Here is a 111,408-nt window from a genome sequence, read left to right on the forward strand (position 1 = left end):
AGAGCGTCGCGCGGACGATGGCCGACGAGGGCGTGAAGAAGGTGATCGTCACCGAGGACCTCTCCGTGGTCGGCATCGTGACGCTGACCGACGTCGTCTATCACCTCGCGGACCTCCGCAAGGAGGCCACAGCGGCCGCGACTGACATCGCCGAACGAGACTGGCGGACGGACGACTGAGAGGCGGCGGGACGACCGCTTATTCGCCGTTGTCCGGACCGCGACCGGTCTCCAGGCTCCCCTGGCGGCCCTTGGTCTGGCGGTAGTCGGTGCCGAGCAGGTCGGCGAAGTGCTCGACGAACGCCTCGGTCTCCTCGGGCGACTGGTCCGCGGGGTCGAGCATCGGCACGAGTTCGAACCCGCGCCCGCGCATCGTCGTCGCGTGCAGTTCCTCGACGTCGAGTTCGTCCTCGCTCTTGGTGGTGTACTGGAACGCGAGCGCCTCGATGGCCCGCTGGCCGACGGGAACGATGATCTCCGGGTTGATCATGCGCAGTTCGCTTGAGCGGTAGGCCTCGCAGGCCGTGACTTCCTCGTCGGTCGCCGGCCGGTCCGGATGGCGACACCGCGTCACGTACGTCAGGTACACCTCGTCGGGAATGGGTTCCTCAGCACCGGGGTCGCCTTCGACCAGGCCGACGCGGTCGAGAATGTCCCAGACGAGCGACTGGTCGCCCGCGAAGGGGACGCCGGTCTCGTCGGCGGCGGCGCTGGGCTGGTCGCCGATGACGACGAAGTCCGCGCCCACGTCGCCGTAGCCGTGGACGATCCGCTCGCGCGTCTCGACTAGCTCCGGGCAGTTCGTGCACTCTTCGTCCATCCCGAAGGGATTAGACAGATCGTCCTGGCGTGCGTCCATCAGTTTGCACCCCGTATGGTCTGCACGCTCATCAGTCCTCGTCGATCGTCTCGGTAACGGTGTCCGCGTCGTCTGGGTCGTCCTGCGGACTCTCCGGGTGGTAGTCGGTGTCGTACTCGCCGGGGCGGCCGTCGATACGGTCAGGGTTGATGCGGCCGCCCAGCAGCATGAAGTCCAGGATCGTCACCCGGAGCATCGCTTCGAGGACGGGGACGGCCCGCGGCGGCAGGCTCGGGTCGTGGCGGCCGACGACCTTCGCCTCCTTCTTCTCCCCGGTCTCCCAGTCGACGGTCGTCTGGGTCTTCGGGATGGAGACGGGCGCGTGGAAGCTCACCTCGCCGTAGATCGGCTCGCCGGTCGTGATACCGCCCTGGAGGCCGGCGTGGTCGTTGCCGACGGGGACGGGGTCGCCCTCCTCGCTGACGACGTCGTCGCGGCTGCCGTCGTCGAACTCCCAGTCCTCGTTGCGCTCGATGCCGCGAGTCTCCCGGGCCTCGCGGCCCTGACCGTACTCGACGGCGGTCGTCGCGGGGACGGAGAACATCGCCTGGCCCAGGCGGGCGGCGAAGGAGTCGAATCGAGGAGCGCCCAATCCGCGGGGAACGCCGCGGCACTCGAAGTAGACCGCGCCGCCGATGGAGTCGCCTTCCTGCTGGTAGCGGTCGATGGCGTCGCGCATCTCCTCGGCCTTCTCGGGGTCGGCACAGCGGACCTCGTTCTCTTCGGTGTGTTCGAGCATGTCCTCCCAGGTCACGTCGTTCGCTTCGATGTCGCCGATCTGGTTGACGTGAGCCTTGACCTGCACGTCGTGGTCGGACTGGTCGAGGACCTGCTTGGCGACAGCGCCCGCCGCCACCCAGTTCACGGTCTCTCTGGCGGACGAGCGACCGCCACCGCCCCAGTTGCGCGTCCCGAACTTCGCGGAGTACGTGTAGTCGCCGTGGGAGGGTCGCGGCGCGGTGATGAAGGGCTCGTACTTGCCCGAGCGGGCGTCCTTGTTCTGGATGACCATCCCGATGGGCGTGCCGGTCGTGTACCCCTCCAGCGTGCCGGACTTGATCGACACCTCGTCGGGTTCGCCGCGGGAGGTGGTGATCATCGACTGGCCGGGCTTGCGGCGGTCGAGCTCTTTCTGCACGTCTTCCTCGGAGATCTCGACCCCCGCCGGACACCCGGACACTGTACAGCCCATCGCCTCCCCGTGGCTCTCGCCGAACGTCGTGAACCGGAAGAGGCGCCCGAACTCGTTGCCGTTCATTACCACGGGGTCGGTGGGCCGGGCATATAGTTCTGAAGATGTGGGCGGATGTGGCCGCGCCGCGCGGCGGATCCGCCGCGCCAGTTCTCCGGTCCCGGCGCCCGGCGACGCCCGGCCCTCGGTCGCCGACCCGCGACACCCGCAGGTATTTGTCGATGCAGTGGATTGTTCTGGTGACAGATGTCGACGGACCAGCGGACCGGAACGGGGGAGGGCGGTATGGACGGGTTCACTATCTTCGTTGTGGGTGCGATGGTCCTGTGGGTTGTCGTGGAGATAGCGTTGCGCTGGGAACTGGTCGCGCTCCTGGCGGGGCCGATCGGCAGCCCCCGCGGCGCTGACATGCTCCTCGTCGGGATCGGGTTCCCGCTCCTCGCCGGCGCGATCGCCTGGCTGGGCCGTCGCCGGGGGATCGAGCCCGACGACTGGGACTACGAGGTGTCGCTCAGGTCGGTCGCCGCCGGGATCGGTGGCGTCGTCGCGTTCTTTGTCGCGCTCGTGGCCGTCGTCCTGGTGATCACTGCGATTCAAGGAATGCCCGACGCCGGGAACGCGACGCCCGTCGTCGAACCGGGCGCGGCGGCGTGGGTCCTCGCCGCGCTCCTGATCGTCAACGGCGTCGTCGTCCCGTTCGCCGAGGAACTCGCGTGGCGCGGCGTGATCCAGACCGCGTTGATGGATTCGTACGGCGTACTCGCGGGAAGCGCCATCGCCGCGACTGGATTCGTCCTGAAACACGTCGTCGTCGACGGCGGAGCCGACCCGATCAGACTCGCGTCGCTCGTGATCCTCGCGGTGATATTCAGTGCCCTCCGCGCGCGATGGGGGACCGCCTCCAGCACCGTTGCCCACCTCGGCGCGAACCTGCTCGCGACGGGACTCGCGCTCGCGTCGCTTTGAGCGTTACTTAGAGGTCCCCGCGGGGCCTATTCGGCGACGATCCGATGCCAGTTCGGCGCGTACTCTCGGTCGGCTTCGCGGAGTAGGACGTTCTCTCGCGCGTACCGCGCGACCTCCGACGGCGTCAGCGCTTCCGACCAGGACACTCGCTCGTCGGCATCTACCGCGCCGGGGCCGCCGTTGTCGTATTCGGCGTACGTGACGGTCTCCTCCACGTCCGGGCGCGACCAGTTGTGCCACCCGGCGGGATGGACGTGGTCGCCCAGCTCCGAGCGGAGGAAGGCGACGTGGGCGTGGTCTCGCCACGGTCGACCGAGGTAGACTTCCGATACCTCCGGATCGGCGGTCAGCGAGCAGTCGTCGAAGACGTACCCGAACGGCTCTCTCGGCGGCGTCGAAGCCGCCGTGATGTAGGAGTCGGCCTTCGAGTGGATCTCGCAGCCTTCGAAGACCGCGGTGGCACCGCCGAAGACGAAGTCGGTCGTTCCTTCGAGGTAGCAGTCGTCGAAGTACTGTCGCGACCCCTCGCCGGCGACGTAGACCGTGTCCTGGTCGCCGAGGAACCGACAGTTCTCGAACGCGGCGCGGTCGGCCTCGACGTGCAGCGCGACGGCCTGGCCGACGTCTGGACCGGCGGTGTTCCGCACGGTCAGGTTCCGCGCGGTGAAGTCGTTTCCGCAGACCTTCAGCGTATACGTGAAGAACGTGCTGTTGCGTCCCCGGTCGATCCCGTCGAAGTGGTCGTCGTACGTGACGATCGTGTTCTCGACGCTCTCCCCGACCAGGTCGACCTCCGTGTTCCAGGCGTGGACCTTCACCTTCTCCTCGTACACGCCGTCCGCCACGAAGATGGAGACCCGATCTCGTGGGAACGATTTCGCCCCGTCGATCGCCGCCTGCAGGCTCTCGTAGTCGCCGCTCCCGTCCGCGTCGACGACGTAGTCGTATTCCTCGCGTGCTCCCGGAGCCATCGATATCCTACTTCGCTCCCCATCTTCTTGTATACTCTTCGGCTCCGCGTTCTCTCGTGGGGTGAACGATGCGACCTGAATGGGGGCCGCACTCCATCCGTCGCTGGGTTCAAACGGCTCGGTCCCTAACTCCGAGCAATGACAGAGACAGCGAATGCGACGCTCGCGGGCGGGTGCTTCTGGTGCATCGAAGCGGCGTTCGAGGAACTCGACGGCGTCGAGGACGTGACCTCGGGCTACGCTGGCGGACACAAGGAGAACCCGACCTACAGAGAGGTCTGCTCCGGGTCCACGGGCCACGCCGAGGTCGTCCAGGTCGAGTACGACCCCGAGGTCATCGCGTACGAGGACCTGCTGGAGGTCTTCTTCCGGATCCACGACCCGACGACGAAGGACAAGCAGGGCCCCGACGTCGGGTCGCAGTACCGGTCGGCCGTCTACTACCACGACGACGAACAGCAGGAGATCGTCGAGCGGTTCGTCCACAACCTCCAGCAGGGCGGCGACTTCGACAGCTACGAGAACGACGAGATCGTCACCGAAATCGCGCCGCTCGACACGTTCTGGCGGGCCGAGGAGAAACATCAGAACTACTACGACAAGAACCCGAACGACCGCTACTGCCAGTTCCACGCCGAACCGAAGGTGAAGAAGGTTCGCGAGCAGTTCGGCTCCAAAGCGGCGCAGTCCGACGACTGACTGGGTCGCAGATTTCTCGCGAAGATATATCAGCCGGCCGAGCGAACGGCCGGTTATGGTACGGCTCCCGTCGCTCCGCGGCATCATCGACCGGCGGATCCTCGTCAACTTCCGGATCGATGCGGCCGCGCTCGATGCGGTGCTCCCGGACCCGTTCGAACCGCGGACAGTCGACGGCTACGCTATCGGCGGGATCTGTCTGCTCAGACTGACCGACGTCCGGCCGCGCGGCCTTCCTGCCTTCGTGGGCACCCGTTCTGAGAACGCCGCCCACCGCATCGGCGTCGAGTGGGACGACGCCGGTGTCGGAGCGGCCGGCGCGGACGGCGAGCGGCGATCGGGCGTTTACGTCCCGCGGCGGGACACGTCCTCGCGACTCACCGCGGCCGTCGGCCGCCGCTCGTTCGGCGAGTACTACCGGGCGGACTTCGACGTGGACGAGCGCGACAGTCGCTACGCCGTGGCGATGCGAAGCCGCGACGGCGAGACGCGGATGTCGGTGACGGCCGGCGAAGCTGACGAGATCCCCGCCGACAGCGTCTTCGACTCCGTCGCGGCCGCGTCGGAGTACCACCGGCGCGGCGCGGTCGGCTACTCGCCCGCCGCCGGCGACGCTGGCGAGCGCTTCGACGGCGTGGAACTCACGACCGACGAGTGGCGGGTGAGGCCGCTCTCTGTCTCGGAGGTGAGTGCGAGTTTCTTCGAGGACGAGCGGCGGTTCCCGACCGACGCCGTGACGTTCGACAACGCGCTGCTCATGCGGGACATCGGGCACGAGTGGCGCGACGTTGGGTCGATCTGTCCGGAACCGGACGCGACCGCGGACGACCCGGCGTCGGCGAGGACAGCGCAGTCGACTGTCTGAGGGAGGCGGCGGTCTGCCGTCGAGACGTCGACGCCTACTTCGAGACGTTCGCGCCGAGGTCCGCGAGCGTGTCGAAAAAGCCCGGGAACGACACGTCGACGTCTTCGGCCTCGGTGATCGTCGTCTCGCCGTCGGCGACGAGGCCGGCGACGGCCAGCGACATGATGATGCGATGGTCGTCGCGACCGGGGAGGGTCGCGCCGCGCAGGCCGGTCTCGCCGCCGCGGATGGAGAGCCGGTCCTGTTCCTCGACGACGGCGGCGCCCATCTCCGTGAGCGACTCGGCCATGACGCTCACGCGGTCGGTCTCCTTGTAGCGGACGTGCTCGCAGTCGACGATGGATGTGGTGCCGTCGGCGGCCGCGCCGAGGACGGCGATAGTGGGGAGCAGATCCGGCGTGTCGGCGACGCTGACTTCGACGCCCGTCAGGTCGGACTGGCTGACGGTGATCTCGCCGGCCTCGCGGTCCCACTCGATGTCGGCGCCCATCCGCTCCAAGACGTCGACGATGGCCGAGTCGCCCTGTGCGCTCGGGTAAGCTCCCTCGACGACGAGGCCGTCGGGGGCCGCGAGCGCGCCCGCGGCGAGGAGGTAGGACATCGACGAGAAGTCGCCGGGGACGTGGTACTCGCCGCCTTCGGGCGCGTAGGACTGCCCGCCGCCGACGCGGTAACCCCCGTCGATTTCTTCGGCCTGGACGCCGAACGCCTCCAGCACCTCGATGGTGATGTCGACGTACGGGGCGGACTTGAGCTCCGTTTCGAGGTCGACCGTGACCCCGTCGTCGGAGACGGCGCCGGCCATCAGGAGCGCGGTGACGAACTGCGACGATACGTCGCCGGGGATCGAGGCGGTGCCACCGTCGACGGGGCCGCCGAGGACCAGCGGCGCCTGGCCGTTGGCACGGGTACTCTCGGCGCGGCCGCCGAGCTGCTCGATGGCGTCGAGAAGCGGTCCCTGCGGTCGCGAGCGCAGCGACCCGTCGCCAGTCAGCACCGTCAGGCCGTCGGCGAGCGCGGCCGTCCCAGTAGTGAGGCGCATCGTCGTCCCGCTGTTGGCGCAGTCGATCACGTCCGCGGGCACGTCGGGGCGGCCGTCGAAGCCCTCGACGGTGAGCGTGCTCCGGTCTTCGGAGAGGTCGGTCTCGCCGCCGTAGGCCTCGACGGCGCGTCGGGTCGCCTGCGTGTCGGCGCTGATCAGCGGGTCCCGGACCGTCGCCTCGCTCCCGTAGCCCGCCGCGAGTATCGCCCGATGCGTGTAACTCTTCGACGGCGGAGCGCGCGCCCGACCCCGCAGCGTCGACCGCTCGATGGTCGCGTCCATGTGCGGCCCGACGCGGCGGTCAGGTATGTCAGTACCGGACGCGGCATCGGCGCCTCGACGCGGCGGTCCAGCGCGCTGAATGAACGTTCAATCAAAGCGCTTATGCCGTTGAATAAATATTCAATCAACTATGTCCCCGGGCGACCTCTTCGATCCGGACTCCGACGACACGGAGGACCTGCTGATGGCCGCGACGTATCGCGCCCTCTGTGAACACGGATACGCCGACCTCACCATCGAGCGGATCGGCGCGGAGTTCGAGAAGTCGAACTCGCTGCTGTACCACCACTACGACGGGAAGGACGACCTCCTCGTCGGGTTCCTCGAATACGTTCTCGATCGCTTCGAGGCCGACGTCCCCTCGGAGCGCACGGGCGATCCGTGGGCTGACATGCTCGACCTCCTCGACCACGGGCTGGCTCCGGGTATCGAGGCGGAGCGCCGGGAGTTCGTCAGCGCGATGATCGAACTCCGGGCCCAAGCGGCCCACGACCCGGCGTACCGCGAGGCGTTCACCCGCCACGACCGCTTCTTCCGGGAGCGCCTCGCGAGCGACATCCGGGAGGGGATCGAGTCGGGCGACTTCCGGGACGTCGACGCCGACCGCGTCGCCAGGCTCGTCCACACGATGTTCACGGGCGCGATGACCCGGCGGGTCACCGCCGACTCCGACGACGGGGTCAGCCCGCTCGAAGGCGTCCGCGAGGAGTTCGAGGCGATGCTCGCGGCCCGTCTGCTCCCGGAGGGCGAGGATGAGTAGCGCGGGCGACCGCGCGGTGAACCTCACGGACGGGAAACTGCTCAAACCCCTGCTCGTGCTGTCGGTGCCGATCATCGCGACGAACCTGCTGCAGGTCGGCTACAACCTCGCGGACACGTTCTGGGTCGGTCGCCTCGGGCAGGCGGCCGTGACCGCCCTCTCGTTCTCGTGGGCGATCGTCTTCCTGCTCATCAGCTTCTCGGGCGGGTTCGCCGTCGCCGGGAACGTCCTCGTCGCACAGAACAAGGGGGCGGAGAACGACGACCGGGTCGACCACGTCGCCGGGCAGACCCTGGCGTTCGTGGCGCTGCTCTCGGCGGTGTTCGCCGGGATCGGGTACCTGCTCGCGCCGCAGTTGCTCGAACTGATCGGCGCCGTGCCCGGGACCGCGGAGTACCGGCTCTCCGTGGAGTACACGCGGACGATGTTCCTCGGCATCCCCTTCGTCTTCGGCTTCTTCATCTTCCAGGGGCTGCTCCAGGGCTGGGGCGACACCCGGACGCCGATGTACCTGATGGCGCTGGGCGTCGCCCTGAACGTCGCCATCGACCCCATCTTCATCCTCGGGTTTCAGGACAACGTCCTCTTCGAGGCGCTCGGGCTCAACGGGCTCCAGCGGTCGCTGTACGCCGCGACCGGGTTCACCGGCTTCGGCGTCCAGGGAGCGGCGCTGGCGACGATCCTCTCGCGCGGGATCGGGACGGTGATCGCGATGGGCCTGCTCCTGACCGGTCGGGTCGGCATCACCCCCGCGCCCGGCGACTTCGTGCCGAAGCGCGAGACGGTCGCGAAGATCGTCCGCATCGGCGCGCCGGCGAGCATCGAGCAGTCCACCCGCGCCGTCGGCGTCACCGTCCTGACCGCGCTCGTCGCGCTCGCCAGCCAGGAGGCCGTCGCCGCGTACGGCATCGGGAATCGGTTGACGTCGCTGGTCTTCCTGCCCGCGATGGGACTGGCCCGCGGGACGGAGACGGTGGTCGGGCAGAACCTCGGGGCAGACCAGGTAGAGCGGGCGAAGCGCGCGGTGGTCGCGTCGGTCGGGCTGATCGCCGTCGTCCTCGGCGTCGTGAGCGCGGTCGTCATCGCGTTCGCGCGGCCGATCACCGCCGTGTTCATCACGGGAGAGAACGCGGAACTGGTGATCTCGGTCGGCGCCGACTACCTGCGGATCGTCGGGTTCACGTTCCTGTTCCTCGGCGCGTTCCGGGTCGTCCAGGGCGCGTTCCGCGGGAGCGGGAGCACGCGGACGGCGATGGCCTTCTCCGTGCTCGCGCTCGTCGTCTTCCGCGTCCCGCCGGCGTACGCGCTCGTCGAGTGGTTCGACATGGGCGCGACCGGCGTCTGGTACGGCATCGCCTTCTCGAACGTCGCCATCTTCCTGGTCGCCGGTGCGTGGTTCCTCCGGGGGACCTGGACCGACGCCGTCATCGACCACGGGTCGTCGCCGTCGGGACCGGACGCCGACGGGCCGATTCCCGCCAGTGACGACGTGGTCGCGGAAGACGACTGACGGCGGGTTCCCGGCGCGGTCGTCGCCTCCCCGGCGCGACCGCTCCGGTGCCGGCGCGAACCGGTGGGCGGATCCCGAGGGCTATCATATTTAGTCGGGGCGCTTGTGAACGTCGGTATGGATCCGGACCTCTCGGCACTGGACGCGTACCTCGACGAACAGGACATCGACGGCTACCTCGTCCACGCGGACTCGACGGACTCGAACCAGTACTACCTCTCCGGGTTCGACGCGCCGGACCCCTTCGTGACCCTCTACGACGGCGATGTCCGCCTCCTCTTCCACCGGAGCCTGGAGTTCGGGCGGGCCAAGCGCGAGTCCCGCGCCGCTACCGTCGAGCGGTCGATCGACTACGGCTACGGCGAGTACAGCGAGGAGCACGACCCTCACGAGGCCTCCTACCGCGTCCTCGCCGACTTCCTCGACGCGTACGACGTGGACGCCGTCGCCGTGCCGCCGCGGTTCCCGATCCACACCGCCGACGGCCTGCGCGACCTCGGCGTGAGCGTCACGGCCGACCGCGACGACACCGTCTCCGCTATCCGCGCGGTCAAGACCGGCGAGGAGATCGACCACGTCCGCGAGGCCCAGAAAGCGAACGAAGCCGCGATGCACGCGGCAGAGGACCTGATCGCGAACGCGGACGTTCGCGACGGGACGCTCTACCACGAGGGCGAACCGCTGACGAGCGAGGCCGTCAAGACCGAGATCGAGGTGACGCTGCTGCGTCACGGCTGCGCGCTCGACGAGACCATCGTCGCCTGCGGCGCGGACGCCGCCGACCCCCACGAACGCGGCGCCGGCCCGCTCGCCGCGGACGAACCCATTATCGTCGACATCTTCCCGCAGAACAAGGCCACGAAGTACCACGCGGACATGACTCGCACGTTCTGCAAGGGCGAGCCGACGGAGACGGTCCGCGAGTGGTACGACTTGACCGAGGAGGCATACCGGGCGGCGCTCGACGCGGTCGAACCGGGCGCGACAGGCGCCGACGTCCACGCCGCGGCCTGCGACGTGTACGAAGCGGCGGGCGAACCGACCCTCCGGAGCGACGAGAGCACCGAGACGGGGTTCATCCACTCCACGGGCCACGGCGTCGGCCTCGACGTCCACGAGGGCCCGAGTCTCGCGCCCAGCGGCGAGGAACTCCAACCGGGCCACGTGATCACCATCGAGCCCGGCCTGTACGATCCAGAGGTCGGCGGCGTCCGCATCGAGGACCTCGTCGTCGTCACCGAGGACGGCTACGAGAACCTCACCGACTACCGCGTCGAGCTGACCGTGTAGACGTTCGGGTTCTCGGCTTCAGACCGTTTCGCCCGCGAACCGGTGGAATGCGAATCGACTCGCGAGTCCGCCGAACAGGAGGCCGACGACGCCACCGGCGATCATCGCGGCGCTCTCGCCCCCGTCGAGCGCGAGCGTGAGCGCGACGGTTCCGCTCGTGACGACGGCGATCGCCAGGGCCATCGCGGCGCCGACGACGGCGGCCGACCGCCACGGGACTTCGATCCGGAGCCCGCGCCAGTACCCGAGACTCGGGCCCGCCGCCGTGGCGAACCAGACCGGATAGATCGCGACCGCCCCGGTCGCGGCCGCAGCGACGAGACCGGCCGGGATCGCCACTGCGACGGCGACGAGCGCGACGACGGTATCGGCGGAGAACAGTTCCTCCTTCCACCGGCGCACGAGGTCCGTACGGAGTGACTCGGGTTCGTCTGTGGAGGGCATCGTCCCCGATTTCGTTCGCTCGACTCGTAATCTTTGTGTCAATGTGTCGTCTCGCGGTCGGCGCGTCCGCCTCCCGGGCGTCTCGGAACGGGATCGGCGGTAGACGCAACGCCTAACCGCGACCACGTCCATGCGTGGATATGACCGACTACACCACCGTCTCGATCCCCAAGGACCTCGCCGACCGCGTCGACGAGACGATCGAGGGGACGAGCTTCTCCAGCACGAGCGACCTCGTCCGCTTTCTCCTCCGCAGCATCGTCATCCAGCGCGAGCAGCAGGGCGAACTCACCGAGGCGGAGTTCTCGGAGATAGCCGATCAGCTGGAAGACCTGGGCTATCTCGACTGAGCGACGCCGGTCGGCGCCGCTCGGCCAGTCGCGCTCACTCGGGGAACTCCTCGGGAGGTTCGACGTCGAGGAATTCGAGCGGCTGTTCCTCGCCGCGGCGGTCGAAAACGGCGACCGACTCCTCGTCCCAGGGCGGGACGGCGACGAAGATGAGCTGGTGGAAGTCGTCGCGCTGGCGGACGCGCAACTCGCCGTTGGGATGGGAGACGAACCGCCCCTGGGTCTGCCCGGCGGGTGTCCCGAGGTCGACGCCGAAGACGAAGTTCACCGACCCCGCGGAGTCGGGGTAGTAGAAGTGGGTGAACACCGGCGTCTCGGGCGGGAGGTCGACCTCCGGCAGGTCCGCGGCCGGCGTCACCGAGAGCGATATCGTCACCGTCTCGGGGTCGGACTCGCGGGCGAACCGGAGGCACGATTCGACCAGTCCGCGCGTCGCGTACACCACACTGCCTCCTTTCGCTGGTATCGGGAAAACTCCGTCGCTCGTCCCGAATCGCCGGCTTAGGAGAGGAACTCTCGCGCCGTTTCGGCGTAGAGCCGCGGCGCGCGCCAGCGCGCGCTGTCGAGCGCCTCGGCCAGCGCGCCGGCGGCGTCGTCGAACACCCCGGCGCCGTGCCCGGTGAGGATCCGGTCGGGGCCGAACCGGCCGAGCGACCGCGGCGGCGTCAGGCGCAGCGCGGGGTGGACGCCCAGCCGCTCGTTCCCGGCCCGGAAGTACGCGGCCGTCCCGACGGCCTCCGGGACGACGAGCGTCTTCGAGTCCTCGTCGTAGAGGAACGCCTCCGTCCACAGCGGGTTGTCGATGAGTTTGTGCAGGTCGTAGTCGGAGTCGGGGAGCCCTCGGCGGATCGTCCGGACGGGCGCGTCGACGTCCGCGGGTACGTCGTCCATCCACTCGGGGACGAAGACGGGAACGTCGTGTCTGCGGGCGATCGCCGCCGAGTCGCGCGTGTGTCGGTCGAGGAGGACGACCGTGCCGCGGACCGTCCCGAGGTCGGCCAGCCGCTCGTCCAGCCCCTCGACGTCGACCGGATCGACGAGCCACACGTCGTCACCGTCGACGAGCGCGTGGCTGGTCCGTTGCATCTTCTCGTCGGGATGGGCGATCCAGCCCGTCCCGCCGTCCCACTGGTCGATCTCCCGCCACGACGGCGCCCTCCCGGTGGCTTTCATCGGCATGGATCGGCGTTAGGGCGCCGGCCACATAAGCGGCGAGACGGGCCGCGTCACGAACCCGCGGATCGGTGACCGCGGTGGCCGTGTCGGCGTTCCTCAGTCCAGCCGACTGGTGTCGATGCTGACGCCCGGGGGCGTCACGACGAGGAAGCCGCGGAAGTGCATGAGCTCACCGTCGGCGTCGCGGACGTCGCGGGCGAACCCCGAGGCGAGTTCGTTCACGTCCCCCTCGACCGAGAGAACGAGCGTCTGCCCGTCGTCGATCGCCGCGAGCCACTCCTCCTCCGGCGTCGACCCGTCGAGCACGCCGAGGACGACCCGGCCGCCGCTGTCGTCGTCGCCGTCTCCCTCGTCCGTCAGCTCCTCCTCGACCGTCTGGAGGTCGAGGTCGATCTCGCTCATACCCCCATCTCAGCGTCGACCGAGAAAAAGGTGTGCGCCCGAGCGTGGTGGTGTTCGGTCCCTGTGTGAAGTGCCCGATTCCGACCTGACACTCTCCGTTCGTGAGACACAGGATGTGCAGTATCGTGCGAGTGAATCTCATCCATCGGTGCGAAAGTAGGAACAGTTCGTCAATACGGAGTTATTCTCTCACCGGTCGTAGAGAGTAGCGGTGATCCAAAATGGCAACCACCGAACCGGGAGCGGTCAATGGCGTCGCTCTCTCCGAACTCGAAGGTGCAATTGAGACGATAAGCGACGACCCCGACGTCGGGATGTTCAGGTTCCGGGCGAAAACCGAGTGGGAAGATGCACTCAAGTCCGTGACGACTATCGACGAGTTCGACCAGGCGGGCGAGACTGTCCACACCCGCGAGTTCACGCTTCAGGGCGACGAACCGGAGCAGATCCTCGGCGAGCGAACCGGCCCGAACGCCGTCGAACTGCTGCTCGGCGCACTCGGTTCGTGCCTGAGCGTCGGCTACGCGGCCAACGCCGCAGCAATGGGTATCGAACTCGACGATCTGCGCTTCGAGCTGAAGGGTGACGTCGACCTCCGGGGCTTCCTCGGCATCGCAGAAGACGTGCGCCCGGGATACGAGTCGATCACCTGCACGGCGTACGTAGAGTCGGCTGCCTCCGAAGACGACCTCACGGAGTTACGCGAACGCGTCGAGGCGACCTCGCCGCTCGTGGACGCGATCACGAACGAGGTCCCGCTCGAAACCCGACTCGTCGTCGAATAACTTCGCTTTTTTGTGGGTGGACACGGAGAAACCCACGCTCTGTCGGCGGTCTGTCTCGACCACGGTTCCGGGCGACCGCCGGACTCAAACCACCGCGGCGGCAATCCATGGTATGAGCGACACCGACGACTGGGCCGAGCAGTTACGAGCCAACAGGACCGAGAAAGACGACTTCTTCGCCGAGCACCCGCAGTCGCCGATCCCCCCCGAAGATCGCGACGAGTTCGACGGCCTGGACTACTTCGAACCCGACCCGGACTACCGCGTCGAGGCGACCGTCACCGTTCACGACGAACCCGATCCCGTCGAGATGGAGACCAGCGACGGCCGCACGGTCCGCTACGAGCGCGTCGTCACCTTCTCGTTCGACCTCGACAGCGAGTCGTACCAACTCCACGGCTACCGGCAGGGGCCCGAGGACCAGACCGTCTTCGTCCCGTTCCGCGACAAGACGACCGGCCAGCAGACCTACGAGGGCGGCCGGTACATGGAACTGGAGCCCGACCGCGACCTCGACGACGGCGACGAGGTGACGGTCGACTTCAACCTCGCGTACTCGCCGTTCTGCGCGTTCAGCGAGACGTTCGCCTGCCCCTACCCGCCCGAGGAGAACTGGCTGGAGACTGTCGTCCGCGCCGGCGAACAGATCGAGTGATTGTCCGGGGCCGCTAACTGGCGGCGGCCGTCGCCGTCGCTGATACGCTTTTCCGCCCGCGGTCCGTAGCTGCACCAGTGCTCTCGGATGTACTCGGCGTGCATCACGTCTCGGCGATCGCCGGCGACCCGACCGAGAACCGCCGGTTCTACGCGGACGCGCTCGGCCTCCGGTTCGCCCTCCGCACGGTGAACTTCGAGGAACCGTTCGTCTATCACCTCTACTACGGCGACGAGCGCGGGGCGCCCGGTTCCGTGCTCACCTTCTTCACTTACCCCCGAGAGGAACCGGGCCGGATCGGCAAACCGGACATCACGACCGCCGCACTCCGGGTGCCGGCCGACTCGCTGGAGTTCTGGCGGGACCGATTCGCCGACCACGGGGTCGACTGCGACCCGATCGAGGAGCGATTCGGCGAGTCGTTCCTCCCGTTCCGGGACCCCGACGGGACGCCGCTCGGCCTGGTGGGCGTCGACGCCGACACCGACACCGGCGCGCCGCGGACAGACCCGAACGCGGGCGAAGCCCGCCGCTGGACCGGCGGAGACGTTCCCGCGGAGCGAGCGATCAGGGGGATCCGCGGCGTGTCGATGCGGTCGGCGGACCCCTACGTCACGGCGAGCCTGCTCGACACCTTCGGGTTCGAACTGGTCGCCGAGCGGGGAGACGCGGTCCGCTATCGCCTGCCGGGTGGTCGCGGGTCGGTCGTCGACCTGCTTACCGACGACGCGCCGTACGGGCGCGAGGGCCGCGGTTCGATCCACCACGTCGCCCTGAGCGTCGAGAGCGGGGCCCAACTCCGCGAGTGGCGTGACCTCCTCGCCGAGCGCGATCTGGACCCGTCGCGGGTGAAGGACCGCCACTTCTTCGAATCGCTGTACGTCCGCGACGGCGCGGGCGTCCTCTTCGAACTGGCGACCGAGCGACCTGGGCTCGGTGTCGGCCAGCGCGAACCCGACCCCGCCGGCTCGCTGGTGTTACCCCCCTGGCTCGAAGCCGACCGCGAGATGATCGCGGGACAGCTCCCGCCGTTCGACGGCTGAATCCCGTCGGACCGACTCCGTCACTGCGACCGAGGCGCCACGGTCAACTCCGGGAGGTTGGCCTCGATCTCGTCGCGGCGGTCTTCGAGCCACTCGGGGAGGACGAGGTTCTCCCCGAGTTCGTCGACGTCCTCGTCGACGGTGTAGCCGGGACTCTTGGTGGCGAACTCGAAGAGGACGCCTCCCTCGGTGCGGGCGTAGATCGACCTGAACCACTTGCGGTCGATGATCTGGGTCGGCCGGAGGCCGCGTTCGACGAGCGCGTCGTGCCACTGGGCCTGCTCGGCGTCGGAGACCTGGAACGCGACGTGGTGGACCGTCCCCGCGCCGGGTTCGCCGCGCGGCGCCTCCGGGTCTTCGAGCAGGTCGACGACGTAGCCGAGTTCCCCGCCGGCCTCGAAGCGCTGTCTGCGGTTTTCGCTCCGCGTGGGCTGAAATCCCATCGTCTTGAGCAGGTTCGCGGTCTGGCTGACCGTCGCGAGCGAGAGCGTCACGCCGAAGAAACCGCGGATCGCGTGCTCTGTGGGGACGGGCCCCTCCGGAGGGTCGCCCGCCGGCGCGTCCGCGCGTCCGACGAGTTCGATGGGGAGCCCGTCGGGGTCGTGGAACCGGATCACGGTGTCGCCGTAGCGGTCGTGCGGTTCCTCCGCCTCGACGCCTTCCGATTCGAGCCTGTCGAGCCAGAAATCGGCAGACGCCGCCGGGATCAGGAACTGGACCGCCGCGACCTGGCCGGTCCCGACGCGGCCGGGGCTGGCGTCGGCGTAGGGGAAAAACGTCATGCTCGTGCCCGGCGTGCCGCTCCGGTCGCCGTAGAAGAGGTGGTAGACCGATACGTCGTCCTGGTTGACGCTGCGCTTTACCAGTCGTAACCCGAGCGTCTCGGTGTAGAACTCGTAGTTGCGCCCCGGGTCGCTCGCGATCGCCGTCACGTGGTGGATTCCCGGAATGTCGGCTGGCATGATCCTCGGATAGGACTTCGACGCCGATAACCCCTTTGTCGACGCACTCAAACCCTCGATATCGGACGGTACCGCACGTCTGAGATCCGCTCTCTCACTCCGTCGAACCGCCGGCGAAACGGCCGCCTGAACCGTCGATCAGATCGGCGACCAGTTCGTCGACGGCCGCGAGGTCGCCGTCGGTGAACCCGTGCCCCTCCCCCTCGTGGATCCGTTCGGTCACGTCGCCGCCGAGCGCGGCGAACACCGCCGCGGTCTCGCGCAGGCGCTCGACCGGGACCCGGTCGTCGCCCTCGTGGCCGCAGACGAGCACCGGCGTCCCGTCGAGTGACCCGTCGTACTCGCCCACGTCCGGTCCCATCAGGCCGCCGCTGGACAGGACGACGCCGCCGCAGGGTCGCGGCGCGCGAGCGACGAACTCGCTCAGGACGCAGGCGCCCTGCGAGACGCCGAGGAGAAGCGTTCGCTCCGTCGGGACGCCGGCGGCCACGACCGTCTCGACGGCGTCGCCGACCGCGTTGAGCGCCGACGAGAAGCCGGGTTCGTTCGAGACGGTCGGCGCGCGGAACGACCCGGGGTACCAGCGGTTGCGGTGGGCCTGCGGCGCGACGAGCGCGAGACCGTGTCGATAGAACTCGTCTGCGAGCGCGGCGATGCCCTCGGCGGTCCCGCCGCGTCCGTGGACGAGCACCGCGGCGGCGTCGGCGACCGACAGCGGGGCGCCGGCGGTCACCAGCGACTGGTTCTGATGGGGTCCCGCCATCTCAGTCGCCCCGGTTCGGTGTTCGGCGGTCGACAGCGGTGCTCGACGAGTGCATCCGGTTCGACAGTGTGGAGCAGGCGACTTGAACCCCCGGCGGGCCGCGGCCGCCGCGTCTCCCGCGGCGTCGCTCGTCACTCCATCCCTCGCGTCTGCCGGCCAGCGGCTTTTCCGTGTGAGTCGCTTACAGGGACCACTCGTGCCAGACAGCTACGCAATCGACGCCGACTGGACGGCGTTGTACATCGACGGCGAGTGGACCGAGGCCGCGGGCGGAGAGACGATCCCGGTGGAGGACCCCTCGACACGCGAGACGGTCGCCGAAGTGCCGGCCGGGACCGAAGACGACGTCGACGCCGCCTACGAAGCGGCCGCCGCGGCTCAGCAGGAATGGGCCGACCAGCCGCCCGCCCGACGCGAGGGCGTCGTCCAGGACGCGCTCCAGACGCTCCAGGAGCATCGAGACGAGGTCGTCGACCTGCTCGCCTCCGAGGCGGGCGGGGGGCAGATAATGGGCGAGACGTCGATCCAGATCGCGAGCGACCAACTGGGCGAGGCGGCGACGTTGCCCCGCCGGATGAAAGGCGAGTTCGCCGACTCCAACATCGAGGGCAAGGAGAACATCGTCAGGCGGATCCCCCGGGGCGTCGTGACCGCCATCTCGCCGTGGAACTTCCCGCTGAACCTCTCGATGCGGGCGGTCGCGCCGGCGCTGGCGACGGGCAACGCCGTCGTGCTCAAGCCCGCGACGAACGCGCCGATCACCGGCGGGCTGGTCTTCGCGAAGATCTTCGAGGACGCCGGGCTCCCGGACGGACTGCTCAACGTGGTCACCGGCAGCGGGTCGGACATCGGCGACGCCGTCGTCGGCCACCCGGAGAGCGACATGGTCGCGTTCACGGGCTCGACGCCGGTGGGTCGGCAGGTCGCCGCGACGGCGGCGGAGAATCTCGCCGCGCAGGCGATGGAACTCGGCGGGAACAACGCCCACGTCGTGACTGGCGACGCCGACCTGGAACAGGCGATCGACAGCGCCACGTTCGGCTCGTTCGTGCACCAGGGACAGGTCTGCATCTCGATCAATCGCCACGTCGTCCACGAGTCGATCTACGACGACTACGTCGCGGCACTGACCGACCGCGCCGAGTCGCTGCCGGTCGGCAGCGCCCACGAGGCGGACACCGTCGTCGGCCCGATCATCGACGAGTCCCAGCGCGACCAGATGCTGGAGTACGTCGAGGAGACCGTCGACGCCGGCGCGACGCTGGAGACCGGTGGCGAGACCGCCGACATCGAGGGCGTCGACGACTCGCTCGTCGTGAAGCCGACGGTGCTGTCGGACGTGACCAACGACATGTCCGCGGCGTGTTTCGAGCACTTCGGCCCCATCGCACCGGTGATCCCCTTCTCGGACGTCGACGAGGCCGTCGAGATCGCCAACGACACCGAGTACGGGCTGTCGGGGTCGGTCCACGCCGGCGACATCGGGCGAGGCCTGGACATCGCAGACCGAATGAAGACGGGCCACGTCCACGTGAACGACCAGCCGATCAACGACGAAGCTCACGTCACGTTCAGCGGCACGCGAGCGTCGGGGATGGGCGGGTACAACGACGGGACGATCCTCGACGAGGTGACCGAGACGAAGTGGATCTCGCTGCAGCGCGAACCGCGGGAGTACCCGTTCTAGGGGTTTTCAGGGGCCGCTCCCCCCGTAGAATTCCGTTCGATCGGTCGCTCGTCCGTCTCGACCAGCCGCTCCCGTGTCCCCTTGCAGTGGTCGAGACGGAAGTCCGGCTGTCCCCGAGGCGGACGATCCGAAATCAAGCAGACAGCCGGACAGCGCCGGCTCACGAGTCCGCGTCGGACTCGCCGTCCTCGATGCGCTCGAGCCACGCTTCGAGCTGGTCGTGGCCTCGATACCGATACTGGCGACTGCGGGAGTCGTACTCGAGGATCCCGGCCTCCTCCAGTTTCGGCATGTGGATGTGGTGGAGCGCCGTCTCGATCTGTTCGTGACCCGGACACTCGCCGAAGCGGGTCTGTTCCCGTTGCAGGAGATGCCGGACGCACTCGTCCAGGCTCGCCGTCTGCTCGTTCGAGTCGATCAGGTGCCGGAGCAGGTCGCGCCGCTGGTGGTCCGCGAGCAGCGACAGGACCGCGTCTACTGACAGCGAGGCGGCGTAATGCTCCTCGTCTGTTCCCGATTCTCGTCCCGAATCTGTCTGTGTCTCTCCGACCTCGCACATCGAATCTACACCCGTGCGTAGTATGGCATGTGGTAGCAAATAGCTTGGGTGTCCGGCGGGTGGTCGCCGACCGACCGGGCCCGTCGCCGGGTCGTCCGCCGAAATATCCGACGGCCGCGCGCACTCGGGGCGGGCGCGCTGGGGCTCGGTCTCCGGCGGTCACAGAGGGACCAGATCAGCGAGAAGGTCTCTGCCATCGCGAAAGACACGGGCGCCGCCGCTCTCGACCCGACCTGTGCCACGTGTTGACGGGGAACCGCTCCGAGCGGTGACTTTATATACGACGAAGGGACAGGTTATAGGTACAATGTCCAACACTGAGGGCACGTCGGCTTCGCCGGCGGATCGAGTTCTTCCGGGGTACTCTAAATAGTACCTCTGAAGTAGACGAGGCACGCATTTTCGACACGACGCTCCGCGACGGGGAGCAGTCACCACGCACGTCGTTCTCGTACGAAGACAAACGCGAGATAGCGGCTGTGCTAGACGACATGGGCACCCACGTCATCGAGGCGGGGTTCCCGGTCAACTCCGACGCGGAATTCGAGGCCGTCCGCGACATCGCGGAAGCGACCTCGACGACGACCTGCGGGTTAGCGCGGGTCGTCGAGAAAGACGTCGAAGCGGCACTGGACTCGGGCGTCGAGCTGGTCCACGTGTTCGTCTCGACGAGCGACGTACAGCTGGAAGACTCCATGCACGCGACCCGCGAGCAGGCGAAAGAGCGCGCCGTCCAGTCGGTCGAGCGCGTCAAGGACGCGGGCGTCGAGTGCATGTTCTCGCCGATGGACGCCACCCGGACGGACGAGGCGTTCCTGATGGAGGTCGTCGACGCCGTCAGCGAGGCAGATGTCGACTGGATCAACATCCCCGACACCTGCGGGGTCGCCACGCCCGGCCGCTTCCGCGACATGATCGCGAAGGTAGTCGATCGGACGGACGCCCAGATCGACGTGCACACGCACGACGACTTCGGGCTGGCCGCCGCGAACGCGCTGTCGGGCTACGAGGCCGGCGCCGCGCAGGCGCAGGTCTCGGTCAACGGCATCGGCGAGCGGGCGGGCAACGCGGCCTACGAGGAGGTCGTGATGGCCCTGGAGTCGCTGTACGACGTCGACACCGGGATCGACACGACGCGGATCACCGAGATCTCCCGGACCATCGAGGGCAAGAGCGACATTCCGGTGCCGGCCAACAAGCCGGTCGTCGGCCGCAACGCCTTCTCCCACGAGAGCGGGATCCACGCGGCCGGCGTCATCGAGAACTCCGACACGTTCGAGCCGGGGGTCATGACCCCGGAGATGGTCGGGGCCGAGCGCGAACTCGTCCTGGGCAAGCACACCGGCCAGCACTCGGTGCGAGAGCGGCTGGTCGACGCGGGCTACGCGCCCACCGACGAGGAAGTGCGCGCGGTCACCCGGCGCGTCAAGGAGTACGGCGCGGAGAAGAACCGCGTCACCATGCAGGTCCTGGAGGAGTTCGCCCAGGACGTCGGCGTCGACCGCGAGGTCGAGGAAGAGGAGGTCCGGGCGTAGGACGATGCCCGCCTCCACGGTCGCCGAGCACACCCAGCGAGAGCCAGATCCAACGCCGGGAGCCGAGCGGCCGTCCCCGGACCGGACACGGAAAATTTATTGCCGCCGGTGTGCAGAGTGTCGTAGTGATGAGAGAAACCGCTGGGTTCGGCGAGGGACCGCTCGCCCTCAGCGGTGCGATTCGCGTTCGTATCGTAGGGGCGCCCTAGCCCCACCAGTCGCACATCCATTCTCGGCGGACGCATCGATTCGACGCGGAGCGGATTCGACGACCAACCCCACCAGACATGAGTGAACAAACACCGGTGTCGCCACCCGACGGCGAGACCACAGACGCGGACGAACAGGCGACGGAGACAGCGGAGGAGCCGGAGACGGCGCGGGCGACCGACGAGGGGAGCCCGACGACGAACGACACCGTGACGACGGGTGCGGAGTCGGTCGTCGCGGCGCTCGAACAGGCCGGCGCGGAGACGCTGTTCGGCGTCCAGGGCGGGGCGATCATGCCCGTCTACGACGCGCTGTACGACTCCGAGGAGCTGACCCACATCACGATGGCCCACGAGCAGGGCGCCTCCCACGCGGCGGACGCCTACGGCATCGTCTCCGGGAAGCCGGGCGTCTGCCTGGCGACCTCGGGTCCCGGCGCGACGAACCTCGTGACTGGTATCGCCGACGCGAACATGGACTCGGACCCGATGATCGCGCTGACGGGGCAGGTCGCGACGGAGATGGTCGGCAACGACGCCTTCCAGGAGACCGACACCGTCGGCGTGACCCAGCCGGTCACCAAGCACAGCTACTTCGCCGACGACCCCGACACCATCGGGACCGAGGTCGGCGAGGCGTTCGCGCTCGCCGACGAGGGTCGACAGGGGCCGACGCTGGTCGACCTTCCCAAGGACGTCACCCAGGGCGAGACCGACCGGTTCCCGGCCCAGCCGGAGACGCCGGACACGTACAACCCGCCGACGACGGCCGAGGAGGGGGCGGTCGACTCGGCGGCCGCCGCGCTCGCCGAGGCCGAGAAACCGGTCATCCTCGCTGGCGGCGGCGTCATCAAGGCCGACGCCAGCGACGAACTCCGGCAGTTCGCCACAGAGTACGAGATCCCGGTCATCACGACGATGCCCGGTATCGGCTCGTTCCCGGAGGACCACGAGCTGAGCCTGGAGTGGGCCGGGATGCACGGCACCGGCTACGCCAACATGGCGATCACGAACACCGACTGCATGCTCGCGATCGGGACGCGCTTCGACGACCGCCTGACCGGCGGCGTCGAGACGTTCGCGCCGGACGCCGAGCTGATCCACGTCGACATCGACCCCGCGGAGATCAGCAAAAACATCGAGGCGGACCACCCGCTCGTCGGCGACGCGAAACAGGTCCTGCGCCAGCTCGACGACGCGATGCCCGTCGCCTACGAGGCGATGGACACCTCGCCGCAGGCCTACGGCGAGTGGCGCGAGCAGTGCCAGACCTGGAAAGACGAGTACGCGATGACCTACGACATGCCGGAGGACGAGCCGCTCAAACCGCAGTACGTGGTCGAGCGGTTCTCCGAGCTGGCCGACGACGACGCCATCGTCACGACCGGCGTCGGGCAGCACCAGATGTGGGCCAGCCAGTTCTGGACGTACACCGAACCCCGAACGTGGGTCTCCAGCCACGGCCTGGGCACGATGGGCTACGGCGTCCCCTCGGCCATCGGCGCGAAGATCGCCGCGCCCGACCAGGAGGTCGTCTGCTTCGACGGCGACGGCTCCTTCCTGATGACGGTTCAAGAACTCAGCGTCGCGGTCCGGGAGGACCTGGACATCACGTACGTCGTCCTGAACAACGAGGCGGTCGGGATGGTCCGCCAGTGGCAGGACGGCTTCTACGAGGGCCGGCGGATGGCCTCGGAGTACCCGTGGATCCCGCAGTTCGACATGCTCGCCGAGGCCTTCGGCGCTCGGGGCTTCCGCCTGGAGGACTACGAGTCGGTCGACGAGGTCATCGAGGCCGCGCGCGAGTACGACGGCCCGGCGGTCGTCGACGCGATCATCGACCCGGCGGAGAACGTCTACCCGATGGTCCCCAGCGGCGGGGACAACGGGCTGTTCGCACTGAACGGCGACCAGCTGGGAGACATCTGAGATGGCGACAACGGAGAACCACCAATGACACAAGGAATGGACGGCCCGCACCCGGACGAGCGGATGCGGCCGGAGGGCCGACGGAACTCGCAGGGGATTCGTATCGACCCGGAAGCCGAAGCCACGCACCTGCCGCGCAAGGCGGTGCTGTCGACGCTGGTGAAGCACGAACCCGGCGTGCTCGCCGAGGTCTCCGGCCTCTTCAGCCGCCGGCAGTTCAACATCGAGAGCCTGACCGTCGGCGCCACGGACGACGACGAGGTCGCGCGGATGACCATCGTCATCGAGGAGCCCGAACCGGGCGTCGACCAGGCGAAAAAACAGCTGGCGAAGCTGGTGCCGGTCATCTCGGTCGAGGAACTCGAACCCGAGGCGGTCCAGCGCGAGCTGATCCTCGTGAAGGTCAGCGGCGAGAAACCGGACGACGTGAACGCGGTCGCGGACATGTACGACGGCAGCGTCGTCGACGCCTCGCCGGAGGCCATCACGGTGGAGATCACCGGCAGCCAGCAGAAGATCGAGGCGGCCGTCGCGGCGTTCGACCAGTTCGACGTGCAGGAGGTCGTCCGCACGGGCGCGGCAGCGGTCGAGCGCGGCGCGGACGTGCTCGAAGACGAGCGACGGAAAACGACGAAGGTATCAGACACCCCTGAGACTGCGGAGACAGCTACAGATGACTGACGAATTCACCACGCCCGTCTACGACGACGGCGACGCCGACGAATCGTACATCGAAGACAAGACCGTGGCCGTGCTGGGCTACGGCAGCCAGGGCCACGCGCAGGCCCAGAACCTCGCCGACAGCGGCGTCGACGTGGTCGTCGGCCTCCGCGAGGATTCGAGTTCGCGCCAGGAAGCCGAAGCGGACGGCATCCGCGTCGCGGTGCCCGACGAGGCCGTCGCCGAGGCGGACATCACCGTGATGCTCGTCCCTGACACGGTCCAGCCGGCCGTCTTCGAAGCCGTCAAGGACGGCCTCGACGAGGGCGACACGCTCCAGTTCGCCCACGGGTTCAACATCCACTACGGCCAGATCGAACCCCCGGAGGGCGTCGACGTGACGATGGTCGCCCCGAAGAGCCCCGGGCACCTCGTCCGTCGCACGTACAAGCGCGGCGAGGGGACGCCGGGTCTCATCGCCATCGAGCAGGACGCGACCGGCGCCGCGAAGGAGGAGGCGCTGGCGTACGCGCAGGCCATCGGCTGCGCCCGCGCGGGCGTCATCGAGACGAACTTCCAGGAAGAGGTCGAGACCGACCTGTTCGGCGAGCAGGCCGTTCTCTGCGGCGGCGTCACCGAGATGGTCAAGGCCGGCTTCGAGACGCTGGTCGACGCGGGCTACGCGCCCGAGATGGCCTACTTCGAGTGCCTGAATGAGCTGAAGCTCATTGTCGACCTGATGTACGAGGGCGGCCACATGGGCATGTGGAACTCCGTCTCCGACACCGCCGAGTACGGCGGGCTCACGCGCGGCGAGGAGATCATCGACCGCGACGGGTTCGACGAGATCCTGGAGGGCGTCCAGACCGGCGAGTTCGCCCGCGAGTGGATCAACGAGAACCAGGCGCACCGACCGGCGTACAAGCAGTACCGCGACGCCGAAGCGAACCACCAGATCGAGGAAGTCGGCGAGCGCCTGCGCGGCCTGTTCGCGTGGGACGAAGCCGACGAGTGACGGGACCGACCGGATCAGACAGATGACAGACGACACGACACACACGACCGAAACCGCGACGGACACCGTCGGCGACGCGGCCCCGAAGGCGACGATGGCCGAGTTCAGCCACACCAACCCCCACACCGGGAAGGCCTTCGGCGACGACTTCGCCTTCCAGCGCGGACCAGCAGTGGCCGCCGACGGGGGTGAGCGGAACGCAGTTCCGCGAGCAGCGCGACGCGAAGCGTCGCGTGACGTGCGAGCGGCCGATGGCCGCGAGCAGACCTCGTCGGACCGCAGGTCCGACGGTGGTCGAGCGGACGCAGAAGACGACGGCGAACAGACGATGAGAGACGTCGACCACGAACACCCCGAGGCGGAAGCGGAAGACGCCAATCGCGTCTTCCAGCGGGGTAACGAGGAGCCAGCGGATTCAGTATGAGTCAGGGTACACTATACGACAAGGTCTGGGATCGACACAAGGTAACGACGCTGCCGAACGGACAGGACCAGCTGTTCGTCGGGCTGCACCTCATCCACGAGGTCACGAGCCCGCAGGCGTTCGGCATGCTGCAGGAGCGCGGCCTCGAAGTCGCGCGCCCGGACCTCACCCACGCCACCGTCGACCACATCGTCCCGACGGCCAACCAGGACCGTCCGTACGCCGACGACGCGGCCGAGCGAATGATGGCCGAACTGGAGGAGAACGTCCGCGACGCGGGTATCCAGTTCTCGGACCCGACGACCGGCGACCAGGGCATCGTCCACGTTATCGGGCCGGAGCAGGGGATCACCCAGCCCGGCAAGACCATCGTCTGCGGCGACTCCCACACCTCCACGCACGGCGCGTTCGGCGCGCTCGCGTTCGGGATCGGGACCAGCCAGATCCGCGACGTGCTGGCGACCCAGACCATCGCGATGGAGAAGCAGAAGGTCCGGAAGATCCAGGTCGACGGCGAACTCGGCGAGGGCGTCGAGGCCAAGGACATCATCCTGGAGATCATCCGCCGCCTCGGCACCGAGGGCGGCGTCGGCTACGTCTACGAGTACGCCGGCGAGGCAATCGAGAACCTGGACATGGAAGGGCGGATGTCCATCTGTAACATGTCCATCGAGGGCGGCGCTCGCGCGGGGTACGTCAATCCCGACGAGACCACCTACGAATGGCTGGAGCAGACGGATTACTTCCAGGAGAATCCCGAGAAGTTCGACGAACTGAAACCCTACTGGGAGTCCATCCGCAGCGACGCGGACGCCGAGTACGACGACGTGGTCCGCATCGACGCGAGCGAGCTGGACCCGGTCGTCACCTGGGGGACCACGCCCGGCCAGGGCATCGGCGTCCACGACCCGATCCCGGCCCCCGAGGACCTGGCCGAGGACAAGCAGGACACGGCGCGACGCGCCCAGGAGCACATGCGCGTCGAGCCCGGCGAGACCATGGAGGGGTACGACATCGACGTCGCCTTCCTGGGCTCGTGTACGAACGCCCGCTTGCCCGACCTGCGCCGCGCGGCCCGCATCGTGAAGGGCCGCGAGGTCGCCGACGACGTCCGCGCGATGGTCGTCCCCGGCAGCCAGCGCGTCCAGCGCCAGGCCGAGGAAGAGGGCCTCAAGGACGTCTTCGAGGAGGCCGGCTTCGACTGGCGCAACGCCGGCTGTTCGATGTGCCTCGGCATGAACGAGGACCAGTTGGAGGGCGACGAGGCCTGCGCGTCCTCGTCGAACCGGAACTTCGTCGGCCGCCAGGGGAGCAAGGACGGACGCACCGTCCTGATGAACCCGCGGATGGTGGCCGCCGCGGCCATCACCGGCGAGGTCTCTGACGTGCGCGACCTGAAGGAGGTGAACCTGGCATGAGAAGCGAGACGCGAAGCGTCTCGGAAATGCGAGCGGACGCAGTCCGCGAGCAGTCCGTGCGAGCACGCCAGAGCTCCGCTCTGGGGGTGGTCGCATGACCGACGCCACGGAAGACATCCCGTCGGTCGACTACGTAGAAGGAACGGGCATCCCGATCCGCGGCAACGACATCGACACCGACCAGATCATCCCGGCGCGGTTCATGAAGGTCGTCACCTTCGACGGCCTGGGCGAGTTCGCCTTCTTCGACCTGCGCTTCGACGACGATGACAACGAGAAGGACCACCCGTTCAACGAGGAGCGCTTCCAGGACGCCAACGTCATGGTGGTCAACGCCAACTTCGGCTGCGGATCCTCGCGCGAGCACGCACCGCAGGCGCTCATGCGCTGGGGCATCGACGCGATCATCGGTGAGTCGTTCGCGGAGATCTTCGCGGGCAACTGCCTCGCGCTCGGCATTCCGACGGTGACCGCCGACCACGAGACCATCAACGCGCTCCAGCAGTGGGTCGACGACAACCCCGACGGCGACATCGAGGTCGACGTGCGGGCGGAGACAGTCACGTACGGTGACAACGAGATCAGCGTCAGCGTCGACCGCGCCCAGCGCGAGGCTCTCGTCGAGGGCAACTGGGACACGACCGCGCTGATGAAGGCCAACAAGAACGCGATCGACGAGACAGCTGCGTCGCTGCCGTACGTCGAAAGCGCGGACTGACGGCCCGGATTTCGTTTTCGCGATAGCTTTGCTCCGATCCAGCTCGCGTATCGTTCGCAGCCGGTCGTCCTCGGGGTCTGGCGGTAGATCGGGGGAGTCCGTCTCCGGTCACGGGGATTCCTTGAGCAGGGAGTCTACGTCGTCGCCCAGTGCCGGTGGTAGTCCGCCGTCCGTCGCGTATCGGTACAGCGCGGTCCTGACGACGCCGTCGACAGTGACGTGGACAGCCAGCGCGGTGAACAGCCCGACGACCGGCAAGACGACTGAGAGGGTATAGCCCCCGAGCGGCGGGAGTTCGACGGCGAAGACCCCGAGAGCGGCGACGACCGCGAGGACGATCGCGGCTATCATCCCAGACCAGAAGATTGCCGTTCCGAGAGCACTGGTCCCGACAGCGGCGACGAGCGCTGTGCCCCACTGATGCTCGGCAGCGGTCTGGATCGCTTCGGCCGTTTCGCCGAGCGAGCCGTCGGTCGTCGCCACCGCCGGATAGATGAACACGTTCAGAACCCGCATCGCAGCGGTCGACGTGACCCCGATCACGCCCCCGAACGGGACGGAGTCGCCGGACGACTCGGCGAACATCGTCGCGACGCTGGTCACGAGCGAACCGACGACGACCGTGCCGACTCGGGAGACAGCTCTCCGAAGGCCGGACCCGAGCGCCGGGGAGCAGCCGGCGAACAGTTCGTCGAGTTCGTAGCAGTAGGCGACCATCAGTACACCGAACACGGGCGCGAGGCCGAAGAGGTAGCCCGGGAGAGTGAGCCACACGAGCCGCACGTCGACCAGAAACAGCACGCCGCCGAGCGCGAACGGTAACACGAGCGCGAGCAGGGACGCCGCGAGCGGGTAGACGAGGACCTGTGGCGTCGACAGGACGACTCGGAGCGCGCGGCCCGCGACCGCGGCCTGCGTCCGGAGCCGGCTTATCCGTCCCATTCGTCGCTCCCGTCGTCGTGGGTCTCGGGGCGAATCCCCTGGTTCGGCGACTGAGCGGTGCTGCCCGCCAGATCTCCATCCCAGTGCGTCCGTCGAGTTCGCATCACGCCGCGATGGCTCCCGATGCCTTTTGAACGTTCGCACGTCCCGGCTGGCGATACTCGTCCGCATCACGACCCGTCAACACGAGGGTTCAGCGGGATCTAGTCGAGCCGTCCAACCGACGGGTCTTTCTCCGTGCCGCGATCAGAGCCGAGCGTGCAGCCGTTCGACCTCTCGCATCCGCTCGCGACCGACATGCCCGTCTACCCTGGGACTGAACCGATCGGCGTCGAACGGCGGGCTACCCGCGAAGCGGACGGCTACCAGACGACCAGGCTGGACCTGGACTCCCACGCCGGAACGCACGTCGACGCGCCGGCCCACCTCACAGACGGTCCGTCACTCGACGAGTTCACGCCGGACCGGCTCCGGTTCGAAGCGGCGGCGGTCGACCTCCGGCCCTGCGACCCCCGAGAGCGGGTCGGCGTCGATGCGCTTCGGGATAGCCTCCCGGGTGTCGTCGACCCGGACGAAATAGACCTTCTCGCCGTCGTCACGGGTTGGGACCGTTACTGGGGCGAGGAACGGTACTTCGACCACCCGTATCTCACCGCTGACGCCGCCCGCTGGCTCGCCGAGTGCGAGTGCGACCTCGGTGTCGATACCGTCAATCCGGACCCGACGCCGACCGAAAACGCCGATCCGTCCGAACCCGACGGGTTCCCAGTCCACGAGGCGCTGTTCGACGCCGACCGCCTGATCGTCGAGAACCTCCGCGGTCTCGACCGAGTCCCGAACCACTTCGAACTGCACGCTTATCCGCTCCAGTTCGCGGACGCCGACGCGTCGCCGGTTCGAGCAGTCGCGTACGCGGGTAACGAGGAACGATAAGTCGCGGGCTGCCGTCGCGTCGGCCTGCCGCACATCGACACCCTCTTTTCGGCACCCGCAGGAGATTGCGACATGACTCACGAGATCGCCGTGATCCCCGGCGACGGGATCGGACAGGAAGTGACGCCGGCAGCGGTGGACGTGCTCGAAGCCGTCGACGTCGACTTCGACTTCGTCGAGGGCGAGGCGGGCGACGCCGTGAAGGAGGAGACGGGTGAGGCGCTGCCAGCCGAAACCCGCGAACTCGCCGCCGACGCCGACGCGACGCTGTTCGGCGCCGCGGGCGAGACGGCGGCCGACGTGATCCTCCCGCTGCGCGAGGTCGTCGGCTCGTTCGCCAACGTCCGCCCCGCCCGCTCGTACCCCGGGCTCGACGCGGTCCAGCCGGACACCGACCTCGTGTTCATCCGGGAGAACACCGAGGGCGTCTACGCCGGTATCGAGGCGGAGATCGACGACGGCGTGCGGACGCTGACCCGCGTGATCACCGAAGACGCCTCCCGGGAGATCGCCGAGTTCGGCTTCCGCTACGCGAAGCAGAACGGCTTCGACGACGTGACCATCGCCCACAAGGCGAACGTCATGCGCCAGACCGACGGACTGTTCCTCGAAACCGCCCAGGAAGTGGGCGACTCGTTCGACGCCGACTACGACACGGCGCTGATGGACGCGCTGGCGATGCATCTGGTCATGCATCCCGAGGACTACGGCGTCGTCATCTGCCCCAATCTCGCCGGCGACATGCTCTCGGACCTCGCCGCGGGCCTCGTCGGCGGGCTCGGCCTGCTCCCGAGCGCGAACGTCGGCGAGGAGAACGCCCTGTTCGAGCCCGTCCACGGCTCGGCTCCGGACATCGCCGGTGAGGGGATCGCCAATCCTTCCGCGATGATCCTCTCTGCGGCGATGCTGCTGGACCACCTGGGCTACGGCGACGAGGCGACCGCCGTCCGCGACGCTGTCGAAGGCGTCCTCGACTCCGGGCCGCGGACGCCCGACCTCGGCGGCGACGCCTCGACGGACGAGGTCACCGAGGCCGTCGTCGAACGGCTCTGAATCGCCGGCGCCCGCCGCTGTTCGAACGCGGGACCGAACGACCCCGTGGCGTCCCGGAGACGAAATTCTCTCACCGGACACGCTGCTGACCGCCTATCAACAGCTGGACTCGACGAGGAGCCGATCGAGGGACAGGTCAGGCTCGAGGGGGACGACGAATCCGACGAGGTGCTCTCAAACGCGCTCGTCAACGGCTACGAAGTGGACGGGCTGGCGCTGTTCACCAGCGAGCGAAGCGACCGGGCGCGGGTGTGGCCGACGGGCCGCGACGGCGGTCGTCGACCGTCGGCGTCACTCTCGGGCGAGGACGCAGACCTCTTCCCACTTGCCGCGCGATTCGAGTTTCTCCTGCAGGTCGCCGGCGTACATCTGCGCCATCTCCTCGGCGGCGGCCAGTTGCTCCCTGTCGACGCCGCCGCCACCGCCGCCGAGCCCGAGGGCGTCTTTGACGCCGTCGAGCAGACCGCCCGAGTCGTCGGACGGTCGGCCGCCGCTGGCGCCGACCATCCCACTCGCGCGGTCGACGTTGTCCAGTTCGGGGACGATGCTCTCGACCTTGCTCGTGTTCGCGACGAGTCGCGCCGTTTCGGGGTCCCCGGGGTTCTCGATCTCGAACTCGACGGCGGTCATGATGAGGCCCCACTGCTGGCGCGAGAAGTTCGAGGCCGCGACCTTCTCGGCGAACTCCTGGTCGACCTGCATCCGTTCGCCGACGATCCGGTCACTCCAGTCGCTGTCGCTCATGCGTTGGCGTTAGACCCTCTCCGGTATGTATCTCCCGCTCGTGGAACTATCGATTCGGGAAACTGCTCCGCGAGTCCTCTCAGCTGCCGTTGCTCTCTCCGCTGGATTCGACGCCCAGCGCGTCGAAGAGCTTCTTCCGCACGGCTTCCTCGGTGAGCTGCAGGAGCGTCTCGCGGTTGTCCTCGCTGGTTTCGATGCCGGTGAAGATGCCCAGCGGGATCTCCACGGCGGCGTCGGTAGAGTGGCCCTTCGCCTCGCCCATCTCGCCGAAGGCGTCGTCGAGGACCTTCCCGATGTTCATCCGGATGTCCTTCGACCGGGCGGCGAGGTAGATGGTGTCGTCGGCGATAGCGAAGACGGCGGTGGTCGTGATCCCTTCGAGATTGAGGAGGTGCTGGGCGGCCTGGGCGAGCGCGTCGCGGTCGCGGATGAACCCCGCGTTCGAGACGAGGTGGCTCCCGCTGACCTCCCGGTTGCGGATGGCCTCGGCGAGCACGTCCAGCGTCTCGGGGGACATCGACGGCGACTCGACCTGTTCGAGCGTGTCGTGATCGGCGAAGGGGTAGAGATAGGCGGCGGCGGTGAGGTCGGCGGGCGTGGTGTCGCGCTTGAAGTCCAGGGTCTCGGCGCGGATGCCGTACAGCAGAGCTGTCGCGACCTCCTGGCTGAGATTCAGGTCGAGTTCCTGGATGTACTTGGTCAGGATGGTCGAGGTGGCCGAGACGTTCGAGCGGACGTCCTCGAAGCGGGCGTCGAGGTCCTCGTTCTCGTGTTCGTAGTGGTCGACGAGGATGTCGATGTCGTCCGCCGCCGGCACGCCGCCTTTGGCGTAGTCGACGAGCGCGACGGTGTCGTACTCGTCCATGTCGACGTCGTCGCGGGAGACGAGGTCGATGCCGAGCAGGTTGACGAACGCGCGATTTTCCTGGTGGCCGACCTCGCCCTCGTAGATGATGTCGGCCTCCACGTTGCGGCTGGCGGCGATGTCTCGGAGTGCGGCCGCGCTGGCGATGGAGTCGGGATCGGGGCTGCGGTGGACGAGGATCGCCATGCGGCCGTCGGTGTCGTCGATGACCTCGGCGAGGTTGCGCGCCTTGTACTCGAGTTCGCCGGTCTCCAGCGCGCGCAGCGCGGAGTCGGCGATGACGGCAGACGGGTTGATCACCACGTCGGCGCCGAGTTCGGTGAGTTCGTCGGCGGAGACCGGGTCCGAGGCGCGCGCGACGATGAAGTGGTCGCCGCCCCGGCCGCGGATGTTCCCGACGGCGGCGGAGTTGGCCTCGACGTCGGACGACATGATCAGGACGACGTCGCAGTCGGCGACCTCGTCGACGACCGACTCGTCGCGGATGTCCGCGACGTTGGCGTCGAGGTCCTGGTCGCGGAGCGCTTCCACGCGGCCCTCGTCGCGGTCGATGATCTCGACCTCTTTGCCCTCGCTGACGAGTTCCTCGGCGACGGCGTGGCCCACGCTCCCACACCCGAGGATGGCGTAGCGAGACATCGACGCCATCGTGATGCCGGTGCTCATCGTGTCACCGTACATGGCCACGAGACATATAATTCCCCACATTCCGCCGCGTGGCGTCCCCGAACAGTAACCGTTATCAACCAACCTCCGTAAGTCGAATTCGAGGGCCGGTAGCTCAGTCCGGCAGAGCGTCTGACTCTTAATCAGACGGTCGAGGGTTCAAATCCCTTCCGGCCCGTTTCTGACGTGAACTACCCGCGAGCACCGCGTAGCGTGTGCTCGCAATCCGTGAACGTCGAACAGGGGTCGAAGGATTTGAACGAGACGAGTCACAGCCCGGGAAGCGAGCGCAGCGAGCGACCCGGAATGTCTCGGCGTGGTTCAAATCCCTTCCGGCCCGCTTCATCTGGCGCTCGCAACCCGCGAGCGCCTGCTGTGCGTCACGGAGGGATTCGAAGTAGACCAGACGCGCGCAGCGTAGCGAGCACGTCTGAGCGCGGTTCAAATCCCGGGAGACGCGACGCGTCTCCCGACCTTCGCGGAACCGGCGGTTTCGTTCAGTCCCTTCCGGCCCGTTTCTGCCGTGAACTGTCCGCGAGCACCGTACAGCACGCCTCCCATGAACGACGTTCCGTCGAGGCTCACCGCTCGGAACGCGGTTCGACGTTCTGGTTCAGGTGGAACAGGTTCCCGGGGTCGTACTCAGTCTTGACGTCGACGAGGCGGTCGTAGTTCTCGCCGTAGAGGAGGCGAGCGGGTTCGTCGTCGAGTCCCGGGAAGTTGCCGTATCGGCCGGTCGCGACGGGCAGCGATTCGAGTTCTTCGAACCCCTCGCGGACCCACGCGGAGTTGGCGTCGTCGGCCGCGGGGTCCTCCCAGTTGGCCTCGAAGTTGACCATGAACAGTTTGTCGCGGTGCCAGAACGCGGTGGCGTCCTGCGGCACGTCACTCACCGCCCCGCCGAGGTGCCAGATGTCGATGGTCGAGAGTTTCGAGGGAGCGGTCTCGTTGTACCGGAGCACGATATCGACCACCTCGTCGGTCAGGTCGGTGAGGAAGATGGACTTCCAGTAGTAGCGCAGTCCGTCGGGGTAGTCCTCGTCGAGCAGCGACTGGAGGCTCTCGTACGGCATCGGTCCGCTGAGGTCGGCGATGGGCGTCGCAGCCTCCGCGAGCGGTCGAAACACCGATCCCGGATCGTCGCTCTCACCGCGGGCGGACCCGAGAAGCGCCAGCGCGGGTTCGTTTCGGGCGGTCTCGGGGAACTCGTCGAGTTCCGGGACGTGGCCGGCGAAGGGGAGGACGCCGGCTGTCCGCGGCGCGTCGGGCGCCCAGTCCTCGAACCGCTCCAGGACGGCGGGCGCGTCGTCGGCGTGGAACCACACGAAGAAGACGGAGATCTCCGGACCGACCTCGTGGAGGGCGTATTCGAAGGACGTGACGACGCCGAAGTTGCCGCCGCCGCCGCGGATCGCCCAGAACAGGTCCTCGTGCTCGCCCTCGCTCGCCGTCCGGACTTCTCCGTCGGCGGTCACGACGTCGGCGGAGACGAGGTTGTCGGCGGCGAGGCCGAACTCGCGCGAGAGGTGGCCGTAGCCGCCGTTGAGCGTGAGGCCCGCGATGCCGGTCTCCGAGACCGCACCCAGCGCGGTCGCCAGGCCGAACAGTTGCGTCTCGTGGTCCACGTCGCCGAGCGTCGCCCCGCCCTCGGCGCGAACGGTCCCGGCCTCGCGGTCGACGCGGACCCCCGTCATCTCCGAGAGGTCGAGCATCAGGCCGCCCTCGGTGACAGCCTTCCCCGCGACGTTGTGGCCGCCGCCGCGAACCGAGAGTTCGACGCCGGTCTCCCTCGCGAAGTCGACCGCCGCGACGACGTCCGCCGTTCCCGTTGCGCGGACGACTGCGCCCGGTTCGCGGTCGATCATCCCGTTCCAGACCGCCCGCGCCTCGTCGTATCCCGGTTCGCCGGGATACAGCATCGCTCCCCTCGTTTCCGCGTCGAGTCGTTCGAGGCGCTGTTCCGATACTTCGTCGGCCTCGGATAGATCTGACGACATTGTCGATCAGTCCGGACGGTACGCCACGTGATCGGATAGTTATAGACTGCCGGCCGCTCCGTGCGCGGAGTAACCGCGGACGACTCGGCGATAGCGATACGTCCGCCGTGTCGCGACCGGCCGGAACCGTCCCCGGGCCGGGATCGGGCGGCACGGCGAGACCGGACCGACCTGCGTCCGGGTAGGTTCGGATTCAACCCGGATAGGCGGCACCTATTTTTCAGGGCGTCGGTGTTCGATCACAGCAGACAGTCGCGGATCCGCCGCGACGCGACTCATGGAACGGAGCGAATCGGACGCGGCGGCGACGGGTCGCCCCTGGCGGTCGCGGACAGTACAGGCGGTTCTGGTCAGCACCGCGCTCGCGCCGCTCGGCGTGCCGCTGATCAGTCCCGGACTGTCGGTGTTCCGGGACGCGTTCGGCGTCTCGGACGCGCAGGCCGGGCTGCTCGTCAGCGGGTACTTCGTCGTGGGCATCGTACTCTCGCCGTTCATCGGCATCCTGACGGACCGGGTCGGCCGAAAGCGCGTTCTCGTCGCGGGACTGCTCGCGTTCGGTGTTCTCGGCGGCGCGATGGCGTTCGCGCCGACGTTCGAAGTCGTACTGGCGCTTCGGGTACTGCAGGGGACCGGCGCCGCGGCGATCTTCATCGCGACCGTGACGATCATCGGCGATATGTTCGACGGCCCCCAGCGGAACGCGGTCCTCGGCCTCAACGTCGCCGTCCTCTCGTCGACCGCCGCGGTGTTCCCCGTCCTCGGCGGTGTGCTCGTGACGATCCGGTGGGAGGCCCCGTTTCTCGCGTACTTCGCCGCGATACCGGTCGCGCTGTTCGTCCTCGTCGCGCTCCCCGAGCCCGCGCGCGCCTCCGGAGGGGGAGGTGTAGCGTACCTTCGGGAGGCGTTCCGGGCGATAGCGGTTCCCCGGGTCATCGGGCTGTTCGCCGCGACCTTTCTCACAGAGGCGCTCGCGTTCGGCGTCGTCTTCACCGCCGTGCCGTTTCTGCTGGACGACGTGCTGTCGCCGGTCCTCGTCGGCGTCGTGTTGCTGGCGGCCGAGGTGGCGTCGACCGTCGTGGCCGCCGCCAGCGGGCAGTTCGCGCGCCGGCTGACGAGCGGCCGGATCGTCGCCCTCGGGTTCGGCTGTTACGGCGTCGGGTTCGTCGGCGCCTGGGCCGCGTCGGAACCGACGGCGTTCGCCGTCTCGCTCGTCGTCGCCGGCGCCGGGATCGGGCTGTTACTCCCGGCTATCGACGCCGCCGTGAGCGAGCAGATCCCGCCGGGATACCGGGCCGGCGCGTTCAGCCTCCGGAACAGCACGACGTTCCTCGGTCGAGCGACCGGCCCGATAGTCTTCACCGGTCTCGCGAGCACCACCGCGCTCGGATACGAACCGCTCTTGCTCGGCGCCGGGGTCGTCGCGGGCACCGTCGCGCTGCTGACGCTCATGGCGACTCGAACGCCCACCGCAGAAGGCAGCGATTGAACGCGATCCGAGACGCGCCACCGGGCGGTCGTCCCGTCGACGGCTCGCCCCCGTCAGTGCCACTCGAACAGCGCGAGGGCATCTCCCTCAGGGACCGAGACCCACGCTTCGTCTCGGGCGATGTCGGCGACGACGAACCTGGCGCTCCCGTCCGCCTCGTCGACCGTCGCGACGACCTCCGGCCCGTCCGTCGCCCCTCCGCGAGGCGACCGCGAATCGGTGCTCATAGACAGACGTGCTCCGCACACTGTATTGAATATTTTGGTTCTAGACGGAATAGTGTGCCGTACATCCACCATCGGGGCGGGTAACTACTGTAGTGTCTTCAAATCGTCTCCAAATGTGTACGCGACTGATCGATAATGTAGGATTGGTGCCGGTGACGAGACAAGTGTGCGATTCGTCGAGGGAGGACTGGAAATCAGTCACTACGCGCCGCTCTCGACGAAACGCAGAACGGGAAGTCGTCTACTGGTTGATGCCGTAGACGTCGCCGGACCAGTCGCGGGCGGGATGGTCGTAGACGGGGTGGTCGCGGTCGCGGTCGTCGAGCGCCGCGAGGTCCTCGTCGTCGAGCGACCAGTCGAACAGATCGAAGTTCGAGCGAATGTGGTCGGGCGAGGAGGACTTCGGGAGCGCGACGATATCGCGGTCGATCGCCCACTTGAGAACGATCTGCGCGGCACTCCTGTCGTATCGGTCTGCCAACTCCTGGACGACCTCGTCCTCGAAGACTTCGGTCCTGCCGAGCGGCGCAGCGGCCTCGACGACGGTGTCGGTCTCGCGGCAGTAGTCGACGAGGTCGGGTCGCTGGAACCAGGGGTGGAACTCGATCTGGTTGACGGCGATGGGCACGTCAGCGACGTGGTGAGCGCAGCTCAGCTGGTAGGCGCTGAAGTTCGAGACGCCCACGTTCTTCACCAGCCCCTCGTCGTGCAGCGTCGCCATCGCGTCGAGCGACTCCCGCAGCGAGACGGCTGGGTTGGGCCAGTGGATGAGATACAGGTCAAGATGGTCGGTGCCGAGCCGGTCGAGAGAGTCCCGACACGACTCGATCAGCGAGTCGTAGTTCAGGTTCTTCGGGAGGACCTTCGACGTGAGGAAGAACTCGTCGCGGTCGTACTCCGCGAGCACCTCGCCGATCTCCGCTTCGTTCTTGTACCCCTCGGCCGTGTCGACGTGGGTGTATCCGGCGTCGAGGGCGGTGCGGACGCCCTCTTTGACCGTCTCGCCGCCGATGTCCCACGTGCCGAAGCCGAGTTGCGGGAGTTCGTCGCCGCTCGGGAGCGTCTTCGTCGGAACCGTCGTCATAGAACTGTCACCGACTCGCCGTTGGGCGGGTACCGGGTTCAAATTACTGGTCCCCGGCGTTCTCTCCGGATCGTTCTCGGTGACGTCGATACGGCACCTGTCGCTGGAACTCGTCCGGCCCGCTCGGTCACGGTTCGCGTCCGAACGCTGCGATGACCGTATCCCAACGATTATGCGCGACGGTCGACCTCTCTGTGAGGTATGGACGATCGGGTCTCGCGACGCGAGGCGTTAGTGGGTCTATCGGCTGTGTCTGCCGCGCTCTCTGGATGCTCTGTCCTGGGGAACTCCGAGGACGACTCGATCCGAGACAGCGACGGCGACGGTGTCATCGACAGCGAAGACTACGCGCCCAACGACGCCGCCGTCCAGGAGAAGTCCGATCTCACCGGCGGGACTCCGAGACCGAAGGTGACGCCAGCCAGAACGACAGACCTGAACGACGGGTCTGACACGGGAGCGTCGTCGCCGTCACCAACCCGGCCGCGGACTCCGACGCCGACGCCGACTCCGACCCAGTCACCGACTCCGAGTCCCACCCGGACGCCGACGGCATCTCCGACACCGACCGCATCGCCGACGCCGACGCGGACAGAACCGGCGTCCGATCCGACCTACTCGTTTGCGGTCGCCGACGACTACTGGGACGGGGTCTCCTCGATCACCGCCTACGGCGTCGACGAAGTCGCGGCCGAGGTTTACGAGTCCGACGTCGACGTCGAATACACCGACGCCAGGCTCCGGGTGACGGTCTCGGAGTTTCCCCGCGAGCGAACCGTCGCCCGGAACACCAGCACCGAGTTCGCGCTGACCGACGAGGGATCGGACGTCAGGGTCTCGCTCGACCGGGAAGCGCTCCCGACGGAGACGCGGCTGGAAGTCTCCGCGTTCGTGGTCCCGGACAGGCCCGACGGGGAGACGTCCACCGACGAGTGGGCGTATCTCATGTCCACCGACCCGTTCGAACTCCGGGAACCCGACCGAGGGATGGTGCGGTCGCCGCACCCCGACGGGCTGGACGCCGACTCCGGCGACGCCTTCGACCGGAATCTCGTCGAGGGCGCGTACGACCTCGAACTCTCGGGGCGGACGAACGGGGCCGACTGGACCTCTCGGCTGATCGTCTGGAAGGCCGCGTACGCCGAGGCCGTCGAACGCTCGCGCGGCAGGTCCCGGCCGGAGTACGTCGACTTCGAACTCACCGAGGGGATCGGCCGCGAACTGGCAACCATCCTCGACTCCGACGCCGAGGACATCGGATTCACGGGGAGCAGGGAGAAGGTCGACTTCGTGATCGACTTCGTCCAGCGGCTCCCGTACGTCACCGACGACGCGAGCAAGGGGTTCGACGACTACACCAAGTTCATCGCCGAGACCGTCGTCGAGGCCGAGGGCGACTGCGAGGACACGGCGATCATGCTCGCCGCTATCCTCGAAGCGGATCCGTTCGGCTACGACACGATACTCATCCAGCCGCCGGGTCACATGGCCTGCGGCATCTACCAGGAGGACCCCGAGGGCTGGTACTGGGAGCTCGACGGCCGGACGTACTCCTACGTCGAACCGACCGGCGAGGGGTGGGACATCGGCGACTGCCCCGAGGAGTACCAGGGCGTCGACGCGACGCTCCATCAGGTGTAGCCAGGGGGCCAGCCCGTCGTTCGTCTGCGTGTCGTGCTGTTTCTCGGAATCTTCGGGTCGTTTCACGCCCGCGCGTCGGTGCGAAGGTTGCGCCTGACTGCCTGAATTCTGACCTGTGCGGCGCTTTCCTCCTCTCTGCGGGCGAGTTTGGAGGGGGTGTCTCCGCGTGAGAGATCGCTCTCCCGAAAATTCAGCTCTGCCGATTCAGACGTGATCGGATTCGATACTCGATCTCTCCTCGACGAGATCAGTCGCTACGTTATTCCTCCTCAACCATCTCCGTGGTCTCCGGCTCTACGGGAATCCCGATTCGTCGACCGACCCCGAACGCCGCGCCCTGATAGAGTCCACGGACGTGTTTGCCGGGCTCGTACAGCAACGTGAAGATCAGGTTCCCGTCGTAGCAAACGCTGTTGGTGAACGCGAGATCGCCGTAGACGTACTGCTCCCGGTCGTCGGGGTGCTCCGGCAAGTCGACCATCACCGCGACGGTTTCGAGTAAATCCTTCTCCAGGGCTTCGTAGTCGTCGCCCAGCTCTCCCAGCGTCGAGAGCGGGTCCCCCGGTGCGTGGTGAGCGCAGCCGACTACGTCGTCGGTGACCAGCGTCACCTCCTCCGGATGCTCCACGAATAGCTCGAACCCGAGCGTTCCGTCGACGTAGTAGGTGACGTTCAACTGCGACACTGCTAACGGGAGGCCGCTGGTGATCTCGACGAACTCGTCGCTAGGGTCTTTGGTAGCTAACAGCGTCCGGAGAGCCGCCTGTATCTGCGGCTGCGTATCCTCGGCCAGCACACGGTCTCCCGTCCACGATTCTCCTAATTCCACCTGTCTCTCGGTTGCCATCGCACTCTGAGCCACGACGGGGTACCGAAAAGAGGCCAGCCTAGTCCGGAGTGGAAGTGAAAGTAAAATCACGCCCAGTACCGAGAGACGTCAAATCGGTTGAAGTATCTGCCCGCAAGGGACTCACGGGACGCAGAACGTGGACGCCACGGACTATCTGAAAAGACAGGAGTCTCAGCTGGCAACCGCCGCGGTCGATTCCATCGCTCCCGGATGATATTTAGCGTTTAGCGGTTTTGTCGGCGGTATTCGGCGTGATCTCGATTTTCTTCGGTATCCTCATCGCGAAGGCTACGCCAGTCATCAAAACCGGCCAGTCGACCTCTCGATTCCGGGGCGATGACGCCGAGATATCGAAGCTCCCTCACGCCATTCGAGGAGCCACTGCAAACTGAATTCGGACGCAACAACTGACACTGGAAACGGAGTCTGTCGCAACGCAGGAGAACTGCGGAACAGATCAGAATTCCCATATCGTCGTTGGACAATCGAGACACATGACAACTCTCGTTGCAGTTCGACACGGTGAGACCACGTGGAACCGGAAGGGGCGATTGCAAGGATGGGCGCCTGCTCCACTCACTGCCCTCGGTCGAGAGCAAGCCGGCCGACTCGGCGCAGCACTCTCAGACGGATATGATATCGACCGTGTTCTGTCGTCAGACCTGCGTCGGACGGAGGAGACGGTAGAAATCCTGCTCGAACACTTCGACGCGCCCGTCGCGTTCGAATCAGCGTGGCGCGAACGTGACATCGGTGTCCACCAGGGCTTGGCGGTCGATCAGATGTCGGAGCGGTTCCCCGAGTACGACCTCGGAGAGACTGGCCCAGACGCAGCGCACCGACGGCCGGAAAGCGGTGAAAGTCTCGTCGATGTTCGCGACCGTGTCCTCGAGGGGTGGGAGACAACACTTGCCGAGTGTGAATCGCGTGAGACCATCCTCATCGCGACTCACGGTGGCCCCATTCGCTTGCTTCTCGGGCACGTGAAGGACCTCGATATCGTCGAAACGATCATGGACCAATCACAGGGGAACTGCTCGATCACCGAGTTCGAGTTCGACCACGAGACAGGTGCGGCGAGGATCGTTCGCGAGAACGATACCAGTCACTGCTGAATCGCCCGCCTCAGTTGCACGGCATGACAGCGGCCATCATACCACGAGTAACCCCAATATATCGGAAGGGTTCGGGCGTATTGTGACCCCCCCGAGACGTGCTCGCTTCGCTACGCGCGCGCCTCGTCTGCTTCAAACCGCCCTCATGAACGGTCCTGCCGCTCACGGATTGTTCGCAGCAGGACATGGGTTCGGGCGGAACTATTTCGCACCCCGTACGGTTTCTTCCCCTCCGGGTTCGCGCGCCACGCTCCCTCTCGCGGGGTTCCGTGAGAACAATGAGCACGGATCCAACCGACCTCGAACCGATCGAACCGCGCACCGCGCAGAAACTATACCTCGACCACAAAGCCAGCCAGTACTCGGTGAAGACGGTTCGGGCTCACCGCTACCGAACGAATCACTTCATCGAGTGGTGCGATATCGAGGACATCGACAACATGAACGACCTGACCGGCCGGAGCATTCAGCGGTACCGACTCTGGCGACAGGACACCGGTGACCTCGCCAAGATCACGCTCAACCAGCAGATGAGCACTATCCGGGTGTTCCTGAAGTGGGCCGGATCCATCGAAGCCGTAGCGGCGAATCTCTACGACAAGGTCATGGTCCCGAGAGTCACTCCAGAGGAAGAACGGCGCGACGAGACGCTCTCGACCGAGGAGGCGTCGACGATTCTGGATTACCTCTCGACGTATCACTACGCGTCCGTCGAACACGCCGTGTTCGCCGTGCTCTGGGAGACCGGGATGCGACTGGGAGGGGCGAACTCACTCGACGTGGGCGACGTTCACGTCGACGAGGAGGCGATCGAACTCGTCCACCGGCCGGATCGCGGGACGCAGCTGAAGAACGGTGCGAACGGAGAACGGCCAGTCGCGATCACGACCAGTCTCGCCGGACTGCTCGAACAGTACGTCGAGAACACCCGGGTCGACGCTACCGACGAGTCGGGTCGAGAGCCGTTGTTCACGAGTTCCTACGGCCGACTGTCGAAGAGCTCACTCCGTCGTTACGTGTACCAGGTCACCGCGCCCTGTTTCCGGAACGAGCCGTGTCCCGATTGCAGCGGCTGCGACGAGCCGAGATGCGCAGAAGCGGTGAGCCCGCACGCGATTCGACGGGGAAGCATCACCCACGCCCTCACGGAGGACGTCCCCGTCGAGGTCATCGGCGACCGGATGAACGTCAGCCGCGACGTCATCGACAAGCACTACGACAAGCGCTCGGAGGAAGTGAAACTGGAACAGCGGAGGGGGTACCTCGACAATATCTAATCGGTACTGCTCTTAACACACCCCATAATCTTCCCGATTACTGAATTTCTCGATTGAGTAGCCGGAGATTCTCCCTGAGTCGTTCCCTCTTGACCCAATAACTCGCGTGCCAAGTAGTGACTATCCACAAGTCCTCTGAAGGAAGCCGATACAACCCGCTGTATGCCCCTTTTTCTAATTTCGGATGATAGCTCTTCGTCAGGGGCGACTTATCTGAGTAGACCTTTAGTAGTTCTTCCGGGTCACCCCGCAGTTCTAATTCCTCGTAAATGGCTCGCCAACCTTCTTTCCCTACGCAGACGAGTACTCTTGGGCGAACGATATCGAAGACCTCTCTCACGAACTTCTTTCGGGCGAATTCACTGTCCGGACGTGCGAGATCCTCAATCCCGGTTTTATCTCCGGTCGCTAGTTTGTAGACCCATGTATAGCAGATGTCGCCGAAGAATCCGTCCATAAGAGAGTTGTCGCCATCTGGCGTCACGTACTCCTGATAGCTTTGCTCGTCGCCGAGTAGATCGAGTTCACTCCGGAGAGACTGTATCAGCGTATCGAACCGGTTGTCCGAGTGAGTGAAGAAGCCGTTTTGATTCCTCGCGACCGACTGAGCCGTGGCCTCCACGTCTTTCCCGGCACGAGCGTGTCTATCGTACTCTCCTCCATCCGAGAGCCTCGATCGGTCGATATTATTCTGCATTCCGGGATTCAATGTCGCAATCATCACTTCCTGATCGACCGTTGGCGCGACTCGATAAAAGGCCGTGAGGGGGATTTCACCTTCCCTTAGAAGTTCGATGGCGTCGGGATCGACCCGGCCGTCGTTGAGTTCGCCCAGTCGATCGAAGTACTCGTGGGTATCGCGTATCCCGGCCGATCGGAGCTTTTCCAGGTACTGCTCCTGAAGCGATTCGTGGAACTCCCTCGATCTACGATCAAGAGCGGTCATGTCGATAACTGTAGCTCTATCTATAGGCCAACCGGTTAGTTCTTGTTCACCAATATCAGAGATAGAAACCGCCTCCAGCCTCTTCCCTCAAATGAGTAAATCTTGATTGTGTCGTCGTAATCCTCGATGATCTATCTATTCCTACCTTTATGATATCCGGATGGGGCCTACCCATACGTGACAGGAAGGTCTGCACTCGACATCGAATTTTCAGTCCATCGCTCGATCACTACGAACGACTGCCTACTTCGAGGGCTCCGAGCACTTCGAACTGCTCGCGGTCGTAGTTGGATATGAGAACTCGGATGAAGAGAGGGAAGACAAGATGCTCTTTCGAGAGACAAGCGGTCCCGACAGGGAATTAGATCTCGTCGACCGAACATGCGATAGATGTTCAGGAACTTATAATTGGAAAGATCAATCGCTATCCTGGGACTCATTTCCTAATTCTAATATTCCTTACGGGTACAGGAAGCATCTCGAATTCCGTTCGGCTTACCCATCTCAAATCGAGTCATACAACAAGATGTGCCCGTCGATATTGGCGACAAATACCCAGATCGTACCACTAATATTAAACGGCAGTACCGATGACGGCAAAACTACATCACGTACGCTCTGGATCTGATTAGCTCGGGACTTCGCCTGAGAAAGAAATTAATAGAAAGCCTACTTTCAGGATAATATGAACTTAGGAGGGAGACAGTTCTCGGTTATCTTCTTTGCATTAATTTTGCTTTCGTCACCGGTGACGGCGAGCATACCATCATCTACGTTCTCAGACACCTCCTCCATGGAGGTTGACGGACGAATTATTGACACCGATCCACCCACCGGTGCATACGTAGATGGAGAAAGTGTTTCCGGGGAAGTCATTGTTGAGAACACTGGTTCTTCAGATAACACATATTACGTTGGGTACGATGTGGTTGATCCGGAGGGGGAAAATCGGAATAACGATGGTACTACTGGAACTACATTGACGCTCGCTCCAGGCGAAACCGAGACAGTAGAGGTTAGTTGGTCGGTCGAAGGTGATGCTCCAGTAGGCACCTACGATGTAGTGTTCGCTCTTTGGGAAGAGAGCGACCCGGATAATCTCAATAACCGGTTAGACAATGAAGAGCACAACGATGCGTTCCGGGTTGAAGAGGAGGAGGTAGACGGCGAACTGGACTTCGTTTCTCATCCGAGCGGTAGTTTTGCCAGCGGCGATACAGCAGAAGCCGAAGCAGAGGTCATGAACGACGGAAACGTCGAAAATACGTACTACGTTGGATATAGTGGGATCGATTCCAGCGGTGAAGAGTGGGATAACGACGGAACGACCGGCATGACGGTTACACTTGAACCAGGTGAATCGGAGGTCGTCGATGTCAGCTGGGAAGTTGAAGACGATGCGCCCGAAGACCAATATGACTCGTGGGTAGCACTGTGGGAGGAAGACGATCCGGACGACCTCCACACACGCTTAGATGAGGACGAAGAGTACGACGCCTTCAGAGTCGAAGAAGAAGAGGTGGATGGAGAGCTATCGTTCGTCGAACATCCGGACGGCACCTACACCGAGGGAGAAACCGTGGAAGCCGAGGCGGAAGTCACGAACGACGGTGACGTCGAGAACACCTACTACGTCGGGTACAGTGGGATCGACTCCAGCGGCGACGAGTGGAATAATGATGGGACCACCGGAACAACCGTCACGCTCGAACCAGGTGAATCGGAGGTCGTTGACGTCAGCTGGGAAGTTGAAGATGATGTGCCCGAAGACCAATATGACTCGTGGGTGGCGCTGTGGGAAGAAGACGATCCGGACAATCTCCATACGAGACTAGACGAGGACGAGGAGTACGATGCATTCCGAGTTGAGGAGGAGGAAGTAGATGGAGAGTTGTCGGTTGTTGAGCACCCAGATGGTGCCTTCGTAGAGGGAGAAACGGTAGAGGCGCGAACGGAAGTCACGAACGATGGCGATGTCGAGAATACCTACTACGTCGGGTACAGCGGAATCGACTCCAGCGGTGAAGAGTGGAACAACGACGGAACGACTGGGACGACCGTCACGCTCGAACCAGGTGAGTCTGAAGTCGTCGATGTCAGCTGGGAAGTCGAAGACGATGCGCCCGAAGACCAATATGACTCGTGGGTAGCACTGTGGGAGGAAGACGATCCGGACGACCTCCACACACGCTTAGATGAGGACGAAGAGTACGACGCGTTCAGAGTCGAAGAAGAAGAGGTAGATGGTGAACTATCATTTGTTGATCATCCCAGTGGCTCCGTTACTGCAGGAGAGGCAGTGGAAGCCGAGGCTGAGGTGACTAACAACGGTGATGTCGAGAATACCTACTACGTCGGATATAGTGGGATCGACTCCAGCGGCGAGGAATGGGATAACGGGGGCACGACTGGGACGACCGTCACGCTCGAACCAGGTGAGACAGAGGTCGTCGATGTCAGTTGGGAGGTCGAAGACAATGCACCTGAAGATTCGTATGATTCGTGGGTAGCGTTGTGGAAAGAGGACGATCCAGACAATCTCCATACGAGATTAGATGAGGACGAGGAGTCCGACGCGTTCCGAGTCGAAGAGGAAGAAGTGGATGGCGAACTGTCCTTTGTGGATCATCCCAGTGGCTCTGTTACTGCAGGAGAGGCAGTGGAAGCCGAGGCTGAGGTGACTAACAACGGTGATGTCGAGAATACCTACTACGTCGGATATAGTGCGATCGACTCTAGCGGCGAAGAGTGGGACAACGACGGGACCACCGGGACCACAGTTACACTTGAACCAGGGGAGTCTGAGGTCGTCGATGTCAGCTGGGAGGTCGAAGACGACGCTCCTGCGGACGAGTACGATTCGTGGGTTGCATTGTGGGAGGAAGACGATCCGGACGACCTCCACACACGCTTAGATGAGGACGAAGAGTACGACGCGTTCAGAGTCGAAGAAGAAGAGGTAGATGGTGAACTATCGTTCGTCGAACATCCGGACGGCACCTACACCGAGGGAGAAACCGTGGAAGCCGAGGCGGAAGTCACGAACGACGGTGACGTCGAGAACACCTACTACGTCGGGTACAGTGGGATCGACTCCAGCGGTGAAGAGTGGGACAACGACGGAACGACTGGGACGACCGTCACGCTCGAACCAGGTGAGACAGAGGTCGTTGACGTCAGATGGGAAGTCGAAGACGACGCTCCGGCGGGCGAATACGACTCGTGGGTAGCGCTGTGGGAGGAGGATGATCCGGCTAATCTACAGACGCGTTTAGACGAAGACGAAGTCTACGACGCTTTTGAGATCACAGAGGAACATTCTAGTGCAATCTCGTGGAGTAATGACCCACCTCAAGATATTAGTGAAGACGGATCTTTCACTATCTCTGCTCAGGGACAATTAAACGATGAAGGTGAACTCTGCCTATTAAACGAAAATGAGGATTCGGTAGCGAAAACAATCGAGTGTCGGGGATTGTCTGAAGGGGAGTTTGAAGAATCGTTTACTGTTGAGGCTGCAGACGATCTGACGTTCCAGGAAGGAAGCTCGACTGAGCTTTCTTTCAGGCTTGAAAGTGATGGCGGAACTGAAGATAACTGGACGGATGCGCGTTCTGTATCATTAGAGGGTACAGACGTGATCACCGTCCGTGCACTTGAGGAGGATGGGGGTCCTGTTTCAGAGGCTGACGTACGACTTGAGGGAGTTGGGGAAAAAACCACTAATGACGAGGGAGAGGTAACGTTCAATAGCGAGATCGATTCTGAAATACGGATAGAAGTCGTGGATGGATCGGGCCACATCCGAGAAAGCGAGACCATTGACCCAGGCGAAGACACCGTTGAGGTTGAGTTCCCCAATTTGGAACCTGTTCAGGGAGTTGTATTAAACGACGAAGGAGAACCAATTGAGGAAGGTACCAGTGTCTCCATCGGTGGGACATCCTTCGAGGGAACAACAGACGAGTCAGGTGTATTCGAGTTTGAATATCCACTCCCGACGGGTAATTACACGTTGAATATCGGGGGGCACGAGGATGCTACTCTGTCTGTAAAAAATGGCGTCTCTACGTACGAGTTAGAAACCCACAAGAAGACAGAACTTGTTAAAGACCGAGAAAAAACATTCGTAAAGGGAGCCGTATGCGGTGATCCATGCTGGAATTCGAAGTCGTATGATGAAGAGCATAATCTCTCATATCTCGTTGGCTGGATCGGTGCTTCTGTCGCCCCCGTTGCCGGACAGTTTGCTGATTCACGAGACTTGGGAAGTGCATTGGCACGTGGCAGTGAGACTGACGCTGCGCTTTCCGCGTTAGGTATCCTTTCAGGACCTGCTGCCGCACCGAAGGCCGCAAAAGTCACTCGGAAATTCCTTAGCAGGTATCCGAGTCAGACCCAGAGGGTCGGTAAGCTCGTCTTGGAATCCGATCACATTCCGGACGCGGTGTTTCATAGAGCGGTCTATCGAGGTGCGCCTGACTCAATAGAGGAAGTTGATAACGAGGTCCTAATTCGGTACATAGACGAAGGAGGTGACATTGATCCAGTTACTCGTCATTTGGACAAAGGCGTTGATCCCGACACAATTAATAAATTGGCAGATGAAGGGGCAGATCTTGGTAAGATTAGAGTTGGGAAAAAAGTCACAGGAGCAGACGTTGATGTAGTAAAGCAAGAGGTATCAATCTCTGAAGTTCAGATGTTGGCAAAAGCAAAAAACGGAGAAAATGTAAGGTACTTAGATAACCCAACATGGGACAATCATATTGTGCCGAAGCATATTAGTGGCAAAGACGCAAATCCAGGAACCGACCTGTTTCCGACAGGACAGAGTGGGACACCCTCTAGAATGACTGAAAAAGACGTAAAAGATCTCATATACAAAGGTATGCGACAACAACCCGAAGATGGAAGGGTTGTGATGGACTCGTCAGATTACCCTGAGCTTAGTGATTATGGAATTGACAAAATGAGAGTAATTGTCTATGACGAAGGTAACGTCGCCACCGCTTATCCTACAGAAGGGGAGGCGGTAAAAACATTATCGGAGACGAGTTAACCATTACGATCAATATGGGAAGACAATTCGAAATAAAATTAGATGACTCAGAAGAGATAATAGCTAATTTCAAAGAAGAGGGATTTTCTATGACGGGATCTATTGAACTTATTGCCAACGGATGTTCTTTAACCGATGGGCCACGAGATGAGTTTGTTGCACGTCTTATTATTGACTTGTTAGAATCTGTCCCAGAGATCCTCAACAGAAAACCAATAAATATTGAATTCCTAGAACATCCTCCGGATAGTATTAATATACATGATATAAATGATACGGCAAAGATCAATGTTATCAGTCACAAAGAGGGTGTATCCGTGAATAGTGCGGTTTCCGACGAAGGAAAAACAATACCCACTCATGATTTGATAATTGGGATACAGGATTCTGGGCGAGAATTTGAATCTATTATCAAACAATCAAATATTACAAAGCAACAAAAAACGGCAGAAAGATTTCGCAAATCGATCTCAATATGTGATAAGGCGATTGAAAAATCGCCATACGCAAAATAGAAGGAATGAAGTCTCAAATTGGGCGCCAAACTAAAATTATTACTGCATGTTTCACATCTTTTCATTCATATGGACTATCAATCGTGGTTAATAAATGCTTTATATATGCTAGTAACGACGGTTTGTTCTAGTGATCCTACCGAAGTTAATTCATAAACCAGATTCTGGTTATGTGCTAAATATGTAAAAACTAAATCATTTTCATTTTTTTCACCTGTAGCTATCGTTGTTTGGTATTCAAATTCCTCCTTGGGAGCTTCTTTGACCTCCCTTTCTTCGGTGACTAATTCCACATGATTATTTTTAAGTTCCAAAGCATCGCCATCTGTTTCACAAATATAGACTGCTGAACTCACAAAGCTTGCCCCATCTAATTCGGCGTCTTCAACGAACTCCCTTCTGTGCTGTCTGACAATCTTTTTCTCTTCCAATTCTTCTCGATCTGGCTCGTCTTCGGGTAGTTCTGAAACGATTAGTAGCTCTTCATCGTGAAATTCGAAATTATCAGGTAGGTCGAATATATCGAGAACAAACTCGTCTGTCTCTGTATCCTCGTCGAACGATTCTTCATTTGGCGAATCAGTTTGTCCTTCATTATCGGTTTCTGTGTCATTCTCTGGGCCTGTGTCTTCGTCAGATTCTGTGGTTTCTTGACCCGTATTTGTGAATTTATCTTGACTTTCCTCTGGATCTGGACCCTGATCGAAAATTCCACTACACCCCGCTAATCCTGAGGAGAGGGCAACTCCACACGAAAGACACAGCTGTCTGCGGTTCACCATCATTATATATTCTGCTGTCTAACTCGAAGAACATTAACATTGCCAACACTCTCCAGAATTCGAGAGTTGTACGGGCCGTGTTGCTCAACTTTGCTCGTCTGCGATATCAATGGATTCTGTTGAATAGTGTTGGGACCCCATTGGACCCCGTTTAACGGATGATGCGAATGGATTTCCGACTGCCCCGGGGAAACCTGTCTGACTTTCGGTGGAGAGGCGTTCGACATAGTTCATCTCGTCGGCAGAGCTGAGGCCGCCGTCCATGACGGTCCCGATCGGACGGACACACTTGAGAGAATCCGTGATCTACTCGAAGAGGAACTGGACCACGTCGATATCCAACCGGAGGTGTGGGACGTGTTCGGGAATTATACTCGCCTCGAAGAGGCGTCGACCAGGTGGATATCGGAACCGAGGACACGTAATGGAAAGACTACGAACACGGCATTGATCTCAACGAGATCCGCTCGTCGGAGTACCAAGGCTTCGATAAGGTGATCAACAAAGATGTCCCGGTGTTCGTTGAACAATATCTAGCCCTCGCCGATGCAGGAGCGACTGGGACGCTTACCTTTCGTTCTCTACGCGAACTACTAGACCACTTCGGAAGAGAGGATATCATCCACCTCTTTGACCTCGCTGACGAGCGACCGTTCGGCGAGGGTTGACGTTCTCAAATTGCCTATATCCGGAATACTCCACAAACAGTTCTCCGACCCGAAGAAGCCGGAATGGGTTCAGAACTTATTCTCGGCCGTACGTATTTCAAGCGAAACGCACGAGACTCGCTATGTCGCCAAGTCCGCGAGAAGCATTCGTTGATTCGCTACTCAAGTGGTATGACGAGAACGGACGCCACGGACTCCCGTGGCGAGAGGAAAGGAGGTCAGCATTTGAGATGTTGATCGCGGAGGTACTGCTCCAGCGGACCACTGCAGCCGCTGTCTCCAGTGCGTACGTTCCCCTTGTATCTCGAGACCCGACGCAGGAGGCCGTCGTCGCTGCCCCGTCGAAGGAGATAGGCGACTTGATCGCTCCGCTGGGTCTCGCGAAACGCGTGACGTATCTCGAGCGGTTTTCCGGCCAGTTACTCGATCGTCACTCCGGTCAGATGCCGCGGGACCGCCCGGATCTACTGAATCTCTACGGCGTCGGAGAGTACACCGCGAGGTCGGTACTGGCTCATTCTCACGGAGAACCCGTCTCGGCCGTAGACACGAACGTCGAGCGGTTACTGTCCCGATTCTTCGGCGAGGACCCCGACAAGGTCGACATACAGGATCTCGCAGACGACCTCACGCCGCCGGAGCGGAGTAGCGACATACTCCACGCAATGCTCGACTTCGCGGCCGCGGTGTGCACCGCTCGATCACCGAATTGCTCGGACTGTCTGATCAGACCCGGATGCGATAGTCCTGAAGCCGGAGGTGAAACGGATTAGAACGTTCGAAGACCGCGAGCGACGCGTGCCGTCGCCGTCTGAGTCTGGTCGCGCGTCAGTAGCATTTTGTGGGGCGCCCGGTGATACTCGGGAGAGAAGAGTGTCTGATGACGAGTTCGAACAGCTGGTATTCGAAGACGGGCGGTTGGCCAGCGTAGCCGATGACGACCCGGATCCGACCCCGGGCGAGACGGAACCGGTTCACCCGAACGAGGAGGCCGGGTATCGGCTGGCCGTCAAGCCCGGCGCTCTCGAGGCGAACGAGCCGCTAGTCGATGTCTGCGACGAGCACGGCGAAGTGCTTTCGTTCGGCTCTCGACCGAAGGCCGAGGCGTTTGCTCGGCGTCTCTCCGCGGAGGACGGAACGCTCCGGGTCCAGGCAGCGGCGCCTAACGACTTGAGCGAAGACGATGGATACCTCTTGGCAGCATATGATCGCTCAGTTCGAGAACCGGCGGCCGTAGACGGGGACACGTGGACCTTCGATGTCGGGGCGAACCTCTACGGCGCGCTCGGTGAGACAGTGGTGAAATCGGGAGAGAAACCGCCGGCTATCGAGTACTTCGTCGAGGGGGATCTCGATGCATATCCGGACGACTTGGAGACCGGACTGCGGATAGACGTATCGTCGGATGTCTACGTCCCGGCAGACGAAGGTGGGGGCGGTTGGATACCGGATTGCTGCGTCACGGCACGGGACGGGTGGAACGGCGAGGTTCTCGAGGAGTACTGGTGTGAGATCAAGACCGGCGACGCGTCGTTCGAGCGCGGACAGGTGGAGACCATGCGCCAACTCGCTGCCGAGTCGCGGGTGCTAAAGATACGGGTACTGATCGACGACCTCCCCGATCAATACTCGGTCCGCATCCACGAAGTCGAATCGTCCGGGGACTGACGATGCGGTGGTCGATCAGGCGTCTGAATACTCGGTCAGGTGCTTCGCTAGTTCTTCCCGTCGGCGCCGCGACTTCTGCTCCTCGGTCCGTTGGTCGTAGTGCTTGTCCAGGATGGGTACCGACACGTCCACGCGGTCGCTCAGCATCTCCTTGGGCATCCCGGCGTCCAGCTGGTTCATGATGGCCCACTTCCGGAGCGGGTGGGTCGTGAACCCCGACGGGCATTCGGAGGCGTTACTGTTCTTCGCGGCCTCACAATTGGCCGCGTCTCGATCGTGAGGGCAATCTGGCGAGTACACGCACGGCCGGGACATCTTGTAGAAGTCCCGGCGAATCGTGGCCGTCGACACCCGGCCAGCCGACGTCGTAAACAGGGCTTCGCGCCCGTACTCGTCGACGACGTCGTGCCGATTGTACTCGACGTAATCGACCAGGAAATCACGCAACTCGGCGGAGATGTTGGCGATCCGCTCTCCGTCGGATCCATTCTTGAGCGGCGTGCCGTAGTCCGCCGTCTCTTCGGGTCGGTGGCGCAGGCGGATGATCAGGTCGTCCGGGTCGAAGTCGTCGAGGTCGATGGCCCTGATCGCGCCCATGCGGAGGCCGATTTCGGCGATGAGTTCGAACTCGGCGTGACGTCGAGAGGCGTACTCGAACAGCCGGAAGTACGACCGGATACCCTCGACCTCGTCGTTCTCGGGGACGTCCGTGTTGACCTCCTCGTCCGGCGGCACGTTGGGCAGCGGGACCCGGTCGGCCACACCCTCGGCGACGGCGTCGATGCGCTCACAGAAGCGGAGGAACCGGCGGAGTATCGCGAGGTTCCCGTTGAGGCTGATCGTGGCGAGGTCGGTCTCGCTCTTCCGCCAGGTCTTGAACCGCATGAGTTCCCGACCGCCGACGCCGTTCATGTCGTCGATGTCGGCCTCGTCGGTCCAGTCGACGAACGTACCCAGGGCCGACGTATGTTTCCGCCGCGTGGCGGTCCGCAGGCTGTCTCGACGGTGCTCGAGGTACCAGTCGAGGGCGTCCTGCGGCGCGAGCAGTTCGAGGTCGTCCTGGGTCATCTTGCGTAGGTGCTATAGGTCTGCGATTCCGGTCCACTCGTCCGTGGTCTCTGGCGGAAGAATGCCTGCGTCCACCAGGTAATCCTGATCAGGCTCCTTTGGTCGGAAGGCCGAAATGTTGTGGGGGTTCTCCTTGATGTAGTAGCGAAACGCCAGAGCGAGGAAATCTGACTTTGATAGTCCGGTTATATCGACCGCGTCTCGCACGCGTGCCGCTTCCGCGGCCGAGAGCCGGGTCGCGAATGCTTCTGTTTCACCTGTCGTCATCAACTTCGCCGAGAGTATCTCGGTATAAATAGGATGGTGAGAATTGGCGCATGGCATGGTGAAATGCCGAAAATTAGCATTCGGAATGGAAGATTCGGATAGGCGAATTGGCGACTGGGTACGTTATCGTCAAAACTTCAATGGCGATCCGGTTCCGATTCGGGTCATCGGTCGCCAACTCTGGTGGTCAAACGGTCACGAGAGTTAGGGCTATCAATGGCGGAAAGTTGGTGTAACGACCTGAATTGTTATTCTGAAGCTGGTGGTACGGTTTACAGAACGGCCATATCTGCTCCGATCGAATCTGGCGCGCGGTGATACGCGGGCTTTGGGAACATCGAGTTCTCTGGATCAGCCGTTTTCGCCCAACTGTTGGTCCAATGATTGGGGGAATTCTGATTTGAAGGTCGTCTATGGATGCTATCGTGGCAGTAATCAGAGTTATGCCGCGACTGGAGCGGCAATCGTCTGTAACAACCTGTTACGTCCAAAACTTTGCCATTCCGCTGGAGACTAATGGCATTCCTGCAGATATGGGCCGTAACAGGCTGTAGCAGCGTGAATTGGTTGTTCATAGTCGAGCCAATTTAGTCGGAGAGCGAATGTCCGGATCAGGAAGCACGTCTATATCGGGCTTTGTCCCGATAGGGGCTCACAGTCATTCTGTCAACAGTGGGTTCTGGACTCCCAAGCAACGACCGGGTTGAGGTCGTAGACGAACCCGCGGCGTTAGGGGGTAGTGCTCAATCCCGAGGCAAGGTTGGGGCACCCTACAGCTGAGAAAGAGGATTACCTTCCGACTTCTATCACCATTCGTGGGTTCATCCGCTCTCGGACGAGCAGTGTCTGCGCGTAGTACCGCCGAAGATCGTGGCTCAACACTTTCTCCCAGTCGGAGTCCCCGATATCCTCAGCGACTTGTTCAGCGGTCGCCTTCACTCGCCGCTGCACCGACCGCTCACTCAGGTCAACTATCGGTTCATCGCGAGCGATGTCCTCGACGTTGGCGTACCGTAGTAGTTCGCTCTGGACTCCTCAGGAAGGTATGCATAACGAGGCTTTTCGCCGCTCCCATCAGTGTCCTTCCTTTCAGGAACACGGAGACGACCATGCCCGTCGACGTGCTTGATGTGTTCGGGATGGACCTGCGGGATCTCGAACGACCGGAGTCGGACTTCGCTGCCGAACTGGATGACGAGTGAGTCGCGGTAACTGCCAGCGGTCTGTTTTAGCGTCTTGTACTCCTGCAGCATCAACCAGCACCGATAGGGGTGGTGGTTCTCTTCGCGCTCGGTTCGCATAGATAGTTGTCCATGACAAGTCCGACGTCATAAACCACCGTTTGGGTCGGATCCCCGCCCTATCAACCGGATATCGAGGGGCCGCGTCGTAGTTCTTCAAGAACTATGACTCCCTTCTTGGCTAATATGTACGCGCTGTATCACACTACGGGTTTTCAATGTTAAGGCACGCATTGGATATCCACCCAGTTCCGTCTGTCTTCTACTATCCTCTTTTCCCAACCTCGGAGGCGTCACTGTGCCAAACATCGATTGTTGCTTCCATGAGGTCCTGTTGATACGTCTCCATGAAATTCAGAAGCATTGTCGTTGTATGGAGATGCAATCTAGCGGCTAGCTTGAGCGCTCGGTCCCGTTCTGACTCGGTAATTAGCGTCGTCGAGCGTACAGCGTCCTGAAGCGTCTTGAGCGCCGTCTCGTCGACGACGAGTGGGCAGTGATGGACAATTTGATTGCGCCGCTTCCGGAGCCAATCTATTTCTGCGTCATCAAGTGGAACTTCGCTTATCGGGATTCGTGAATTGTCTGGTGGGAGCACCACCTGTTCGTCTTCGATATAGTTAGTCGGTATGTCCTGTTCAACAAGGGTCTGATAGATTTCTTTGAATGAGTGATGTTCGTCGATAGCAAGTTCGCCGGCGCCAGCTCGCCCTTCCAGATGCCTGCCGACGTACTCGACTGTTGAACAGACATTCCGTATAAATCCATAACAGAACCCCACCTCGTTGGTCTCGAGATAGGTCTGTAGAATTTGTACCGAGAAGGCTAAGCTCTGTGCCGCAGCGAGTTGTCGAAGAATGTGTTTTATTAATTTCTCGTGTTTGTACAGGATCGGTAGTTGCTCCTCCACGATCTTGGAGCGACCAGCTTGGGCGACTTCTTGAAAGCGCTGGCACTGTTCATACTGCTTCCCGACTCTTTGCTGGAGGGTCTGCAGACGGTCAGAGGACTGATCGGTGGTAGCAAGCTGTTGTTGCTGCATCAGCAACTGTATGATATCATGAGACAGCCGGGATCCATCGTTTGCGAGGTCATCGATGTCTGATACCACAGCGTACTCCTTGCGAGTGGCTTCTGAATATAGGTCGACACGACCGCTCTCATGATCAATATAAATCACCGACTCTCGACGGTCGAACTCTAGCGTAGACTCATCGTCCATTTTCTATGACTGCATCCAAATATGCGGACAGTTGTATTCTTACTGAATAAAACCGACCCCTGTTCGACTGTTTCCTCAGATGTTTCGCGGGAAAAGCCACGTTCTAGCTCTCGTACTTAGCTTTTCGGAGTTCTTCAACAACTGAATTAGGCTGCTTTGTCTAACTGCCACCTGATTGAATTAGATCGAATCATCGATCTCAATTTGAAACATTTGGGTTCGCCATTCCTCTAATTCTCTAGTTATTTGACCTTCTCCTTGGAAGAACTCAATTACGTGCGGATTATATTTGAAGAACAAACCAATAATCTCTTGATAGTCAGGAACTGCGCTTTCCGAAGCATCAAGTTTGAACAATTTAAACCGTTCAGTCGTATCACCTGCCCAATCGCTTCCTAGTCGCTTATCATTGTCCTGGTGCCTCTTCAGAAACGATTCTTTTGAGGGATATGAGCGAAGTGCCCCGTCTAAATGAAAGCACTCCGTTAATTCTTCATCTGTAATTGCATGTAGGTACCGGGTATAGTAGTCAAATGATTTCTCGCGAAGTTGTGTGCCGAATTCGTGCATCACTCCTCGCCTTGGCAGCAGCTCTTCTATTTGCAGGATCCACTCATCATCTCTTTGAGTGAATAAGAACTCTGTCCGGTCAATAACACCTGGTCCATAACTACCCGTTCCGAATGTGACGAGCTGATTTCGTTGACGGGAATCTTGAACTGCATCAAGATCGTCTGGTCCCCACCAATGCTCAGCTAAAAAACTTGGGTGGGCCTTGTCTGACATCCCTAGCTTATCGTAATCAAAAGCCAGACTCATATCGAATGATCCGTCCCACTTGTCGAATAATGACTGAGTTAAATGGTAGTTATATGAAAGACCTTCCGGAAAAATCAAAAAATGATCCTCATACTCAAATCCGTTCTTGTTATAGTTTACCGGGAAATCTAAAGGATACAGTCCCGTATCGGTATACTCTTCTAATTCAGGATAAGTCTCGGTGGCGATATCCCGACGGATCTTAACATCGATGTCCCATAGCTGCCGCCGTTGTGTTCGCTCTGGGTCAAGGTCTATCCGAGGCGCGATATAATGGATGAGGGCTGATTCATGGATGTCAGGGTCCTCCTCAGCGATTTTTTGTAGTGTGTCGTATTCTCTTTCCAATCCTCCGGAACAAAATTCCCCCACATCAGGTTTTCAGCAGAAGTATTTGTCTCCTCACAGAGGTCTACGACTTGAGAAATTTGTTCTTCAAAGTCTGACGTCATGGGTACATATCCTCACATGTATCGATATAGTTTTACTGCATATTGAGGATTCGTCTTAAATCGGTCAGAGATGCCCTCCACAATTATTATATGGTATAGATGTCACAAGTCTTCAATGACTGTCCAAGACGCCAAGAGCGTCCTTAATGACGAAGTAACGGGAATCGATTCATACCTTTCTGGTTACAAAGAACTCTCTTACTTTTTTGAGTATAGCGAAATGTGTTCTAACATAATTCGCCTTGTGGAGACTTGGAAACATGGAAGACCTATAATCGAATACCAATTTGAGACAAATTTGTCCGAATTATATTGGGATGTGCATCAGGCCTTCACCCAGTTTACCATATCAACCCATACGGCTATTGAATCACTCACTACTAGTTTACTATCTGATCGAATTGATCCAGGGAACCAAAGTCTAAGTTTAAAAACAGTCGACGAACTGAGCCAACACCATCGAGAACAAATATTAGCAGAAGAGGGTTTGATTGAAGGGAATTTTTCTAATAAGCTTAATCAATTCCGAGGGAAACGGAATATTTTCGCACATGATTGGGGATCTCATTTTGAATTTGAAGAGCATACAGATCCTGTCGAATATGTGGATGAAGGTATAGGCATCGTGGAAAAACTAGTAGAAATGGTGTATGGGTCCTCGCTTCAAAACATCGTTTCGTTCATAGAGGAGTCCCAGATGGAACCCAGCTCAAAGAGTATACGCGAGTGGACCTCCTTTCAACTGATCAGATGCTATCTACAAGAGTATTCTTGGCATATTTTAATTGACGCAAACGTACCAGGGACAAGTGACAAGAAGAATATCGAGAATTTGGAGAAAGTACTTGAAAGACGAGGATTCGACCCAGAGAAGGTGAGAGATCGAGGGCTCTATCGCAGGAGAGGAAGTTCTAGAAAAGGGCATTTACCTGCTGAGGGGAGCATACTCATTGAGTCTAACTTTGAAGTACCTCAATCGACCATATGTGGTAACAATGAGGACCTCGAAATCGAATTCGAAGTAGATAACGACATTCATCTCCCAATAGACGGTCAAATATCGGAATTAGAACAATACGCGGTTTTGTTCATAGATGGGGTAGTTGAAGATAAATGCCCTGTAGAAGGCGCACAAACTGTCACACCGGGAGAGCAAGTCAATCAAACTCTGTCTTATGAATTTAAATCAGTTGGCGAGATAGAAACCAAATTAGGCCTTGTATTTTCCTCTGAAAATAATCATTCTACACAGGTATTGAGGGAATACATATCGGTATGTGAATAAAATAAGTAAAGAGGAGTTTTTCTTGGAGAACGTCGTGGTACTGTGTACGCGAGTTTATCCGAATCTATGCAATGTTTAATTCCCCTTCCATCTCGTAGATTCTTCCCCTTTCTTGCAATTGCTCAATGTCGTGTTCTATTTGGTAGCTCTCTCCAAAGCTCACTAAATCACTAATCTCATTTTTGGTTGCGCCGCCTACCTCTTCAATTGCGGATATAATCTCCTCTCTTCGATCTCTTTGACTCTTCGATTGCCCAGTTTCGATGATATCGACATCGAACTCACCGCTCTCCGGGTCGTAGCCGACTTCCTTCATCGACTCCATTACGAGATCAACGGCCCGCTCAATGTCCTGCATCTCGACTGTATCAGAAAGACGAACCCGCGCACTCGACTCGGCGATCCGCTGGATAGCTTCCACTTGCCGGAACGTCACAGGAACCGGTGAATCAGATTCTTGCCCATCAGCTCCCGCTCGAAAGCCGACAAAGAACTCTTTCAACCGCTTGGCAAACTCTTCGTCTTCGATCACAGGGAAACAGGTCTCCTTCGCGTGAGCGACGTAGGCCCGCATCACTTTGCGGCTGATAGCAGGTTCGACACGATCTTGGTCTTCTTCACTCAGTTCGCTTCCCTGTGTGTATCGACCTGCTGCCTGCCGGATTAGATTATATGTTGTAAGACAGTCGCAAGCTCCGATTCGAGTTCTTCTGCTTGTAGAATGGATATTTCGTTCAATTCCTGGTCGTCAACCGAGGCGGTATCCTCTTCCAGGTCCTGTACTACCAACAGACCGTTCCAACCGCTCCCAAAGTAGTCCTTAGCGTCTCGCTCTCCAAATACAAACTCGTCGTTGACACGGAGAAAGGCAAGATATTCGACGGTCTCTTTGATACCTCTCCGGATGGTGTCGGTATTTGTACTGTTTTTCACCTCGACGATCAGATATTCGTGCTCTCCATTTTCCTCATCGATCACCTCCATCACAATGACGTCAGGACGGCCCGTGTGATTCTTGAACGTCTTTTCCGTGAAGTACTCATTCGCGACACTTCGGGCGACTGTCTGCACCTTCTCCGTACGAGAAAGAGTCCTCCCCGGCGCCTCTGGAACGTCCGACACGAAAGATAGGTCCCTATCTCGGGCAGAGTTATCGTGATACAGCACAATCTCTTTCTCTCCCTCGAGCCGTGCAATCTCTTGTCTTTCTGTCGCGATGGTCTGAAACCGGAGCTCTCCCTCTCGGAGATCCTCCAGAGTAGAAACGAATCGGAAGAGCACGAAGAGCTCGAAAAGTGCGTGGTCATCGTCGGGAGTGATGGCGGTTTCGTCAAGTAGGCTCCTAAGAGCCTCTTCCTCTCCGTCAAACAAAGCGGCCCGAGTTCGCAACAGCGAAGCGGCCTCTCGATAGACTCGCTGACGGGAGTTCTCAGCAGTTGTGAGCATCCGCTCGGTCGGCTCGTAGACGTCCGGGTCCCTGATCCGTCGGACGTGGACGTTCCGCTCGACAATCCGATTCAGATCGTCGATTAGGTCCTCGTTCCCTCTCCAGGTCTCCCTGACCCATTCGTATTCACCACGGAGGTATTCCTCGGCTTCGCGCAACGTGTCGTAAATCACCGAGAGCAGACGTTTCAGGACGACGTTCTCGGCGATGTCGTAGTCCTCTGATCGGTTGTCGCAGACGAAGAGGGACTTGTCGTTCGGGTTTCGAGAGTACCGCTCCTTTATCGTCGAATTCCAATTAATGTGCCCGTCTACTGTCCCGCGGCGAGTTCTTGAGACCGTCTCGGTCTCCGTTCGGACGTTCCGGAGATGCGCGGGTAGCTCGCGGACGAACTCGATGATGTCCTCGGTTAGGATGAAGTGGAGGTCGAGGAGGAGTTCGTAATCCTCGAAGCGGTCGTCCAGCCCGTCTGGTTTGATCGACCGGGCTATCTCGTCCTCGGGGAAGGCGCCGTGCATCACGTAAGTGAGCACGTCCTGCGTCAACTGGTCCAGCAGTTCCTCCCTATTCATCGTCGGCGATGTTCACTTGAAGCATCTCGGCCGCCGCGTCGCCGAGACCGTCCGAGTCAATCTGACGGACCTTCGAGATCTGGCGGACTATCTTCTCCCGCTTCGGGACGCCCTCCAGCTGGGGGAAGATATAGCTGATGACAGCCCTTGTAAGGCGGTCCTCGAGCGGGACTGTCTCGTTCTCGCCAACGTATTCGACGATGTCTTTCACGATCGCTGGGCCAATCGCGCGGTCCTCGACCGCGGTGTTCATTTCACGCCAGACGCGGCCGACCGCTTGCAGCTCTTCTCGATCGCGCTCGAACACCGGAATCTCCCATGCTGTTGCGTAGTCCTGCATCAGGTCTTCCAGGTCCCCGTCATCGTCCGGTATCGAGGGGGCGCCAACGCGGATGAATGCAAACCGGCGCATGAACGCGTAGCTCATCTCATAGAGCGACGTCTTATCGTAGGTATTCATCGTCGCGAAGATGCGCCAGGACTGGGGCACGACGTACTGATGGGGCGACGGTCGTCGGTCGGTCTCCACCGCCGAGAGGAGCTCGATTTCTTCGCCATCTCTGGTATACGGTAGCTGGACTGATTGGCCAGAGAGAAGCGTGAACAGTTGTCCGAACGCCTTGTCGATATCTGCGCGATTGAGCTCGTCGATAACGAGAGGTTCATTCACCTGTCGATCCGTCTGGCGTTCCTTGAGGCGGTTCAGAACCACACCGGGTGTGAACGAGAGCTCGTCGCTTCCCCCCTCAGTCGATTCCGGCATGTAACCTCCCACAGTGTCGAACGTAGACCAGTCCGCAGTGGCTGTAGTAAGTTGGAAATCCGAATAGAGATACGGGTACTCCGACGCGAGGTGAGAACAGACACGACGAGCGATTTCGGTCTTTCCGGTCCCGGGTGGGCCCGTAAGGATGATATGCTTACCCGACCGGAGAGCTGCTTCGATCTGCTGGATGATCTCGTCCTTTTGATCTCCAGGGAAATGCAGACCGTCGAGCGGGTCCGTTGGTATGGAGCCCTCGAACTCCGCATGTGCGTTGATTGTCCCGGTCGGCTTCAACCGATCTGCGACCGCGTTGAGTAACGCCCGAGGGCGCTCATAGTCCGGAGACCCATCGTTGTCCCTGAAAACGCCGTGGGCCCCCTGCGCTGGAAAACTAATTCCGTTCGTCTCTTCGCAGATGGATTGGACCTGTTCGAACCAGAGGAGATTGGCAGTTAGGGCATCCATCTGTTCCTCGAGCTCGTCATTGGACAGATTATCGACTCTCTTCGACGTGTTGAGGCGGTCGAGGTCGCTGGTGAGATACAGCTCATCGAATCCGGCCAGATACGGGAACGGATCCTCTTGGGTCTCGTCGGTCCACCAGCGTTCGTCTTTCGTCGATTTCTCCCCGATGATTCCGACACCGAAGATACCGTGCCGTTGGTCACCGATCGATTCGGTTGCGGCCTCTGAGCGAGTATGAAGAAACGCAGTAGTTCCCGATTCTATCGATTCCCAGATATGCTCCGTATCGGATTCAAATGAGACAGTACCGTATTGAATCGCTGTCAACCAATACTCTGGTGGTGCAGTGAACTTCCGAATCGGTAGATCTGAATCTTCGATTAACTCTATTAGAGGATGGTCCGGTTTCTCTGATGTCGGCTGTTCTATATCCGGGGCGGAAACCGTGTAAGAATCCTCGAGAATGCTGTTGAGCCGTGGCTGACTGAGAGACCCGTTTGGTACGGCCAACTCATCCTGGATCACTCGGATATAGCCCAGAAAGAGCGTCTTCGCGGGTGAAAAACGCCCGAGTGAACCGACACCGAGAGCGTCTGCTTTGGCTTGGAGCTCCTGTTCGGTGGATTCGTAGAACGCCCGAAGTTGGTCGAACTTTGCGGCCTTGCTTGCAGTGACTTCGTCCGACGGTTTGTACCCGGCGAGCGCTGTCGACCAGTCGGCGACGAGCGCCTCGCCGAGTCGGTTCTGGAACCAAGCTGTGCCTCGAGGAGCCTGGTCAAGTCGATTCATAATGTCTTCTATAGCGTCATCGAGCGAGTCGTACTCGTCTCTAGCTTCGATACCGGGACTTACGAGATCCCGAACCGGATACCCCTTCTCTTCCAGTTCTGATTCTAATTCCTCCGATTCCGAACTGATGACGGCGAGGAGTTCCGGAGGACACCGCGTGAAGTAACCCCCCTGGACGAGGGCGAGGTTTTTATCGAAGAAGATGTTACTGTACCCCTCGCGAACCTCCCGCAGGCGAGACTCATACGACCGGTTATTGAGGATCTCTTCGTAGATATCGATCGGTTCTTCGAACTCTCGATAGCCGGTCAGCCAGCGGCGGTATCCCGCTTGGTCGTCCGTCCAGCCGAACTCCGGGAGTCCCTCGAAGTCGGTCTCGAGTTCGGACTCGATTGTGGAGATTCCGATAATTTGGCCCTTGTCCTGGAGGAGATGCAGGACGATGTCGCCGGGCTTGGCCTCTCGCATTTGCGCGTACCGGTCGTGGCCCTGCTTGTCCTGTGTCGGCGAATAAATCGCGTTTCCTAGCTGTAGCTCGCCTTCTTTCTTGTAAGTCCTGCCCTCGATCTCAGTCTTTTCTATCCAGACGGACGGCGGGTCTGTAATTTCAACGTCGAGGCCCTCTCTATCTCGCATCCGGGTCTCGATCTCTAGAAGCGCCGGCTCAAAATGCTCGCGCTGGTAATCATTCGATGAGACGTGGTTTTTCCAGGTCTCACGTCCGGATTTGGCCTGAACCGCATTGATACTCAGATCAAACTCTTCTGCAACGCGCTTTTGCGCTCGCTTCCGTCGCTCACGTGTCGACATGTTCTGCGGAGTATCCAGGAAGTAGTCGATCATAGCGAGAATTTGTTCGCGTCGCGAAGGGGTGTCGTTCCACTCAGATGGGAGAAATTCGTCCGCGGAGTCTGCGAACCGCTCTCGACCGGTCATAGGGCCGACATCGTTAACCCAGTGTAAAATTGTAGGGGGTGTCGCACTCGATTCCGAATGGTAAGGACGCATCGGCGGTCATAATCGTGACAAATATCCGTCTATTCCAGGAGTTGTCTCTTTTACTCGGTAGCAAATCGTCTGTACGAATTAAATCGCTCAGAACCCATGCATCGAAACCTGCCCCCGTATCTTTATTAACCCGCAGTGATTTCGAATACGCGGAACCCCGGACGGCAGCGGGGCGCGTTCAGACACTGCATGGGTCCGGCCGATTTGAGACGCCGCTATGTGGCGTCCGAAATCTCAAACCGGTGCCCACAGGACGTTAGAAGCCGATAATCCGGAGAAATAGAAACCGTACGTACCGCGTATGGGTTCGGGCGGATTTGAACCACCGATCTCGGCCTTGTAAAGGCCGCGTCATAACCAACTAGACCACGAACCCTCACCCGAGGATTTCCACCGACTCGGAATAACGCTTTCTCTCTCGGTCGAACCCGTACGCTTACCCCCACTCCGCTCCTGGCGCCGCACATGGTCGACAGTCGCATCGTCTGGGGGTTCACAGTGTTTCTCCTCTTTTTCCTCGGAGGCGTCTACGCCAGCCAGTCGGGGCTGCTTTACCAGATAAACCCGCCGAGTCCCGACAGCTACGACCGCGTCACCGTCACCGCCTACGACGAGAACGGGACCGAACTCGCGACGGTCGACGTTCGCGTCGCCGATTCGGACCCCAAACGGTGGCTCGGACTCAGTAACACCTCGGACCTGGCGATGGGGGATGGGATGCTGTTCGTCCATCCGGAAGAAGACAGCTACGGCTACGTGATGCGTGATATGGCGTTCTCGCTGGACATCGTCTTCGTCGGCGCGGACGAACGCGTGAGTGAGATACATCACGCGGGAGTCCCAGAGGGGAGTCCCGAAAAGCGATACAGCGGGCGGGGCAAGTGGGTGCTGGAAGTCCCGCGCGGGTGGGCAAACGAGACGGGCGTCGACGTCGGCGACCGGATCGCGGTCCCGCCGACGGCACACAACGTCACTGGCTGATGCGGATCGCGGGGCTCCGCGAGCGAGGCGGTGGTTTCGGTACGGGAACGATTCGCAGGGCTTCGACGCTCTTTTGCGGGTCGATACCCTGAGCGTAGTCGATGAGTGTAGACCTCGACGAGGAAGAGGTCTTCGAGGACGTCCGCGAACGCGTTGACGACCCGATGCGGCGGCTGTTCGCGGACTACGGACGGAAGAACGTCTTCGCGTTCGTAGTCGGGTTCGTCAGCAGTATCGGAGCGCGGGTCCTCGACCTGGTCCCTCCACTGCTGTTGAGTCTCGCGGTGGACGCTATCTTCCTCGACAACAAGGCGTACAGTCTGTGGCTGATCCCCGACGCGTGGCTGCCCCGGTCGAGGGGCGACCAGCTGTGGCTGACAGTCGCGATTATCGCCGCCGCGTTCGTCGTGGGCGCGGGCTTTCACTGGACGAGGAACTGGGGCTGGAATTCGTGGGCTCAGGCTATCCAGCACGACGTCCGGACCGACACGTACGACAAGATGCAGCGGCTCAACATGGAGTTCTTCGCCGACAAGCAGACCGGCGAGTTGATGTCCATCCTCTCGAACGACGTCAATCGGCTGGAGCGGTTCCTCAACGACGGGATGAACTCCTTCTTCCGGCTGTCGATCATGGTGATCGCGATCGCGGTCATCCTGCTGTACACGAACTGGCAGCTCGCGCTGGTGGCGCTGGGCGTCGTGCCGCTCATCGCGATCTTCACGAAGAAGTTCATCGACGTCATCCAGCCCAAGTACGCCGACGTCAGGTCTTCGGTCGGTCAGCTCAACTCGCGGCTGGAGAACAACCTTGGCGGCATCCAGGTGATCAAGGCGGCCAACACGGAGAGCTTCGAGTCCGACCGCGTCGACGACGTGAGCGAGGACTACTTCGACGCCAACTGGGACGCCATCGACACCCGGATCAAGTTCTTCCCCGGGCTGCGCCTGCTCTCGGGGGTCGGATTCGTCGTCACGTTCGTGATCGGCGGGCTCTGGGTGATCGGCGAACCGCTGGGACCGCTCTCGGGGGAACTCGAGGCCGGCGAGTTCGTCCTGTTCATCCTGCTGACCCAGCGGTTCATCTGGCCGATGGCGCAGTTCGGACAGATCATCAATATGTATCAGCGCGCCCACGCGTCCAGCGAACGCATCTTCGGGCTGATGGACACGCCGAGTCGCATCCGCGAGGAACCGGACGCTGACCCGCTCGTCGTCGAGGAGGGCGAGGTCGAATTCGACGACGTGAGCTTCGGATACGACGACAGCGAGAACATCGTCGAGGACGTCAGCTTCGACGTCGAGGGCGGCGACACCGTCGCGCTCGTCGGTCCGACCGGCGCCGGCAAGTCGACGGTGATGAAGCTCCTGCTCCGGATGTACGACGTCGACGAGGGGGCGATTCGCATCGACGGCACGGACCTGCGCGAGGCGACCATTCCGAGCCTGCGGCAGGCGCTGGGCTACGTCAGTCAGGAGACGTTCCTCTTCTACGGGACGGTCCGGGAGAACATCGAGTACGGGACGTTCGGTGCGGAGAAAGAGGACGTCGTCGAGGCGGCGAAGATGGCCGAGGCCCACGCGTTCATCCAGAACCTCCCCGAGGGCTACGACACGAAGGTCGGCGAGCGCGGCGTGAAGCTCTCCGGCGGGCAGCGCCAGCGCATCGCGCTCGCGCGGGCCATCCTCAAGGACCCGGACATCCTCGTCCTCGACGAGGCGACCTCCGACGTGGACACGGAGACGGAGATGCTGATCCAGCGCTCGCTGGACAAGCTCACTGCCGACCGGACGACGTTCGCCATCGCCCACCGCCTGTCGACGATCAAGGACGCCGACAAGATCGTCGTCCTCGAAGACGGGAAGATCGTCGAGCGCGGGTCGCACGAGGACCTGCTCGGAGCGGACGGGCTCTACGCCAAGCTGTGGGCGGTGCAGGCCGGAGAGATCGACGAGCTCCCCGAGGAGTTCGTCGAGCGGGCGGCGCGGCGGCGCGCCCAGACCGAGGCGACCGACGACTGACGGTTCGGGGCCCGATTCGGCCGCGAGCGGGCGGCGTTCGGTGGCGATGGGATCGGGTACCACGTCGCGTTCGGCAGTGCAGGCGGGAAGCTTTTTGGGTCCGGCCGCGAGACCCTCGCACATGAAAGTCCTCCTGGGCATGGGCGGGAGCCCCGACGGGTTCGACGCGCTGGAGGAGACGCTGGCTCGCGCCCGCCAGGCCGGAGACGACCTCACGGTCGCCGTGCTCGACACGTCCGAAGACTACGACGTCGACGACGTCGAATCGCGCATCCGCGACCGCATCGCCGACGCCGGCGTCGACGCCGACGTCCACCGACTCTCCGGCCATCCCGGAAGCGAGCTCACGGAGTTCGCCGCGCGGGAGGGCGTCGACCGCATCGTCATCGGGGGCGGCCAGCGCAGCCCCATGGGAAAGATCGAACTCGGTGAGGTCGCCGAGTTCGTTCTGCTGAACGCCGACACGACGGTGACTCTCGTTCGATGACCGGACGTACCTACCCCGACGACGCGGCCGACCCGTTCCCGGAGCCGCCGCTGTCGTTCACGGACGGCGAGGGCCGGGAGATCAGGATCGAGGAGAGCGGCGGCGACGACTTCGACGCGCTGGTCGAGATGTACGGCCAGTTCGACCCCGCCGACCGCGCCCAGGGGATCCCGCCGGTCAAGGAGGAGGCTATCAGCAAGTGGCTGGACACGCTGCTGTCCGAGGAGTCGCTGAACGTCGTGGCCGTCCACGAGGGCGCGCCGATCGGTCACGCCATCCTCGTTCCCGACCGCGAAGAGGCGTTCGAACTCGCCGTGTTCGTCCTCGGCGACTACCAGAGCGCGGGCATCGGGACGGAGCTCCTGCAGGCGCTGCTGGGCCACGGCCGGGCCGGTGGTGTCGAGCAAGTGTGGCTTACCGTCGAGCGCTGGAACGAACCAGCGATCGCGCTCTACGAGAAACTCGGGTTCGAGACGAGCAACGCCGAGAGCTTCGAACTGGAAATGTCGATCCGGCTGGCCTGACGGCGAGCGGCCACCGAGCGCTGTCCCGCTGCTGTCCGTCCGCCCGCGCGACGCCGTCCGGACTGAGCGGCGATTTTCAGACGGAGAGGACGGGCTGGCTGGCGTACTCGACGACGTACTGCGCGGACTTGCCGAGCGTCTCGTTCGGTTCGATCCCCTGTTCGCGGGGGACGACGATGAAGTCGACGGCAAGCTCCTCGGCGACGTCGAGGATGGCGCTGCCGGGGTGCTGGCGGAGCCGCGAGCGGGAGAATCCGACGACCGTCGAGTGCGTGACGGCCACGTCGTCGGCGAGTTCGTCCGTCTCGTCGGCGAAGGTCACTTGCTCGTCGGCGACCGTCTCGGCGTCGACATCGCCGGTCTCGATCCCCCGTTTGACCGGCTCGTCGATCACGTGCAGGACGTGGACGGCGGCGTCGTAGCGCTCGGCGATCTCGAGCCCGTAGCTGACGGCGCGCTCGGCCTGGTCGGTGGCATCGACGGGCACGAGGACCTGCTCGATGTCGAGACTCATTGTCCACAGGTCTGTCAGGCGAGGGCAAAAAGTCACCGAGGTTCCGCCGGCCGAGCGAACGGTCCGTGCGGGCGGAGGCCCGGTCGGCGGCGTCTCGCGTGGTTTATAGGCCTGGGCGGGGATACCTCGACCATGTTCGACACGGTGGTCATCGCGACGGACGGCTCCGAGAGCGCGTCGCGCGCTGTCGACGTCGCGCTGGACGTCGCCGCGAAGTTCGACGCGGACGTCCACGCGCTCTACGTGGTCGACCGGGGCGACGTCGCGGCTTCGCCCGACGAACTGCGGAAGGAGCTGGTCGACGCCCTCGAGTCCGCCGCCGAGGAGGCGCTGGACGACGTGCGCGAGCGCTCGGGCCGATCTGTCACCACCGCAGTCCGTAACGGCCGCCCCGGCGCCGAGATCACCCAGTACGTCGAGGACGTCGACGCCGACGTCGTCGCGCTGGGGACGCGCGGCCGCCACGGCGACCACGGGTTCGTCCTCGGGAGCGTCGCCGACGCCGTCGTTCGGCGCTGTGACCGGCCCGTCCTCACCGTCCGCCAGCTCGACGCCGCCGAGAGAGACGAACAGGCCGTCTGAGCCGAGCCCGATTCCCCCCGTAACCGGGGCCTTCATTGCCTCGGGGCCGCTCCGCCCCGTATGGACGACTGGATCATCGACGGCGACCGACTCCCGCTCGAACGGAAGTCGGTCCTGCCGGGCGAGGGATTCTTCTACCCCGATTCGCTGCAGGAGACGAAAAAAGAGAGCGAGGCCGTCGACGCGCTGTCGGGCGCCGAGACGGTCGTCATCGCCGACACGGACGCCGACGGCCTGGGCTGCGTCGCCCTGATCCGCGAGGTCCACGGCGACGACGCGGCCATGGTCCCCTCGGGCCCGCACGAACTCCGCCAGAGCATCGAGTGGGCGGTCGAGTACGCGCCCGACGACGCGACGGTCTTCGTCTGCGACCTCTGTCCCGACCATCCCGACGACGTCGAGGGCCTCGACGCGCTGGCCGAGCGGACGACCGTCCGCTGGTTCGACCACCACCAGTGGGACGACGACCTCGCCGCGGCCGTCGAGGAGGCGGGCGTCGACCTCACCGTCGGCGACTCCGAGGAGGTCTGCACGACCGACGTGGCTCTCGCCGAACTCGGCGCCGACTTCCCGGCGAAGTTCGAGGACCTCGCGAGGGTCACGCGCGACCACGACCTGTGGATCAAGGAAGACGAGCGCAGCGACGACCTGGCCGACTACGCGATGTGGGCCGAACCGGAAGAGTACGTCCGGGTGATCCGCCGCTACGGCGTCGACTTCCCGCCGGAGGTCGAAGAGTACCTCGCCGAGGAGCGTGTCGAGAAGGAGGCCCTAATCGAGAAGGCCGTCGAGCGCGCGGAACTGCGCGAGGTCGGCGAGTGGACCGTCGGCGTCACCTACGGTCGCTGTTCGCAGAACGAGGTCGCAGAGGCGCTCCGCCAGCAGGGCGCCGACGCCTCGGTCATCGTCAAACCGGCCGGCAGTGCCTCGATCCGGGGCTCCGAGGGCTTCGAGCGCGCCCACGAGGTCGCCGAGCAGGTCAGCGGCGGCGGCCACCCGCGCGCCGCGGGCTGCAAGCCCCACATCTACGACGACATGCTCGACTACGCCCACCACTGGACGACCCGCGGTGCCGTCGCGAAGCAGGCCATCCTCGACGCGTTCCGTGCACTCCCGCCGGAAGAGCCCGAGGAAGGCGTCGACACTGAACGGTAGCGCGGCTACAGGAGGGGGCGATAACGGCAGTTACAGCAGTGCTTCCACGTTTTCGCGCAGTTGCGCGGCGCGCCTCTCGCGGACCGACTCGTCCGCGCCGGCCCACCAGTACTCGAACCACTGCAACTCGCAGATCCACGTGACCGACTGGTAGAAGCGCTGTCGGCGCTCGAAGGTCTCGCCCCGATCGAATTCGACGCCGCGGTCGCGCTCGTAGGCGTCGAAGAGCGTCTCGCGGACGCGCTCGTGGACCGGCGAGTCCAGCGGTGCCTGCTTCGAGAACTCCCGGACGACCCAGGCGAGTTCGTAGCGCGGGTCGCCCGCCTGGGAAGCGCCCCAGTCGAGGATCGCCGTCACCTCGCCGGAGTCGGGGTCGGCGAGCAGGTTCCCCGGCCGGTAGTCGCCGTGCAGGAGGACGGGGTCAGTCGCGAAGCCGAGCGCGTCGAGTCGTTCGTCGACATACGCCCGCAGGTCCGCTTCGAGATCGGCGAATCTGGTCCCGTCGAGGTCGTCGAGCGCGAACGCGACGATATCGCGGAGTCGGTCGGCCCACTCGGTCCGGCCGTCCTCGACGATCGGCTCCTCGCGGGCGGAAGACGCGGCGGACCCGGCGACGAGATCGCCGAACTCCTCGAACGTCCGCAGGTCGTGGATCCTGGCGAGATATCGTCCCGACTCGCGGACGAGCCGATCCACGACCGCACGGTTGTCCCCCACGGGCACGCCCGAAACCGACTCGCCGGGCAGTCGCTCCATCAGGAAGGCGGGCGTCGGGAGGCCGTCGTGGGACTCGCGGACGCCGTACACCTCGGGGACGGGCAGGTCGGTCTCGCGGCCGACGAGTTCGAGCAGGTCGACCTCGACGAGGAACCGCTCGTGGGTCCGGAAGGAGAGCGCGCCGGCCGAGCGGAAGCACTTCAGGACGGCTTCGCGTTCGGACTCGAAGTTGTCGCCGCTCGAATCGGTCGCCGCCACCGTGACGCCGTAGACGATGTCGCTCCCCTCGGGCATCGGTTCGGCGTCCAGCAGCCGCCAGTCGGGGCGGACCGCCGAGACGGTGGCCGCGAGCGTCTCGCGCGACAGCGGGTCCGCGGGGCCGAAACTCGGATAGCTCATCGTCGGCCGACCGCCGTTACCGCTCGCCGGCGAGCCACTTCTGCGAGTAGGGAGTCCCGCAGGTGCACTGGACGTAGGCGTGGATCACGTCGCCCTCGGCGTAGAGCCCCTCGACCTCCTCGTTCTGTTCCTCGGCGAAGGCGAAGACGAACCGGGCGACGTGGGGGCCCTCGGTCTCGTCGGTGTCGGGGCACGTGCCGCCCGTGCAGTCGGGGTCGACCGTGCCCTCGTTGGCCATCGCCTGCTTCGCGAACGCCATCGGGTCGGTGTCGGTGGCGCGCTGGAAGGCGCTGCGGCCGCTGTCGCCCTCGACGACGAGGACGACGCCGTCGTCGACCCGCTCGCCATGGCCGGCCAGCGCGTCGATGCCCGATACCGCGTGGTCGGCGAAGTACATGAACACGTCTTCCGGTCGGTCCCCGGCCAGGAACTCCTCGCGGTCGCTCATGCCCACAGGGAGTCGGTCCGCGGTGAAAAAGGGCACGTCATCCGTTTCGCCGTGTCGCGTGCCGGCCCCACTATAATCTGCCTCGTCGGTTCGAGACGGCGGTAGCCGGCGGGACGCGCCCGAACAGGGCAGTGTGCTAATAAATGCCATGATATCGCAGGGAGAATCGTGACACGACCCCGTCGTGAACTCCACGTAAAGGATGCAGAGAGCGTCCACAGAAGACCGTTCGCTCGAAGACTACGAGCCGTATATCGACGGCCAGCAACGCCGGGCGATCCGCCAGCACGCCGATTCGCTCTCGGACCTACGGGTGGCCCACGTCAACTCGACGGCGAGTGGCGGTGGGGTCGCGGAGATCCTCCGGACGCTCGTGCCGCTCTCGAACGACGTCGGGATCGACACCGACTGGCTCGTCATGGACGCCCCGGCCGAGTTCTTCGACGTCACGAAAGCCGTCCACAACGGCCTCCAGGGGGACGAGATCGAGTTCACCGACGCCATGCGCGACACGTACCGGCGCGTGACTGAGGAAAACGCCGCCGGGCTCGACGGCAGTTACGACGTGATCGTGCTTCACGACCCCCAGTCGCTGGGGATGGCCGCCACACTGGCCACGCAACTTCCCGAGACGACGCTCGTCTGGCGGTGCCACATCGACTTGACGGCGGCGAACTCGGCGTTTCTCGCGTTCGTCCGGTCGAATCTCGACCCGATCGATCGCGTGATATTCAGTCGCGCGGCGTACGGCCGGGAGATAACGGGCATCGAGAAGGACGTCGTTCACCCGGCTATCGACCCGCTGACCCGGAAGAACCGTCCGCTCAGTGCGCTTTCGGACGGGGGAACCGAAGCCACCGACCTCGAAGCGTATCCGTTCGACCCGGATAGACCGCTTCTCGTTCAGGTCTCGCGGTTCGACCCCTGGAAGGACCCCCTGGGAGTGGTCGAGGCGTATCGGACGGTCCAGCAGTCGGTCCCGGGCGTCCAACTCGTGCTCGCGGGTGCGATGCCCGACGACGATCCGGAAGGAATCGAGATATATCGAGAGGTCGCGACCGAAACGGCCGACGATCCGGACATCCACCTCCTGACGGATCTCCCCGACGCGGGCATTAACGCCATTCAGCGAGGCGCCGATATCGTCCTCCAGAAGTCGTTACGCGAGGGATTCGCGCTCACCGTCTCGGAAGCGCTCTGGAAAGAGACGCCCGTCGTCGCAACCGACGTCGGGGGCATTCCGCTCCAGATCGAGGACGGGGCGAACGGATATCTCGTCGATCCGAGCGATCTGACCGCAGCGGCAGACCGCCTCGCGCTGCTGCTCGAGAACGACGAACGGAGGCGCCAGTTCGGTGAACGCGGTCGCGAGATGGTGCGAGAGCGATTCCTGACTCCTCGATTGGTCAGCGACTATCTGCGGTTGTTCTCAGATCTCGGGGCAGAGTTCACACGGCGAGGGTAGCGGCGCACCGCTCACCTCGCCCCTACTCGCTGCGGCCGACCAGTGACGACCCGCCGAACAGGTTGAGGACGACGAGCGCGCCCGAGGCGACGGCGACGAGGACGACCGCGACCGGGACGGCGGCGTCGAGGCCGCGGCCCTGGAAGGTCGCCCAGATCTGGACCGGAAGCGTGCGGGGGTAGTACGCGAGCATGAGCGTCGCGCCGAACTCGCCGGCCGCGCGGGCGAACGCCAGCGTCGCGCCGGCGAGGATCCCCCGACTGGCGAGCGGGAGCGTCACCCGGAGGACGGTCCGCCAGCGCGAGACGCCCTCGGTCCAGGCGACCTCTTCGAGGCGGCGGTCGACGCGCTCGAACGCGCTCCGGGCCGAGAGGACGACGAACGGCGAGGCGACGAACGTCTGCGCGAGGACGACGCCGGCGAGCGTCCCGTCGACCGAGAGACCGACGACGCCGCCGAGCCCGTTCGACCCGAACGCGCTCAGCAGGACCATCCCGCTGACGACCGGCGGCAGGACGAGCGGGAAGGCGACGACGGCGGTCACGAGCGTCTGTCCGCGGAACTCCGCGCGGGCGAGCCAGTACGCGAGCGGGAGGCCGAATCCGAGCGCGAGCGTCGTGCTCGCGGTCGCCGAGAGGAGCGTGTTCCGGGCCGCGCTGACGACGAACGGCTCACTCAGCGAGGCGAGGACCCGTCCCGGGGACTGAGCGAAGAGGAGCCAGCCGATGGGAACGGCGTAGAGGGCGAGCAGTGCCACGCCGACGGCGGGAGCGAGCGTCTCCCAGCGCCGGCGGTCACCGGCGGAGGCCACGCGGGACATCACCACTGTACTCGGGGTAACTCTCGGGGAGGGCGAAACCGTGGTCGGCGAGGTAGTCGCCGGCGACGAGCGCGTCGAACGTCTCCGCCACCCGGTCGTCGTCGCGTCGGGCGACCGCGCCGTACGCGACCGGTGCGCCCCGAACCGTCTCGCCGCTCGGCAGGTCGTAGCGCATCGCGGCGTACTCGTCGGCGCGGGAGGGGTCACCGAGGTCGACGGCAGCGGGGAGTTCGACGTGGTCGTAGCCGCGGTCGACGGCCATGCTCCGGTAGACGACCGCCACGTCGAGGTCGCCCGTCTCGAACCTGGAGAGCAGCGACGTCTCGGGGTACACCTGTCGCGGTTCGACCAGGGCCTTCCGGAGACCGGGACGGTCGTAGTACTCACTGGCGAGGTCCAGCGCGAACAGCGTCCGGTAGCCCAGCGGGTCCAGGTCCGGGTCGGTCCGTCCGAGCGTCGCCTCGCCCGCGAGGACCGGATCGAACCAGCGGTCGGCCTCGCCGACGCGTCGACCGGCCGCGCTCTCCTCGTCGTAGGCGACCACGAGCGCGTTCGTCGCGAACTCGGCGTGCCAGTCGGTCGCCAGCGGGCCGTCGAACAGCGCCGTGTCGGCCAGGGCGACGATGTCGGGGTCGCGTTTCCCCTCGTCGACCAGCCGCGCGGCGGTCACGGACCCGTGGCACTCCACCCGGAGCGACCGATCGACAGCCGCCCGAAGCCCCTCGGAGAACGCCAGCTGGAGGCTCCCCGCGGCGAGGACGGAGACGGGTTCCCCGGATCCGTCCTCTGCGCCCGCGACGCTCCCGACACTTCCAACACAGCCGCTGAGGGCGGCCGAAACCCCGGTCGCTCCCGCGGCGCCGACGGCACCTGCTGCCGTGAGGAACCCGCGACGGGTGACGCCCGACGCGTCGTCCCCGGAACGGAACCGATCGCTCCCCGACCGTTGTGTCGGCATAGACATATCGACGTTGTGTCGGTCGAGACATAACGATTTTGGTCGGGCCGCTCGACTCGGGGATATGGACGCGGGGTTCGAGGCCCACTTGCGAGTCGGCGGGGAGACCTTCGACGGGCGAGACGCGGCGCTGTTGCGCGCCGTCGCCGAACACGGGTCGCTCAACGCGGCCGCGTCGGCGCTCGGTCGGTCGTACTCCCGTGCGCACGCCCGTGTCGGGGAACTCGAAGGCGCGGCGGGGCCGCTCGTCGAGCGCGAGCGCGGGGGAAGCGAGGGCGGCGGGAGCCGGCTGACCGACGACGCCCGCCAGTTGCTCGCCCAGTTCGAGCGGCTCCAGGCCGCGCTGGAGGGAACCGCCACCACCGAGCGACTCGTCCTCGACGGTTGCGTCACCGAGCGCGACGGCGACCTCGCAACTGTCGAGACAGCGGCCGGGGTCGTCCGCGCGCTCGCGCTGACCGACGCCGAGGACGTGCAGGTCTCCTTCCGCTCGGACGCGGTGACGCTGCACGACCCCGAGAGCGCGCCCGAAGGAGCGGAGACGAGCGCTCGCAACCGCTTCACGGGCGAGGTCCGCGACGTCGACGGCGGCGACGGCACGGCGCTCGTTCGCATCGACGTCGGCGCGTCCGACCCGCTCGCGGTCCGCGTGACGGAGACGAGTCTGGACGCGCTGGGTTTGAGACCCGGAAAACCGGTCGTCGCGTCGTTCAAGGCGACGGCGACGCGCGCGACGGCCGCGCCGGGCGCCGCCGACGAGGAGTAACGCTATTTCGGCGGTTCGATCAGAGCACTTTCTCCATCTCGACGTGGTCGATGCCGGCCTCCTCGAACACGTCGCTGGTCGTCTCGTAGTCGAGATTCCGGTAGAACGCCTCGACGTGGGTCTGGGCGTGCATGACGAGCCGCTCGATCCCCCGCTGTGTGGCGGCCGATTCAAGCGTCGCCATCAGCTCGCGGCCGATCCCCTCGCCGCGACGGTCGGCGACGACAGCGACGCGTTCGACCTTCCCGACGCCGGGATCGACCTCGCGGAGCCGGGCCGCGCCGACCGGCTCGTCGCCGTCCGTCGCGACGAAGTGGACGGCCTCGTCGTCCTCGCCGTCCATCTCGATGTCCTCGGGCACGCCCTGCTCCTCGATGAAGACCTCGCGGCGGACCGCCAGCGCGTTCTCGCGGTCGGCGTCGGACTCGACGACGCGAACGTCGACACTCATGGCCGTACCGTCGTGGTCGAACGACCCTGAGAATTGCGGTCGACCGCTCGTCGAGAACGGACCGCTCCGTCGTGCGAGTCCGTCGAAAAGTCGAATAGTAGTGCCGAAAATACCGACAGATACCGCCGAAAGCGCGTCCTACGAGCCGTCGGGGCTGTAGTTGGGCGCCTCGTCCGTGATGACGACGTCGTGGGGGTGGCCCTCCTGCTGGCCTGCCTGCGAGACCTTCACGAACTCGGCGCGCTCTTTGAATTCGGGGACGGTCTCGGCGCCGACGTAGCCCATGCCCGACTTCATGCCGCCGACGAGCTGGTAGAGCTCGCTCGCGAGCGTCCCCTTGTAGGGGGTCGCCGCCTCGACGCCCTCGGGGATCATCTCGTCTTCCTCGTCCTCGTCGACGTCCTTGAGGTAGCGGTCGCCGCCGCCCGACTGCATCGCGCCGACCGAGCCCATGCCGCGGTACTGCTTGTACTTCTTGCCGTTCATCGTGACGACGCGACCGGGCGCCTCGTCGGTGCCGGCGAAGTACGAGCCGAGCATGACCGCGTCCGCGCCGGCCGCGATGGCCTTGATGGCGTCACCGGAGTAGCGGATGCCGCCGTCGGCGATGACGGGCACGTCGTGCTGGCTCGCCACGTCGGCGACCTGCGCGACGGCGGTGATCTGGGGCATGCCGGCGCCGGTGACGACGCGGGTCGTACAGATGGAGCCCGGGCCGATGCCGACCTTGATGCCGTCGGCGAAGTCGACGACCGCCTCGGCGGCCTCGCGAGTCCCGACGTTGCCGACGACCACGTCGGCGTCGACCTCCTCGGTGATCTCGCGGGCACTCTCGATGACGTTCATGTTGTGCGCGTGCGCGCAGTCGATGAACAGCACGTCGGCGCCGGCCTCGTCGGCGGCGACGGCGCGGTCGGCCTCGAAGGGACCGACGGCGACGCCGGCCCGGAGCGCGCCCTCGTCGTCGCGGGCCGCGGCGTCGTACTCGCGACGCTGGAGGATGCCCTGCATCGTGATGAGCCCGATGAGGCGGTCCCCGTCGTCGACGATGGGGACGCGCTCGATCTTGTGCTCGTACATGAGTTCGAGCGCTTCGCGGGGCGTGACGTCCTCGGGCGCGGTGATGACCTCGTCGGTCATCGCCTCGCGCACCTCGTCGGACTCGCCGACTTCGAGGTACGGGCGGATGTCCGTGCCCGAGATGATGCCCAGCACCTCGTCGTCGTCGCTGACGACGGGCGCGCCGGAGACGCCGGCGCGAGCCATCATCTCGTCGACCTCGCGGACCGTCTGGTCCGGCTCGGCCGTCACGACGTCGCGGATGATCAGCTCGTCGGCGCGCTTGACGCGCTCGATCTCTGCGACCATCCCGTCGACGTCCATGTTGCGGTGCATGACGCCCAGGCCGCCCTCGCGGGCCATCGCGATCGCCATCTCGCTCTCGGTGACGGTGTCCATCGCCGCCGTGAGCACCGGCACCTGCAGCTCGACGTTCTTCGACACGTGTGTCGCCGTGTCCGCGTCGTCCGGTTCGACCCGACTCTCCTTGGGACGGAGGAGCACGTCGTCGAACGTCAGCGCCTCCGGCACGCGGAGTTTCTCCGAGAAAGGTTCGGGATCGTTCGCCATGTAAAGCGTCGCCGCCGACCGCCCAAAAACGTTGCGAGACGGTCGCTCCGTGCCAGCCCTTCCCGAGATCGCGAACCGCCGTTCGGCGGTCGATCGGCCCGCTCCGCGCCGCATGTGGCCGTCTCTCACGCAATTCTTATACTCGATTGGATAATAATGATAGATATGCACTCCGCCAGTCCCGCCGTTGCTGGCATCGGCCAGAAGACCACCCGCGACGCCGCGAGCGTCGCGTTCACACCTTCTGCCGACTGCTTCAAACGGGACTTCGCGGAGAAACCCACCTCGAACTTCGGCGCCGCCCGGTGGCAGTTCGTCGCCCGCCGGAGGCCGCATCGAGGATCGGGACACCCCCTGGCCACGGGAGACGGCCACTGCTGAGCGCATGAGTAGCTCCCAGCACCCGGTCGCACTCACCGTCGAGCGACAGGTCGGCGGTGCGACGAAGCTCCTCGCGACCATCATGTGTCTCCCGCTGGTCGACGGCATCTTCCCGGCGCTCGTCCTCGCGGGCGCGCTCTCGGACCCCGTGGGTATCCTGGAGGTCGGCCTGCTCATCTTCGGTGGTAGCGCCACCGTGGCAGTCATCCTCGCGGAGATGGACGGATCGCGGCGCGAGCAGGCGACGGCCATCCTCGCCGTCGGCGCCGTGTTGATCCCCGTCGCCGCCGTCGAGGCCGCGCTCGCGCCGACCATCCGCGACATGCTCTCGATGGCCGTCTTCGAGCGCTTCGCCGGCCTCGTCATCCTCGCGGTCGCCGCGAAGACCGCGAGTGCCCGAATCGGCGAGTACCTGCCTCGCCCCGCGGTCATCATCGCCCTCGGGCTGGTTGCGAGCTTCGAGCCCACCGGCGTCGCGCTGACGGTGACGACCGACCTCGAACTGGTCGGGCGGGCCGTCGCCGCGGCCGGCGTCGGCGTCGCCTTCGCGCTCGCCGTCGCCCTGCTCGGCCCGCAACTGCGAGCCGTGGTGGACATCGACCGCTTCCGCTTCGGTAGCGCGGTCGCCCTCGGCGTGCTCCCGCTCTCAATCTTCGGGTTGGTTCCGGGCGACGCTCCCCTGGCGCTCGCTGTGTTGGGCGTGACCGCGCTGTTCGCCTTCGACCCGTCCGGCGACCGCGAGTACGCCGTCGTCCCGGACGAGGTGTCCGGTGACGCCGCGGTCGCCGACGGCGGCGACCCCGAGAGTACGGAGGACGATGACGAGGATACGGACGAGGAGAGTGAGTCCGTCCCCGGCCGCGTCTCTAACTACGTCACCACCGACGACGAACGCGCACCGTGGATGTGAGCAGAACTGTGTCTCTGGAGTCACAGTAGTCGGTAGCAGCACCGACCGCGCCGCTACTACACTCGTAGTCCAGAACAGCGTGAAAGCCCCGGTCGTTTCGACTCGGGCGTCTCGCTGTGCTCCTCGGTCGTTACACTCCCTGCGGTGCTTGCTTCGCCGGCCTTCGTCGAGACGACCGCCCCTTTCATTCCCACCCGCGTAGCTGGACGGGACAGTTTGTGTGGGTGGGAATGAAAGGGGCCGTCCGCTGCGGGAACCCCGGCGAAGTAAGCACTGCAACGAGCGAAGCGAGTGAAGCGCGCAGCGAGCCGCGGGACCGCAGCGGACCGGGGCTTTCACGCTGTTCGCGGTTGCAGTTTCACAATCCGCCGTAGCCGTAGGATCAACTGCTAGCCGCGAGTGGAAGGGCTTACGGACGGGCGCGGCGATGCAACGGTATGGCAGACAATCGCGTCGTGCAGGGGCGGATGGTCACGCCCAAGCGCCTGGCGGAACTCATCGAGGGCGAATCGGTCATGGACGCCGAGCCCATCGAGGACGCCGACCGGGACTGTCCCGACTGCGGCGAGAACGTGCTGAAGGTCGGCTACATGCCCGGGGTCACGTCGTTCGTGACCGGTTACAAGTGCCAGGAGTGCGACTGGGCCGAGATAGACGACGAGGACTGACCGGGGGAGACCGAAACCCCTTTAGTGGGATTGGGCATACCGAATGATGCAGGCGGGGTCGTGGCCAAGTCCGGCATGGCGACTGACTCCAGAGGCAACGGCGCCCGGGACGACACTCCAGCTGATATACTGAACGGGTCGGCTGATCACTGACCCTGTGATGACCCTCTGGAGTTCCGAGGCGCTACCGGAGATATCAGTCGATCGGGGGTTCAAATCCCTCCGACCCCATTCTTTCACCGAACGATGTCCCGCGAGCACCGCGTAGCGTGTGCTCGCGTCCTGTGTGTTGTTGAAATCGCAATCAGAGGGATTTGAACCACGCGAGTCGCAGCGCGAACGAAGTGAGCGACCGTCTCGCACCGGGTGAAAATCCCCTCCGACCCCATCCTTCTGCGCCGAACCACGACGGCGAGCACCTCGTGTGCTCGTCACTCGTGAGGCGTGACAGACGTCTCGGCGGGATTCGAACCAGGGAAGTCGCAGCGCGACCGAAGCGAGCGACCGAATCAAATCGGGTGCACATCACCACCGTCTCCAGATCATCGCTATATCGTTCCCGAAGTTACGTCCGTGTTTCGTCGGCGCTCGTCCCGCTCAGCCGCTGAACTCTTCCAGAACCGTTCTGATCGACTGGTCTACCTCAGAGAATTCGTCGAGGTTGAGCGGATCCGTCGTCACGAACACGCCGAGGTCGCCGGCGATCGTCCTCGTGATCGTTCCCCACTCGAAGACGCGGATGTTGAACTTGTACTCGCCGAGTTCCGTCTCCTCGTAGGTCTGTTGAGAGGTGAACCCCAGTCGTTCGTTGGCGACGAACGGTTCCAGGTTCGCGTCCTGTTCGAGGTCGCTCCGGAGATAGAGCTGTTCGTAGTCGTCGACGGTGAAGTACGTGATGCTACGGATGTCGTCGCCGATCGCGGTCCGGCAGACGCTGACGAGTTCGGATTCGAGTTCGGTCACCTCTTCGGACGAGAGCATGGCCAACGGTACGGAACATGGCTGTAAATCATCACTTGCCAGTGACTTACCAGCCGCATACGTAATGTGTCTGGATCGGGAGACTCGAAATCCCCGGAACCGGGTCGAAACGTCGTCGACGGAGGCTCTGGAACACGAGAGATTATGTGCGTAGAACTGAGTGGGATAGCAAGTAGATGGCAAGCAGTTGGTGGCGACGATTCGAGCGGAACTTCTTCAGCGTGCTGTGGATAGTCCTCGTCCTCGCTCTCACCCGTGTCAAGAACGTCCTCACCATGGCCGGACTCGGGGTCGCCTCGTTTTACCTCTGGCAGTCCGCGGTCGTCGTCGTCCAGTTGAATCTCGTGGCCGCCGGTTCGAACCTCGCGGTCGCGGTCGGTGCGCTGCTCGGCAGCGTTCTCAGTTTCCTGGGCAAGCCCGGTAGCGGGCTCGTCGCGTTCGTCCTCGTCGTCGCGGCGGTCAGCGGCGGGGGCGTCGTCCTCGAACCTGGCGGCGGACTCTCCACGCAGTTCGAGAACCCGCTCGGGTCCGGGACAGCAGAGGCACCGCCCGAACCCACGCCGGCGGCGAACAGTCCCGAATCGTCCGGCGGATCGTCCGGGTACAGCGGTGACTACGACTGCGATGACTTCTCGTCACAACGGGCCGCACAGGAGGTCCACGAGGAGTCGAACGGAGCACACGGGCTCGACGGTGACGGCGACGGCGTCGCCTGCGAGACGCTCCCGTAACCGACCGCCGACGTCGACTGCCCAGCGGAACACTCACCCCAACCAGACGCTAGCGAACGAGTCGAAATACTCGTCGCCGGTGTCGACGAGCACGTGGTCGGCCCCCAACCCTGTCACCCGCTGTTTCACCTCGTCGACGTGCGCGTCCAGCCGCGACTGATACGTCTCCACGAGCGACTGACTGAAGTACGACCGCCGGGTCGTGTCGGTCTCCGGGTCGGCGAACAGCGCGTCACCGACGACGTCCGGGTCGCGCTCGTCGGGGGCGACGACCCGAACCACCAGCACGTCCACGTCGTTGCGTGCCAGCGCCGAAACCCCCAATTCGATGTCCTCGGGGTCGGCCAGGCAGTCGGTGACGACCACGACGAGCGAGCGCGACCGGATCTGGTCCGCGTAGGCCGACAGCACCGTCCCGAAGTCGACCTCTCCCGCTAGATCCAGCTCGTTGATCTGGTCGATGAGCGCCAGCACTTCGCCGCGATTCGACCGCCCGGTGTCCAGCCGGTCGGCGCGCTCGCCCATCGTCGAGAACCGGAAGTCGTTGTGCTCCTCGGCGGTGAGATAGCAGAAACCTAGCCCGATCTTGGCGGCGTACTCGAACTTGTGGGCCGTCCCCTCGCCGTAGTCCATCGACGCGCTGGCGTCGAGGAGGACGTGAACCGTTAGATTCCGCTCCTCCTCGAACTGCTTGATGTAGTACTCCTCGGTGCGGGCGAAGAGCTTCCAGTCGACGAGGCGGGTGTCGTCGCCGGGGGAGTAGCGGCGGTAGTCGCTGAAGGTCAGCCCCTCGCCGACGCGCGGCGACTCCTGCTCGCCCTGGCGGAGCGCGGCGGTCTCGCGGTCCAGCGCCGCGTCGAAGCGGTCGAGTTCGTCGAGGAAGTCGGGATCTATCGTCACGGCTCACTCCAGCAGCGACTCGACGACGTCGTCGGGGGTCTGTCCGTCGCGCTCGGCGCGGAAGTCGAGGATGATGCGGTGACGGAGGACGGGCGCCGCGAGCGCCTCGATGTCCTCCTCGGCGACGTGGTTGCGCCCGTGGAGGAACGCGCGGGCCTTCGACGCGACGACCAGCGCCATGCTCGCCCGCGGGCTCGCGCCGAATTCCACCTCCTCGGCTTCGCGGGTCGCGCGGACGAGTTCGATGGCGCGGTCGCGGAGGTCGTCGGCGATGGGGATCTCCCGGACGAGGTCCTGGACCTCGCGGATCTCCGCCCGCGTCAGCACTTGATCGACGGGGACCTGCCGGCTCCCGCTGGTGTACAGGTCGACGATGTCGCGCTCCTCCTCGGCCTGAGGGTAGTCGACGAGGAGTTTGAGCATGAAGCGGTCGGTCTGGGCCTCGGGGAGGGCGTAGGTACCGCCCTGGTCGATGGGGTTCTGCGTCGCGAGGACGAAGAACGGTTCGGGCAGGTCGTAGGTCTCGCCGCCGGCGGTGACCTGCCGTTCCTGCATGGCTTCCAGCAGCGCGGCCTGGGTCTTCGGCGTCGCGCGGTTGATCTCGTCTGCGAGGACGACGTTCGCGAAGATCGGTCCCTTCTCGAAGACGAACTCGCGGCCGTCCTCGCTCTCGCGGATGATCTCCGTGCCGGTGATGTCCGAGGGCATCAGGTCGGGGGTGTTCTGGACGCGCGAGAAGGAGAGATCGGTCACCTCCGCGACGGTCCGGACCATGGTGGTCTTGCCGAGTCCGGGGTTCGATTCCAGCAGCGCGTTGCCGTCGGCGAGGATGCACACAAACAGCTGTTCGAGCACCTCGCGCTGGCCGACGATGCGCTTGCCGACCTCCTCGCGGGCGGTCGCTACTTTGTCCTGCAGGGCCTCCACGCCGTCGTCGTCGATTGTGGGTTCGTCTTGCATGGGTATCGAAGGGGTCGCTCGTCTCGAAGCGTCAGCCCGACTCCTCGCCGCTCGCCTCGTCGTCGTTCGATTCGCCGTCGCTCGATCCACCGCGGTCCTGGTCGCGGATCTGGCGGTTGTACTCCCGGACGAGTTCGGCGTCCTCGACCTGGTCGGGCGACGCGAACTCCGCCTGCTGGCTGTCGCCGCCGTCGGAGCCGCCGTCGCCGCTCGCGCCGCTTCGCTCGCGGTCCGGGAACGTGCGCTCCTCGTCGACGTCGCGACCGCCCCCGCTCGACTCGATCTCGGCGGTCTGGTTCTGGTCGCCGGCCGAGACCTCCTCGCGGTCGCCGAGGACGCGCTCGCCGTCGAGCAGCCCGGCGTAGTCCTGGGAGTCGTTGGCGGCGCCGTCGTCGGTCGGCTGCGGCCGGTCCAGCAGCGCGACGTCGACGACGGCGACCTGGACGGTGGCGAGACTCAGCGCGACGATGACGACGGCCGTCGCCCCGAGTCGCCCGACGTTCACCAGTCCCAGCGAGGAGCTCTCGCGCAGGTCCCCGAGCACCTCCGCGTAGAGCCGGCGGGCCATCCGCGAGTCGGCGTCGGCCTCGACCGCGTCGCGGGCCGTCCTGAGCCTCTCCGCGACGGCCGGGTTCACCGCCTCGAACTGCTCGACCAGGGGCTTCCGGACGCGCAGCCCGGCGACGAGGGTGAACGCGGCCAGCCCGGCGACCGCCGCTACCGTCGCCGAGCCGGGGACGCCCGGTCGCCCGAGGTCGCTGCCCATCGCGTCGCCGACCGGCCCGGCCAGAGCCGCCGGCAGGGTGAGCCGATCCGGGAGCGCGGCCGGTTCGAGGACGGCGAGGAGCAGGTTCGCGGCGAGGAAGACCGCCGTCGCGTCGACGACGCCGGTCACGATCGCCGCTTTCCACCCCTCGCGACGGATCTCGGCGACTGCGTCGGCCATCCGCTCGCGGGTATCGTTCCGGTCCGAGCCTGGTCCGTCGCCGGCCCCAGTCCCGTCGTCGCCGGCCGCGGTCACGTCCTCACCGGTCCCGGGTCGGTCCGGTTTCTCGCTCATCAGTCGTCCTCACAGGTCGTCTTGTTCTGGTTCTCCGGCTGCGAACAGAGCGTGCTCAGGTCCTCTTCTAGCGTCTCGATCCGACTGTTGCGTTCGACGAGCGTCCGGTTCAACCGCTCGTTCTCTCGTTCCAGATCGTCGACGTCCGCTTGCAGGTCGTCGACCTCCGAGTCGCGCTGGTCGAGTTCGTCTCGCAGATCGCTGACGTTCGCCTCGAGGTCGGCGACCCGGTCGTCGCGCTCGTCGAGCTGGATCTCGAGTTCGTCGACGCGCGCTTCGGCGTCCGCCAGATCGGTCTCCAGGGTGTCGACTCTGGAGCGCAGGTCGGAGACCGTCGAATCGAGTTCGTTCCGCTCCTCGCGGAGGGAAGCGGCTTCCTCCCGGAGTGCCTCGCGCTGCATTTCGAGCTCCTCGACCCGGCTCTCGAGCTGGGTGGTGTTCCTGCGGGCGTCTTCCAGCTGCTGTCGAGTGCGGAGCAGCTCCGCCTGCGTCGTGTTCAGCTGTCGCTCCGTCCGGTTGAGCTCCGACGCGACCTGGTCGACGTCCTGGGTCCGCGTGTTCAGTTTCGCCCGCGTCTCGTTGAGCTTCTGGCGAGTCTGGGCGATCTGGGTCCGCGTCTGGTTGAGCCGTTCGGAGAGCTGGCCGTTCTCGGATCGGAGGGCGTCGTTCTGGTCCCTGAGTTGCTGGGCCGAGTCCTGGTACAACATCGTCGCTCCCGCGGCCCCTCCGACCGTCAGGAGGACGAGGGCGACCAGTCCCAGACTGATGTTACGCCCGACTGCGCTCATGGCAAACCACTCGTGAGAGATGTCCGACCGCGGTACACTTGAACTCGCCGGAGTATCACTTCAGTTGAGAAGACGACGAACGCCCCCAGCAGCGCGATCCACGCCCACGCGTCGCGAACGGTCCGGACGCGGGTGGACTGCTCTCTGGCGAGTCGCGCGATCTCGGCGCCCTCGTCGGGGCTGAATTCCCGACCGCCGGTCACGTCGACCAGCCGCTCCAGCCGCGGTTCGAGACCGAGCCGGGCGTATTCGAGCGGGTAGTTCACCGCGTAGGTCGCGTCGAGGACGCTCCGGTAGCCCGCCTCGCGCGGCGTGAACTCCCCGCGGTAGGTCCCCTCGCCGATCTGTCGGAAGCTGACGTTCTCGACGGAGGGGCGCTCGTCACCGCGGTAGGTGAGCGTCGCCGGGCTGCCGACGCGGGCGTCGCTCACGTCGGTGACGCCCTCCCGGTTGCGGCCGGGGTCGCCGATGGCGTAGTTGACCGACTTCGTGACGACGAGCGAGTCCGGCCGGTCGAGCAGCCCGTCGAGGCCCCCGTCCCGGCCGTAGGCGGTGATCGAGACGACGCGGCCGAGGCCGAACCGCCAGGAGGCGATGGCGGGCGTCCCGTCGGCGGTCGCGACCTGGTAGTCCGCGCCGGCCTTGACCGACACCTCGTTGGCCTTCGAGGGGTTGGCCGTCAGCGTCACGCCGGAGGTGATGAACGTGTTCTGCTTCACGATAGTGAGGTTCTGGCCGCGGAACTGTCGGGAGGCGCCGCCGAACAGCAGGCGAAGCCGGCTCGTCTCGTTGGCCCCGAAGTACGACCCGCCGGACTCCTGGGCGATGCGTCGGAGGGTGGCCTCGTTGACGCGGTCGCCCGCGCCGACGGTGATCACGCGGACGCCCTCGCGGCCCAGCTGGTTCGCGACGGCCGCCGGGCGGTCGACGTCGTCGGCGCCGTCGCTCAGGAGGATGATCGTCCCGGGGTTGTTCCCGAGCATGTCGTTCGCGCCGAGCAGGCCGTTCGCGATATCGGTGCCGCCGCGGGTGGTCTCCAGGCGGCGGATCCGCTCGCCGATCGACTCGCGCGCGTCGCCGAGCTGCTGGCGGTCGGCGATCCGGTAGGGCTGGCCACCGAAGGCGACGACGCCCACCTGGTTGCGGTCGCCGAGCTGGTCAAGCACGTCGAGCGCGATGCCCTTCTGGGTCGACAGCCCCTCCTCGGCGCTGCCGGAGATGTCGACGAGCATCACGATGTTCGTCCGGCCGCCGGTGGCGTTGCCCATCCGCACCGGGAGCATGGAGGCGATGGCCGATTCCTCGTAACCGCCCTGCTGGTAGGCGTTGTCGCCGCCGACGGTCACCAGTCCGCCGCCGTCGATGACGTGCTCCTGGAGCGCGCTGACGTTCCCGAGTTCCCCTGCGGGCGTGTCCTGCACCACCACGGCGGCGTAGTCGTCGAGGTCCGGGGGCACCGCAGTCGCGTTCGTCACGTTGTACAGCGACCCCAGGTAGCCCCGGAGCGGGTAGTCGCCGCCGGAGACGTACAGCAGGTTGGGCTTTTCGACCACGCGCACGTCGTGGTAGAACACGTCGTTTCGCTGGTAGACGTCCTCGCCCTCGACCGTCGCCGTCACCCGGTGGTCGCCGACCGACTCGAACGTGTGCTCGACCGAGACGGCCTCGCCGCCGGCGATCGACTCCTCGCGGACCGTCTCGCCGTCGATTTCGACGGTGACCGTCGCCGCGTCGTCGGCCTCGACGCCGGACAGCGAGACGACGAACTCGGTCGTGAGACCGACGCTGGCCGTGGAAGGGCCGGCGACCGAGACGGCGCGTTCGGTCCGCTCGGCCGAGAGTTCGACCGCGCTCACGGTCGCGTTGAGCCGCTGGGCGTCCTCGGCGGCGGCCGCGAGGTTCCGACCGCCGGTCACCTGGCCGTCCGAGACGACCACCACGGTTCCGTTCTGCCGGAGGTTGGCGGCGATGCCGTCGCCGATCCGCGAGTCGCTCCCGCTGGCGACGGTCGCCGTCGTGACGGGGACGCCGGCCCCCTCGATCCCGTCGACGAGGTCCTCGGTCGCGTTCGGGAACACGCCCATGCTCGCCGACTCGTCGGCCAGCAGTGTCACGCGGGGCTCGCCCGGCGTCTCGCGCGTCTGGACCGTGTACGGCCCCATCGCCCCGACGACGAGGAGGACGACGACGAGCACGCGGCTGGCGAACAGGAGCCGGCGGCTCCGCGGCGATGCCGAGCGCGCGCCCGCCTCGCCGCGGAAGATCAGGTACGCGAGCAGCGCCACCGCGACGGGCAGCGCCGCCGCCGGCCAGAGGTGTTCGACGCCGACCGTCAGGCCGTCGAACGAGTGGGAGACCTCCATCAGAGCTCACCCCGTCGGCGCAGGTAGCCGATCTCCGCGACCGCCACGAGCAGCGCCGCGAGCGCGGCGAACTCCGTGATCCGCTGCGGGACGGTCCGGGTCTCCTCACGGGTGACGTTACCCGTCGGCCCCGACCGCTCGGCCAGCGGTTCGACGTCGACGGTCGACTCGCGGTCGCTCAGCAGCGCCGCGCTCCGGACGCCGCCGTCGGTGCGGTAGACCCCCACCTCCCGGAGCGTGACGGAGGGACCGGCGAGCGATCCGGACGGTCCCTCGACCCGGTCGGCACCGAGCCGCACCGTGTCGCCCGTCTGGTGGTTGAGCGCCGCGAGCGGCTCGCGCCCGGCGAGATGGAAGACCGTGCGCTTCCAGAACACGGGGTACTGGTAGTTGTATTTGAAGCTCGACCGCTCCTCGATGTAGCCGTAGTAGAGGAGTCGGCCGGCGTCGCGCCGGTCGGTCGCGAGCAGCGGCGTGCCGTCGCGCAGTTCGATCAGCTTCTCCCCCGAGCGCAACGACCCCGTCAGGTACTCGTCGGGCGGCTGGAAGTCGATGCCCTCCGTCAGGTCCGTCTCCGTCGTCGACCGGATTGTCGGCGACGTGCCCGTCCCGCTGGGGTCGAGCAGGAGGAGGTCGCTCAGTCGGTCGGGCATCTCTTCCTGGGCCTGGACGGCGACGCCACCGCCCTCCGCGAGAGCCGTCCGTCCGGCCTCGACGTTGCCGGGCAGCAGCGAGTCGGCGTCGACGTTGCTGTAGATGATCACGTCGTATTCGTTCTCGACGGTGGTCGGCGGGTTCTCGACGGTCAGGTCGACCTGGTCGAGCAGCGACAGCGCCGTCGTCAGGTAGCGGTTCCGGTCGTTCGTCAGCACGAGCACGTCGACGGTCGGGTCCTCGGGGGCGGCGACCGGGACGACGTCGTCGGTCGCGAAGTCGTCGCCCGGCGAGAGTTGCGCCTCGGAGGTGCCGGCCGGGGTGGGGAACGTCACCGTCCCGACGTCGCCCGCGGCGAGGTCGACCTCCTGGATCCGTTCGCCGAGTCGGACCGTTCGCGTGACCGACTCGTCGCCGAAGTTCTTCACCGACAGCGTCACGTCGGACTGGCTGAACCGGCGGTCGACGAAACCGACGTTGGTCTCGCCGCCGCCGTCGAACTGCCGGAGCGTGACGCTGAGGCCGCGGGCGCGCAGGGAGGTCACCGCGTCGCGCCACTCGTCGCCGGCGAAGTCGCTGAGGACCACGACGCGGACCTCCTCGTCAGCGAGCGCGCGGGCCTGCGCGATGGCGCCGCGCAGGTCCCCCGGCGCGTCCGACGCCTCCAGCCCCTGCAGCGTCTCGCGAGTGGCGCTGGGCGGTCCCCGCCGGAGTGCGACCTGCCCGCCGCCGTCGGTGGTGACGACCGAGGTCCGCGTCGTCACCTCCTCGTCGGCGGCGGCGAGCGCGCGGCCGAGTCGCGTCTGTCCGTCGTCGGTGGTCGCCATGCTCGCGCTCGTGTCGACGACCAGCACGGTCTCCTCGACGACGGCGCGCTCCTCGACGGGGACGTAGGGCGCGGCCAGCGACCCCGCGAGCAACAGGACCGCGAGGAGCTGGATCAACAGGAGGAGGCTCCGGGCGATCCGCTCGAACAGCGGGGTGGTCGCCCGCTGGCGCTGCTCGTCGGCGAGGAACCGGAGGGTGGGGAGTTCCACCCGGTCGGGGTCGGGCCGGATGAGATACAGGACGACGATGGGGATCGCGACCAGGGCGGCCGCTAACCCGATCGGCGCGAGAAACACGTCGGAGAGGGCCATTCGTGTTGACGGGTCGAACGGAAGCACTATTGGTCTTGTGCCGGCGCGTTCCGCGCCCCGGAGACGCGGCCGCGATCCGGCGATCCGTCCCCGCCTCTAGACTGATAGCCCCCGGATCGGGGCGACGCTTTACATCGAGGTAGAAGTCATTAGGGGGAATACCGCGTCCGTACCAGTAGATGAAGCAGTCACCCATCGGAACGGAAGCCACATATCGGATCGACGACGACCAGTCCGCGACCGAAGCGGTCCTCGACGCGGTCGCCGAGCGCGCCGGCGTCGGCGTCCTCGACCTCTCCATCCCGCTCTACGACGCCGTCGACCCGGACGCGCTGAACGCGTTCTATCGCGCCTGCGACGACGAGGAGTCCGCGACCGTCTCGTTCACCTACTACGGGTACGACATCGAGGTATCCGGGAGCGGCCGCGTGGTACTCGCGGAGTAGATGGCGTCGTCCGCCGACCGCGACGCGTTCGAGGTCTGCGGTCGCTGCGGCGAGCCCCTGGCGGGCACCGACTGGTACCCCGCGACGACTCGCCTCCGCGCCGACGGCACGCGGCTGGTGTTCTCTTTTTGCGACCGCCACTGCCTGGCGGCCTGGGACAGACCCGATTGACGCGAACGATACCGTTCCGTCCCGCGAACCGCTCGGTCGCCTCCCGGATGCGACGGCCGGCCGTCCTGACCGCGGCGCTCGGGCACCGTCTCGGACGGGAAACGCAGTCGTCTGCTCCGGTGAGAACGGGTCGCCGTCCCGGGCCCGGAACTCAGTCGTCGGCCGTGCTGGCTTCGAAGAGCTGTCGGCAGAGCCTGCGCTGGGCGGCGCGCACGTGGGTGTTGAACGTCGGCTGGGAGATGTCCATCGACGCGGCGACTTCGCTGCCGGTCTGGCCGCGCGGCTTGTCGAAGTACCCGCCGAAGTAGGCCGTCTGTAGCACTTCCAGCTGGCGCTCGGTCAGCTCCTCCGTGAGCGTCGCGCGGAACTCGGTTGGCGTCTGGCGCGGGCGCTCGTCGCTGCGCTGGGCGACCAGCTCGGAGTCCGGATAGTTGCCGACGAACATCTCGACGAACGCCCTGATGTCGGCGTCGGCGGCGATCTCGACGACGACCGTCGCCGCGCCGTCCTCGACGGCCACGGTTCGGGGACGGCCGCCGTGTCGCCGGACGGTCTCGCAGAGGCTCTCTTCCGAGAGCGCGGCCTCGAAGAGACAGACCGGGACCCCCTCGTCGTCGTGCTCCGAGACGAGCGACACCTCGGTCGTCGCCATGTCGGGCGCGAACGCGAGGAGGTCCTCGGCGGACGCGCCGCGCGTCGACATGTACACCCGGAGCTGCCCGTCGGTCGACGGGACGACGCCTTCGAGGGACAGGTCGCAGCCGCTCTCGCGCGCGAGTTCTACGATCTCCAGGCGCTCGTCTTCGACGCGGAACTCCAGTTCGGTCACCTCGTCGCTGACGAGCGCCTTCTTGCTCTCGACGGCGTTGACGGCGTACGCGATGGTGTCGCCCAGCTCCGCGAGCACGGAGCGTTCGAGCTCGTCGAACACCCCGGGCTGGTTCGCGTAGACGTTCAGGACGCCGTAGAGCACGTCGCCGTAGACGAGCGGCAGTGCGATGGAGGCGTGGTAGCCGCGGTTGAGCGCCGCCTCGCGCCACGGCTCGAAGGCCGGATCGTCGAGGACGTTGTTCACGACCTGCGGCTCGTGGGTCTCGACGGCCGTTCCGGTCGGGCCGTGACCCGTGACGCTCTCGTCGGCCGTGACGGTCGCCGCGTCGAGGTAGCCGTTCTCGGCGCCGGCCCATTCCCGCGGCGTGATCTCGTCGGTGACGGAGTCGTGTTCGCCGATCCACGCCAGTTCGTACGGGCCGACTTCGGCCAACTGGTCGCAGACGACCGTCTCGATCTCCTCGCGCGACGAGGCCTGGACGAGCGCCTGACCGATGTTCCGGATGGTGTCGTTGATGCGGTTGAGCCGCGAGAGCGACTCGTTTTGCTCCTCCAGGGTCTCCTCGCGCTCCTGGAGCAACTGCTCGCGGTCGGCGCGACCGCACGCCGTCTCGACGGTCGCGGCGGTCGTCTGGACGAACTCGATCTCGGCGTCGCAGAACCCGCCCGGCGACTCCGTCGCGGTGACGAACAGGCCGTGGGGACCGAGGGGGATCGCCGCGATTTCGGTGACGTCGTCTCCCACGCCCGATATCGAGTCGACGTCCTCGACGATGCGCCGTTCGCCCGCGGTGAACGCCTCCCAGAGCGGACCCGACGGCGTCGCGCTCAGTGCCGCCGTGGGCAGTTCGTCCGCGGCGCGCTCGGTCCGACCGACCGTCTCGAGGGATCCGGTCTCCCTGTCGTAGCGGACGAGCGCGGTCAGCGGCAGTCCGAGCGTCTCCTCGGCGTGTTCGACCGTCGCCCGGGTGATCTCCGCGTGCGTCTCGGCGTCCATCAGGTCGCGGCTCATCTCGTTGAGCGCGCTCAACTGGGCCTGCCGCTGCTCGCGTTCGAGTTCGTAGCTCACCCACTGCCCGGTCAGTTCGAGGAACGTGCGCTCGGCCTCCGAGAAGGGCTCGGTGCGCGCGTCGCGGGAGGCGAAACAGAGCGTGCCGTACTGCTCGCCCCCGACGCTCACCGGCGCGCCGATGTAGCTGTCGAGGCCGTACGTCTCGTACGCCTCGCGTTCTGCCCACCCCTGTTCGCCCGCGTTCGCGACGCTGACCAGGCGTTCGCTCTCGACGACCTGCCGGCAGTACGTCCCGGAGAGGTCGGCCGCTTTGCCGGGCTGGATCAGTTCGTGGGTGCCGACGGCGTCGACGATCTCGAACCGCTCGCCGGTGACGTGCGCGAGGAAGCCGATGTCGAGGTCGAAGTGCTCGCGGCCCAGTTCGAGGAACCGCCGGAGCTTCTCCTCGAAGCCGATGTCGGCCCGGGAGATGATCTCGTGTTGCGCGCGGAGGGTCTCTGTGCGCTTCTCCAGCGACGCCTTCGCCTGGGCTCGCTCGCAGAGCGTCCCGAGCATCCGGTCGAGTTCGCGGTCGGGCCGGTCCGGCCCGGAGAACTCCTCGGGCGGCGTGTAGTAGAAGTTGTGGCAGACGGTGGTGTCGTAGATGAGGTGCGGGTGGACGCGGACGACGTCGATCAGCGCCTCCGCCGGGAACGCCTCGCGGTCGTACTGGCACAGGGCGATGGCGTCCTCGTCCTTGAAGAGCTCGTTCACCTTGCTCTCGTAGGCCATGAACTCCTCGATGGACACGCCGTCCTCGAGGATCCAGCCCGTCTCGGCGACCACTCGCAGCGCCTCGTACTCCGCGGTGGCCGCCTCGATGGCGCCCTCGTAGAGCTCCATCATCGACTCGGCGTCGAACGAACCCCCCTCGAGGTAGGTCTCCCGGACGGTCTCGAAGACCAGCGCGCCGGATTCGAGCGCGGCGTCGACGTCGACGCCGCGCTCGCGCAGCGACTCCGCGACGGCGTCGAGCGAGCCTTCGTCGCCGACGTACATGCACTTCTCGCCCTGTTCGAGCCCCTGGCGCAGGAACGGGACCGCCGCCGCGCACCGCTCGTCCTCGCCCTCGTAGACGAGCGCGAAGTGGTCGTTCGCGTGGTCGTGGCCGTCCATCGGCTCGATCGGTCCGCGGAACTCCGGGCTCTCCCGCAGCGCCTGGACCGCGCTCTCCAGGTCGATCGTCGGTCGTCGGTCGCCGTCGACGCGCGGTTCCAGGCTCATCGACGCTGGCTCCATGCGCTCGCGTCCGGGCCGTCGACTCGCCCACCGCACCGCTCGATTCCGGACTGACGCGCTCGGAGATGTGTGACTGATATCATGGTGTTATAGAGCGTCTCGGGGCCGTAGTCCCGGATCTGTCGTTGCCACTAGGAGACCCTTACTCGGTATAAGGGAAACGATCGTCTGTTGACAATACGTGCGGGGTTCGGCTCGGTTACACCGAACCTGCTGGAGCGATAGACACCGGTACGAACCAGGTAGTTTCCAGCCACGCGTCCACTGCCTCCGGAGCCGCGCCACCGGCCGTGATACCGGATCGCGTCGCGCAGCGGAGCGACTGCCCCGACCGAACACTCGGCGGGGACTGAGCGCCCCGCCGTCACTCGTAGGCGTACCGTAGGACCGTCTCGCCGTCGCGCTCGACGACGACGGCGTCGCCGCCGTTGTTCCAGACGGCCGAGTCGCTGCCCCAGTAGAGCGTGTCGCCAGTGTCCCCACCCGCGCCCGTCCGGAGCGTGACCGTCTCGCCGGGCCCGAGCGCGAACTCGCTGGGGAACGCGTAGCTATGCCCGCCCTCGTCGCGCACGACCCACCCGCCCAGCGGGAGCGGCGCGTCGGCCGCGTTGCCGAAGACGACGTACTCGTCGTTCAGGTTCTCGTGGTCGTTGCCTGCCGCGTCGGCGTGGACCCGTTCGAGAGTGAGCCCGCTGTCGGAGGTCGCGAGCGGACCGCCGGAGGTCGCCATCGCTCCGTCGGTACCGCCCGACCCGCTTCCGTCCGTCCCGTCCACGCCGCCCGAGCCAGGCGTTCGGCAGCGCCAGAGACCTCGCCGGGCGTCCTGTGCCTCCGACTCGGCGGCGTAGTAGCCGTCCGAGCGCGCGAACGTGCTGTCGTACACGCGGGCGTGGCCCGTCGCCACCAGCCGCTGGTTGAAGTCGATCCCGCCGTCTGCCGCCGTCTCGTTTGCGGGCACCTCCTCGCCCGCGGGCGCGCCGACGTGGACGTACGCCAGCAGTCGGTCGTAGCGGTCGCGCCGGTCGGCGACCGGATCGACGACGAGCGTCACCCGCTCCCCGGCCAGCCACTCGCGGGCGAACGCGCTGGCGTTCTCGCCCGCGGCTTCGAGACACGCGGCGCCGGCGTCGGTGTCCGGCACGCCCTCGTACTCGGCGGGGTCGTTGTCGACGTGGACCTCCGGGGTGTCGACGCCGAGCAGTCGCACGGTGTCGGTCGACCCGTTCCGATAGCGCACGTCGACGGTGTCGCCGTCGACCACCTCGACGACGGTCGCGGTCGTCCCGTTGGCGACGTCCGGCGCCGGCGCGGTCGACCCGCCGGCGCTCTCACCGACGTCCACGCTGAATCCGGCACAGCCGCTCAGAACAGCGAGCACCGTGACCGCGACGACCGCCGCGAACCGCCCTCCGTTCATACACCGCGGTTCGTCGCCAGCCGCATGAGCGTTGGCCTCTCGCGAGCCCGGGTGCCCGCCCCCGTCGGGTCCGTCGATTGCCCGCGCCGGTAAGACTATGTGTCGGTGTCACATGGGGTGCTGTGTATCGCTATGCAACCGTGCCAAAACTGTCAGGCGGTAATCGACGAGTACACTCTGGACAAACAACTCGAACCCCTGCGCGACCTCACAGTCGACGACTTCAACCTCTGCGTCGACTGCACGACAGTCGTCGACGACGCGTGCGTGGAGTGCGGCGGCGCGGTATACGTCCCACGGAGCGAATCCGTCGAACCCGACTACTGCCCGGCGTGTCGAGCCGACCGCATCGACCGCACGGGCCGCGACCCCGGCTGGCATCTCACGGCTCCGTCCACCTGACCGACGCCTACGTTCGCTGTCGCGGTTCCGTCCGTCCGTTTTCCGGTGCCGTCCGGCGGTCACCGACCGGCTATTCGACGCGACCGACTCGGATCAGAGCGGCCGCTCGGCGCTTCGGCGACTCACGAGTTGGCCGCTATCTCCTCGCGGAGGTGCTCCCGGATGGCGTCCTCGTCGGGGTCGTCGACCGCCATCCGCGTGACGGTCTCGCGCTCGTTCAGGAGCGTGTCGGTCGCGTCGATCTCCAGTTCGACGTCGAGGCGGTCGCCGGCGGCGTCGGCGACGACTTCCAGTTTGTCGAGGTCGTCGCGGTACGCCTCGGCGACGGGTTCGTACTCGAATTCCTGGACGAACTCGCGTTCGCGCGCGAACTGCGTCCCCGTGGAGGTCACCGTCGTCGCCGTTCGGAGGTCGAAGCCGAGCGCGCCGACGGCGTCGTGGAGCGCGCGGAGCGCCTCCGGGGGTTCGACGCTGACGTGGTCCTTGTCGTCGGGGTCGGCCGCCCAGTCGATGTCCAGCCCCGTGTCGATCCACACCTCGGTCGGCCCGAACACCGTCGTCGGGGTGTGAGCGGGAACGTCGACGGTCACGTCGTAGGTCAGCGACTCGCCGGCGTCGACGGTGAACCCGTCGGTCAGCGTGAACTCCGTGATCGTCGTGGTGTACGAGCCCTCGTCCGTCCGATAGGCGGTCCGGAGGGAGCCGTAGATCTCGTCGACGGTCTGCTCGTCGTTCCCGCCGTCGACCTCGACGGTGCCGTCGAGCGTCCCGCCCGCGGCGACGCGCTCCGACTCCAGCACCAGGTCTACCTCCGCCGAACCGATCCCCATGCTCGATAGGATTCCCATGTCGACTCGGATTGGTTCTCCTCACGTTATAAATTCTGTGTGTCACGATAGGAGTCGATCAGCGGACCGGGACGCTCGGCAGGCAGCGACCACACCGCACCGAACCCCGCTCAGACCGAGACCGCTTCCGCGTCGGCACGGAGCTGTTCGACCACCGACGGTCGACCGCGGACGACGATCTCGACGGTATCGGCCTCGTAGTCGACGGATTCGACTGTCGCGCGGTCGTAGGCCCGCGAGACGACTCCCATCGCGTCGTCGCAGTTGGGCAGGGTCAGTTCGGCGCGTTCTGTCGGTAACCGCTCGGCGACCGCCGCGAGGAGTCGGTCGAGGTTGGTCCCCTCGCGGACGCTGACGGGAACGGGGTTCGGCGCCAGCCCCTCGACGGCGTCCAGTCGCTCGGCGACGCCCTCGTCGTCGAGCAGGTCGACCTTGTTCAGCGCGGTGACGACTGCCGACTCGTCGACGCCCTGCGCGTCGAACACGTCGAGGGCCACTCGCACCTTCTCGCGGAGTTCGGCCGGCGGGTCGCTGGCGTCGGCGACCAACACCACCGCGTCGGCCGCCGCGGCGTCCGAGAGCGTCTCGCTGAACGACTCGACCAGCCAGTGGGGCAGGTCGGCGACGAACCCGACGGTGTCGGTACACAGCACCGGCCGGCCGTCGATGGTCGCCCGGCGCGTCGTCGTCTCCAGCGTCTCGAACAGCCGGTCCGCGACGGTCGCCGTCTCCGCCGCGGCGTCGGGGTGCGTCGTCTCGCCCTCTCGCGTCCACTCGACTTCGCCGGTGCTCTCGTCTGCCTCGGCCGGTTCCAGGTCGTCGGCGAGCCGGTGCAACAGCGTCGACTTGCCGGCGTTGGTGTACCCGGCGAAGGTGACGAGGTCGAACCCCTGCTCGCGGCGCTCGGCGCGGTGCTGTTCGGCGGGGCTGGGCAGGTCCGACAGCTTGCGTTCGAGGGCCGCGATCCGATTCATCACGCCGTCGATCGGCGTGCCCTTCTCGACCCGCTTGTTCAGCCCGCCGACGTCCGCCCGCTCGCGCAGCCGCGGCAGGTCGTACTTCAGTCGGGCGAGTTCGACCTGGAGTTGCGCCCGGCGGGTGGTCGCCTGGTCGGCGAAGATGGCGAGCACGAGGCGGTAGCGGTCGAACACCTCGGTCCCCTCCGGGAGCGCCCCCCGCAGGTCGGTCGTCTGTCTGGGCGTCAACTCGCCGTCAACGGCGACGAGCGAGGACTCGGTGGCGCTGACGCGATCCGCGAGTTCCTCGACTTTGCCCGCGCCGAAGTACGTCCCCGGGTCCTCGGCGCGGACCTGCGTCACCTCGTCGCGCACGTCGTAGCCCGCGGCGTCGGCGAGCGCCCGGATCTCCGCGGTCTCGACGGGCGGTTCGTCGGCGCGCGCGGCGACGACGGCGCCGCCCGCCCCCGTCCGCGCGTTCGTGGCTGTCCGTTCTGTCGCTGTTTCCGGTTCGTTCTGTCGTGACATGTGTGTCTCTGGGTCGCAGTGCGGTCGGCGGACGGTGCGGTCGCGTCCGAGAGACGGCCTCACGGCTCTCGAACGGGGGAACGTACCGGATCCGCCGCCCCAGTCACGTCAGCGCGGTGCCGACGCAGCCGGATCGCTTATCGAGGTCGACAGCGGGGCGGGGCAACGGACCGGTTCAGAAGGGGTTGCTGAGCTCCATCGCCGTGTCCAGTCGATCAGCCGCGTCCGTCAAGAGCGTTGCCGTGGGTTGGCAAACACTCACACGCCCGTCTCAGAAGTCGCCGAGCGTCGCCTGGTTCTCCTTGAGCGCCTGGGCTGGGTAGCCGAGTTCGGTCGCGACGTAGTTGGCGAACTCGTCGGCGAAGCCGTGCTGGGTGTACACCTGTTCGGGGTCGACGGCCTCGACGACCGAGCCGAGTTCGTCGAAGTCGCAGTGGTCGGAGAGGACGAACCCCTCGTCGTAGCCGCGCCGGTAGACGAACGAGTCGTCGACGGCCCACCCGGAGAATCCCGCCGTGACGGCGTCGCGGGCCTCGACCAGCGACTCGACCCAGGGACTCCGTGGCGATCCCGAGCAGACGAGCGCGTCGCCCGCGCCCAACTCCGCGTCGGGCCCGTAGCGCTGTCCGGGGAACGTCACGTCGCGGTGGGCTTCGATCACCTCGCTGCAGTTGGCGATGGCGTCGGTGACGAACACCCGCTCGCGCGGCGAATCAGCGAGGATGCGCTGGAGTTTCTGCGCCCGCCCGAGCGCGTAGCCGAACAGGATGACGGGCCGATCCATCGTCTCCGCCAGCCACGACTGGATCGCGGCCACCGACTCCTCCGTGGGCGGCAATCGGTACTCGGGCGTGCCGTAGGTCGTCTCCAGGACCAGGACGTCGGCGTCGACGGGGTCGAAGCCGTCGAGGTGGAAGCGGTCGCGTGTCGAGCAGTCGCCGGTGTAGAGGTAGCGACGGCCGGTATCGGGGTCGGTGAGCCCCATCGCCCGCGAGCCAGCGACGTGACCGGCCGGGAACAGTTCTACCGCGGGATGGTCGACGGCCGTCGGGTCCGCGCTGCTCCGTCGGGTCGCGATCAGTGCTGCCGTCAGGTCGGAGGCGACGATCTCCGAGGCCCTGGCGTGGTGGTCGCCGTGGGCGTGGCTGACGAGCGTGGTGTCGCCCGCGCCGCTCCCGTCGAGGACGAACCGCTCGCCGCCGGCGAACGTGATCTCGATCCCGTCGCCCAGCCGAACCCTCCGCGTCACGGCCGCTCGTTGGGTCCACGTCCGAATATACGTGTCGTCGCGCCGGTTCCGGGCCTTCTCTCCGCCGCTTACCACCGCTTCGGGGGGCGTTTAGATTCACCGCCGCTAAACGGCCGATTCCACCGTCGTCCGGCGATCGGTTTCACTTTCACTTCCGGTCCGGGGTAGGCTGGCGTTTTACCCCCTCGCACCCCTCTGTCCCTGGCGATGACAGCACCTGTCGACGTTCCGACCCTCGATCCGGGCCTGACGCTGTTGCGCTGTCCCGGGCCGCGTTCGACGGCGATCCATCGTCTCGCGCTGTCGACACTCGCCGACACGGCGGGCGTGGCCTACTGGGTCGACGCCCGCAACGTCGCCTCGACGTATACGCTGTACGACCTCGTAGACATCCCGCGCCGACTCCGCAGACTCCGGATCGCACGGGCGTTCACCGCCTACCAGCACCACGCGCTCGGCCGCCGCGTCGTCGAGCGGGTCGACGCGCGGACGGGACTGCTGGTCGCGCCGAACGTCGCCTCGCTGTACCGCGACGACGACGTGCCCCGCTACCAGCGCGAGCGCCTGCTCGACAGCACCGTCCGGACGTTCGCGGCGCTGGCCGACGCCCGCGAGATTCCGACGCTTCTCAGCGTCCCGGCGGACCGCGATCCCGGTCCCGCGACAGAGCACGCCGACCGGGTGATCCGGTGCGAGGAGACGAAGATGGGCCACCGCTTCGAGGGGCCGGGCGTCGAGACGACCGTCTACTGGGACGAGGGATACTGGCAGACGACCATCCCCTACTGGGTCGACCTGCTCGGCGCCGCACCCGAATCGCCCGGGCTCGGACTCGACCCGGCCGGAACCGGTTCGCCCGACCCGGTCGAACAGGCCACGCTCGCAGCCGCTGCCGCCGGAGCCGCCAGCGCCCGCGGAGGTGCGGACTGATGGGCCGGACCAACCCCACGTATCGCGACTTCCTCCGCCGACTGGAAGACGACTGGCGTCCCTTCCGCCGGGGACTGCGCCGGCGGTATCAGGACGACTTCGACCGGCTGTTCGAGCGGGCGCGCGGCCACGCCGACGCCGCGGGTTACGCCAACGGGACCGACCCCGAGTTCGCCTTCCTGCTGTCGGTCCTGCTCGCCCAGGAGCGCGAGCTCCGGGAGCTTCGCGAGGAGGTCGACGGTGTCGGGCACGAGGGCCTGAGCGAGGACGGGATCGGAGACCAGAGCGAGGACGGCGGATTCACCGCGGAGCGGTCGGGACGCGACTGATGTCGCTGCTCACCCCGGAGTTCCGGTCGGACGGGTCGGTCCGCGAGTGGCACGCGACCGCCGACGGCGTCGAGACGCGGGTGAACGACGACTACGCGCCGTCGCTGTACGTCGAGGCGCCCGATCCAGTCCGCGCCGATCTCGCGGCGATCCTCGCGGACGACCCCAAAGTCGTCGAGACGGAGACCGAACGCCGCTATCTCTCGCTCGACGCCGACGACCGGAAGCCGATCCTGCGGGTCGACCTCGCCCGCGTCGACGAGGTGCGGACGCTCGCCCACGAGATCCTGTCCCAGTACGCGATCGACTACGCGCCCGGGAAAGTCAGACTCTACGACGTGGACCTGGCGCCGGGGTTTCGCTACTGCGTGGACACCGACACCTCGCCCGCGCCCGACCGGGACCTGCGCCGCCTCGACCTCTCGATCTCCGAGCGGGCGCTCGCGGAGGACGACCTGACCGCGCTCCGCGTCGACGGCGAGCGGCTCGTTGATGCGCGGGCTGCTGGTGCAGCGGCCAGCGGTGCGACCGATTCGCGAGGGGCGATCGACCGGACGGTCCTCGACGACCTGCGAGCGCGGCTCGACGCCGTCGATCCGGACGTGCTGGTCTGTTCGACCGCGGAACTGATTCCCCGGTGTCACGACAGGGCCGCGGAGGTCGGTCTCGACGACTTCCGGCTTGGGCGAACCGACGGGTACGAGCGCCTCGCCGGCGCGAGCACGTACGAGAGCTACGGCCAGGTCGGCCACTCGCCGGCCCGCTACGCGGTCCCCGGCCGGGCCGTCGTCGACCGGTCGAACACGTTCCTGTTCGGGAAGTGCGGGCTGCCCGGGCTGCTCGACCTCGTGGGGCGCTCGTGGCGCCCGCTCCAGGAGACCGCGAGAGGGTCGATCGGCACGATCCTCACCTCCATCGAGATCCGCGAGGCGCGCGAGCGGGACGTGCTCGCGCCGTGGAACAAGTGGGAGCCGGAGGCGTTCAAACCGGTCCGGACGCTCCACGACGCCGACCGCGGCGGGTTCACGTTCGCGCCCGAGCCCGGCCCGTACGAGGACGTCGTCGAGGTCGACTTCGCGTCGCTGTACCCCAACATCATGCGCGAGTGCAACGTCAGCCCGGAGACGGTCGGCTGCGACTGCTGCGACCGCGAGGACGTGCCCTGGTTGGGTTACAGCGTCTGCGACAGCCAGGGGTTCGTCGCCGACGTGCTCGGCGACCTCATCGACGACCGCGCTGATTTCAAGGCCGAACTCGCCGATCTGCGCGACCGGGCCGACGCCGAGACGCTGGCCACGGTCGGGGGCGGCGACTACCAGGCGACGTACGCCGAACCCGACGACGACTCCCCGGTCGCCGAGCGCATCGCCGCGCTGGAGGGACGAGTGGACGCGCTCAAGTGGGTGCTCGTCTCCTGTTTCGGCTACCAGGGCTACCGGAACGCGAAGTTCGGCCGCATCGAGTGCCACGAGGCGATCAACGCCTTCGCGCGGGAGATCGTTCTCGACGCGAAAGAGCAACTGGAGGCCGCCGGCTGGCGGGTCGTCCACGGGATCGTCGACAGCCTCTGGGTGCAACGCGAGGCGCGACCGGAGGGAGCGCCTCGGAATTGCGAGCGGGGAGTGCGCGGCGCGAAGCGCCGCGAAGTCGAGGCGGCGGAGCCGCCTCGCGCGGAGCGACCCGCGAGCCGCGAGGCCGACCAGCGGGGGGCCTCGGCGACGCGGGCGGGGAGTGCGCGGCGCGAAGCGCCGCGAAGTCGAGGCGGCGAAGCCGCCTCGCGCGGAGTGACCCGCGAGCAGAGCGAGGTCGAACGAAGTGAGGCCTCGAAAAGCGAGCGGGAAGCGTCAGCGACCCGCGAGCCCCGCGTCGACGACCCGGCCCCGATCGACGAAGTCGTCGCCGAGGTCGATTCGGACGCGACGCCGGACGATGCCGAGATCCCGCTGGAGGTCGAGGCGCGCTTCGACTGGATCTGTTTCGTCCCGATGCGCGACTCGCGGGCGGGCGCGCTGACGAAGTACTTCGGGCGGAAGGCCGGAACCGATCCCGAGACGGGGGACGCGTTCAAGTACCGCGGGATCGAGACGCGACAGCGCTCGACGCCGCCGTTCGTCGCCGACGCGCAGCGCGAGTTGATCCGGGCGCTCGACCGAGAGCTGGTGGCCGGAAAGCCCGATCCGGCGGCCGTCTGCGACCGGCTCGCCGTCGAAATCGCCCGGCTGGAGCGCGGCGCGGTCGGCCCCGAGGACCTGGTGATCCGCCAGCGCGTCTCGAAGTCCGTGGAGGCGTACAGCCAGCGGACCCGGACGGTCGCGGCGCTTGAGCGCGCCGCGGACCACGGGCTCGAACGACCGCCGGGGACGAGCGTCGAGTACGTCGTCGTCGACGACGAGGCGCGCGGCGCCGACCGCGTCCGGCTCCCGTTCGAGGACGCGAGCGGCTACGACGTCGACTTCTACCGCGAGCGGCTCGTCCGCGCGGCCGAGAGCGTCCTCTCGCCGCTCGGGTGGGACCGCGGGCGGATCCGACGATACCTCCGGGACGGCCGGGATCTCACCCTGTCGGCCTTCGAGTGAGCGCCGGTGGCGAGTCGCGTCCGTGCGTCGGCCGACCGCTTTCTACCCGTCCTTCGCTTTCCACAGTCGTGCCAATTTATCGCCGACTACTTTCACGACCGATCGACCACTTCCGATCGCGGGACGTGACGGGGATTTCCGCCGCGAGACCACTTTCACTTCCGCTCCGGGGACGCGGCTAACGGCTTTTGTACCGGGGTCGCTGGTCGGAGGTGTGCCAGTGAGCGAATACGCGGCGGACGACTCGCCGAGCGGCGGTGTGGTATCGGAATCGGAGGAACCGGACGCGGAGGTGTCGCCGGGGCGTCGGCGGCGCTGGACGACCATCGTCCTCGAGGAGGACGGCGACGGCTGGCGCGCGACCCAGACCGGGGTCGCCGCGGAGGGCCACGGCGCGACCGCGGCCGACGCCGCCGCGGCGTACTGCCGGCGGATCGCCGAAACTGGCGATCGAGTCGAAGGCGGCCGAGGCGGCGATGACGCCGCGGTCGGCGGAGGTGCCCGAGATGACTGACGCGCGTCGGCCTGGGTCGCGAGTGGTGTATCGGTGTCACGGTTGCGGGTTCGAGTTCGGCGTCGGGAGCGCCGGCGCGGCGCCGTGTCCGCGGTGCGGCTGCATCGGCGACCACGAACTGACGGGAGCGCTCGCGGGGACTATCGATGGTGGCCCCTGAGGAACTGCGCGAGTTGCTCTCGGACCCGTACCGCGTGGCCTGCCCGGTGGGCCACACGGCGCTGAATCCCGCGGAGAGCGCACCCAGCGCCTACTGTCGGACCTGCCGCGAATCCTACGCCGCGGAGGAACTGGTCGACCGACGGCGCGGTCCCGACCCCTGCAAGCCTCGCCGCAGGGGGAATGACTAAGTATGTGTGTGACTAACACGCAGATGGAGTCATACGGGGCTCCCGACGTGAACCAGCGTCGTGAACTCCCGGAACATTGGCACCGTGCACGAATCAGCGTGCGACTGCGACGGGCCCTGGCCACCCCGTCGCGCCTCGAGGTTTTATCGGCAGTTTCCGTTCGGAGCGACCGGTTCGCATCCCGCTATCGGGGTCTCGGCGGGCGACCGGCGGAGCAGCCGTTTCGGGTCGAGTGATGGCTATCGAGTCCCGGGCCGTTCCGGTAGCGACTCCCGCGTTGCTCGCCGGACCGGTGTTAGATCGGCCTCCGTCCCGCTCTCCGTCGAAAGGGGCAGTCACTCGTCTCCGTCGGGCAGTAACTCTATTGTGGAGGACCGGAAAGACGACCCGTGAACAGACGCTGGGGCGGCCGCGGGATATCGGAGCAGACGCTGCTGATCCTCATGGCCGCGGCCGCGATACTGCTGGCGATGTCGGTCGTGACGTCGCTGTCGGGCGGGACCGGGAGCGCGGACGACGACCGACCGCGGGCGAGTTTCGTCTTCGAGACGAACGGGACGGACGTGCTCGTCACGCACTACGGCGGCGACCGACTCAACGGCTCGCACGTCTCCGTCGACTCCGACCGACGGGGCAGGCTCGGCAACTTCGCGGGGACCGACGGCGAGGCCTGCGCGACGCCCGTCTCGAACGTGACCCGCGGCGCGTCGTGCCGGGTCCCCGGTGCGGCCTACGAGGCGCTCAGGATCGTCTGGAACGGATCGAACGGAGATCGGCTCGTCCTCGACCGATACCCGGCGGCGCCGACGCCGAGTCCGACACCCACGGCGACCCCGACCGTCACGCCCACGGCGACTGTGAGCCCTACGCCGACCACCACGGCGACGCCGACGCCCGCGGTGGGGCCGAACGGCACGGCAGTCCCGCCGGGAACGCCGGGCAACGGAACGGCGACGCCCGCGCTGAACGGCACCGCCGCGCCGACCGGTACGGCCGCGCCGACGGACGGGACCGAAACGGGCGGAACTGCGACCGCGACATCCGCAGGACCGACGACCGGGACGCCGACGAGCGCGGACACGCCCACGGCGACGCCGACCGGCGGATGACCGCACGAGGAGGGACGAGCGGTCGCCGACGTCGCGCCGAGGGGTTCTTCACGGCCCGAACGAGAGAGGTGAACGACCAGATGGACGCGACCGAACGAGCGGGCCGGGCGCGACGAAGGGGCCCGGCAACGGGGGTGCGCCCGTGAGCGGCGACCTCGGGAGTCTCGGGAGCGCGCCGACGCCCGACCAGGTGGTCTGTCACGTCGACATGGACTGTTTCTACGCCGCCTGCGAGCGACTGCGCGAGCCCGCGCTGCGCGGCCAGCCGCTCGTCGTCGGGATGGGCTACGAGTCCGCGGAACCCCACGGCGCCGTCGCCACCGCGAGCTACGAAGCCCGCGAGTTCGGCGTCGAGAGCGCGATGGCGATCTCCGAGGCACTGGAGCGCCTGCCCCGGAAGGTCGAGGCCGCGAGTGACCCCGATCTCGACGTCGAGGAGGCGGGCTTCTACCGGCCGGTCGACCTGGACTACTACAACGAGGTCGCCGCGGACGTGAAGTCGATCCTCCACGAGCACGCCGACGTGGTCCGCGAGGTCAGCATCGACGAGGCGTACCTCGACGTGACCGACCGGATCGCGTGGGACGGCGAGGCGGCTGAAGAAGCGAACGTCCAGAGCGTCACCGCGTTCGCTCGCGACCTCAGAGCGCGCATCCGCGAGGAAGTCGGCGTCGTCGCCAGCGTGGGCGTCGCGCCGACGATGAGCGCCGCGAAGATCGCCAGCGACTACGACAAGCCAGAGGGCCTCGTCGTCGTCGAACCCGGCGAGGTGCGGGACTTCCTCGCGCCGATGGACGTGGCCGAAATCCACAACGTCGGGCCGGTCACCGCCCGCGAGTTGCGCGACATGGGCATCGAGACCGCCGGTGATCTGGCCGCCGCCGATCCCGACCGCGTCCGCGATCGCTTCGGCGAGCGCGGGCTGGAAGTCCGGCGGTTCGCCCGCGGCGAAGACCCGCGCGAGGTGACGCCCGTCGGCGAGCCCAAGAGCCTCTCACGGGAGTCGGCGTTCACCGATCCGACCGAGGACACCGAAGAGAAGCGCGAGAAGGTGCGCGCGCTCGCCGCCGACGTGGCCGACCGCGCCCAGCGCGAGGGCGCGCTCTACCGTACCATCGGGATCAAGGTCGTCACGCCGCCGTTCGACGTGAACACGCGCGCCGAGTCGCTGCCCGGCCCCATCGAGGACGCCGACCTCCTCGAATCGACGGCGCTCGACCTGCTGGAGGAGTTCGAGGACGACCGCGTCCGCAAGCTGGGCGTCCGCGTCTCGAACCTCTCCTTTGCCGAGGGCGAACAGTCCAGTCTCGGCGGGTTCGAGGACGCGGTCGAATCAGCCGAGACCGAGGACGAGGACGACAGCGAGACACTCGCGGACGGGTCGGCCGAGGACGAGACGCAAGCAGGTGGGCCTGACGAAGGGTGGACGCTCGCGGACTGGGCCGACGAGGGCGAGACGCTCGACGACGACGAGGCCGCAGACGGCGAGTTTGCCGAAGAGGCCAGCGAGGAGACGCCGGAGGAGCGGGACGGACAACTCTCCCTCTGGGAGTACGAGTGAGCGGCGGGTACGGTCGTCCCTCCGCGAGTCCGGGGGATCTTTGTACGGGAGCGTTCAACCGAGTCGCATGCGACTCGCTCGCTTGCAGACGCCCGAAGGCGTCGTCGAGGGCCGCTACGAGGACGGCGTCGTGATCGCCGACGACGGCGAGTACGTCGTCGGTCGCGACGGTGACCTCACTTACCCCTGCTCGCCCTCGGCGCTGTACTGCGTCGGACGGAACTTCGCCGAGACGCTCGACCAGATGGACTACGAGCGCCCCGAGGAACCGGACTTCTTCATCAAACCCCCGGCGGCGCTCGTCGGTCCCGAGGACCCGATCCGCTACCCGGAGTGGACCGAGGAACTGACCTATGCGGGCGAACTCGTCGCGGTCATCGACGAGCGGTGCCGCGACGTGGCGCCCGAGGAGGTCCCCGAGGTCGTCCGCGGGTACACGATCCTGAACGACGTCGACGCGCTCGACCAGCAGGGCCGCACCGCGCGGAAGGCCTTCGACACCTCCGGACCGCTCGGTCCCTGGATCGAGACCGACGTTGACCCGACTAACCTCGACATCGAGACGCTCGTCGCCGGCGAGCAGCGACAGGACGCGAATACCGAACTGATGCTGTTCGACCCCTACGAGATCGTCTCCTACCTCTCCCGCCGGTTCACGTTCCGGCCGGGCGACGCTGTCGCGTTCGGGAGCCCGGCGAACCCCGGTACCGTCGAACCCGGCGATACCGTCGAGATAACCTACGAGGGCGTCGGGACGTTGCGGAACGAGGTCGTCGACGCGGCCCACGCGGACTGACGATCCGCTCGACCGCTGGTCCCGCGGCGGTTCGTCGCTCCGCGCTCCGCCGCTTCTGTGATCCGTCGCTTCCGTGATCCGTCGCCTCCGAGATCATCGAAATAAAGGCGATCGGCGGGGAACGAGGGGGTAGTGAACGCGAACGACAGGGCGATCACCGCGCTCGTGATGCTCGCTCACGGGGCGGTCCACACCTACGAGATGGCGGTACCGCTGTTCGTCGTCGTCTGGCTCACCGAGTTCGAAGTCATCTCGCTCGGCCTCGCCACGTTCGACGTGACGACGGCGACGGTCGGCGTGATAGTCACGCTCGGCTACGGCCTGTTCGGGCTCGGTGCGCTGCCGGGCGGCATCATGGTCGACCGGCTCGGCTCGCGTCGGCTCATCAGCGCCTGTCTGTTCGGCATGGGCCTCTCCTACATCCTGCTCGGGCTGGCGCCGAACATGGTCGTCGTCGCCGCGGCGCTGGTCCTGTGGGGAGCCAGCGCTAGCGTCTACCACCCCGCAGGCCTCTCGCTCATCAGCAAGGGCGTCGAAGAGCGCGGGACCGGGCTCGCTTACCACGGCATCGCCGGCAACGTCGGTATCGGCCTCGGTCCCCTGCTGGCGACCGTCCTCCTGTTGTTCGTCGAATGGCGCACGGTCGCGCTCGTCCTCGGCGCGCCGGCGCTGCTCGCCGCGGTGTACGCCTCACAGGCGAACTTCGACGAGACCGCGGCCGTCGAGGCCCCCGAAACCGCCGCGGACGGCGGGAGCGCCGGCGAGTCGAAGGCGGGGAGCGGCGTCGACTCCCTCGGAGAGTTCCTGACGGAGTCGCGGCGGCTGTTCGCCGGGAGCTTCGTCCTGGTGTTCGTCGTCGTGATGTGCTCGGGGCTGTACTACCGCGGCGTCCTGACCTTCCTCCCCGAACTCCTGCGCGGTCTCCCCGGCTTCGAACCGATCCCCGTCAGCTCGCTCCTCCCCGGGAGCGTCGGCTCGGCCCTGGGCGTCGAGGCTGGCGGCGGACAGACGCTCAAGCCGCAGGACTACTTCTACTCCGGGCTCCTGCTCGTCGGCGTCCTCGGCCAGTACGCCGGCGGAAAGCTGACCGACCGCATCCCCGTCGAGTACGGCATCGCCGGCGCGTTCGGCGGGTTGGCCGTCCTCGCGCTGCTGTTCGTCCCCGTCTCGAACGCGGGGATCGTCCCGCTGATGGCGCTCGGAGCCGTCCTCGGCGTGCTCCTGTTCGTCGTCCAGCCGATGTATCAGGCCACCGTCGCCGAGTATACGCCGTCGGGGACGCGTGGACTCTCCTACGGGTTCACCTACCTCGGCGTGTTCGGCGTCGGCGCGCTCGGCGGGACTATCGCCGGCGGGATCCTCGCGTTCGCGGACGCGACCGCGCTGTTCCTCGCTCTCGCCGGGTTCGCCGTCGTCGGGTCGCTGCTCGGCCTGGTCCTCGGCCGCCGGGCCGCGGTCTGACGGCCACCGCGGTACGACTTCGCGATCCGCACGCCCAACGGAGCGACGCCCGTCTCCATCGGCTTCGGGAGGGACCGCGAGCCGACGACGAACGCTGTCGGCGCTGGACCGTCGATCGCAGTCGTCACAGACTCATCGGCCGGCGTCACCACAGACCCGCCGCTCGCGCTCGTGCGAGCCGTTCCGATCGGGTAACGTGGCCTCAGTCGACGCCGTTCTCCAGGTTGTCCAGGAGCTTGCCGACGAACAGTCCCATCCGTGGGGACAGGTCGCCGTCCTCGGGGGTCTCGGTCGGGTGGGCGGCCATCGTCTCGACGAAGCGCTCGCCGAAGGTCATCGTGTGCATCATGTCCACGACGTCGACGGTGAGCCCGGCGTCGCTAGTGTCCATCTCGGGGTGGCGCTCCGTCTCGGCGGGGGAGTAACTGATCGTCCACGATGGGCCGCCGACGGCGTCGAGCACCGTCTCCAGGGACCCGATCTCCAGCGGGCCCTCGGGCGCGCCGACGTACACCGTTCCCTCCTCGACGGTCGTCTCGTAGCGCGTCACTGTCCCATCCACTCCATCGGTCGCGACCACTCTACCCCACGTTCGCGCCCCGCAGTTAAATCGCTTGACCATTGGGACGTCACTCCCGTCCGAAGCCGGTGGTCCCGTCACCGCCGATCTCACCGAGACAATCGGCGAGGAGCGCGACGAACGCGACGAGTGCGACGAGCGCGACGGCCGCTATCGGGAGGCTGCGGGAACGCGACACCGAACGACGAGGCTCGCGTCGGGCAAAAAACGGCTGCGGTCGCGGGCCGTCAGACGGAGGTCTGACGGGGGCTTATGGCTCCGCCGCGGCTGTCGATCCGTAATGGCAGAGACAGAGTCGATCACCGTCGCGGACGTCAGCGACGGACCCTGTGGGAGCGGCGAGCCGGGTCGGTCGGTCGACCTGCCCGTCGTCGAGTTGCTGACCGGTCGGGGCTTCATCACCGGCAAGTCCGGCTCGGGCAAGTCCAACACCGCGAGCGTCGTCGTCGAGAAGCTGCTGGACAACGGCTTCGGCATGCTCATCGTCGACATCGACGGCGAGTACTACGGTCTGAAGGAGGAGTACGAGATCCTCCACGCCGGCGCCGACGACGAGTGCGACATCCAGATCACCGTCGAACACGCGGAGAAGATCGCCACCCTCGCCCTCGAACAGAACGTCCCTATCATCCTCGACGTCTCCTCGTTCCTCGACGAGGAGGAGGCCGCGGAGCTCCTGACCGAGGTCTCCAAGCGCCTGTTCGCGAAGGCCAAGAAGCTCAAACAGCCCTTCCTGATGCTCGTCGAGGAGTGCCACGAGTGGATCCCCCAGAAGGGAAGCGTCGGCGAGTGCGGCAAGATGCTGATCAAGATCTCCAAGCGCGGCCGCAAGCACGGCCTGGGCATCGTCGGCATCAGCCAGCGCCCCGCCGACGTGAAGAAGGACTTCATCACGCAGTGCGACTGGCTCGTCTGGCATCGCCTGACCTGGAACAACGACACCAAGGTCGTCAGCCGGGTGCTCGACCGCGAGTACGCCGAGGCGGTCGAGGATCTGGACGACGGCGAGGCATTCATGATGAACGACTGGGCCGAGGCGATCCAGCGCGTCCAGTTCCACCGCAAGCAGACCTTCGACGCCGGCGCGACGCCCGGCCTCGACGACTTCGAACGCCCCGACCTGAAGTCCGTCAGCGACGATCTGGTCTCCGAACTGGCGGAGATCAGCGAGGAGAAAGAGCAGACAGAGGACCGCATCGCCGAACTGCGGGACCAGCTCGACGACAAGAACTCCCGGATCGCGGAGCTCGAAGCGGAGCTTCAGGACGCCAGGGACATGCAGCGGATGGCCGACCAGTTCACCCAGGCGCTGGTCGACCACGTCAAGGGCGCGAATCCGGGTCGGACCGAACAGCAGCGGATGCGCGACCAGCGCGCGGCCGCCACCGGGGACCAGGCCTCGTTCGACGAGGCCGGTCGCTGGGGAGACGGCCCGTCGGACCGCGAGGAGGACCGTCCGCTCCCCGACGAGACCGCCCGAGAGGACGACGGCTACGAGCAGAACGCGATGACCTGGAACGGCGACGGGGCGGCCGCGAACGGCGGAGTCACCGGAACCGACGCGAACGCGAACGGCGGAGCGACCGCCGCGGACGACGGAACGGCCGACGCGAACGGCGACGACGCCGGTGCCGGCATGTTCGACATGGCGGGCGCGTTCGGCGACGACGGGGACGATACGGCGACCGAGGCCGCGGGCGCGGCGACCGACGGCGGGATGGTCGACGACGCGGCCGGGACCGACGGTTCGACCAACACGGCGGCGATGACCCGTGGGTTCGACGCCGTCGACGGGAACCCGCTCGGCGACCGCGCGACCGACGCGTTCGAGGCCGGGACGACGGCGACCGTCGACGCCGACGCCGTCGAGGACGCGGCGGCGTTCGCCCGCGGACTCGCGAACGATCTCGCTGACCTCGGTCCTGAGACCCGACAGATGCTCCGGTACTACCGCGACCACGGCCCCGGCACGCCGATGGACGCGCTGTTCGCCGCCGGCGGGTCCGAGGACCGCACGTCCGCCTACGCGCGCAACCGCCGACTCCGCGTCCGCGGCCTCGTCGAACACGTCGGCCGCGGCCGGTACGACTACCGCGTCACCGAACTCCTCGCCGAGCGCACCGACCGCGACGACGTCGTTCCGTTCGTCGAACAGGTCGAGAGCGTCCTCGAAAACGGCGACGCCGACGCGTCCGCGAGCGCGGACTGACACCGGGCCGAGTCGACACTCGTCTCTCGACCCTTTCTGCAGTGCAGCGATCTGGCCGCTGAGCCGACTTGCCTCGAAATCTCAACGGTGACCTACGTCCCACACGGCGACTGGTCGCTCGGGTACAGCGCGACGACTTCCGCGGGATCGAGCCGGAAGTCGTACCGGAGACAGGCGCTCTCGCCGCTCTCGCCGAACAGGTCGCCGGAGACCCGGTGGTCGCCGGCGACGGCGTGGAAGCGCTCCCACTCCCGATCGGTCGACGGTTCGATGGCTTCATCGCGTTCGGCACCCGCGGTGAGTTCGAACTCGTGCCACTCTCCGAGCCCGTCGGCCGCCTCCAGCGCGAAGTGGAGCGTTCGCCGGCCGTCCGTCCGGTTCGACAGTCCGAGGTGGAGTTCACGGAGCGAGTCACCGCTGCTGAGACCGTCTCTGCAGCCGGCGAGTCCGGAGAGCGCTGCGACGCCACAGGCGACGAACCGGCGTCGGGTGGAGGGCATACCTGTCACTGCGCGAGAACCGAGCAAAAGCGCTCCGCTCGGCGGTCGATCGGCGACGAGCGGACGGACGATCGATGCCAGTCCCGTAGTGCCGTCGCCGCTTCGGACCGCCGAGGGAGATCAGATCTCGGGCAGTCGCAGACCCGCGGCGACCATCGCGAGCGCGCCGACCGCGAGCACGGCGAGGCCGGGGAGGAAGGATCCGGTCAGGTCGCGGAGCCCGCCGACGAGGAACGGGCCGAAGAAGCCGCCGAGTTCGCCGACCGCGAAGACCAGGCTGACGGCCGTCGCGGTCAGCGCCGGACCGATGTCTTCTATCTCGGTCGGGATGGCGCGCACGAGCGGCGAGACGCCGCCGACGCCGATTCCGGCGACGAGCGCGGCCCCACCGGCGCCGACGGCGTCCCCGACGAAGACGAGCGCGACGACGCCGACGACGGCGGCGAGCCCGCAGGCGACGACTCCCTCGCGTCTACGGCCGAGGCGGTCAGACGCGGGCGGGACGACGACCGTCCCGACGGCCTGGCCGACGACGAACAGCGTGGCGACCATCGCGGCGACATCGGGCGAGACGCCGCGAGACCCGGCGAGCGTCGGGAGCCACCCCTGTAGGCTGTGGCCGAGCAGGAGGTACGCCGTACCGACGACGACGAGCAGCCGCATGACGCGGTGGGAGAACACCCGCTTCACGTCGGTCCGGAGGGAGACCAGCGAGAAGGCGCTCTCGCCGTCGCCACCGTACGGCGTCCCGTACCGGCGGGCGTGCCAGACGGCGACCGGAATCCAGACGAGGAGGAAGGCGAGCGCCGCTG

At 65.3% G+C, this 111,408-nt stretch carries 107 protein-coding genes and 3 tRNA genes (2 of these 110 cut by a window edge); 58 read left to right on the forward strand and 52 right to left on the reverse strand.

Features of this window, described 5'->3' with window-relative positions; genetic code table 11:
- Positions 1 to 179: the final stretch of a CBS domain-containing protein gene (locus ACMGFH_RS04365; RefSeq protein WP_415381567.1), read on the forward strand. It extends 256 nt beyond the left edge of the window; 179 of the gene's 435 nt are visible here — the last part of the coding sequence; its start codon lies beyond the left edge, outside the window; its stop codon occupies positions 177 to 179.
- A gap of 19 nt (positions 180 to 198) precedes the next feature.
- Here the strand turns inward: ACMGFH_RS04365 and ACMGFH_RS04370 are convergent, their stop codons facing one another.
- Together ACMGFH_RS04370 and aroC are read right to left on the reverse strand one after the other, a co-directional pair.
- Complete coding sequence (locus ACMGFH_RS04370; protein ID WP_415381568.1) at positions 199 to 858, reverse strand: uracil-DNA glycosylase; 660 nt, start codon at positions 856 to 858, stop codon at positions 199 to 201.
- Between the two features lie 31 nt (positions 859 to 889).
- Positions 890 to 2,116 carry a chorismate synthase gene (gene aroC / locus ACMGFH_RS04375; RefSeq protein ID WP_415381569.1) on the reverse strand — a complete coding sequence of 409 codons (1,227 nt, stop codon included), beginning with the start codon at positions 2,114 to 2,116 and terminating at the stop codon, positions 890 to 892.
- 180 nt (positions 2,117 to 2,296) lie between these two features.
- Between aroC and ACMGFH_RS04380 the strand changes: the two genes are divergently transcribed.
- Complete coding sequence (locus ACMGFH_RS04380) at positions 2,297 to 3,016, forward strand: lysostaphin resistance A-like protein (RefSeq protein ID WP_415381570.1); 720 nt, start codon at positions 2,297 to 2,299, stop codon at positions 3,014 to 3,016.
- Between the two features lie 26 nt (positions 3,017 to 3,042).
- Here the strand turns inward: ACMGFH_RS04380 and ACMGFH_RS04385 are convergent, their stop codons facing one another.
- A complete protein-coding gene (locus ACMGFH_RS04385; protein ID WP_415381571.1) occupies positions 3,043 to 3,987 on the reverse strand; it encodes a pectinesterase family protein in 945 nt (314 codons plus the stop codon).
- A gap of 138 nt (positions 3,988 to 4,125) precedes the next feature.
- Between ACMGFH_RS04385 and msrA the strand changes: the two genes are divergently transcribed.
- On the forward strand, positions 4,126 to 4,686 hold the full coding sequence (msrA, locus tag ACMGFH_RS04390) for a peptide-methionine (S)-S-oxide reductase MsrA (protein ID WP_415381573.1): 561 nt from the start codon (positions 4,126 to 4,128) through the stop codon (positions 4,684 to 4,686).
- Positions 4,687 to 4,741: 55 nt separating this feature from the next.
- Positions 4,742 to 5,551: a DUF2071 domain-containing protein gene (locus ACMGFH_RS04395; RefSeq protein ID WP_415381575.1), complete on the forward strand. Its 810-nt coding sequence runs from the start codon at positions 4,742 to 4,744 to the stop codon at positions 5,549 to 5,551.
- A 34-nt stretch (positions 5,552 to 5,585) separates the two neighbouring features.
- Here the strand turns inward: ACMGFH_RS04395 and aroA are convergent, their stop codons facing one another.
- Entirely contained in the window at positions 5,586 to 6,875 is a 1,290-nt protein-coding gene (gene aroA, locus ACMGFH_RS04400) for a 3-phosphoshikimate 1-carboxyvinyltransferase (RefSeq protein ID WP_415381576.1), read from the reverse strand.
- A 130-nt stretch (positions 6,876 to 7,005) separates the two neighbouring features.
- Between aroA and ACMGFH_RS04405 the strand changes: the two genes are divergently transcribed.
- The 3 genes from ACMGFH_RS04405 to ACMGFH_RS04415 all read left to right on the forward strand — a co-directional run bounded on the left by ACMGFH_RS04405 (position 7,006) and on the right by ACMGFH_RS04415 (position 10,435).
- Complete coding sequence (locus tag ACMGFH_RS04405; protein ID WP_415381577.1) at positions 7,006 to 7,635, forward strand: TetR/AcrR family transcriptional regulator; 630 nt, start codon at positions 7,006 to 7,008, stop codon at positions 7,633 to 7,635.
- The gene (locus ACMGFH_RS04410; protein WP_415381578.1) at positions 7,628 to 9,145 is read left to right on the forward strand and encodes an MATE family efflux transporter; all 1,518 of its coding nucleotides are present in this window, start codon (positions 7,628 to 7,630) and stop codon (positions 9,143 to 9,145) included. The genes ACMGFH_RS04405 and ACMGFH_RS04410 overlap by 8 nt, the downstream gene beginning before the upstream one ends.
- A 117-nt stretch (positions 9,146 to 9,262) precedes the next feature.
- A complete protein-coding gene (locus ACMGFH_RS04415; RefSeq protein ID WP_415381579.1) occupies positions 9,263 to 10,435 on the forward strand; it encodes a M24 family metallopeptidase in 1,173 nt (390 codons plus the stop codon).
- A gap of 18 nt (positions 10,436 to 10,453) precedes the next feature.
- Here the strand turns inward: ACMGFH_RS04415 and ACMGFH_RS04420 are convergent, their stop codons facing one another.
- Positions 10,454 to 10,879, reverse strand: coding sequence for a hypothetical protein (locus ACMGFH_RS04420; protein WP_415381580.1), 426 nt, complete (start codon positions 10,877 to 10,879; stop codon positions 10,454 to 10,456).
- A gap of 140 nt (positions 10,880 to 11,019) precedes the next feature.
- Here ACMGFH_RS04420 and ACMGFH_RS04425 point away from each other — a divergent pair, with 140 nt between their 5' ends.
- The gene (locus ACMGFH_RS04425; protein WP_415381581.1) at positions 11,020 to 11,229 is read left to right on the forward strand and encodes a CopG family ribbon-helix-helix protein; all 210 of its coding nucleotides are present in this window, start codon (positions 11,020 to 11,022) and stop codon (positions 11,227 to 11,229) included.
- Positions 11,230 to 11,263: 34 nt separating this feature from the next.
- On the opposite strand, the gene ACMGFH_RS04430 is transcribed toward ACMGFH_RS04425, so the two are convergent.
- The 3 genes from ACMGFH_RS04430 to ACMGFH_RS04440 form a co-directional block, all read right to left on the reverse strand.
- A complete protein-coding gene (locus tag ACMGFH_RS04430) occupies positions 11,264 to 11,674 on the reverse strand; it encodes a hypothetical protein (protein WP_415381582.1) in 411 nt (136 codons plus the stop codon).
- A gap of 56 nt (positions 11,675 to 11,730) precedes the next feature.
- Positions 11,731 to 12,408, reverse strand: a complete 678-nt coding sequence (locus tag ACMGFH_RS04435) for a hypothetical protein (protein ID WP_415381583.1) — start codon at positions 12,406 to 12,408, stop codon at positions 11,731 to 11,733.
- Positions 12,409 to 12,501: 93 nt separating this feature from the next.
- Positions 12,502 to 12,807, reverse strand: a complete 306-nt coding sequence (locus ACMGFH_RS04440; protein ID WP_415381584.1) for a DUF5779 family protein — start codon at positions 12,805 to 12,807, stop codon at positions 12,502 to 12,504.
- Positions 12,808 to 13,028: 221 nt separating this feature from the next.
- Between ACMGFH_RS04440 and ACMGFH_RS04445 the strand changes: the two genes are divergently transcribed.
- From ACMGFH_RS04445 to ACMGFH_RS04455, 3 genes are all read left to right on the forward strand, one after another.
- Positions 13,029 to 13,592 (forward strand): OsmC family protein, encoded by a 564-nt coding sequence (locus ACMGFH_RS04445; protein ID WP_415381585.1) that lies wholly within the window; start codon positions 13,029 to 13,031, stop codon positions 13,590 to 13,592.
- Between the two features lie 112 nt (positions 13,593 to 13,704).
- A complete protein-coding gene (locus tag ACMGFH_RS04450; RefSeq protein WP_415381586.1) occupies positions 13,705 to 14,247 on the forward strand; it encodes a DUF1684 domain-containing protein in 543 nt (180 codons plus the stop codon).
- A gap of 77 nt (positions 14,248 to 14,324) precedes the next feature.
- Positions 14,325 to 15,290 carry a VOC family protein gene (locus tag ACMGFH_RS04455; protein ID WP_415381587.1) on the forward strand — a complete coding sequence of 322 codons (966 nt, stop codon included), beginning with the start codon at positions 14,325 to 14,327 and terminating at the stop codon, positions 15,288 to 15,290.
- A gap of 20 nt (positions 15,291 to 15,310) precedes the next feature.
- Here ACMGFH_RS04455 and ACMGFH_RS04460 read toward each other — a convergent pair whose 3' ends face one another.
- Positions 15,311 to 16,252 carry a VOC family protein gene (locus ACMGFH_RS04460; RefSeq protein ID WP_415381588.1) on the reverse strand — a complete coding sequence of 314 codons (942 nt, stop codon included), beginning with the start codon at positions 16,250 to 16,252 and terminating at the stop codon, positions 15,311 to 15,313.
- Between the two features lie 94 nt (positions 16,253 to 16,346).
- The gene (locus ACMGFH_RS04465; protein WP_415381589.1) at positions 16,347 to 17,015 is read right to left on the reverse strand and encodes an alpha/beta hydrolase; all 669 of its coding nucleotides are present in this window, start codon (positions 17,013 to 17,015) and stop codon (positions 16,347 to 16,349) included.
- A gap of 196 nt (positions 17,016 to 17,211) precedes the next feature.
- On the opposite strand from ACMGFH_RS04465, the gene ACMGFH_RS04470 reads away from it, so the two are divergent.
- A complete protein-coding gene (locus ACMGFH_RS04470) occupies positions 17,212 to 18,702 on the forward strand; it encodes an aldehyde dehydrogenase family protein (protein ID WP_415381590.1) in 1,491 nt (496 codons plus the stop codon).
- A 160-nt stretch (positions 18,703 to 18,862) separates the two neighbouring features.
- Here the strand turns inward: ACMGFH_RS04470 and ACMGFH_RS04475 are convergent, their stop codons facing one another.
- Entirely contained in the window at positions 18,863 to 19,261 is a 399-nt protein-coding gene (locus ACMGFH_RS04475) for an ArsR family transcriptional regulator (RefSeq protein ID WP_415381591.1), read from the reverse strand.
- Between the two features lie 317 nt (positions 19,262 to 19,578).
- Between ACMGFH_RS04475 and ACMGFH_RS04480 the strand changes: the two genes are divergently transcribed.
- The 7 genes from ACMGFH_RS04480 (at position 19,579) to leuD (ending at position 27,169) form a co-directional block, all read left to right on the forward strand.
- A complete protein-coding gene (locus ACMGFH_RS04480; RefSeq protein ID WP_415383191.1) occupies positions 19,579 to 20,796 on the forward strand; it encodes a LeuA family protein in 1,218 nt (405 codons plus the stop codon).
- Between the two features lie 287 nt (positions 20,797 to 21,083).
- Positions 21,084 to 22,934, forward strand: coding sequence for a biosynthetic-type acetolactate synthase large subunit (gene ilvB, locus ACMGFH_RS04485; protein WP_415381592.1), 1,851 nt, complete (start codon positions 21,084 to 21,086; stop codon positions 22,932 to 22,934).
- Between the two features lie 24 nt (positions 22,935 to 22,958).
- The gene (gene ilvN, locus ACMGFH_RS04490) at positions 22,959 to 23,615 is read left to right on the forward strand and encodes an acetolactate synthase small subunit (RefSeq protein WP_415381593.1); all 657 of its coding nucleotides are present in this window, start codon (positions 22,959 to 22,961) and stop codon (positions 23,613 to 23,615) included.
- Positions 23,608 to 24,609 carry a ketol-acid reductoisomerase gene (gene ilvC / locus ACMGFH_RS04495; protein ID WP_415381594.1) on the forward strand — a complete coding sequence of 334 codons (1,002 nt, stop codon included), beginning with the start codon at positions 23,608 to 23,610 and terminating at the stop codon, positions 24,607 to 24,609. The genes ilvN and ilvC overlap by 8 nt, the downstream gene beginning before the upstream one ends.
- A gap of 22 nt (positions 24,610 to 24,631) precedes the next feature.
- Positions 24,632 to 25,033 carry a hypothetical protein gene (locus tag ACMGFH_RS04500; protein WP_415381595.1) on the forward strand — a complete coding sequence of 134 codons (402 nt, stop codon included), beginning with the start codon at positions 24,632 to 24,634 and terminating at the stop codon, positions 25,031 to 25,033.
- Positions 25,030 to 26,451, forward strand: coding sequence for a 3-isopropylmalate dehydratase large subunit (gene leuC, locus ACMGFH_RS04505; protein WP_415381596.1), 1,422 nt, complete (start codon positions 25,030 to 25,032; stop codon positions 26,449 to 26,451). Before ACMGFH_RS04500 ends, leuC begins: the two co-directional genes overlap by 4 nt.
- Positions 26,452 to 26,545: 94 nt before the next feature.
- Positions 26,546 to 27,169, forward strand: a complete 624-nt coding sequence (gene leuD / locus ACMGFH_RS04510; protein WP_415381597.1) for a 3-isopropylmalate dehydratase small subunit — start codon at positions 26,546 to 26,548, stop codon at positions 27,167 to 27,169.
- A 108-nt stretch (positions 27,170 to 27,277) separates the two neighbouring features.
- Here the strand turns inward: leuD and ACMGFH_RS04515 are convergent, their stop codons facing one another.
- Positions 27,278 to 28,111, reverse strand: a complete 834-nt coding sequence (locus ACMGFH_RS04515; RefSeq protein WP_415381598.1) for a hypothetical protein — start codon at positions 28,109 to 28,111, stop codon at positions 27,278 to 27,280.
- A 258-nt stretch (positions 28,112 to 28,369) separates the two neighbouring features.
- Between ACMGFH_RS04515 and ACMGFH_RS04520 the strand changes: the two genes are divergently transcribed.
- Positions 28,370 to 29,044, forward strand: coding sequence for a cyclase family protein (locus tag ACMGFH_RS04520; protein WP_415381599.1), 675 nt, complete (start codon positions 28,370 to 28,372; stop codon positions 29,042 to 29,044).
- 72 nt (positions 29,045 to 29,116) lie between these two features.
- Entirely contained in the window at positions 29,117 to 30,097 is a 981-nt protein-coding gene (locus tag ACMGFH_RS04525; protein ID WP_415381600.1) for an isocitrate/isopropylmalate dehydrogenase family protein, read from the forward strand.
- 291 nt (positions 30,098 to 30,388) lie between these two features.
- Here the strand turns inward: ACMGFH_RS04525 and ACMGFH_RS04530 are convergent, their stop codons facing one another.
- Positions 30,389 to 30,841, reverse strand: a complete 453-nt coding sequence (locus tag ACMGFH_RS04530; RefSeq protein ID WP_415381602.1) for a DUF5799 family protein — start codon at positions 30,839 to 30,841, stop codon at positions 30,389 to 30,391.
- 79 nt (positions 30,842 to 30,920) lie between these two features.
- Positions 30,921 to 32,372 carry a DHH family phosphoesterase gene (locus tag ACMGFH_RS04535; RefSeq protein ID WP_415381603.1) on the reverse strand — a complete coding sequence of 484 codons (1,452 nt, stop codon included), beginning with the start codon at positions 32,370 to 32,372 and terminating at the stop codon, positions 30,921 to 30,923.
- A gap of 104 nt (positions 32,373 to 32,476) precedes the next feature.
- Here ACMGFH_RS04535 and ACMGFH_RS04540 point away from each other — a divergent pair.
- Positions 32,477 to 32,550: transfer RNA gene (locus ACMGFH_RS04540), tRNA-Lys, on the forward strand.
- 403 nt (positions 32,551 to 32,953) lie between these two features.
- On the opposite strand, the gene ACMGFH_RS04545 is transcribed toward ACMGFH_RS04540, so the two are convergent.
- Complete coding sequence (locus ACMGFH_RS04545; RefSeq protein WP_415381604.1) at positions 32,954 to 34,369, reverse strand: FAD-binding oxidoreductase; 1,416 nt, start codon at positions 34,367 to 34,369, stop codon at positions 32,954 to 32,956.
- Between the two features lie 277 nt (positions 34,370 to 34,646).
- Here ACMGFH_RS04545 and ACMGFH_RS04550 point away from each other — a divergent pair, with 277 nt between their 5' ends.
- Positions 34,647 to 35,855 (forward strand): MFS transporter, encoded by a 1,209-nt coding sequence (locus ACMGFH_RS04550; RefSeq protein ID WP_415381605.1) that lies wholly within the window; start codon positions 34,647 to 34,649, stop codon positions 35,853 to 35,855.
- A gap of 53 nt (positions 35,856 to 35,908) precedes the next feature.
- Here the strand turns inward: ACMGFH_RS04550 and ACMGFH_RS04555 are convergent, their stop codons facing one another.
- Entirely contained in the window at positions 35,909 to 36,082 is a 174-nt protein-coding gene (locus tag ACMGFH_RS04555; RefSeq protein ID WP_415381606.1) for a hypothetical protein, read from the reverse strand.
- Positions 36,083 to 36,323: 241 nt separating this feature from the next.
- Complete coding sequence (locus ACMGFH_RS04560) at positions 36,324 to 37,166, reverse strand: aldo/keto reductase (RefSeq protein WP_415381607.1); 843 nt, start codon at positions 37,164 to 37,166, stop codon at positions 36,324 to 36,326.
- Between the two features lie 201 nt (positions 37,167 to 37,367).
- Between ACMGFH_RS04560 and ACMGFH_RS04565 the strand changes: the two genes are divergently transcribed.
- Positions 37,368 to 38,807, forward strand: a complete 1,440-nt coding sequence (locus ACMGFH_RS04565; RefSeq protein WP_415381609.1) for a hypothetical protein — start codon at positions 37,368 to 37,370, stop codon at positions 38,805 to 38,807.
- Between the two features lie 259 nt (positions 38,808 to 39,066).
- On the opposite strand, the gene ACMGFH_RS04570 is transcribed toward ACMGFH_RS04565, so the two are convergent.
- The gene (locus ACMGFH_RS04570; protein ID WP_415381610.1) at positions 39,067 to 39,603 is read right to left on the reverse strand and encodes a hypothetical protein; all 537 of its coding nucleotides are present in this window, start codon (positions 39,601 to 39,603) and stop codon (positions 39,067 to 39,069) included.
- 548 nt (positions 39,604 to 40,151) lie between these two features.
- Here ACMGFH_RS04570 and ACMGFH_RS04575 point away from each other — a divergent pair.
- The gene (locus ACMGFH_RS04575) at positions 40,152 to 40,772 is read left to right on the forward strand and encodes a histidine phosphatase family protein (protein ID WP_415381611.1); all 621 of its coding nucleotides are present in this window, start codon (positions 40,152 to 40,154) and stop codon (positions 40,770 to 40,772) included.
- A 278-nt stretch (positions 40,773 to 41,050) separates the two neighbouring features.
- Positions 41,051 to 42,049: a tyrosine-type recombinase/integrase gene (locus tag ACMGFH_RS04580; RefSeq protein ID WP_415381612.1), complete on the forward strand. Its 999-nt coding sequence runs from the start codon at positions 41,051 to 41,053 to the stop codon at positions 42,047 to 42,049.
- 37 nt (positions 42,050 to 42,086) lie between these two features.
- Here ACMGFH_RS04580 and ACMGFH_RS04585 read toward each other — a convergent pair whose 3' ends face one another.
- Positions 42,087 to 42,995 (reverse strand): hypothetical protein, encoded by a 909-nt coding sequence (locus ACMGFH_RS04585; protein WP_415381613.1) that lies wholly within the window; start codon positions 42,993 to 42,995, stop codon positions 42,087 to 42,089.
- A 685-nt stretch (positions 42,996 to 43,680) separates the two neighbouring features.
- Here ACMGFH_RS04585 and ACMGFH_RS04590 point away from each other — a divergent pair.
- The gene (locus tag ACMGFH_RS04590; protein WP_415381615.1) at positions 43,681 to 48,057 is read left to right on the forward strand and encodes a hypothetical protein; all 4,377 of its coding nucleotides are present in this window, start codon (positions 43,681 to 43,683) and stop codon (positions 48,055 to 48,057) included.
- Positions 48,058 to 48,071: 14 nt separating this feature from the next.
- Entirely contained in the window at positions 48,072 to 48,572 is a 501-nt protein-coding gene (locus ACMGFH_RS04595) for a hypothetical protein (RefSeq protein WP_415381616.1), read from the forward strand.
- A gap of 77 nt (positions 48,573 to 48,649) precedes the next feature.
- Here the strand turns inward: ACMGFH_RS04595 and ACMGFH_RS04600 are convergent, their stop codons facing one another.
- Entirely contained in the window at positions 48,650 to 49,357 is a 708-nt protein-coding gene (locus ACMGFH_RS04600; RefSeq protein WP_415381617.1) for a hypothetical protein, read from the reverse strand.
- Between the two features lie 895 nt (positions 49,358 to 50,252).
- Here ACMGFH_RS04600 and ACMGFH_RS04605 point away from each other — a divergent pair.
- On the forward strand, positions 50,253 to 50,795 hold the full coding sequence (locus tag ACMGFH_RS04605; protein ID WP_415381618.1) for an endonuclease III domain-containing protein: 543 nt from the start codon (positions 50,253 to 50,255) through the stop codon (positions 50,793 to 50,795).
- Positions 50,796 to 50,895: 100 nt separating this feature from the next.
- Positions 50,896 to 51,690 (forward strand): hypothetical protein, encoded by a 795-nt coding sequence (locus tag ACMGFH_RS04610; protein WP_415381620.1) that lies wholly within the window; start codon positions 50,896 to 50,898, stop codon positions 51,688 to 51,690.
- Between the two features lie 15 nt (positions 51,691 to 51,705).
- On the opposite strand, the gene ACMGFH_RS04615 is transcribed toward ACMGFH_RS04610, so the two are convergent.
- The 5 genes from ACMGFH_RS04615 to ACMGFH_RS04635 form a co-directional block, all read right to left on the reverse strand.
- Positions 51,706 to 52,758 carry a hypothetical protein gene (locus tag ACMGFH_RS04615; RefSeq protein WP_415381621.1) on the reverse strand — a complete coding sequence of 351 codons (1,053 nt, stop codon included), beginning with the start codon at positions 52,756 to 52,758 and terminating at the stop codon, positions 51,706 to 51,708.
- 12 nt (positions 52,759 to 52,770) lie between these two features.
- On the reverse strand, positions 52,771 to 53,025 hold the full coding sequence (locus ACMGFH_RS04620; RefSeq protein ID WP_415381622.1) for a hypothetical protein: 255 nt from the start codon (positions 53,023 to 53,025) through the stop codon (positions 52,771 to 52,773).
- Between the two features lie 971 nt (positions 53,026 to 53,996).
- Entirely contained in the window at positions 53,997 to 54,326 is a 330-nt protein-coding gene (locus ACMGFH_RS04625; protein WP_415381623.1) for a hypothetical protein, read from the reverse strand.
- A 205-nt stretch (positions 54,327 to 54,531) separates the two neighbouring features.
- Positions 54,532 to 55,377, reverse strand: coding sequence for a hypothetical protein (locus ACMGFH_RS04630; RefSeq protein ID WP_415381624.1), 846 nt, complete (start codon positions 55,375 to 55,377; stop codon positions 54,532 to 54,534).
- A gap of 291 nt (positions 55,378 to 55,668) precedes the next feature.
- Positions 55,669 to 56,655: a hypothetical protein gene (locus ACMGFH_RS04635; protein WP_415381625.1), complete on the reverse strand. Its 987-nt coding sequence runs from the start codon at positions 56,653 to 56,655 to the stop codon at positions 55,669 to 55,671.
- A 219-nt stretch (positions 56,656 to 56,874) separates the two neighbouring features.
- On the opposite strand from ACMGFH_RS04635, the gene ACMGFH_RS04640 reads away from it, so the two are divergent.
- Positions 56,875 to 58,044: a hypothetical protein gene (locus tag ACMGFH_RS04640; RefSeq protein WP_415381626.1), complete on the forward strand. Its 1,170-nt coding sequence runs from the start codon at positions 56,875 to 56,877 to the stop codon at positions 58,042 to 58,044.
- Between the two features lie 64 nt (positions 58,045 to 58,108).
- On the opposite strand, the gene ACMGFH_RS04645 is transcribed toward ACMGFH_RS04640, so the two are convergent.
- The 4 genes from ACMGFH_RS04645 to ACMGFH_RS04660 all read right to left on the reverse strand — a co-directional run bounded on the left by ACMGFH_RS04645 (position 58,109) and on the right by ACMGFH_RS04660 (position 63,467).
- Positions 58,109 to 58,618 (reverse strand): hypothetical protein, encoded by a 510-nt coding sequence (locus ACMGFH_RS04645; protein WP_415381627.1) that lies wholly within the window; start codon positions 58,616 to 58,618, stop codon positions 58,109 to 58,111.
- Between the two features lie 89 nt (positions 58,619 to 58,707).
- On the reverse strand, positions 58,708 to 60,063 hold the full coding sequence (locus ACMGFH_RS04650) for a hypothetical protein (RefSeq protein WP_415381628.1): 1,356 nt from the start codon (positions 60,061 to 60,063) through the stop codon (positions 58,708 to 58,710).
- A complete protein-coding gene (locus ACMGFH_RS04655; protein WP_415381629.1) occupies positions 60,056 to 63,019 on the reverse strand; it encodes an AAA family ATPase in 2,964 nt (987 codons plus the stop codon). Before ACMGFH_RS04655 ends, ACMGFH_RS04650 begins: the two co-directional genes overlap by 8 nt.
- Positions 63,020 to 63,393: 374 nt before the next feature.
- Positions 63,394 to 63,467, reverse strand: a tRNA-Val gene (locus ACMGFH_RS04660).
- Between the two features lie 89 nt (positions 63,468 to 63,556).
- On the opposite strand from ACMGFH_RS04660, the gene ACMGFH_RS04665 reads away from it, so the two are divergent.
- The 4 genes from ACMGFH_RS04665 to ACMGFH_RS04680 all read left to right on the forward strand — a co-directional run bounded on the left by ACMGFH_RS04665 (position 63,557) and on the right by ACMGFH_RS04680 (position 67,104).
- Positions 63,557 to 64,072, forward strand: a complete 516-nt coding sequence (locus ACMGFH_RS04665) for a DUF192 domain-containing protein (protein WP_415381630.1) — start codon at positions 63,557 to 63,559, stop codon at positions 64,070 to 64,072.
- 101 nt (positions 64,073 to 64,173) lie between these two features.
- Positions 64,174 to 66,093: an ABC transporter ATP-binding protein gene (locus ACMGFH_RS04670; RefSeq protein WP_415381631.1), complete on the forward strand. Its 1,920-nt coding sequence runs from the start codon at positions 64,174 to 64,176 to the stop codon at positions 66,091 to 66,093.
- Positions 66,094 to 66,214: 121 nt separating this feature from the next.
- Entirely contained in the window at positions 66,215 to 66,580 is a 366-nt protein-coding gene (locus ACMGFH_RS04675) for a universal stress protein (protein ID WP_415381632.1), read from the forward strand.
- The gene (locus tag ACMGFH_RS04680; protein ID WP_415381633.1) at positions 66,577 to 67,104 is read left to right on the forward strand and encodes a GNAT family N-acetyltransferase; all 528 of its coding nucleotides are present in this window, start codon (positions 66,577 to 66,579) and stop codon (positions 67,102 to 67,104) included. Before ACMGFH_RS04675 ends, ACMGFH_RS04680 begins: the two co-directional genes overlap by 4 nt.
- Before the next feature lie 76 nt (positions 67,105 to 67,180).
- Here ACMGFH_RS04680 and ACMGFH_RS04685 read toward each other — a convergent pair whose 3' ends face one another.
- A complete protein-coding gene (locus ACMGFH_RS04685; protein WP_415381634.1) occupies positions 67,181 to 67,618 on the reverse strand; it encodes a universal stress protein in 438 nt (145 codons plus the stop codon).
- A gap of 132 nt (positions 67,619 to 67,750) precedes the next feature.
- Here ACMGFH_RS04685 and ACMGFH_RS04690 point away from each other — a divergent pair, with 132 nt between their 5' ends.
- Both ACMGFH_RS04690 and ACMGFH_RS04695 read left to right on the forward strand, forming a co-directional pair.
- The gene (locus ACMGFH_RS04690; RefSeq protein WP_415381635.1) at positions 67,751 to 68,200 is read left to right on the forward strand and encodes a universal stress protein; all 450 of its coding nucleotides are present in this window, start codon (positions 67,751 to 67,753) and stop codon (positions 68,198 to 68,200) included.
- A 60-nt stretch (positions 68,201 to 68,260) separates the two neighbouring features.
- On the forward strand, positions 68,261 to 69,355 hold the full coding sequence (locus ACMGFH_RS04695) for a DHH family phosphoesterase (RefSeq protein WP_415381636.1): 1,095 nt from the start codon (positions 68,261 to 68,263) through the stop codon (positions 69,353 to 69,355).
- Between the two features lie 30 nt (positions 69,356 to 69,385).
- On the opposite strand, the gene ACMGFH_RS04700 is transcribed toward ACMGFH_RS04695, so the two are convergent.
- Complete coding sequence (locus ACMGFH_RS04700) at positions 69,386 to 70,471, reverse strand: phosphotransferase family protein (RefSeq protein WP_415381637.1); 1,086 nt, start codon at positions 70,469 to 70,471, stop codon at positions 69,386 to 69,388.
- Positions 70,472 to 70,487: 16 nt separating this feature from the next.
- Positions 70,488 to 70,919 carry a DUF5807 family protein gene (locus ACMGFH_RS04705; protein WP_415381638.1) on the reverse strand — a complete coding sequence of 144 codons (432 nt, stop codon included), beginning with the start codon at positions 70,917 to 70,919 and terminating at the stop codon, positions 70,488 to 70,490.
- A gap of 202 nt (positions 70,920 to 71,121) precedes the next feature.
- Between ACMGFH_RS04705 and ACMGFH_RS04710 the strand changes: the two genes are divergently transcribed.
- Entirely contained in the window at positions 71,122 to 72,384 is a 1,263-nt protein-coding gene (locus tag ACMGFH_RS04710; protein ID WP_415381639.1) for a glycosyltransferase, read from the forward strand.
- Positions 72,385 to 72,406: 22 nt separating this feature from the next.
- On the opposite strand, the gene ACMGFH_RS04715 is transcribed toward ACMGFH_RS04710, so the two are convergent.
- Positions 72,407 to 73,204, reverse strand: a complete 798-nt coding sequence (locus ACMGFH_RS04715) for a molybdate ABC transporter permease subunit (protein WP_415381640.1) — start codon at positions 73,202 to 73,204, stop codon at positions 72,407 to 72,409.
- On the reverse strand, positions 73,179 to 74,162 hold the full coding sequence (locus ACMGFH_RS04720) for an extracellular solute-binding protein (RefSeq protein ID WP_415381641.1): 984 nt from the start codon (positions 74,160 to 74,162) through the stop codon (positions 73,179 to 73,181). Before ACMGFH_RS04720 ends, ACMGFH_RS04715 begins: the two co-directional genes overlap by 26 nt.
- Positions 74,163 to 74,226: 64 nt before the next feature.
- On the opposite strand from ACMGFH_RS04720, the gene ACMGFH_RS04725 reads away from it, so the two are divergent.
- Entirely contained in the window at positions 74,227 to 74,928 is a 702-nt protein-coding gene (locus ACMGFH_RS04725; RefSeq protein ID WP_415381642.1) for a TOBE domain-containing protein, read from the forward strand.
- A 19-nt stretch (positions 74,929 to 74,947) separates the two neighbouring features.
- Here the strand turns inward: ACMGFH_RS04725 and ACMGFH_RS04730 are convergent, their stop codons facing one another.
- Entirely contained in the window at positions 74,948 to 75,379 is a 432-nt protein-coding gene (locus tag ACMGFH_RS04730) for a GNAT family N-acetyltransferase (protein ID WP_415381643.1), read from the reverse strand.
- Positions 75,380 to 75,517: 138 nt separating this feature from the next.
- Complete coding sequence (guaB, locus tag ACMGFH_RS04735; RefSeq protein ID WP_415381644.1) at positions 75,518 to 77,008, reverse strand: IMP dehydrogenase; 1,491 nt, start codon at positions 77,006 to 77,008, stop codon at positions 75,518 to 75,520.
- Between the two features lie 165 nt (positions 77,009 to 77,173).
- Between guaB and ACMGFH_RS04740 the strand changes: the two genes are divergently transcribed.
- The 4 genes from ACMGFH_RS04740 to ACMGFH_RS04755 all read left to right on the forward strand — a co-directional run bounded on the left by ACMGFH_RS04740 (position 77,174) and on the right by ACMGFH_RS04755 (position 79,198).
- Positions 77,174 to 77,389: a hypothetical protein gene (locus tag ACMGFH_RS04740; protein ID WP_415381645.1), complete on the forward strand. Its 216-nt coding sequence runs from the start codon at positions 77,174 to 77,176 to the stop codon at positions 77,387 to 77,389.
- A 4-nt stretch (positions 77,390 to 77,393) separates the two neighbouring features.
- Positions 77,394 to 78,299, forward strand: a complete 906-nt coding sequence (locus tag ACMGFH_RS04745) for a DUF5794 domain-containing protein (RefSeq protein ID WP_415381646.1) — start codon at positions 77,394 to 77,396, stop codon at positions 78,297 to 78,299.
- 437 nt (positions 78,300 to 78,736) lie between these two features.
- Entirely contained in the window at positions 78,737 to 78,967 is a 231-nt protein-coding gene (locus tag ACMGFH_RS04750) for a DUF5795 family protein (protein ID WP_415381647.1), read from the forward strand.
- 54 nt (positions 78,968 to 79,021) lie between these two features.
- Positions 79,022 to 79,198 (forward strand) — tRNA-Trp (locus ACMGFH_RS04755).
- Positions 79,199 to 79,564: 366 nt separating this feature from the next.
- Here ACMGFH_RS04755 and ACMGFH_RS04760 read toward each other — a convergent pair.
- On the reverse strand, positions 79,565 to 79,948 hold the full coding sequence (locus tag ACMGFH_RS04760; RefSeq protein WP_415381648.1) for a hypothetical protein: 384 nt from the start codon (positions 79,946 to 79,948) through the stop codon (positions 79,565 to 79,567).
- Positions 79,949 to 80,124: 176 nt separating this feature from the next.
- Between ACMGFH_RS04760 and ACMGFH_RS04765 the strand changes: the two genes are divergently transcribed.
- Entirely contained in the window at positions 80,125 to 80,679 is a 555-nt protein-coding gene (locus tag ACMGFH_RS04765) for an excalibur calcium-binding domain-containing protein (protein WP_415381650.1), read from the forward strand.
- Between the two features lie 33 nt (positions 80,680 to 80,712).
- On the opposite strand, the gene ACMGFH_RS04770 is transcribed toward ACMGFH_RS04765, so the two are convergent.
- The 6 genes from ACMGFH_RS04770 to ACMGFH_RS04795 are packed head-to-tail and all read right to left on the reverse strand — an operon-like array spanning position 80,713 to position 88,543.
- The gene (locus ACMGFH_RS04770; protein ID WP_415381651.1) at positions 80,713 to 81,579 is read right to left on the reverse strand and encodes a DUF58 domain-containing protein; all 867 of its coding nucleotides are present in this window, start codon (positions 81,577 to 81,579) and stop codon (positions 80,713 to 80,715) included.
- A 3-nt stretch (positions 81,580 to 81,582) separates the two neighbouring features.
- Positions 81,583 to 82,539, reverse strand: a complete 957-nt coding sequence (locus ACMGFH_RS04775; protein ID WP_415381652.1) for an AAA family ATPase — start codon at positions 82,537 to 82,539, stop codon at positions 81,583 to 81,585.
- Between the two features lie 31 nt (positions 82,540 to 82,570).
- Entirely contained in the window at positions 82,571 to 83,599 is a 1,029-nt protein-coding gene (locus ACMGFH_RS04780; RefSeq protein WP_415381654.1) for a hypothetical protein, read from the reverse strand.
- Positions 83,599 to 84,387, reverse strand: a complete 789-nt coding sequence (locus tag ACMGFH_RS04785; protein ID WP_415381655.1) for a chromosome partitioning protein — start codon at positions 84,385 to 84,387, stop codon at positions 83,599 to 83,601. The genes ACMGFH_RS04780 and ACMGFH_RS04785 overlap by 1 nt, the downstream gene beginning before the upstream one ends.
- Positions 84,384 to 86,750: a VWA domain-containing protein gene (locus ACMGFH_RS04790; RefSeq protein WP_415381656.1), complete on the reverse strand. Its 2,367-nt coding sequence runs from the start codon at positions 86,748 to 86,750 to the stop codon at positions 84,384 to 84,386. Before ACMGFH_RS04790 ends, ACMGFH_RS04785 begins: the two co-directional genes overlap by 4 nt.
- On the reverse strand, positions 86,750 to 88,543 hold the full coding sequence (locus ACMGFH_RS04795; RefSeq protein ID WP_415381657.1) for a vWA domain-containing protein: 1,794 nt from the start codon (positions 88,541 to 88,543) through the stop codon (positions 86,750 to 86,752). The genes ACMGFH_RS04790 and ACMGFH_RS04795 overlap by 1 nt, the downstream gene beginning before the upstream one ends.
- Positions 88,544 to 88,722: 179 nt before the next feature.
- Here ACMGFH_RS04795 and ACMGFH_RS04800 point away from each other — a divergent pair, with 179 nt between their 5' ends.
- Together ACMGFH_RS04800 and ACMGFH_RS04805 are read left to right on the forward strand one after the other, a co-directional pair.
- Positions 88,723 to 88,989 carry a HalOD1 output domain-containing protein gene (locus ACMGFH_RS04800; protein WP_415381658.1) on the forward strand — a complete coding sequence of 89 codons (267 nt, stop codon included), beginning with the start codon at positions 88,723 to 88,725 and terminating at the stop codon, positions 88,987 to 88,989.
- Entirely contained in the window at positions 88,990 to 89,160 is a 171-nt protein-coding gene (locus tag ACMGFH_RS04805) for a hypothetical protein (RefSeq protein WP_415381659.1), read from the forward strand. It abuts the gene before it with no gap.
- A gap of 151 nt (positions 89,161 to 89,311) precedes the next feature.
- On the opposite strand, the gene ACMGFH_RS04810 is transcribed toward ACMGFH_RS04805, so the two are convergent.
- The gene (locus ACMGFH_RS04810) at positions 89,312 to 92,266 is read right to left on the reverse strand and encodes an MEDS domain-containing protein (protein ID WP_415381660.1); all 2,955 of its coding nucleotides are present in this window, start codon (positions 92,264 to 92,266) and stop codon (positions 89,312 to 89,314) included.
- 379 nt (positions 92,267 to 92,645) lie between these two features.
- Positions 92,646 to 93,698: a lamin tail domain-containing protein gene (locus ACMGFH_RS04815; RefSeq protein WP_415381661.1), complete on the reverse strand. Its 1,053-nt coding sequence runs from the start codon at positions 93,696 to 93,698 to the stop codon at positions 92,646 to 92,648.
- 132 nt (positions 93,699 to 93,830) lie between these two features.
- On the opposite strand from ACMGFH_RS04815, the gene ACMGFH_RS04820 reads away from it, so the two are divergent.
- Positions 93,831 to 94,100, forward strand: coding sequence for a hypothetical protein (locus tag ACMGFH_RS04820; protein WP_415381662.1), 270 nt, complete (start codon positions 93,831 to 93,833; stop codon positions 94,098 to 94,100).
- A 122-nt stretch (positions 94,101 to 94,222) separates the two neighbouring features.
- On the opposite strand, the gene ACMGFH_RS04825 is transcribed toward ACMGFH_RS04820, so the two are convergent.
- The 3 genes from ACMGFH_RS04825 to ACMGFH_RS04835 form a co-directional block, all read right to left on the reverse strand.
- Complete coding sequence (locus ACMGFH_RS04825; protein ID WP_415381663.1) at positions 94,223 to 94,948, reverse strand: sporulation protein; 726 nt, start codon at positions 94,946 to 94,948, stop codon at positions 94,223 to 94,225.
- Between the two features lie 110 nt (positions 94,949 to 95,058).
- Entirely contained in the window at positions 95,059 to 96,432 is a 1,374-nt protein-coding gene (hflX, locus tag ACMGFH_RS04830) for a GTPase HflX (RefSeq protein WP_415381665.1), read from the reverse strand.
- 271 nt (positions 96,433 to 96,703) lie between these two features.
- A complete protein-coding gene (locus ACMGFH_RS04835) occupies positions 96,704 to 97,681 on the reverse strand; it encodes an mRNA 3'-end processing factor (RefSeq protein WP_415381666.1) in 978 nt (325 codons plus the stop codon).
- A 207-nt stretch (positions 97,682 to 97,888) separates the two neighbouring features.
- Between ACMGFH_RS04835 and ACMGFH_RS04840 the strand changes: the two genes are divergently transcribed.
- The 10 genes from ACMGFH_RS04840 to ACMGFH_RS04885 all read left to right on the forward strand — a co-directional run bounded on the left by ACMGFH_RS04840 (position 97,889) and on the right by ACMGFH_RS04885 (position 107,307).
- A complete protein-coding gene (locus tag ACMGFH_RS04840) occupies positions 97,889 to 98,611 on the forward strand; it encodes a hypothetical protein (protein ID WP_415381668.1) in 723 nt (240 codons plus the stop codon).
- Positions 98,611 to 98,940 (forward strand): hypothetical protein, encoded by a 330-nt coding sequence (locus tag ACMGFH_RS04845; RefSeq protein ID WP_415381669.1) that lies wholly within the window; start codon positions 98,611 to 98,613, stop codon positions 98,938 to 98,940. Before ACMGFH_RS04840 ends, ACMGFH_RS04845 begins: the two co-directional genes overlap by 1 nt.
- Entirely contained in the window at positions 98,940 to 101,516 is a 2,577-nt protein-coding gene (locus tag ACMGFH_RS04850) for a DNA polymerase domain-containing protein (protein ID WP_415381670.1), read from the forward strand. The genes ACMGFH_RS04845 and ACMGFH_RS04850 overlap by 1 nt, the downstream gene beginning before the upstream one ends.
- 220 nt (positions 101,517 to 101,736) lie before the next feature.
- Complete coding sequence (locus ACMGFH_RS04855; RefSeq protein WP_415381671.1) at positions 101,737 to 102,030, forward strand: hypothetical protein; 294 nt, start codon at positions 101,737 to 101,739, stop codon at positions 102,028 to 102,030.
- Positions 102,023 to 102,190 carry a hypothetical protein gene (locus tag ACMGFH_RS04860; protein WP_415381672.1) on the forward strand — a complete coding sequence of 56 codons (168 nt, stop codon included), beginning with the start codon at positions 102,023 to 102,025 and terminating at the stop codon, positions 102,188 to 102,190. The genes ACMGFH_RS04855 and ACMGFH_RS04860 overlap by 8 nt, the downstream gene beginning before the upstream one ends.
- The gene (locus ACMGFH_RS04865; protein ID WP_415381673.1) at positions 102,177 to 102,380 is read left to right on the forward strand and encodes a hypothetical protein; all 204 of its coding nucleotides are present in this window, start codon (positions 102,177 to 102,179) and stop codon (positions 102,378 to 102,380) included. Before ACMGFH_RS04860 ends, ACMGFH_RS04865 begins: the two co-directional genes overlap by 14 nt.
- 389 nt (positions 102,381 to 102,769) lie before the next feature.
- A complete protein-coding gene (locus ACMGFH_RS04870) occupies positions 102,770 to 103,489 on the forward strand; it encodes a hypothetical protein (RefSeq protein WP_415381674.1) in 720 nt (239 codons plus the stop codon).
- Positions 103,490 to 103,697: 208 nt separating this feature from the next.
- Positions 103,698 to 105,050, forward strand: coding sequence for a DNA polymerase IV (gene dinB / locus ACMGFH_RS04875; RefSeq protein ID WP_415383192.1), 1,353 nt, complete (start codon positions 103,698 to 103,700; stop codon positions 105,048 to 105,050).
- Positions 105,051 to 105,117: 67 nt separating this feature from the next.
- Positions 105,118 to 105,846: a fumarylacetoacetate hydrolase family protein gene (locus ACMGFH_RS04880; protein ID WP_415381675.1), complete on the forward strand. Its 729-nt coding sequence runs from the start codon at positions 105,118 to 105,120 to the stop codon at positions 105,844 to 105,846.
- A 168-nt stretch (positions 105,847 to 106,014) separates the two neighbouring features.
- Positions 106,015 to 107,307: an MFS transporter gene (locus tag ACMGFH_RS04885; RefSeq protein ID WP_415383194.1), complete on the forward strand. Its 1,293-nt coding sequence runs from the start codon at positions 106,015 to 106,017 to the stop codon at positions 107,305 to 107,307.
- A gap of 202 nt (positions 107,308 to 107,509) precedes the next feature.
- Here the strand turns inward: ACMGFH_RS04885 and ACMGFH_RS04890 are convergent, their stop codons facing one another.
- Positions 107,510 to 107,857 (reverse strand): hypothetical protein, encoded by a 348-nt coding sequence (locus tag ACMGFH_RS04890; RefSeq protein WP_415381676.1) that lies wholly within the window; start codon positions 107,855 to 107,857, stop codon positions 107,510 to 107,512.
- A gap of 79 nt (positions 107,858 to 107,936) precedes the next feature.
- Positions 107,937 to 108,065, reverse strand: a complete 129-nt coding sequence (locus ACMGFH_RS04895) for a hypothetical protein (protein WP_415381677.1) — start codon at positions 108,063 to 108,065, stop codon at positions 107,937 to 107,939.
- A gap of 102 nt (positions 108,066 to 108,167) precedes the next feature.
- Here ACMGFH_RS04895 and ACMGFH_RS04900 point away from each other — a divergent pair, with 102 nt between their 5' ends.
- Complete coding sequence (locus ACMGFH_RS04900; RefSeq protein ID WP_415381679.1) at positions 108,168 to 110,096, forward strand: helicase HerA domain-containing protein; 1,929 nt, start codon at positions 108,168 to 108,170, stop codon at positions 110,094 to 110,096.
- Between the two features lie 92 nt (positions 110,097 to 110,188).
- On the opposite strand, the gene ACMGFH_RS04905 is transcribed toward ACMGFH_RS04900, so the two are convergent.
- Both ACMGFH_RS04905 and ACMGFH_RS04910 read right to left on the reverse strand, forming a co-directional pair.
- The gene (locus ACMGFH_RS04905; protein WP_415381680.1) at positions 110,189 to 110,596 is read right to left on the reverse strand and encodes a hypothetical protein; all 408 of its coding nucleotides are present in this window, start codon (positions 110,594 to 110,596) and stop codon (positions 110,189 to 110,191) included.
- Between the two features lie 120 nt (positions 110,597 to 110,716).
- A protein-coding gene (locus ACMGFH_RS04910; RefSeq protein WP_415381681.1) for a CynX/NimT family MFS transporter crosses the window boundary here: on the reverse strand, positions 110,717 to 111,408 show its 3' portion. Its footprint extends 637 nt past the window's final position; the window shows 692 of its 1,329 coding nt (coding positions 638-1,329); its start codon lies beyond the right edge, outside the window; the stop codon is at positions 110,717 to 110,719.

The organism is Halosimplex rarum, from assembly GCF_047715405.1.
In the GTDB taxonomy this organism is placed as follows: Archaea; Halobacteriota; Halobacteria; order Halobacteriales; family Haloarculaceae; genus Halosimplex; species Halosimplex rarum.

Excerpts from the sequence above, each read along its gene's own strand:
- ACMGFH_RS04705 (WP_415381638.1), bottom strand. The coding sequence starts at position 70,919 with ATGAGCGACCGCGAGGAGTTCCTGGCCGGGGACCGACCGGAAGACGTG.
- ACMGFH_RS04535 (WP_415381603.1), bottom strand. The coding sequence starts at position 32,372 with ATGAGCACCGGCATCACGATGGCGTCGATGTCTCGCTACGCCATCCTC.
- ACMGFH_RS04760 (WP_415381648.1), bottom strand. The coding sequence starts at position 79,948 with ATGCTCTCGTCCGAAGAGGTGACCGAACTCGAATCCGAACTCGTCAGC.
- ACMGFH_RS04865 (WP_415381673.1), top strand. The coding sequence starts at position 102,177 with ATGGTGGCCCCTGAGGAACTGCGCGAGTTGCTCTCGGACCCGTACCGC.
- ACMGFH_RS04435 (WP_415381583.1), bottom strand. The coding sequence starts at position 12,408 with ATGCCGATGAAAGCCACCGGGAGGGCGCCGTCGTGGCGGGAGATCGAC.
- ACMGFH_RS04405 (WP_415381577.1), top strand. The coding sequence starts at position 7,006 with ATGTCCCCGGGCGACCTCTTCGATCCGGACTCCGACGACACGGAGGAC.
- ACMGFH_RS04670 (WP_415381631.1), top strand. The coding sequence starts at position 64,174 with ATGAGTGTAGACCTCGACGAGGAAGAGGTCTTCGAGGACGTCCGCGAA.
- ACMGFH_RS04800 (WP_415381658.1), top strand. The coding sequence starts at position 88,723 with ATGAAGCAGTCACCCATCGGAACGGAAGCCACATATCGGATCGACGAC.
- ACMGFH_RS04685 (WP_415381634.1), bottom strand. The coding sequence starts at position 67,618 with ATGAGTCTCGACATCGAGCAGGTCCTCGTGCCCGTCGATGCCACCGAC.
- ACMGFH_RS04775 (WP_415381652.1), bottom strand. The coding sequence starts at position 82,539 with ATGCAAGACGAACCCACAATCGACGACGACGGCGTGGAGGCCCTGCAG.
- ACMGFH_RS04475 (WP_415381591.1), bottom strand. The coding sequence starts at position 19,261 with ATGTGCGAGGTCGGAGAGACACAGACAGATTCGGGACGAGAATCGGGA.
- guaB (WP_415381644.1), bottom strand. The coding sequence starts at position 77,008 with ATGGCGAACGATCCCGAACCTTTCTCGGAGAAACTCCGCGTGCCGGAG.
- ACMGFH_RS04395 (WP_415381575.1), top strand. The coding sequence starts at position 4,742 with ATGGTACGGCTCCCGTCGCTCCGCGGCATCATCGACCGGCGGATCCTC.
- ACMGFH_RS04905 (WP_415381680.1), bottom strand. The coding sequence starts at position 110,596 with ATGCCCTCCACCCGACGCCGGTTCGTCGCCTGTGGCGTCGCAGCGCTC.
- ACMGFH_RS04515 (WP_415381598.1), bottom strand. The coding sequence starts at position 28,111 with ATGGGACGGATAAGCCGGCTCCGGACGCAGGCCGCGGTCGCGGGCCGC.
- ACMGFH_RS04450 (WP_415381586.1), top strand. The coding sequence starts at position 13,705 with ATGAGCGACACCGACGACTGGGCCGAGCAGTTACGAGCCAACAGGACC.
- ACMGFH_RS04640 (WP_415381626.1), top strand. The coding sequence starts at position 56,875 with ATGACTGTCCAAGACGCCAAGAGCGTCCTTAATGACGAAGTAACGGGA.
- ACMGFH_RS04530 (WP_415381602.1), bottom strand. The coding sequence starts at position 30,841 with ATGAGCGACAGCGACTGGAGTGACCGGATCGTCGGCGAACGGATGCAG.
- ACMGFH_RS04885 (WP_415383194.1), top strand. The coding sequence starts at position 106,015 with ATGCTCGCTCACGGGGCGGTCCACACCTACGAGATGGCGGTACCGCTG.
- ACMGFH_RS04560 (WP_415381607.1), bottom strand. The coding sequence starts at position 37,166 with ATGACGACGGTTCCGACGAAGACGCTCCCGAGCGGCGACGAACTCCCG.
- ACMGFH_RS04700 (WP_415381637.1), bottom strand. The coding sequence starts at position 70,471 with ATGAGCTATCCGAGTTTCGGCCCCGCGGACCCGCTGTCGCGCGAGACG.
- ACMGFH_RS04785 (WP_415381655.1), bottom strand. The coding sequence starts at position 84,387 with ATGAGCGCAGTCGGGCGTAACATCAGTCTGGGACTGGTCGCCCTCGTC.
- ACMGFH_RS04600 (WP_415381617.1), bottom strand. The coding sequence starts at position 49,357 with ATGATGGTGAACCGCAGACAGCTGTGTCTTTCGTGTGGAGTTGCCCTC.
- ACMGFH_RS04380 (WP_415381570.1), top strand. The coding sequence starts at position 2,297 with ATGTCGACGGACCAGCGGACCGGAACGGGGGAGGGCGGTATGGACGGG.
- dinB (WP_415383192.1), top strand. The coding sequence starts at position 103,698 with ATGGACTGTTTCTACGCCGCCTGCGAGCGACTGCGCGAGCCCGCGCTG.
- ACMGFH_RS04605 (WP_415381618.1), top strand. The coding sequence starts at position 50,253 with ATGTTGATCGCGGAGGTACTGCTCCAGCGGACCACTGCAGCCGCTGTC.
- ACMGFH_RS04810 (WP_415381660.1), bottom strand. The coding sequence starts at position 92,266 with ATGAGCCTGGAACCGCGCGTCGACGGCGACCGACGACCGACGATCGAC.
- ACMGFH_RS04900 (WP_415381679.1), top strand. The coding sequence starts at position 108,168 with ATGGCAGAGACAGAGTCGATCACCGTCGCGGACGTCAGCGACGGACCC.
- ACMGFH_RS04730 (WP_415381643.1), bottom strand. The coding sequence starts at position 75,379 with ATGAGTGTCGACGTTCGCGTCGTCGAGTCCGACGCCGACCGCGAGAAC.
- ACMGFH_RS04545 (WP_415381604.1), bottom strand. The coding sequence starts at position 34,369 with ATGTCGTCAGATCTATCCGAGGCCGACGAAGTATCGGAACAGCGCCTC.
- leuC (WP_415381596.1), top strand. The coding sequence starts at position 25,030 with ATGAGTCAGGGTACACTATACGACAAGGTCTGGGATCGACACAAGGTA.
- ACMGFH_RS04680 (WP_415381633.1), top strand. The coding sequence starts at position 66,577 with ATGACCGGACGTACCTACCCCGACGACGCGGCCGACCCGTTCCCGGAG.
- ACMGFH_RS04840 (WP_415381668.1), top strand. The coding sequence starts at position 97,889 with ATGACAGCACCTGTCGACGTTCCGACCCTCGATCCGGGCCTGACGCTG.
- ACMGFH_RS04555 (WP_415381606.1), bottom strand. The coding sequence starts at position 36,082 with ATGAGCACCGATTCGCGGTCGCCTCGCGGAGGGGCGACGGACGGGCCG.
- ACMGFH_RS04625 (WP_415381623.1), bottom strand. The coding sequence starts at position 54,326 with ATGCGAACCGAGCGCGAAGAGAACCACCACCCCTATCGGTGCTGGTTG.
- aroA (WP_415381576.1), bottom strand. The coding sequence starts at position 6,875 with ATGGACGCGACCATCGAGCGGTCGACGCTGCGGGGTCGGGCGCGCGCT.
- ACMGFH_RS04620 (WP_415381622.1), bottom strand. The coding sequence starts at position 53,025 with ATGACGACAGGTGAAACAGAAGCATTCGCGACCCGGCTCTCGGCCGCG.
- ACMGFH_RS04595 (WP_415381616.1), top strand. The coding sequence starts at position 48,072 with ATGGGAAGACAATTCGAAATAAAATTAGATGACTCAGAAGAGATAATA.
- ACMGFH_RS04575 (WP_415381611.1), top strand. The coding sequence starts at position 40,152 with ATGACAACTCTCGTTGCAGTTCGACACGGTGAGACCACGTGGAACCGG.
- ACMGFH_RS04740 (WP_415381645.1), top strand. The coding sequence starts at position 77,174 with ATGCACTCCGCCAGTCCCGCCGTTGCTGGCATCGGCCAGAAGACCACC.
- ACMGFH_RS04585 (WP_415381613.1), bottom strand. The coding sequence starts at position 42,995 with ATGACCGCTCTTGATCGTAGATCGAGGGAGTTCCACGAATCGCTTCAG.
- ACMGFH_RS04370 (WP_415381568.1), bottom strand. The coding sequence starts at position 858 with ATGGACGCACGCCAGGACGATCTGTCTAATCCCTTCGGGATGGACGAA.
- ilvB (WP_415381592.1), top strand. The coding sequence starts at position 21,084 with ATGAGTGAACAAACACCGGTGTCGCCACCCGACGGCGAGACCACAGAC.
- ACMGFH_RS04815 (WP_415381661.1), bottom strand. The coding sequence starts at position 93,698 with ATGAACGGAGGGCGGTTCGCGGCGGTCGTCGCGGTCACGGTGCTCGCT.
- ACMGFH_RS04805 (WP_415381659.1), top strand. The coding sequence starts at position 88,990 with ATGGCGTCGTCCGCCGACCGCGACGCGTTCGAGGTCTGCGGTCGCTGC.
- msrA (WP_415381573.1), top strand. The coding sequence starts at position 4,126 with ATGACAGAGACAGCGAATGCGACGCTCGCGGGCGGGTGCTTCTGGTGC.
- ACMGFH_RS04710 (WP_415381639.1), top strand. The coding sequence starts at position 71,122 with ATGCAGAGAGCGTCCACAGAAGACCGTTCGCTCGAAGACTACGAGCCG.
- ACMGFH_RS04590 (WP_415381615.1), top strand. The coding sequence starts at position 43,681 with ATGAACTTAGGAGGGAGACAGTTCTCGGTTATCTTCTTTGCATTAATT.
- leuD (WP_415381597.1), top strand. The coding sequence starts at position 26,546 with ATGACCGACGCCACGGAAGACATCCCGTCGGTCGACTACGTAGAAGGA.
- ACMGFH_RS04690 (WP_415381635.1), top strand. The coding sequence starts at position 67,751 with ATGTTCGACACGGTGGTCATCGCGACGGACGGCTCCGAGAGCGCGTCG.
- ACMGFH_RS04420 (WP_415381580.1), bottom strand. The coding sequence starts at position 10,879 with ATGCCCTCCACAGACGAACCCGAGTCACTCCGTACGGACCTCGTGCGC.
- ACMGFH_RS04820 (WP_415381662.1), top strand. The coding sequence starts at position 93,831 with ATGCAACCGTGCCAAAACTGTCAGGCGGTAATCGACGAGTACACTCTG.
- ACMGFH_RS04550 (WP_415381605.1), top strand. The coding sequence starts at position 34,647 with ATGGAACGGAGCGAATCGGACGCGGCGGCGACGGGTCGCCCCTGGCGG.
- ACMGFH_RS04440 (WP_415381584.1), bottom strand. The coding sequence starts at position 12,807 with ATGAGCGAGATCGACCTCGACCTCCAGACGGTCGAGGAGGAGCTGACG.
- ACMGFH_RS04425 (WP_415381581.1), top strand. The coding sequence starts at position 11,020 with ATGACCGACTACACCACCGTCTCGATCCCCAAGGACCTCGCCGACCGC.
- ACMGFH_RS04675 (WP_415381632.1), top strand. The coding sequence starts at position 66,215 with ATGAAAGTCCTCCTGGGCATGGGCGGGAGCCCCGACGGGTTCGACGCG.
- ACMGFH_RS04645 (WP_415381627.1), bottom strand. The coding sequence starts at position 58,618 with ATGCGGGCCTACGTCGCTCACGCGAAGGAGACCTGTTTCCCTGTGATC.
- ACMGFH_RS04695 (WP_415381636.1), top strand. The coding sequence starts at position 68,261 with ATGGACGACTGGATCATCGACGGCGACCGACTCCCGCTCGAACGGAAG.
- ACMGFH_RS04565 (WP_415381609.1), top strand. The coding sequence starts at position 37,368 with ATGGACGATCGGGTCTCGCGACGCGAGGCGTTAGTGGGTCTATCGGCT.
- ACMGFH_RS04720 (WP_415381641.1), bottom strand. The coding sequence starts at position 74,162 with ATGCCGACACAACGGTCGGGGAGCGATCGGTTCCGTTCCGGGGACGAC.
- ACMGFH_RS04465 (WP_415381589.1), bottom strand. The coding sequence starts at position 17,015 with ATGGCGGGACCCCATCAGAACCAGTCGCTGGTGACCGCCGGCGCCCCG.
- ACMGFH_RS04825 (WP_415381663.1), bottom strand. The coding sequence starts at position 94,948 with ATGGGAATCCTATCGAGCATGGGGATCGGTTCGGCGGAGGTAGACCTG.
- ACMGFH_RS04415 (WP_415381579.1), top strand. The coding sequence starts at position 9,263 with ATGGATCCGGACCTCTCGGCACTGGACGCGTACCTCGACGAACAGGAC.
- ACMGFH_RS04745 (WP_415381646.1), top strand. The coding sequence starts at position 77,394 with ATGAGTAGCTCCCAGCACCCGGTCGCACTCACCGTCGAGCGACAGGTC.
- ACMGFH_RS04795 (WP_415381657.1), bottom strand. The coding sequence starts at position 88,543 with ATGGCCCTCTCCGACGTGTTTCTCGCGCCGATCGGGTTAGCGGCCGCC.
- ACMGFH_RS04750 (WP_415381647.1), top strand. The coding sequence starts at position 78,737 with ATGGCAGACAATCGCGTCGTGCAGGGGCGGATGGTCACGCCCAAGCGC.
- ACMGFH_RS04445 (WP_415381585.1), top strand. The coding sequence starts at position 13,029 with ATGGCAACCACCGAACCGGGAGCGGTCAATGGCGTCGCTCTCTCCGAA.
- ACMGFH_RS04860 (WP_415381672.1), top strand. The coding sequence starts at position 102,023 with ATGACTGACGCGCGTCGGCCTGGGTCGCGAGTGGTGTATCGGTGTCAC.
- ilvC (WP_415381594.1), top strand. The coding sequence starts at position 23,608 with ATGACTGACGAATTCACCACGCCCGTCTACGACGACGGCGACGCCGAC.
- ACMGFH_RS04765 (WP_415381650.1), top strand. The coding sequence starts at position 80,125 with ATGGCAAGCAGTTGGTGGCGACGATTCGAGCGGAACTTCTTCAGCGTG.
- ACMGFH_RS04845 (WP_415381669.1), top strand. The coding sequence starts at position 98,611 with ATGGGCCGGACCAACCCCACGTATCGCGACTTCCTCCGCCGACTGGAA.
- ACMGFH_RS04665 (WP_415381630.1), top strand. The coding sequence starts at position 63,557 with ATGGTCGACAGTCGCATCGTCTGGGGGTTCACAGTGTTTCTCCTCTTT.
- hflX (WP_415381665.1), bottom strand. The coding sequence starts at position 96,432 with ATGTCACGACAGAACGAACCGGAAACAGCGACAGAACGGACAGCCACG.
- ACMGFH_RS04580 (WP_415381612.1), top strand. The coding sequence starts at position 41,051 with ATGAGCACGGATCCAACCGACCTCGAACCGATCGAACCGCGCACCGCG.
- ACMGFH_RS04385 (WP_415381571.1), bottom strand. The coding sequence starts at position 3,987 with ATGGCTCCGGGAGCACGCGAGGAATACGACTACGTCGTCGACGCGGAC.
- aroC (WP_415381569.1), bottom strand. The coding sequence starts at position 2,116 with ATGAACGGCAACGAGTTCGGGCGCCTCTTCCGGTTCACGACGTTCGGC.
- ACMGFH_RS04790 (WP_415381656.1), bottom strand. The coding sequence starts at position 86,750 with ATGGAGGTCTCCCACTCGTTCGACGGCCTGACGGTCGGCGTCGAACAC.
- ACMGFH_RS04500 (WP_415381595.1), top strand. The coding sequence starts at position 24,632 with ATGACAGACGACACGACACACACGACCGAAACCGCGACGGACACCGTC.
- ACMGFH_RS04525 (WP_415381600.1), top strand. The coding sequence starts at position 29,117 with ATGACTCACGAGATCGCCGTGATCCCCGGCGACGGGATCGGACAGGAA.
- ACMGFH_RS04650 (WP_415381628.1), bottom strand. The coding sequence starts at position 60,063 with ATGAATAGGGAGGAACTGCTGGACCAGTTGACGCAGGACGTGCTCACT.
- ACMGFH_RS04655 (WP_415381629.1), bottom strand. The coding sequence starts at position 63,019 with ATGACCGGTCGAGAGCGGTTCGCAGACTCCGCGGACGAATTTCTCCCA.
- ilvN (WP_415381593.1), top strand. The coding sequence starts at position 22,959 with ATGACACAAGGAATGGACGGCCCGCACCCGGACGAGCGGATGCGGCCG.
- ACMGFH_RS04725 (WP_415381642.1), top strand. The coding sequence starts at position 74,227 with ATGGACGCGGGGTTCGAGGCCCACTTGCGAGTCGGCGGGGAGACCTTC.
- ACMGFH_RS04850 (WP_415381670.1), top strand. The coding sequence starts at position 98,940 with ATGTCGCTGCTCACCCCGGAGTTCCGGTCGGACGGGTCGGTCCGCGAG.
- ACMGFH_RS04615 (WP_415381621.1), bottom strand. The coding sequence starts at position 52,758 with ATGACCCAGGACGACCTCGAACTGCTCGCGCCGCAGGACGCCCTCGAC.
- ACMGFH_RS04880 (WP_415381675.1), top strand. The coding sequence starts at position 105,118 with ATGCGACTCGCTCGCTTGCAGACGCCCGAAGGCGTCGTCGAGGGCCGC.
- ACMGFH_RS04715 (WP_415381640.1), bottom strand. The coding sequence starts at position 73,204 with ATGTCCCGCGTGGCCTCCGCCGGTGACCGCCGGCGCTGGGAGACGCTC.
- ACMGFH_RS04410 (WP_415381578.1), top strand. The coding sequence starts at position 7,628 with ATGAGTAGCGCGGGCGACCGCGCGGTGAACCTCACGGACGGGAAACTG.
- ACMGFH_RS04460 (WP_415381588.1), bottom strand. The coding sequence starts at position 16,252 with ATGCCAGCCGACATTCCGGGAATCCACCACGTGACGGCGATCGCGAGC.
- ACMGFH_RS04780 (WP_415381654.1), bottom strand. The coding sequence starts at position 83,599 with ATGAGCGAGAAACCGGACCGACCCGGGACCGGTGAGGACGTGACCGCG.